Raw genomic sequence first — 115,343 nt, 5'->3', positions numbered from 1 at the left:
CTTCTTTATCTCCTGTTTGAGATAGTCCCGGGTCGTGTCCAGAATGCGCTGCGACAGTTCTTCGTCAAAAGCACTACGGGCAAGTACCAGGCCGCCTACCAAGGTAGACAGTACCGGCAGGCTCTTGGATTCAGTACCCGTCTGCGCCAGAGACTGATCGAACAGTTCCAGCAAGTGAAGAATGATTTTATCCGTCGTCGCGCTGGGCTGGTCGCGCTGACCCAGTTCCAGGCACATGGTCGGTAGTGGACAACCGCCGTCTGGCGAATCGCGACTGTCTATAGAGAGGTAGAGATCAATGAATTCACTGAGCGAGTCCTGTCTGGCGAAAACGTCGCTGGTGATTCCTTTTACATTGTCGAGGGCGTGACTCAATGCCTGTTCAACAAGATCATCCTTGGATTTGAAATGCGCGTAGAAACCGCCATGGGTCAAGCCCAGTGCCTTCATCAAAGGTTGTAGGCCCGTAGCACCAATGCCATCGCGACGAAAGCGCATGGACGCTTCCTTGACGATACGTTGATGGGTTTGGGCCTTATGATCGAGCGCGTAACGCATGCGCTGAGTCTCCAGAGATGGGCCAATGTGTAACCGCATTTATACATGGATAGATGAATCGATGCAGCAGGCTTTCAATCGTGATGAGAACTTGTGCCGGAATCAAGTGAAAGAACGCCTGTCTGCTTATCCAGCTAATGAGTGAAGCTGGCTGAAAAACGCAAACTGTTCCCGCGCAGAATGCAGGCCCTCGTTGCTTGAATGAGCGCGCTGCCCTGTAAAACCACGACGTCGTCGACAAGAGGTCGATCATTCTCCAGCCCTTTGTGCAGAAGGCGTGCACGGGATTGCCTGCCTACAGTCCGGAAATTGTTGTCCTACAAGCCTTTGACTTCTGGCGTCAATCCCGGAGAATCTCGCCCGCTGTTTTCGAGGGGAGCGCTGAACTGCCGGCTTTTTCGACGCGCTGCCCTTTTTGATAAACCGGCCACGGAGAGTCGACCGGATGAATGATCAGGCTAACGGCGTCGTAGAACGCCTGGATGTAGCTCCCGAGAGCATCGCCTCTTGGAACCGTAATGACACCACCTGGATGCTCGGATTGTTCGGTACTGCCATTGGCGCAGGTACGCTGTTCCTGCCCATCAATGCAGGCATCGGTGGTTTCTGGCCACTGATGGCGCTGGCGCTGCTGGCGTTTCCCATGACGTTCTATGCCCACCGCGGGCTGACCCGTTTCGTACTGTCCGGGCGTGAAGGGGCCGATATCACTGAAGTGGTCGAGCAGCATTTCGGCAAAAGCGCCGGCGCGCTGATCACCTTGCTGTATTTTTTTGCGATCTTTCCGATCCTGCTGATCTACAGCGTGGCCCTCACCAATACCGTGGGCAGTTTTCTTGAGCATCAGTTGCACATAGCGCCGCCGCCACGCGCAGCGCTGGCGTTCGTGCTGATCATGGGCCTGCTGGCCGTGGTGCGTTGTGGCGAGCGGATCATCGTCAAGGCCATGAGCCTGATGGTTTACCCGTTCATCGTCGCACTGCTGTTTCTGGCGGTATTCCTGATTCCGCACTGGACCGGTGGCATCCTGAGTACCGCGACCACCTTTCCCGAGCCTTCAGCGTTCCTGCCTACCCTGTGGCTGGCCATTCCGGTAATGGTATTTTCGTTCAACCACACGCCGATCATCTCGGCGTTTGCCGTTGATCAGAAACGCCAGTACGGCGAAAACGCCGAGGTCCGCAGTTCGCAGATACTGGCCCGCGCTCACGGCTTGATGGTCGTGATGGTGCTGTTCTTCGTGTTCAGTTGCGTATTGACGCTGTCGCCAGCCCAATTGGCCGAGGCCAAGGCACAGAACATTTCTATCCTCTCCTACCTGGCCAACCACTTCAACAACCCGACCATCGCCTTCGTGGCGCCGCTGATTGCGTTTGTGGCTATTTCCAAATCGTTTCTCGGCCACTACATCGGTGCAAGCGAGGGCCTGAAAGGGCTGGTTCTGAAAACCGGGCGGCGTCCTGCACCGAAGGCGCTGGATCGTCTGACAGCAGCCTTCATGCTGGTGGTGTGCTGGCTGGTAGCAACGCTGAACCCGAGCATTCTGGGCATGATCGAGACCCTGGGCGGGCCGGTGATTTCGGCGCTGCTGTTCCTGATGCCGATGTATGCCGTCTACAAAGTACCCGCCATGCGTAAATATGCAGGTGCATGGTCGAACTACTTTGTGGTGGCCGCCGGTGTGGTGGCGATCTCTGCACTGATCTTTTCGCTGACACGCTGAACCCGGCAGACATGACCCTGGAAGCTGCGCTGATATAACAGCGCAGCCTTTGGCCGGGCTCTGCAATCAGGGTCAATCCACAGGTTCGGGATACAACGGCCTGGACAAATGCATGATGCTGGCATAGTCGTAGACGTACTGGCGTCCCGCATGGCTGGTCGAACGCAGTTGGTCGATCAGCTGTCGCTCTTTCTTGTTCAGGTATCTCAACGCCGGATCTTGACTGGACTTCAGGCGATCACGTTCATGGGCGTCAGGGAAAGCGATGACGTTCGTCATGAAAAATCTCCTTGGGTTTTAGTCCTTGTTTGCTTTGATGTTGCCCCGGTTGCGGTGGTGATGGCGACGCTTCACCTTACCCACAAAAACTTGGTGCGATCAACCCTGCAGATGCCGGGTGTGTCACATCGTTTGTATGATCTCGTAGGATTGTCCGCTGCCGTTGATGACAATCTGTACGGCATCGTCTTCGAATTTGCCCAGCAGGCTCTGCCCCAGCGGGGCCCTGGCAGTGATGACTGTGACCAGTTGCTCACCTGCGCTGACCTTCAGACCAGCAGCATCAGGGCCGAGAAACAGGTATTGCGTCTGACCGCTCAGGGCTTCGACAGCGATCAGATCACCGGTCTGAATGCCGCGTGATTCATCGAATGGCTTGAGCGACCATTTCCGATACGCCGCCAGCGACTGGCGAATCTCCTCGACACGCCGTGCCTGGCCTGCTGCCAGATACGATGCTTCCAGTCCCAGCGTGTCGTATTTGTTCTCGGCAATGTTCTCTTCGTGGGTTGCCGTTTCGTAGGCGGTCTGTGCCGCCCGTTGCGCGATGTCCAGATCAATTTCCAGCTTGTCGATGATCGATTGCAGCACGTCCTGCTTGTTCATGGTTTATCCGCAGTACTGATTGATGCTGGCGCGACTTTTTTCGCTCGGCGCAGTGCGGTCCTGCTGAATCCAGAAATCACACTTGGAACGGTTGAAGGTACGCTGCTGTTGTTCCTGAGCCTGTTCACGGGCCTGACGGGCCTCGCTTTCACGCAGGCTTTGCTCGTATTTGCGGAACATTTCAGTCTGCGGGGCGGACGGCGCGGCATTTTTTTGTGCAGGCGGGGCGGTGAGCTGGGCGGCGGCGTTTTCCAACGCCTGGGTTTGCGCCGGGGGCAGGCTCTTGTAATACAGCAGAGCGGTCAGGAACACCGCCATTGCGCCCAGCCAGATACCCAGCGCAATGCAGACAATCAATTTCAACGACACATACAGGTCGCGACGGCGGGTAGTGGATGACATGGCTGAACTCCTTGCAGGGCAACAGATGCGATTGTGCCATGCCTGATGGCCGGGCATGAAAACTGTGCTGTCCAGTGGCATCAGGCTGGTGGCAACGGGGCGTTCTGAACGACAATCAACGTTTTTTGCCATCCAGCCTCAGGGAGCCACGATGAAAGTCTCGTGGGACATTTTTTGCAGCGTAGTCGACAACTACGGTGATGCCGGCGTGACCTGGCGTCTGGCACGCCAGCTGGTTGCCGAGCAGGGTCTGCATGTGCGTTTATGGATCGACGACCTGTCGGCTTTCGTTCGCTTGTGTCCCGACGCTGATCTTAAGGCTCAGCAGCAATGGCAAGAGGGCGTGAGGGTGTGCCAGTGGCCCGCTGAATGGATAAACAGCGATATTCCTGACGTGGTCATCGAGGCCTTTGCCTGCCGCCTGCCGACGCCCTATACCGAGTCGATGCTGCAGCGTTCGCCAAGGCCGCTGTGGTTGAACCTTGAGTACCTCAGCGCCGAAGACTGGGTCTCGGGTTGCCACGGTTTGCCTTCGCCACAGTTGAACGGTTTGAAGAAGTTCTTTTTCTTTCCCGGATTTTCCGACGCCACGGGCGGCCTGCTGCGCGAAAGAAACCTGATCGAACAGCGCCAGCGATTTCAGCAAGACAAGGCCGCGAGGCAAGGTTTCTTGCAGGGGTTGGGTGTCGAGCCGTTGCCTGATGCCCGCTTGATCTCGGTATTTGCCTATGAAAATCCCGGGCTGGGCAGCTGGCTTGACGCGCTGGCCAGCGACACTCGGCCCAATCACATGCTGGTGCCGGAGGGACGCATCCTCACCGATCTGCAGCGCTGGCTGGGTGTCGGCGATGAGTTACACGCAGGTTTCATGCAGGTAAGGGGAGGGCTGACCGTGCAGGTGTTACCGTTCATCCGCCAGGAACGCTACGACCAACTGCTGTGGAGCTGCGATTTCAACGTCGTGCGCGGCGAAGACTCATTCGTCCGTGCGCAATGGGCGGGGCGGCCGATGCTCTGGCACATCTATCAGCAGGAAGACGACGCGCACCTGCCCAAGCTTGATGCGTTTTTAGCGCTCTACCTGGCGGGTCTTGAGCCTGAGGCGGCGCATGCTGTGAATCAGTTCTGGCAGAAGTGGAATATCGGCAGCGACCTGAGCGAAAGCTGGCTGGCACTCACCGAACACTGGGCTGAACTCGAAAAGCACGCCGGGCACTGGTGCCAGCAACAAGCCGCACAGACTGATCTTGCCACGGCGCTGGTGCAGTTTTATGGAAATTCGCTATGATACGCGGCCTTGATACAAGGCTCTGTACGAAAAAGGCCTGCGCAGGTTGTTTCTCGTACAGAGCCTTTGGTTAATTTCATCCAAATTCGGATATATGCAATGAAAACTGGTAAAGAGCTGAAACCCGGTACTGTGATCCGTCTCGAAAACGATCCTTGGCTGGTTCAGAAAGCTGAATTCACCAAATCCGGTCGTAACAGCGCGATCATGAAAACCAAGCTGAAAAACCTGCTGACCGGTTACAAGACCGAGATCGTTTACAGCGCCGACGACAAGCTGGACGACGTGATCCTTGATCGCAAGGAAGCCACCCTGTCTTTCATCAGCGGTGACACCTACACGTTCATGGACACCACTGACTACACCATGTACGAGCTGAACGCCGAAGACATCGAAAGCGTTCTGCCTTTCGTCGAAGAAGGCATGACCGACGTTTGTGAAGCCGTATTCTTCGAAGACCGTCTGGTTTCCGTAGAACTGCCGACTACTATCGTGCGTCAGGTCGACTACACCGAAGGCTCTGCTCGTGGCGACACGTCGGGCAAGGTCATGAAGCCTGCCAAACTGAAAAACGGTACCGAGCTGAGCGTTGCTGACTTCATCGAAATCGGCGACATGATCGAGATCGATACCCGTGAAGGCGGTTCCTACAAAGGCCGTGCGAAGTAAGCATGGTTTTGTAACCCCGTTACGCAAAAAACCCGCATCGCTGCGGGTTTTTTTACGGCTGAAGTTTGAGCCTCTGCCGTTATTTCGGGCGCTATTTCAGGTGTTCTTTCAACTCCTGAGACGCCTGCAGGATGGCAGAGCGGACAGCCGGGACCTGGCTGACCACGTTGAGCAGACCGTAGTCATGGATCATGCCGTTGTAACGTACCGCCGTGACCGGCACGCCCGCCTGATCCAGCTTGCGCGCATAGGCTTCGCCTTCATCACGCAGCACGTCGGCACTGGCGGTCTGAATCAGCGCCGGTGGCAGACCTTTCAGTTGTTCGGTGGTGGCGCGCAGCGGCGAGGCGTAGATCTCGTTACGTTGTGCGGCATCGGTGGTGTAGTTGTCCCAGAACCACTTCATCATGTTACGGGTCAGGAAGTGGCCTTCGGCGTATTGGTTGTATGAACCGTTATCAAAGTTGGCGTCAGTCACCGGCCACAGCAGCACCTGATACCTGAGCGCCGGAGTGCCTTTGTCTTTGGCCATCAGTGCAACGACCGCTGCCATGTTGCCACCCACGCTGTTACCCGCCACAGCCAGGCGCTTGCCGTCGACGTTGATTTCCTTGCCGTGCTCAGCTACCCATCTGGTCGCTGCGTAGGCCTGGTTGATTGCCGTCGGGTAATGTGCTTCGGGTGAAGGCGTGTAATTGACGAACACCGCTACCGCGCCCGAGCCCACGACCAGGTCGCGGACCAGTCGCTCGTGGGTCTGGAAATCACCCAGTACCCAGCCGCCGCCGTGGAAGAACATGAAAACCGGCAAGGTCCCTTTTACGCCAGCAGGGCGCACGATATTCAGGCTGATCGGCTGGCCATCGACATTGATGGTCTTTTCGCTGACATCGGCTTTGGGCAGCGTCAGTTTGACCCCCGCCTGTGCTCCGACCAGCACGGCCCTGGCATCTTTGGGCGACAACTGCTCGATGGGTTTGCCAGTGCCCGAATTCAAGGCATCGAGAAAGGCCTGAGTGTTGTGCTCGATGGCAGGATCGCCTGCGGCAAACGCGCTGCCGATCGACAGTGCGAGAAGCGTACCGGTCATGACTTTGCTGAAGTTCTTCATGTTCGTTCCCTTGCTCATGTTCGTATCTGTGGCCGGTGAGTTAGACGGTTACATGCAGGCGCACATCGACGTTGCCGCGCGTGGCGTTTGAGTAAGGGCAAACCACGTGAGCGGCATCGACCAGTTGCTGAGCGTCGGCTTGTTCAAGGCCGGGCAGGCTGACGTGCAGGTCGATGTCCAGACCGAAACCACCGGGAATCTGGCCGATCCCTACGTGGGCGGTAATCGAGGCGTCTGCCGGAATGCTGCGTTTGCTCTGACCAGCGACGAATTTCAGGGCACCGATGAAGCAGGCCGAATAACCGGCAGCGAACAGTTGCTCAGGGTTGGTGGCTGCGCCGCCAGCACCGCCGAGTTCTTTCGGAGTGGCCAGTTTGACGTCGAGAATCTTGTCGCTGGAAACGGCACGACCATCACGGCCGCCGGTGGCGGTTGCAACTGCGGTGTAAAGAGTGTCCATGATTTTTCCTCGTTTGATAGGGATTGTTGCGCAAAATACTTGCGCGCTAACTAATTGCAAGGCAAAGGTAGTTCACGGATAGTTAGCGCGCAAGCTAAATTTTGCGAAAAGTCGAAAGAGGTCGTTTTCGGGAGGAAGAAAGCTACCAGGGCGGGTAGCTGGAAATCTTGCCAGCCCCGTGGTGCACGGGGCTCTGGCGCAACGAACGGCAGGTCAGTCCGGGCCGGCGTGAGCCTTTTTCTTAAAGGCTCTGGTGCAGATGGTCACGCAAGTCCAACAACTGTGTCTGCAGGTCACGAAGCCTTTCCATGTTCAGGCCGCTCGCCGACAGAATACAGCCGGGTATGCTCAGTGCCTGGTGTTGCAGTGCACGACCTTGTTCAGTCAGGTGCAGCAATACCACGCGTTCGTCCTCTTTGCTGCGGGTGCGGCTGATAAAGCCCTCGCCCTCAAGACGCTTGAGCAAAGGTGTCAGAGAACCCGGATCGGTGAGCAGGCGAGTGCTGACATCACCGACGGTAAGCCCGTCTTTTTCCCACAGCACCATCATTGCCAGGTACTGCGGATAGGTCAGTCCCAGCGCCTGCAGCAGCGGCTTGTAAACCTTGGTCATCATCAATGAGGTGGAGTACAGGGCGAAACACAATTGGTTATCCAGTAGCAGCGAATCGCAATCGGCAGGTGCAGCGTGGGCAGGGTTTTCTTCGGCACTCATATCAGGTCCTCAAACTCAGTCGAATGAGTTTAACTTAGTGTTGCATTCTTTAATGTGCCAGATAATTCCGAGCGTGCAGGCTCAAAGCGCTGACAGCTTGCGCCGCGCGCAAAAAAACAGGTAACACCGGGTGTTGGTTGCGCGCAGGACTGCGTAGCATTTGGCCATCGACTGGGCGGGGACGTAGTGTGATTGAAATTGTGATGTTTGTGTTACTGGGTGCAGCGATGGGCACCCTGGGGGGGCTGTTCGGAATCGGTGGTGGTCTTGTGGCAATTCCTGCGCTGGGGGTGCTGTTCGGTCTGGATCAGCAACTGGCGCAAGGGACTGCGTTGTTGATGGTGCTGCCTAACGTGTTACTCGCCTTGTGGCGCTATAACCAGCGCAACCGGATTTTGCTGCGTAATGCGTTGATGTTGATCATTCCCAGTTTTATTTTTGCCTGGCTGACGTCGCTGCTGGCGGTGCGCGTGGATCCGCAAAGCATGCGCCTGGGCTTTGTCGGCTTTCTGGTGGTTCTGACCGTGTTCAACGTGGCGCAGATGTATTGGCGCGGCCATCAGGCCGGTAGCGGGTTGCGCCATGAAAAATGGCTATGGCTGCTGGGCGTCGGGTCGGGTATGACCGGAGGTCTGTTTGGCGTTGGCGGGGGAGTGGTGGCCACGCCGATCCTGACCAGCGTGTTTGGTACGACACAGGTTGTGGCGCAAGGGTTGGCGCTGTCCCTCGCAGCCCCGAGCACCGGGATCACGCTGGTTACCTACGCGCTGCACGATCACGTCAACTGGTCGATGGGCATTCCATTGGCCATTGGTGGTCTGGCGAGCATCAGTTGGGGTGTCAAGCTGGCGCACTCGCTGCCGGAGCGAACGCTGCGCCTGATGTTCTGCGTGTTTCTGGTGCTCTGCGCAGTCATTCTCGCGCTCAAGGTTTGAAGCCGTCGATGATGTAGTCGGCCATGCATTCGGTGATGGGCGAGGGGTTTTTCGGATTGCGCAGCAGTACGATGCTTGCCGTTGGCAGCTCGGGCAATTGTTCGGCCGCGCCGATGATGCGCAAATCTGCAGTGATCAGGCTTTGAAACTGTGCAGTGACTGCCAGGCCCGCGCTGACCACTGCTGTGATTGCTGCCATGCTGGAGCTGCTGTAGGCGATGCGGTAATCACGCTCCACGCTGTCCAGGGCGTTGCACGCCCAGTCGCGACAGAAGCAGTGTGTATTGAACATCGCCAGCGGAATGGGGTTTTGCTCATGCGGAGCAAAACCGCTGGCTTCCATCCAGACCAGGCGCTCGTGACGCAACAGCGTACCGATCTCGGTGCCGGGCTTGCGCGTGACGATGGTCAGGTCCAGGTCATTGCGTTGCAGCAGCAGGTCGGAGGGTTCGCAATGCACCTCTACCTGAACCAGCGGGTAGGCCTGTGCGAACTGCGAAAGTATGCCGGGCAGAAAGCGCATCACGTAGTCGTCGGGCGAGCCGATTTTTACCACGCCAATCATGTGTGGCTCGCGCAGCGTATTGAACACCTCACTGTGCAGCTTGAGGATGCGCCGCGCATAGCCAAGTAACACCTGGCCCTCTGCCGTCAGGTTCAGGGTCCGGCCTTCACGCTGGAACAGTTGACGCTGTACGACATCCTCTTCGAGGCGTTTCATCTGCATGCTGACCGCCGATTGCGTGCGGTTGACCACCTCGCCTGCGCGAGTGAAACCGCCGTGATCGGCAATAGCCACAAAGGTGCGCAGCAGCTCGGTGTCTATGCCTGGGTAACGGGTGCCCGAATAGCTGGCCAATACATCAACCTCCCAGATGCACTGCATAAGAAACATTCGTTGGATTGATCTTATGTCAGGCGCGAGACTTTAGTCATCTCACACGGAGGGCAAGATGATGAATGGTCAAAAAGAGTCTGTATTGATCGCAAGACCTGCCGGGCATGCTCAGCCTGGCAAGGCGTTGGTGTGGTTGAAGCATCACTTGCAGCGCTGGCTGGAGCTGTACCGTCAACGCCGCTATCTGGCGCGGATGAGTGATGACACGCTGAAGGACCTGGGGCTGAGTCGGGCCGACATTCAGCAGGAAGCCGAGCGTCCGTTTTGGGATGACCCGCTCAAGCGCTGAGCGGGCCGCTTGCTCTGCTTAGCGCCGGACCTGCTTCAGGGTTTCGGCAATCAGGAACGCCAGCTCCAGTGACTGATCGGCGTTCATGCGCGGGTCGCAGTGGGTGTGGTAGCGATCCGAAAGACCATCTTCGGTGATGGGGCGGGCGCCGCCGATGCATTCGGTGACGTTTTGCCCGGTCATTTCGATATGGATGCCTCCGGCATAAGTGCCTTCAGCCTGATGCACTTGAAAGAACTGCTTCACTTCGCCGAGGATCTGCGCAAAGTCGCGGGTTTTGTAGCCGCTGCTGGCCTTGATGGTGTTGCCGTGCATCGGGTCGGAGCTCCACAGCACTTTGCGGCCTTCGCGCTCGACCGCACGAATCAGCTGTGGCAGGTGATCGCCGACCTTGTTTGCACCCATCCGCGCGATCAGGTTGAGACGGCCCGGATCGTTGTCAGGGTTGAGGATGTCGATCAGACGAATCAGGTCGTCGGTGTTCATGCTCGGGCCGACCTTGACGCCGATCGGGTTGTTCACCCCGCGCAGGAATTCGACATGCGCGCCGTCCAGTTGCCGGGTACGGTCGCCGATCCACAGCATGTGTGCCGAGCAATCGTAGTAATCATTGGTCAGGCTGTCGCGCCGCACGAAGGCTTCTTCGTAATTGAGCAGCAATGCCTCGTGGGCGGTGAAAAAACTGGTTTCACGCAGTTGCGGCGAGCTGTCCATGCCGCAGGCGCGCATGAACGCAAGCGTTTCATCGATGCGTCCGGCCAGCTGGCTGTATTTTTCGGCCAGCGCCGAGTTAGCGATGAAGTCCAGATTCCACTTGTGCACTTGATGCAGGTCGGCAAACCCGCCCTGGGCGAAAGCGCGCAACAGGTTCAGGGTGGCGGTGGACTGGTTATAGGCTTGCAGCAGGCGTTCGGGGTCTGGCACACGGCTTTTCTCATCGAAGCCGATACCGTTGACGATGTCACCGCGATACGCCGGGAGCGTTACGCCGTCGATGATTTCGTCGTTGGCCGAGCGAGGTTTGGCAAATTGTCCGGCCATGCGTCCGACTTTCACCACCGGGCAACCGGCGGCGAAGGTCATGACGATGGCCATCTGCAACAGCACCTTGAACGTGTCGCGAATCTTGGCTGCGGAAAACTCCATGAAGCTTTCCGCGCAGTCGCCGCCCTGTAGCAGGAACGCGCGACCCTGGGTCACTTCGGCAAACTGGCGGCGCAACTCTCGGGCTTCGCCGGCAAACACCAGCGGCGGATAGCTGGCCAGGGTCTGTTCGACCTTCAGCAGGTGCGCGGCGTCAGGGTAGTGAGGTTGCTGCTGAATCGGCAGTGCCCGCCAGCTGTCGGGGCTCCAGGGTTGGCTCATTATTGGCTCTAGGGTTGTGCAATCGGGCCAGCATGTTAGCAGTTCGCCGTTGCTCTGCCAGCGTAGGGCAGACCACCGGGATGGCATAGCGCCCGGCAATGTGTGACAAAGCCGCGCGCTTGCCGGACAATTCGCGTTTTGCGCTCGGCGCAGCGATGACCAGGAACGGTAATGACGGAAGAGCGTGAGCGCGTAGAACGAATTCTGGCCGAGGTCCACGACGACTTCGGCATGATCCGCGTGCTGGAAGTGGAGGATTACCGCTTTCTGGAGTTTGGCGAGGCCATCGAGCAGAGCTGCACGTTTACGGCTGACCCGAGCTGGCTGGAATACGACTATACCCGCGCGATGCTGATCGGCGCACTGTGTCACGATGCGCCGGACAGCGCGCTGTTTCTGGGGCTGGGTGCGGGTACGCTGACCCAGGCCTGCATGAAGTTCCTGCCGCTTGAAGACGTTGAAGTCATCGAGCTTCGCCCTGATGTGCCGCGCCTGGCCATGGAGTTCATGGGGCTCGATGACGATCCGCGTCTGTATATCCGCATCGGCGATGCGCTGGAGTTGCTGGACAGCGCAGAGCCTGCCGACCTGATCTTTGTCGACCTTTACACCGATGTCGGGCCGGGCGTCGGGCATTTGGCCTGGAATTTTTTGCAGGGCTGCCAGCAACGCCTCAATCCCGGTGGCTGGCTGATCATCAACCAGTGGGCCACCGACGACGGCAAACCGCTGGGTGCAGCCTTGCTGCGGGGTTTGTACCACCGTCATTACTGGGAGCTGCCGGTAAAGGAGGGCAACGTCATTCTGATCGTGCCTGCCGACCTCGATCAGACGCTGGATATCGAGGCACTGAGTTCGCGTGCCGAGGCACTTGCGCCGCATCTGGGGTACTCGCTGGAGTCGTTGATCAGAGCGGTCCGTTCCGCGACCTGAAAGGGCGAAGCATGTGCTGACTGTTCTGAAATCAGGGGTGAGACAATTCGCCACACCCCGCAGGTCGGGATGCCGGCCATCCGCAAGAGCAGATTAAACGTTTAAGCGGCAACGCCCGCAATCTCGGGCCCGCGCCCTTGTCGGCCAGCCCTCTGCCCGGACCAAGGGCCTTGGGTTGCTCAAGGATGGCGCAATGTTTCGCAAAAAAAGACTCACTAAGGTGCGTATTTCCGGTATAGTGCGCGCCGGCCTTAACAGGGCCCTCGTCAAGGTATTGCAGTACCCCGAAGCCAGCTTCGGTTGCTTGTTCGCACAACGGACTAGCCTGGACGATCCATTCATCAAACGTTTTCGCAAATCCCCGCCGACAAAGCAGCCAGGGTGACCTCAAGGTCGTACACGGCACGCGCAGCTTTGAAGCATGGGTCTTTGCGGATGCACTAGAGGCAGACCCATGACCCAGGAAATCGGCGGCTTCGCCGCTCTCGAACTTCATCCAAATATCGTTGCAGCAGTCGTCGCCACTGGCTACGAAGAGCCTTCGGCCATTCAGCAGCAATCGATCCCGATTATTCTCGCCGGTCACGACATGATTGGTCAGGCGCAAACCGGTACGGGTAAAACCGCCGCGTTCGCACTGCCTATCCTGCATCGCATCGACCCGAGCAAGCGCGAGCCGCAAGCACTGATCCTGGCCCCGACCCGCGAACTGGCACTTCAGGTTGCCACCGCGTTCGAGACCTACGCAAAACAAATGCCGGGCGTGACCGTTGTAGCGGTCTACGGCGGCGCGCCAATGGGCCCGCAGCTCAAGGCTATCCGCAACGGCGCACAAATTGTTGTCGCCACCCCTGGCCGTCTCTGCGACCACCTGCGTCGTGACGAGAAAGTCCTGGCAACCGTGAACCATCTGGTTCTCGATGAAGCAGACGAAATGCTCAAGCTGGGCTTCATGGACGACCTCGAAGTCATCTTCAAGGCCATGCCTGAAACCCGCCAGACCGTACTGTTCTCGGCAACGCTGCCACAGTCGATCCGTGCCATCGCCGAGCGCCATCTGCGTGATCCGAAGCACGTCAAGATCCAGACCAAGACCCAGACCGTTACCGCGATCGAGCAGGCTCATCTGCTGGTTCACGCTGACCAGAAGACCTCGGCTGTATTGAGCCTGCTGGAAGTCGAAGACTTCGACGCCCTGATCATGTTCGTCCGCACCAAGCAGGCGACCCTGGACCTGGCAAGCGCCCTTGAAGCCAAAGGCTACAAGGCTGCTGCACTGAACGGTGACATCGCTCAGAACCAGCGCGAGCGCGTTATCGATTCCCTCAAGGATGGCCGTCTGGACATCGTTGTAGCGACCGACGTTGCTGCCCGTGGTCTTGACGTTCCGCGTATCACCCACGTATTCAACGTGGACATGCCTTACGATCCAGAGTCCTACGTTCACCGTATCGGCCGTACCGGTCGTGCCGGTCGCGAAGGTCGTGCACTGCTGCTGGTAACTCCTCGCGAGCGCCGCATGCTGCAGGTGATCGAGCGTGTTACCGGTCAGAAGGTTGCGGAAGTCCGCCTGCCGGATGCCCAGGCCGTTCTGGATGCACGCATCAAGAAGCTGACCAACAGCCTGTCGCCACTGGTCGCTGATGCCGAATCGACTCACGGTGATCTGCTCGATCGTCTGACTGCCGACATCGGCTGCAGCCCGCGTGCCCTTGCTGCTGCACTGCTGCGCAAGGCTACCAACGGTCAGGCACTGACCCTGGCAGCCATCGAGCGCGAGCGTCCACTGGTTCCGAACAACGCCCCGCGCGGTGATCGTCCAGAGCGCAGCAGCGACCGTGGTGATCGTCCTGAGCGTGAGCGTCGTGCGCCGGTTCCATTGGCCGAAGGCCGTGCTCGTTGCCGTACCGCGCTGGGTGCGCGTGATGGTATCGCTGCCAAGAACCTGCTGGGTGCCATCCTCAACGAAGGCGGCCTGGCCCGCGAAGCTATCGGCCGCATCCAGGTGCGTGACAGCTTCAGCCTGGTCGAGCTGCCGGAAGATGGTCTTGAGCGTCTGCTGACCAAGCTCAAGGACACCCGTGTTGCTGGCAAGCAGCTCAAGCTGCGTCGCTATCGCGAAGACTGATCGGCTTCTGAGCTGATAGGTCAATAAAAAATCCCCGACTGGTTCGGGGATTTTTTTGCGCTGAATTCAGGCGACTCGGCGTTTTCGGATTCAGCCGAACCGATAGATATCCATTCCGAGCGCCCCCATAGTGAAGCCTTGATGGGCAACACTGAATGCTCCGCCTGCGCCCCGTGCGAAATACAGCGGCAGCAAATGCTCGTCACTCGGGTGCGCTCGCATCGCATGGGGGGCGAGACTGCGGTAGTGGTGCAGGGCGGCTTCATCTTCTTTTTGCAGCTTGTCGATCATCCAGTCACGAAACGTCACAGCCCATGGCTCTGCGCTTCCGGGGCCGGCGTTCCAGTCCAGATCGCGCAGGTTATGCGTGATGCTGCCAGAGCCGATAATCAATACACCCTGTTCGCGCAGGCTGGCCAGCGCGCGGCCTACCCGTGTCTGGAGCTCGGGCCCCTGAAGGCTAGGCAGTGAGATCTGCACCACCGGAATATCGGCGTTCGGGTACATCAACGACAAGGGCACCCAGACGCCGTGGTCGAACGGTCGTCTGCTGTCGATGCGTGCGGGCAGATCGCTGGCGGCCAGCAGCTCGACTATTGTGCGGCTCAGTTCAGGCAGACCTTTCGCCGGGTATTGCACCGCAAACAATTCAGCTGCAAAACCGCCGAAATCATGCCAGGTCTCGGGTTGTGGGTTGCCGTTGACGATCAGTTCGTGGCTTTCCCAGTGTGCAGACACCACTACGATGGCGCGAGGCCTGGGCAAGCTGGCGGCCAATCGCGTCAGGGCGGGGCCACTCTCGCCGGGCTCCAGCGCGAGCATGGGGGAGCCATGGGAAATAAACAGGCTTGGGAACATTTAACGCTCCAGAATATGAGAATGCCCCATAGTCGTTCATTCTCATGATCTAAATCTAATATAAGTTATGGCGCTTTTTGATCGAATTTTCAGGAGGTTTCATGCAGGCGGATTTTTGGCTGCAGCGCTGGCAGGCAGGACAGATTGGCTTTCATCAGGCGCAGGTCAATCAGGACCTGCGACAGCATTGGCCTCATTTGAGACTTGAGCCTGGGGCTCGGGTTCTGGTGCCGTTGTGCGGCAAAAGCCTGGATATGAACTGGTTGATAGAGCAAGGTTGCTACGTAGTCGGCGCAGAGCTTTCCGAGGCAGCGGTAGCAGGCTATTTCAATGAGCGCGGTGTGCAACCGCAAATCACGCGCAAGGGCGACTTCAGCGTCTATGCAGCGCCGGGCATCGAAATCTGGTGCGGCGATTTTTTCGCCCTGACGGCGCACGATATTGGCCACTGCACAGCCTTTTATGACCGTGCCGCCTTGATTGCCTTGCCCTCGGGCATGCGCGAGCACTATGTGCAGCAGCTTGAAGCGTTGATGCCTCAGGCATGCAGTGGCCTGCTGGTCACCCTTGAATACGACCAAAACCTGCTCGAAGGCCCGCCATTCTCCGTGCCGCACACGTGGCTGCAGGCGTTTGTATCCGGAAGCTGGGAAATCACGAAGGTCAGCGAGCAAGATGCGCTACACAGCAGTCCCAAGGCGTTGAGGGCCGGATTGGAGCGCATGGATGAGCACGTTTATAGGTTGGAGCGTCAATCGCGCTGAGTTGGGCCTGAATTCTTCTCCGATCGCAGAACCGTGTGACGCAGAGCGTCACGAACTGCATTCCCATGCGGAGCGTGTGCAACGAGAGGTGTCCGGTAGAACACCTCTCATTGCTGTGCGCGGGGCGAAAGCTATCGCGTTGGTAGGATCAACCGCGGCGGCGCAGGGCCTCGATGCGTTGCTCCAGCGGCGGGTGGCTCATGAACAACCCTGCCAGGCCTTTCTTCAGACCGGCGTTGATACCGAACGCCGTCAGGCTGTCAGGCATGTTCACCGGTACGCCCTGTTCTGAACGCAGGCGTTGCAGCGCACCGATCATCGCGTCCGTACCGGCCAGTCGGGCACCTGCGTCGTCAGCGCGGAATTCGCGTTTGCGCGAGAACCACATGACGATGGCGCTGGCCAGAAAGCCCAATACCAGCTCGGCGAAAATCGTCGTGATGTAGTAGGCAATACCCTGACCGTTCTCGGTCTTGAAGATCACCTTGTCGACGAAGTTGCCGATGATGCGGGCAAAGAACATCACAAACGTGTTCACCACACCCTGCACCAGCGCCAGTGTGACCATGTCGCCGTTGGCAACGTGGCCGATTTCGTGCGCCAGTACGGCTTTCACCTCATCCGGCGAGAACCGCTCGAGCAGGCCCTGGCTTACCGCAACCAGTGCATCGTTCTTGTTCCAGCCCGTGGCGAATGCGTTGGCTTCATACGCCGGGAAAATACCGACTTCCGGCATCTTGATGCCCGCATCGCGGGACAGTTGTTCAACGGTCTGCAGCAACCATTGCTCATGGCGGGTGCGAGGCTGACTGATGATCTGAGTGCCGGTACTCATTTTCGCCATCCACTTGGAGATGAACAGCGAGAACAACGAGCCCGCGAAACCGAACACAGCGCAGAAAACCAGCAGCTGATTGAGGTTCAGATCAACCCCGTTGGCCGCCATGAACCCATTGAAGCCAAAAAGGCTCAGGGTGATGCTGGCAATCAGCACGACCGCAAGGTTAGTGGCCAAAAACAGCAAAATGCGCATCATGGTCGAAACGTTCTCCTCAGGTAAATATGTAACTCGATGCCGGGTATATAAGGTGATGCCCGCTGCTATTCAACAGAGGGACTATTTCAAACTGTGTCCTCTTCACGCAATCGATGGTAATCCCGCAAAGCTGAACGGTGCCTGAGCCAGAGTGGTCGATGCCTGAAGGGTTGAGGGCGGGGCGCTCATGCTGTTTTGGCAGGGCACAAATAAACTGCCCCGAACAGGTCGGGGCAGGGATGCGGCGCGAGAGGGGGCGGTGTCTGTTTACTGACGATAACCCTTCAGGAAGTTACCGATGCGGCCAATGGCCTGCTCCAGCTCATCAACGCGCGGCAAGGTCACGACGCGGAAGTGATCAGGGTAGGGCCAGTTGAACGCCGTGCCTTGAACCACCAGCAGTTTTTCCGAGAGCAGCAGATCGAGGACGAACTTCTCGTCGTTGAAGATCGGGCAGACCTTCGGGTCGATACGCGGGAACGCATACAGCGCGCCCATCGGCTTGACGCAGCTGACGCCGGGAATATCGTTGAGCAGCTCCCAGGTGCGGTTTCGTTGCTCCAGCAGACGGCCTGGCGGCAGGATCAGGTCATTGATGCTCTGATAGCCGCCCAGTGCGGTCTGGATGGCGTGCTGGCTCGGCACGTTGGCACACAGGCGCATGTTGGCCAGGATGTCGATGCCCTCGATGTAGCTCTGCGCGTTGTGTTTCGGCCCGGAAATGGCAATCCAGCCGGAGCGAAAGCCTGCGACCCGATACGACTTGGACAAACCGTTGAAGGTCAGGCACAGCAGGTCCGGCGCCAGCGAGGCAGTGCAAATGTGCACGGCGTCGTCGTAGAGGATCTTGTCGTAGATTTCGTCGGAGAACACCACCAGATTATGCTGGCGAGCCAGCTCCAGCATGCCCAGCAATACCTCGCGGGAATACACCGCGCCGGTCGGGTTGTTCGGGTTGATGATCACCATGGCCTTGGTGTTCGGGGTGATTTTGGCCTTGATGTCTTCAAGGTCCGGCCACCAGTTGGCCTGCTCGTCGCACAGATAATGCACCGGGCTGCCACCGGACAGCGCTACTGCCGCAGTCCACAATGGGTAGTCGGGTGCCGGAACCAGCACTTCGTCGCCGTTGTTGAGCAACGCCTGCATCGACATCACGATCAGCTCGGACACGCCGTTGCCCAGATAGATGTCTTCGATGCCGACGCCTTCCACCTGCTTCTGCTGGTAATACTGCATCACAGCCTTGCGGGCGCTGAACAGGCCCTTGGAGTCGCTGTAGCCCTGGGCAGTCGGCAGGTTGCGGATCACGTCCTGAAGGATTTCGTCCGGCGCCTCGAAACCAAACGGTGCCGGGTTGCCGATGTTCAGCTTGAGGATGCGATGGCCTTCCTCCTCCAGGCGTTTGGCGTGCTTGAGCACCGGCCCGCGAATGTCGTAGCAGACGTTTGCGAGCTTGTTCGATTTGTTGAACTGCATGGTGATGATCCCGAAAATGGACGAGCTGTTGCCGGCTTGCAATGAAGGTCGCAGCACGTTCGCCATGAAAATGGGTTTGTATGCGACAAACGCGGGTGCCAGACTGACGTCTGACCTGGCGCAATCATACGTGCCACCTGATCTGTGGAAAAGGTACAGATCGGGGTTTTTCGAATTCGGAGGTGTACCTGTGGACAAGTTGCATAAAACGCTTGAGGAGTGGAAAGAGATGCTCGACCCGGCGCAGTATCAGGTTTGCCGCCTGAAAGGCACCGAGCGGCCGTTTTCCGGTAAGTACAACGAGACAAAGACAGAAGGCGTCTACCACTGCATCTGCTGCAATGAGCCGCTGTTCGATTCCACCACCAAGTTCGATTCGGGCTGCGGCTGGCCCAGCTTCTACGCACCGCTGGAAGGCAGCGCGGTGGTCGAAGTGCGCGATGTCAGCCACGGCATGATTCGTACCGAAGTGGTCTGTGCCAAATGCGACGCCCACCTGGGTCATGTGTTTCCCGATGGTCCGCCACCGACCGGGCTGCGTTACTGCATCAACTCGGTATGCCTGGACCTGGTCCCGCGCCAGTAGCCGTGAGATTGTTGTGCCGTTGCGTGCAGCGGCTCCGGGCTTATCGACCCGTATCAATACCGAAAATTGGCGTGCGCCGCGCTTCGTTGCAGGCTAACGTCAGTGCTCACATTCCGATCCAGCCACCGCCTGGTCTTGAGGCCTCCTTTGATGAGTGAAAACCTGCTGAGTATCCCGGTCACTACGATCAAGGGAGAACAGAAAACCCTGGCCGATTACGCTGGCAAGGCGGTGCTGGTAGTCAATACAGCCAGCAAATGCGGCTTCACCCCACAATATAAAGGCCTGGAAAAACTCTGGCTGGACTACAAGGATAAAGGGCTGGTGGTACTGGGGTTCCCTTGCAATCAGTTCGGCAAGCAGGAGCCGGGTGACGAAGGCGCTATTTCAGGGTTTTGCGAACTGAACTACGGGGTCAGCTTCCCGCTGTTCAAGAAGATCGACGTAAACGGCGCTCAGGCCCATCCCTTGTTCGTTCAACTCAAACAGCAGGCACCGGGGTTGCTGGGGACCGAGCGAATCAAGTGGAATTTCACCAAGTTCCTGATTGGCAGGGATGGCGCGCTGGTCAAGCGTTTCGCGCCGTTGACCAAACCCGAGGAACTGACCGGTGAAATCGAAGCGCTGCTGCGCTAAGCCGTTTCAGCGGATGTCAGCGATGGGAATCCACTGGTCCAGAATGCCCGCCAGTTCGGCGCGCCGGAACGGCTTGGCGAGGTAGTCGTTCATGCCTGCCGCCTTGCAGCGCTCTCGCTCATCGGGCATGGCGTTGGCGGTAAGCGCCACGATCGGCAGGTTTGGCCAGCGGCCGCTGCTGCGGATCTGGCGGCTGGCTTCATAGCCGTCCATGACCGGCATGTTGCAGTCCATCAACACTAGGTCAAAGTGGCCTTGCTCCAGTTGTTCCAGGGCCTCGCCGCCGTGACTGCTGATGATCACTTCGCACCCCAGCTTGCCGAGGATGCCCTTGGCCACTAGTTGATTGACCGGGTTGTCTTCCACCAACAGTACTCTGGCCATGCGCTGAGCCGTTTGCTCTGGCGCTTTTGTGTCCCTGACGCCTGTCTCTTCCTGACCGAGTACACGCCGCAGCGTGTGGTAAAGCGCGTTGCGCGCCAGTGGTCGAGCCTGCTGTTGCAGCGGGGCAAGGGCTGTAACCTGTTCGCCGGGCATGAAATTGCCATAGGCGGTGACCAGCAGGATCGGCACGGGTGTAGTGGGGCGAATCGCAAACAGGCATTCGGGGCAGTCGGTAATGACCAGGTCCGGGCTGCTGTCGAGGTCCACGTCTTCCGGGCGATCATCAATGCTGCGTCGCTTGAGATCGACCCCCCAGGTTGGCAGCAGGTTGCCAAGCAGCTCCACCAGGCCGCTGCCGGCCGAGCTGACCACAGTGACCCGGCCCCTGAGCGCGGTCTGAGTGACTGCGGACACATGCACCGGCAGCGGCAGCTCGGCGCAGAACTGACTGCCGAAGCCGGACTGCGACTGGATACTCAGCGTGCCATTCATGGCTTCACAGAGATTGTTGGTCAACGCCAGACCCAGCCCGGTGCCGCCATACTGCCGAGTGATGGCGGTTTCTGCCTGAGTGAACGGCTGGAAGATTTTCGCCTGGGCGTCCTGCGCAATCCCGATGCCGGTGTCGCGGACTTCGATGCGCACCCGGTTTTCTCCGCTGACATCCTTATGGTGAGTCAGACGTACATCCACGCGCCCGAAACGGGTGAATTTGAGTGCGTTGGACAGCAGGTTGCTGACGATCTGCCGCACACGGGTCGGGTCGCCGGTAACCATGGCCGGAAAGTCCGGCGCAATCAGGCAGGTCAGCTCTACGCTGGGCGCCGCGTTTTGTGACAGCAGGTTGGCGGTGTCTTCGATCAACACCCCCAGGTCGAAGGGAATGCGCTCGATCTCCAGATGACCGGCATCGAACTTGGACATGTCGAGAATATCGTTGAGCAGTTCGACCAGCACCTTGCCGGAGTCGTGGGCGATCATCAGTTGCTGGCGCTGCTCGGCGCTGAGCGGGCTGTCCAGTGACAGCGCGAGCATGCCCAGCAAGCCGTTGAGCGGCGTGCGGATTTCGTGGCTCATGTGCGCCAGAAACGCCGAGCGCGCATTGGCCATGTCCAGCGCCGTACTGCGTGCTATCTGCAGTTCCTCGTTGGATTCGCGCAGGCGTATGTTGCTGGCCTTGAGCTCATTGGTGCGTGCCGAAACAATGTTTTCCAGCTCGTTGAGATGTTCGGTCAGCCGATCTTCGGCCGCGCGCCGTCTGGAGAACTCGCTGCTCATGGTTTCGAACTGACGATTGAAGGTCGCGACCAATACGCCGATTTCATCCTGCTCATGGTGAGGCGGGCAGGTTATTTTTCCTTGGTCGGGGTTGCGCGGATCGCGACTGCTCAGTTCGCGGATCACCCTTACCAGCGGTTTGGTCAGGGTGGCATAGAACAGAATGGTCAGAATGCCGGCCAGCGCCAGGCTGCGCACGAAGCCGTTGAGCAAAGTGATCTCGGCGCGCTGCAGAAAGTGGCTGCCGAACGCGAAGGTGTCCACGGTCAGGTACAGTGTGCCGATGGTTTCATCCGGCAAATGGTTGAGGTGCAGTTTTTCCTGAAACTGGCGGCTTTCACCGAACAGCCAGTCGCTGAACACCCGATAGCGCCCTGTCGCCATGGGGCGTTCGACGCTTGCGAGCACGGCGTCATTGTTATCGGTCAGCCTGGCGCTGACTACGGCAGGGGAGCGCAGCAGCCCGAGTGTCAGCTCCTGAGCCAGCTCCGAGTCGATGTTGTAGGCAATGCGCGATGCCGGGTTCTGGATGATTTCCAGCAGTGATTTGATTTCGCGATTGATGGACGCGTCTTCGCTGGCATAATCGATTGCAATCTGGAACAGGCTCAGCAAGGTCCCCAGCGCGAAGCCGATCAGTACAGCCAGGCGCGCCTGCTTGAACGAAAGCCTGTTTTTGAGCGATATATCCATGAGTACTTACTGCCACTTCTGGTTGGCCAAGCATAGCTGATAGGCACTGCTGACCAATCAGTTAAATATAAGGAGATCCCGTGGATTCTCGGTTGGATGCTTTTCTGCAGCGCGCCGATGCCGTGCTGGCCCGGCTGGAACCGCTGTTGCCAGCCGTGCGCGAGCCGGTCGACTGGTCACAGACGCTTGCCGCGCGCTGGGTGCAAGAGGGCCGTAGCGGCTACCTGATGCCGTTGCAGGTGAGCCTGGATACGCGCCTGACCGATCTGATCGGCGTCGACCTGCAGCGCGATCAGTTAGGGCGCAATACACGTCAGTTTATCGATGGCCTGCCTGCCAACCATGCCTTGCTCTGGGGCTCGCGCGGCACCGGCAAGTCGTCCCTGATCCGCGCTCTGCTGGCCGAGCACGCCTCGGCCGGTCTGCGCCTGATCGAGATCGAGCGTGATCATCTGGGCGACTTGCCGCGTGTGGTCGAACAACTGCACAAACTGCCGCAGCGCTTTGTACTGTTCTGCGATGACCTGTCGTTCGAGTCGGGCGAGGGTGATTATCGCGTACTGAAAAGCGTGCTTGACGGCTCGCTGGAGCAGGCACCGGATAACGTATTGCTGTATGCCACCTCCAATCGCCGCCATCTGGTGCCCGAAAAGGAAAGCGACAACGTTGACTGGAAGCACGTCGACGGCGAGTTGCACCCCAGCGAGGCCGTGGAAGACAAGATCGCGTTGTCTGACCGCTTCGGCCTGTGGCTGTCGTTCTATCCATTCACTCAGGAGCATTACCTGAACGTGGTCGAGCACTGGATCACGCAACTGGCAGACAAAGCCGGCTTGCAATGGCAGCGCGACGAAAGCCTGGAAAAGGCTGCGATTCGCTGGGCGACCGCGCGTGGCAATCGCAATGGCCGCTGCGCATATCAATTTGCACGTTACTGGGTAGGACTTGAATTGTTGGAGCAACACACATGATCGATTTGCAAAACACCGGTGCCGGCCTCAATGGCTACGGTCTGCTGGCCGCCCAGCTTGAGGCATTGCTGGCAGACGAGCGCGACTTCATCGCCAATGCGGCGCAGTTCTCGGCATTCCTCTATACGCAGATCGACGATCTGAACTGGGCGGGTTTTTACCTCAATCGCAACGAAGAGTTGGTGCTGGGTCCGTTTCAGGGGCAGATTGCGTGCGTACGCATTCCCTTTGGTCGCGGCGTTTGCGGGGCGGCGGCGCAGAGTCGGCAAACCCAGCGTGTTCAGGACGTTCACGAGTTTCCAGGGCACATCGCCTGCGACAGCGCATCGAACAGCGAGCTGGTGGTGCCGTTGATCAAGGACGGGCGTCTGATCGGCGTGCTGGACCTGGACAGTCCGAGTGTGGGGCGTTTCAACGAGGTGGATCAGGCGGGGATCGAACGTCTGGCGGCTATCTTTCTGGCATCGACCGACTGTTGAGCCGCTCGACCTGCCGCTGTCCGGAGCATAGGTCCGGCAGCGGCGGGGCAGTCATCAATCGTAGATGACTTTCTTCTTCCATTCGGATTCGGTTTCGTCTGCCTTCAGGCCTTCGGTCAGCGCGTTGTCGTCGTCTTCGGATGGCGCGGTATTGGTCAGTACCATCGAGTTGGCGCGGGCCAGTTGTTTTTCCATCGCCAGCAACTGCTGTTGGTACGTCACCGGGTCCGGCTGGTTGCGCAAATACTGCACGCCGCGTTCGAACGCCAGACGAGCCTGGCCCGGCTGGTCCTGACTGAGGGCCATCTGACCGAGGTTATTGAAGAACTCGATGTGCAGCGTGACCAGAATCGTGCGGATTTCGCGGATCCAGTGTTTGGCTTCGCTGGTTTGCAGAAAGCCGTCATGCGCAGCGCGGGTCACCTGACCATGCAGGGCTTCCAGAAGGAAACGCACGTCCTTGGCCTTGGCTTCGGTCTGGATCGGCGTGACCGGGTTGGGGATGTCGATGCGTTCGCCCTTGCCGATCTGCTCTTCCAGCTCGCCGATGCGGTGCTTGAGTTGAGCGTTACCCTTGTCCAGGCTGAGCATGCGCTGCACGACGTTCAGTTCCAGACGCGTAAGCAGCAGCTTCAAGGCTGGCGACATCAACTGGCCGGGGAATACTTCGGTGATTTCGCTGCAGCGACGCAAGCGATCACTGAGTTCGACCTTGGTGCGGGCCTTCTCCAGTTTGCCGTTTTCAGCGACGTGATTCAGGTAGCCGATCGCGATGAGCAGAGCGATACCTGCTACTACCATCAGCGTGATCATGAGTGGAGTCACTGTGCAAACCTCATTTGTTCAATTAGTTTTAGTGCGAGTGTAGTGGCTAAGCACTACTGCGCATAGATGTCCCTCCTGGAGTTTGTCGGCATCTCTTCTATATAGATTAGGCAGCTGAATGATTGGCGACAGTCGGTCAGCGTCCGAACGGCATCGAAGTTATTGATTTCAATAAATTTTCACATGGGGGTTGACGACCCCTCAATCCATCCATAGAATGCGCGCCACTTACAGCGTAAAGCACACAGCGTAGCGCAAATAAGTAGTGAATGTTGTACGTGTGTCCCCTTCGTCTAGTGGCCTAGGACACCGCCCTTTCACGGCGGTAACAGGGGTTCGAGTCCCCTAGGGGACGCCATTGCGGGAATAGCTCAGTTGGTAGAGCACGACCTTGCCAAGGTCGGGGTCGCGAGTTCGAGTCTCGTTTCCCGCTCCAATTTTAAGCAGCTTTGCCTCCGGGCAGGGTTGAGTGAAACCAGAACACATCTTCGGATGATGTCTGGAACTGAAACACACACCATTGTGTTTCAGGCAGTGTCCCCTTCGTCTAGTGGCCTAGGACACCGCCCTTTCACGGCGGTAACAGGGGTTCGAGTCCCCTAGGGGACGCCATATTGCGGGAATAGCTCAGTTGGTAGAGCACGACCTTGCCAAGGTCGGGGTCGCGAGTTCGAGTCTCGTTTCCCGCTCCAAATTCACAAAAACGCCGCTCATCAGAGCGGCGTTTTTGTTTGTGCGTTTTAAGCATCTTTATAAAAGATCATCTTTCCCCGCGTGTCACGCTCAGCCCTGTCTGGATGCCAATAACTCGTCGAGCTCCGGCATCAGGGTCACGCTCTCCTGCTCATTGGGATCAGTACGCGCGACCAGAACCGTTGCTTCGCGCTCGTTGCTGCGGTTATAGGGCACATGCGGCATTCCCGCCGGGATATAAAAGAAGTCGCCTTGTTCCACGATGGCATGCTTTTCCAGCGACTCGCCATACCAGCAGCCGGTGGCTTCACTCAGGGCATAGATGGCGGTTTCATGCTCCTGATGTTTGTGAGCCTTGCCCCTGCCGCCGGGGGCAATTGTCAGCAGTTGCATATGGATATGTCGGGCACCTGCACTTTGTGCGGAGATGCCGACCTGATAATCCATACCCTGCTTGCCTTGAGAGGGCTTGGCGGGTTTCAAAAGGACACAATCAAGTTGATCACTGGCCACGGTTTTTTCCTCGCCTGATGCTCAATAGCGTTGATCCACCCGGCCCGCTGCCCGGCAAGGGCAGGGGGGGAGTGAATACTATGCCTTGTCGGGCGGAGCGTGGCTCAGGCGCAGGCGCCTATCAAGTGAAAGAAACGCCATGTCGGTCCCGGTAATGGGGCCTATGCATCAGGGCATCTGCGGCAGTTCATTGGGCCGCATGTCAAACACCAACACTTCTGCGTCAACGCCTTCGCTCAGGCTAATGACCTGTTCGTTGCGCAAACGCACCCCATCACCTTCGTCAAGCGGCTGCCCATTGAGCACCACACTGCCACGGGCGACATGCACGTAGGCATATCGGTTGGCAGCCAGTTCCAGGGTGGCAGTTTCATTGCCATTGAACAGACCGGCATACACACGAGCGTCCTGACGAACCTTGAGCGCACCGTTCTCGCCTTGCGGGGAAATGATCAACTGCAAATGACCGCGTTTCTGTTCAGCGCTGAAATGCTCCTGTTGATAGTTCGGGGTTGCGCCTGCAACATTCGGCACGATCCATATCTGCAGAAAATGCACGCCCTCGGTGTGCGAATGGTTGAACTCGCTGTGCGCCACGCCGCTGCCGGCACTCATCAATTGCACGTCGCCAGGACGAATCACCGACCCGGTGCCCAGCGTATCCTTGTGCTCCAGCGCACCTTCCAGCACGTAGGAAAAGATCTCCATGTCGCGGTGTGGGTGCTGGCCGAAACCTTTGCCCGCAATCACGCGGTCGTCGTTGATCACCAGCAGATCGGAAAAGCCCTGCTCCTGAGGGTTGCGATAACCGGCAAAGGAAAAGGTATGAAAGGATTTCAACCAGCCATGGTTGGCAGCGCCGCGGTCGGAAGCTTTACGAAGAGTCAGCATGATTCTTTCTCCATCCGTTTATCGACGCTGCATATTCAGCAATCGATCAAGTGAGACAAAGGTTACGGCTTATCGACTGTCGCAATAAGTAGCTGGAACATGAATGACTGTCTCGCTGTGGTTGACAGTAGCGAGTGGCACGTTACGCTCTGTCGAACAGCATTCAGCGTTCACTCAGGCCACGACACATGAACCCTTTTGAAGACATGCGGATTTTCTGCCAGGTCATGGAGTCCGGAAGCTTCACGGCGGCGTCCGACAAGCTGGGCCTGTCCAAGCAATTTGTCAGTCGGCGCCTGATGCAACTGGAGGAACGGCTGGGCGTACGTTTGCTCAACCGCTCGACGCGACGTCTGGATGTCACGCCGCTGGGGCAGAGTTATTACGAGTCTGCCCTGCGCCTGCTGGCCGAGGTCGAACAGGTCGAGCAGGGGGATTACCGGGCAGAACAGCGAGCCACGCGGCACCCTGCGCCTGAGTGCGCCGCTGTCGTTTGCCGTTGCGCATCTGGGCTGTCTGCTGCCGCTGTTTTTGCAGCGCTACCGCGACGTGGCGGTGGAGGTGGACCTGAGCGACCGTGCGGTGGACTTGATCAGCGAAGGCTATGACCTGGTGCTGCGTATCGGGGTGCTGGAAGACTCCAGCCTGATTGCCCGGCGCATTGCCTCGATTGATCGGGTCTACTGCGCCAGCCCTGCCTACCTGGCCGAGCGCGGTACGCCGCAAAAACCCGAAGATCTGCACGCTCATGATTGCCTGCCCTATGGCCACAGCCGTCAGGCGCAATGGCGTTTTCAGGTGCAGGGCAAGCCTTTGATATTGAACATCAGCGGGCGGATGCGCGCCAATAATGGCGAGCTGCTGAGAGACACGGCGGTGGCCGGGCTGGGCATCACCTACCTGCCGACGTTCATTGTTGGCGCGGCGCTGCGTGACGGCAGCCTGGTGCGGGTACTAGATGACTTGCGGCCCGAGCCCTTGACGCTGTCAGCGGTTTATCCCCAGCACCGTCAGGCCTCACGTCCAGTGCAGGCATTCATCGAATTCCTGCGCGAGCGTCTGGAATCAGGTGTCGAGCTCAATGAACCGCCTGGGTGAGCGCTTCGTCGGACAGGTTTAGATAATTTTTTTGCATCTTAGGCTAGAACAAAAATGAATTTAGCTAATTTTTGTTCGGGTGTTAGGGTCGTTGCCGATCAATTCGATCTGCCCGATGCTTCTGGAGACCCTGCCTGTGCCGACAACTATCATCTGCTGGAGCCAACGCCTGCTGACGGGCCTGGCGCTGGGCCTTGTGGCCACGCTGAACACCCAGGCTGCCGACCTGATTGTCGGTGATCAGAGTTACAGCGCCCGGACCGTGATGGAAGCGGCCGGTGTACTCAAGGATCTGCCCTACGAGCTTGAATGGAAGCAGTTCACCGCAGGCTCCCCGGTCGCCGAAGCGTTGAACGTCGGTAGCCTGGACATCGGTTTGCTGGGCGATTCGCCTGCGCTGTTCATGGGCGCGCTGGGTGCGCCGATCAAGGTCATCGGCGTATCGCGGCAGAACCTCGACGGCGTTGCGATTGTGGTGCGCAAGGATTCGCCGATCAAAACCGTCGCGGATCTGGCCGGCAAGAAAGTCGCCATCTGGAAAGGCTCGTTCAGCCAGCAACTGATGCTCACCGCGCTGGACAAGGCGGGTGTCTCCCGCGATGCCGTGGACTATCGCTACCTTAGTGCACTGGATTCCTCTCACGCGCTGGATGGCGGCTCGGTGGACGCGATTGCGACCTGGGAGCCCTATGTCACTCAACAGGAGCGTCAGGGCGCACGAATCATTGCAACTGCCGACGGCTTGATCCCTGCGCAAAGCTTTATTGTCGCCAACGATCAGGCCATCAAGGACAAGCGCGCGCAGATCAGCGATTTCCTGCAGCGCCTGCAAGCCGCGCGCGCCTGGTCGGTCAGCGACCCGCAGCACAATGAAATCTACGCCAACGCCTGGGCTGCGCTGACCAAAGCCGATGCACAAGTAGCGCGCCGCTGGTTTTCCCGCGCTCAGGTCGTGGTGGTGCCGATCACCCCGCAAGTGGTGGCAGGCGCACAGCAGACTATCGATTTTTTCAACAACGCCGGGCTGACCAAACGCTATCCTGCTGCCAGCGTGTTTGACGAGTCGTTCAATGCGGCGCTGGATAGCCAGACGCAGGTTGCCCGCTGAACGACTGCCTTGTCCTGGAGCCTTCACCATGAGTTTTACGTCATTGCATTGGGGTGTTTATCGCCCGCAGGTCGAGGGAGGCAAGTTGAAAGCCCTGCTGCCTGCGGAGTGGGACAAGGACCCTTCACCGATTGGCGATTCGGTTGCCGATGCCATTACCTCGCCTACACGCGTCATGCGCCCGGCGATACGTCGCAGTTTTCTTCAGCAGGCCGGCGGGCGACCCGATTTACGTGGGCAGGAGCCGTTCGTCGAGGTCTCCTGGGAGGTGGCGCTGGATCTGGTCGCCAGCGAGTTGCAGCGCGTCAGACGCGAGCACGGCAATCAGGCAATTTTTGGCGGCAGCTACGGCTGGGGCAGCGCAGGGCGTTTTCATCACGCACAAAGCCAGCTGCATCGCTTCCTCAACTGCATCGGCGGTTATGTCTTCAGTACCGACAGCTACAGCCTGGGGGCCGGGCGGGTACTGATGCCGCATATTGTCGGCAATATGGACTGGCTGCTGGCGGAGCATACGTCCTGGAAGAACCTAGCCGAGCACTGCGAGCTGTTCGTCGCCTTTGGTGGTTTGCCCGCCAAGAATGCGCAGACCAGCCCCGGTGGTGCCAGTGACCATCTGTTGGCCGACGCGTTGCAACGCATGTCCGACGCCGGAGTGGAGTTCGTCAACGTCAGCCCGCTGCATGATGACCTGGCTGGTCCGGCGCATAACCAGTGGCTGGCGGTACGCCCCGGCAGCGATACGGCGTTGATGATGGCGCTTGCCTGGGTATTGATCAGCGAAGGGCTGCACAACGAAGATTTCGTTCAGCGCTACACCGTGGGCTATGAGCGTTTTCGCGATTACCTGCTGGGTCACGTCGACGGCCAGCCTAAGGACCCGCAGTGGGCCGCAGCACTGACCGATATCCCTGCGCAGCAGATTGTCGACCTGGCGCGGCGCATGGCCAGTAAACGCACCATGATCAACGTCGCTTATTCATTGCAACGTTCTATACATGGCGAGCAACCGTTCTGGATGACCGTCACCCTTGCGGCGTTGTTGGGGCAGATCGGTTTGCCCGGTGGCGGCTTCGGCCTGGGTTATGGCTGCATGAACAACACCGGCAGCGGCCGCAAGGCGTTTTCCGGGCCGCGTTTTTCCCAGGGCAGCAACCCGGTCAAGGACTTCATCCCGGTCGCGCGGGTGACAGATATGTTGCTCAACCCCGGTACACCCTTCGATTACAACGGGCAGCAGCAGACTTACCCGGATATTCGCCTGGTGTACTGGGCGGGTGGCAATATCTTTCACCACCATCAAGACCTCAATCGGCTGCTGGAAGCGTGGCAGCGGCCGCAAACCATCATCGTTCACGAGCAGTTCTGGACCGCTCAGGCACGCTATGCCGATATCGTGCTGCCAGCCACCACGGCGCTGGAACGCAATGACATCGGCAGCTCGGCGTCTGATCGTTTCATGATTGCGATGCAGCAGGCCATCGAGCCGGTGGGCGAGTCTCGTGATGACTATTCGATTCTGGCCGGGCTGGCCGAGCGGCTGGGTGTGGCACAGGCGTTTACCGAAGGTCGTGATGCCCAGGCCTGGCTGCATTTTATTTACGATGAGTCTCGGCAGCGCGCTGAAACCTTTGGTATTACCCTGCCGGATTTCGAGCAGTTCTGGCGTGACGGATTACTGGAAATAGACTATCCCCAGACCGATAACGTACTGCTCAAGTCCTTTCGCGATGACCCTGACGCGCATCCACTGCCGACGCCGTCCGGGCGTATCGAAATTTTCTCCGAGCGCATCGCAGGCTTCGCTTATGCGGACTGTCCTGGCCATCCGGTATGGCTGGATAAACCTGCGCCTACCCACGCGCTGCACCTGCTGTCCAATCAACCCAAAACCCGCCTGCACAGTCAGTACGACCACGGCAGCTACAGCCGTTCCTCGAAAATTCAGGCACGCGAGCCGCTGACCCTGAACCCGCTGGATGCGCAAATGCGCGGGCTGGTCGATGGCGATGTGGTCAAGGTCTTCAACGAGCGGGGCGCGTTTCTGGCCGGCGTAATCGTATCGGACAATATTCGGCCCGGCGTGGTGCAGATTGCCACCGGTGCCTGGTTCGATCCATTGGTGCATGGCGAGCCGGGCAGCCTGGAAAAGCACGGCAACCCTAATGTGATCACCCAGGACATCGGTGCTTCCAGCCTGTCGCAAGGGTGTGCGGCGCAGACCGCGTCGGTGGACATCGTCAAATGGAATCAGGCGCTGCCCCCAGTGACGGCGTTCGAGCCGCCGTCACTGCTCTGAGCGCGTTTTACTGCTCTTTATTACGTGCCGCAAAAACCGCCTTGCCCACACCCGCCAATACCGCGTCGTTCTGCGGCGTATGTACCCGGCCGCACAGCACGTTGCGGTAGTGGCGCTGCAGCGGGTTGCTGCGTGAAAGTCCCGGATTCCCCGAGGCCTCGATGGCCAGTTCCACCGCACGGATAGCGTTGCCGGTCACCAGGTATTTGATCTGTGCAGCATGCTGTGCGGGCGTGTGGCCCTGGGCCGCGGACTGCAGCAGGCTCTGGTTGGCGAACAGCAAGGTGTCGATCTGCCCGACGGTTTCCTGAAAGCGCGGCAGGGTCGACAGCGTAGCCCCGAGGTTGGACGGCTTGCGCTGTTCCAGCCAGTGCACCAGCCAGTCGCGGGCGGAGTGGGCGATGCCGTCGTAGACCGACGACAGCAGCACCGACATCCACAGCATGCCCGACCCATCAAGTTCGGATTGCGGGGCGCTCCACGGGCTGACGCTGACGGCATGATCAAGCGGCACCAGCACGTCGTCGAAGCGGACTTCGTGGCTGCTGGTGGCGCGCATGCCCAAGTGGTCCCAGTCCTCGATGATCCTGATGCCCGGCGTGTCCTTGTGGACCAGCCAGCTGCCCACCAGCGGGTCATCGTCGTCGCTGCGCGCCCATACGGCGAACCAGGTCAGGCCATGACTGCCGGTGGAGTAGATCTTGCTTCCGCTGATGCGCCAGCCGTCGGCGCTGCGGCGCGCGACGGTGCCCGGCAGGCCGCCACGCGCAGGGGTGCCCAGGTCCGGCTCGACGCGCAGGGCATTGATCAGCGCGCCTTCGCGTACCGCCTCTTCGGCAACTTGTACACGTAGATGGCTCGGCCAGTTACGGTTCTCCTGCAGCCTCGAATGCTGCAGGTATTGCATGACCAGAATCAGCGCCGTCGACGGTTCGCCCTTTGCCACTGCGCTGACCACTTGCTGCGCGCGCGGTAGATCGGCACCGCCGCCGCCCAGTTCAGCCGGTACGGTCAGGCCGAGCAGGCCGTGGGTGTGCAGCAACTGAAAGTTGGCGTGAGGGAATTGGGCGCTGATGTCGTACTGCTCGGCAGTTTCAGCCAGTGTGGCGGTCAGCTTAGCCAGTCGTTCGCTGAAGTCTTCAGCCGACTCGGCTGCCGGATAATGCGGGCGCGGGGTAGGGCGCAGGGTCGAGAGTGTCATGCGGGGTCCTTTTCGCAGCGGTCATGCAGCGGTCATTGCGTGGCGGCCTGAGCGATCTGCGCGCGCGAGGCGTTGAAGCTCTTGTCGAAGCCGGTTGAAACGTCGATTTTTTTAGTCAGGATGCCTTCAGCCAGATAGGTGTCCGCAGTGTTCTGCAGTCCCTGAACAATCTGATCATCAATCGGCGTGCGCTGCATTTTCGTCGCCTTGGCCACCGCCAGATGCACCGCCAGCGGCAGGCCGGTGACCTTCGCCTGAGCGGCCGCGTATTCCTCGGGGTGGGCGTTGGACCAGTTGAAGGCGCGCTCCACCCGGGCGACGAAATCATCCAGTTGGGCACGTTTGCCTTCAATGGCCTTGCTGGTGGCGGCGAGGTAGAGGTGATTGCTCAGCAACTCGCTGCCACTGACCAGCACACGAGCGTCGCTTTGCGCGATGGAAATCGTTGTGTAAGGGTCCCAGGTCGCCCAGGCATCGGCATCTCCGCTGTCCAGCAACAGACGCGATTCGCTGGGCAGCAGGTTGATGAAGGTGACGTCACTGGTTTTCAGCCCGGCTTCATGCAGGGCGCGGATCGCCAGATAGTGGCCGATGGAGCCGCGCCCGGTGACGATGCGCTTGCCCTTGAGGTCGGCAACGGTCTTGATCGGCGAGTCCTTCGAAACCAGCACCGCCGTGGTGAAGCGGCCCTGCGCATGGGTAATACTGACCACTTTCAAGGGCGCACCCGCGCCCAGCGCGAACACATAGGGCGCATCACCCAGCGCGCCGATATCCACCGCGCCAGCGTTCAGTGCCTCTCCCAGAGGGGCCGCCGAGGGGAACTCGGAAAACTGGATCTCGTAAGGCACGTCCTTGAGTTCGCCGGAGACCTGCAACAGTATTTTCAGCAGCGACTTCTGATTGGCGACCAACAGCGGAGCCTGCTCGGCAGCCACCACCTGCTGGCCTGCCAGCACACTGAGCAACGCGCCCAGCAGCAGGCTTTTGAGCGGTAGAGGTGATTTGAAAAAAGGCAGCATTGAGGTGTTTCTCCATTGAGTTGATCGGTTGGCCAGACACTTATCGTTCCTCACGCTCAAATCACGTAAAACCCGTGCGTTCCGTCCCGTCCCAATTGCTCCACCAGGCCAAACTCCCAGTCCAGGTAGGCCTGCATGGCTTCGCGCGGCGCATCGGTGCCTTCGTAGGGTCGGCGATAGCGGTCGATGCGTGGCGAGGCCAATCGGCTTTCACCATGCTCCAATGGCTGGCCAGCCTTGATCCAGCTGGCGGTGCCGCCTTCAAGCAAAAACACCGGCTTGTCGGTCAGCGCTTCGACGTCGGCCACGGCAAAGCGCGCCAGCCGGCTGCTGCCACAGGTCAATACGTAGCGGTCGGCGGCAGGTATCTTTTCCAGCGCCTGCTTGAGGTCGGCGCGCAAGGTCCACCAGGCACCGGGAATGTGCTGTTTGACGTAATTGGCGCTGGCGGTGAAATCCAGCACTGCCACTTCCACCTGTGTCTGCCATTGAGCAAGCGTCTCGACGCTGATCGCCTCGACTTGCGGTGGCGCAGGGAACGGCGCATCCCAGTCACCCGGTTCGCTGAAGTCTGCTGCATGCAGGTCATCGAGCACCGAAACGTCCCAGCCCAGTTGCGCCAGCCAGGAAGCCGACATATTGGCGCGCACGCCGTCATCGTCCACCAGTACGATTCGTGCGCCGCGTACGCTGGCGAAGTGATCGGTTTCCTGCACCAGCTGCCCGCCCGGTGTGGAGCGCGCACCGGGCAGATGGCCTTTGGCAAACTCTTCCGGTGTGCGCACATCGAACAGGTAAGTGGTACGCGAAGCCTCGGCTTGCCAGCGTTGCAGGTCCGCGCGGCTGGCGCGTTTGACCTTGGCGCGATCAGCCACCTTGCGCGCATCGGCACTGGCGGTTTCGCGGGTTTGCTCACTGACCGCTGCAAAACGCCGGTTCTGACCATGGTCCAGTGTCTGGCCGGCCAGCAGCCAGCCAATCGTGCCATTGCGCAGCGCATTGATCTGATTGGGCAGGCCCGCATTGACCAGTGACTGAGTGCCGATGATGCTGCGCGTGCGACCGGCGCAATTGACGATGATTCGCGTGTTCGGGTCCGGTGCCAGCTCCCGAGCCCGCAGCACCAGTTCCGCGCCCGGTACGCTGATGCCACCGGGGATGCTCATGGTCTGGTATTCGTCATAGCGCCGGGCATCCAGCACTACCACGTCGGCGTCGCTGTCGAGCAGGGCCTTGACCTCTTCAGCCGCCAGAGACGGGGTCGCGCGATGGTGTTCCACCAGTTCGCCAAACGCCTTGCTCGGCACATTCACATCGATGAACAACTCGCCGCCAGCCTCACGCCAGCCTTGCAGTCCGCCCTCGAGCAGTCTCACATCGCTGTAGCCCAGCGCCTGTAAACGTTGCAGTGCAACCTGCGCCAGGCCCTCGCCATCGTCGTACAGGGTTATGGCTGTGTGGCGTCGCGGGATGCGCGGGAACACCTCCAGCTCCAGCTTCGACAACGGGATGTTCACCGCAAACAGAGGATGGGCCTGGGCAAAGGGTGCCTCTTCGCGGACGTCTACCAAGGCCAGTTCCTGGCGGTCCAGCAAGGCCTGACGAACGTCGGCGAATGATCGGGTGGCAGATGTGGTCATCGGGCGGGGCTCCCTGTTGGCTGATCCTGAGTGGCGTGGGTGACGGCTGCGGCATTCGAATAGCCGGAAATGAACAGTTTTTCGGTGCCGTCCAGGTCGTAGACCGCACGTTTTACGGTGCCGATATCGGCACCGTAAACGTGGATGCTGATCGACACTTGATCGTTGAAGGCATTGCTGACCTGATGCACATCGTTGCTTTTCGGTGACAGCGCTTCGACCTGGCCGGGTTGCAGGCGAATTGCCGGGCCGCTGGTTTCCAGGCGTCCTTGCGCGTTGCGGGCATAGCCCTGTGAATGCTCGGCACCGCGCAGCATGCCGATCAGGCCCCAGACGCGATGGTCATGAATCGGCGTGCGTTGCCCCGGCCCCCAGACAAAACTGACCACTGAAAAGCGCTGCTGCGGGTCGGCATGCAGCAGAAATTGCTGATAGCGGTCGGGGTCGGGTACGGCAAATTCTTCTGCCAGCCAGTCATCGTGGCTGACCAGTTGCGCCAGCAGCTTGCCGCCGCGACGCAACAGATCGCCTTCGTGCGGCTCGCTGCCAATCAGCTCGCCCAGCGCATCGATAAAGGCCCCGAGTCGTTCCGGGTGTCGGTTCTGAGTCATGTCCATTTCCAGATCAAGGTCAGGGAATGGTTTTATATAAGCATAATATGGATATTTAATATGCTATTTTTTAATGATTAGGTTATAACGAAAACGTCTTTTACTTCCGTGCTGCAATGCGTGAAATCTAGCGTCGGTCTGTTGGACGGGCTATGAATGGACGTCTGCCGGGACTATTCTTTTTGCCTGTGTTTCTTCTCTTCTTTATGTGCGGTCCGAATGAAAATTGATGATATCGATGCGTTCGTTGCAGTCATCCGCTGTCAGTCGATCAGCCATGCCGCTGAATCGCTGGATCTGACCCAGCCGGCGATTACTCGCCGGGTGCAGAATTTCGAGCAGGCCCTTGGGGTCGAGCTGTTTGACCGTAATACCAAGCCGCTCAAGCCAACGCCGATGGGCATCCAGGTGTACCAGAAGTGCCTGGCCATCCTGCGCGAGATGGATGCGTTGCGCGAGCTGGTGGCCAGCGACACGCCGCCCAGTGGCCTGCTGCGTCTGGGCGTGCCGCAAACCATCGGTGACGTGGTGCTGCTCGATGCGCTCAAGCAGCTACGCGGAGAATTCCCGGATCTGCGCGCCCAGGTCAGCACCGGCTGGGGCAGCCACCTGATCGGCAAGATCGAAAACGGTGAGCTGGATGCCGCGGCAGCGCTGTTCCCGGCAGGCAAGATATTCCCGGACAACATCGTCGGTCAGTCCATCGGCAAGATGGAACTGGTGGTGGTCTGCGCCAAGGGGCTGGTGCCGAAAAAGCCCGGAAAGCTGGCGGATTGCTACGAGCAGGGCTGGGTACTCAACCCCGACGGCTGCGGTTTTCGCGCAGGCTTGCAGCGTACGCTGACCGACCAAGGGCTGAGCATGAAGGTCAATCTGGAAACCTTTGGCACCGAGCTGCAACTGGGGCTGGTAGCCGATGGCATGGGGTTGGGTCTGGTGCCAAGGCCGTTGCTGGAGCGCAGCGCTCATCGCGAGCAACTGGTGGTGCTGCCGCTCAAGGACTTCAAACCGGTGATGGACCTGTGGCTGTTCTACCCACGTTTTCTGGGCAATCTGCAAGCACCGGTCGAGGCTTTTGGCGCGCTGGTGGCTCGCTCCCTCAAGCCGGTTTCAGCAGCCGCCTGAAAACGCCATTGCGGGCGGGAAGTCTTCAGTCAGAAGCCTGGCCCGCCCGCATGGCGTTGAATCAGGCGACTTGTTCGCGAGCCTGCTGTTCACGCTGAGCCACCAGTGCGCGGGTCAGCGGGATCAGCTTTTTGCCATAATCGATAGCATCTTCCAGCGGGTCGAAGCCGCGAATCAGAAAGGTGGTAATCCCCAGGTCGTAATAGTCCAGCAGCGCTTCGGCGACCTGTTCCGGGGTGCCGACCAGCGACGTGGAATTGCCCTGCGCGCCGAGCAGGCCAGCGATGCCCGTCCACAAGCGTTTGTCCAGACGTGAGCCTTGCGCCGCTGCGGCCAGCAGGCGACGCGACCCTTCGTTGGGTGGTTCGCGACGGACAAAGCCGCTGCGGTCTGCCAATGCCTTGGCTTTTTCCAGAATGCTGTCGGCGCGTGCCCAGGCTTGTTCTTCGGTGTCGGCCAGAATCGGGCGCAGCGACAGGCTGAAACGAATGGTCCGGCCATGTTTGGCGGCTTCGGCGCGCACCTGTTTCACCACATCGCGCACCTGCTCGTACGTCTCGCCCCACAGGGCATAGACGTCGGCGTGTTTGCCGGCCACCGCAATCGCTGCTGCCGAGGAACCGCCAAAGTACAGCGGGATGTGTGGCTGCTGCGGGGACTTGACTAGCGAGTGCGCGCCCTCGAACTGGTAGTAGGTGCCCTGATGATCGAACGGCTTGTCGCTGGTCCATTCCTGACGCACCACACTGAGGTATTCATCGCTGCGTGCGTAGCGCTCGTCCTTGCCGATGTGGCTGCCGTCGGCACGCAGTTCCTTGTCGTCGCCGCCGGTAATTATATGCACCGCAGTGCGCCCGCCATTGAACACGTCCAGCGTCGCAAATTGCCGGGCTGCCACGGTGGGGGAGATGAAACCGGGACGATGTGCGACAAGAAACTTCAATGTGCTGGTCACGCTGGCGGCATGCGCGGCCACCAGTGTGCTGTCCGGGCTGTTGGAGTGGTACGCAATCAGCGCACGATCAAAACCTGCGTCTTCATGAGCCTTGGCCACTGTCTTCACGTAGTCGGGCTGGATGGTCGCGCCGCTGCGCGGGTGGATTTCAGAACCGGGTTGCGTGGCGATATAGCCAATGAATTCGATGCTCATGAAAACTCCTGCCAATGGTTGAGGTCCGTTCGACCTTGTCGAGAAGCACCATAAAGGCAAGCAGACGGGGCTGTGAAATTCGATTTTGGTCTAAGTTAATTATAAAAAATATGCATTATAAGTTTTGTTGGTAATCAAATATTTTAACTATTAGCTTAGAGCCAAATAGAATTTCACTCGGCTTTCTTATGCTCATAGCATGGTGTTCATACTGCATCGGGTGCGTTATGCCCGATTTGCCCAGAAAGGATGCGCCCATGTCTGACACAACGCTCAACCCCGCCGACCCCGGTTTTCTGCGGGTCAACAAGCCTGAACAGCGTCGCGCTTCTGAACAGCATCGCCAGCGTCGGCAAGTGCCGGGCTCTGTTTTGCGTCTGCTCAGCCCGCTGGCACTGTTGCTGCTCTGGGAGCTGGCCTCACAAACCGGTCTGTTGCCCAGCCGAGTGATCGCTGCACCGTCGCAGATCGGCGGCACGCTCTGGTCGATGATTGTTTCAGGCGAACTGGCCGTGCACCTGTGGGTATCGCTGCAGCGCGCATTGCTGGGCTTGAGCATCGGCGTCAGTATTGGTGTGGTCGCTGCATTGATAACCGGGCTTTCCCGGCGCGGCGAAATCGCCCTCGACTCGCCGATGCAAATGCTGCGCACCATTCCGTCGCTGGCACTGGTGCCGCTGTTCATCCTCTGGTTCGGCATTGGTGAATTCACCAAAGTGGCGCTGATCGTGATGGGCACCACCTTTCCGGTGTACCTGAACCTGTTTTCCGGCATCCGCAACATCGACCCGAAACTGATCGAGGCCGCCAACACGTTGGGGCTGAGCCGTCGCGAGCTGATCTGGCACGTGATCCTGCCCGGTTCGCTGCCTTCTTTTTTTGTCGGGCTGCGCTATTCGCTGGGTATCTCCTGGCTGGCGCTGGTGTTTGTCGAACAAATCAACACCACCGCAGGAATCGGCTTTCTGGCCAGCGATGCCCGCGACTTCATGCGCACTGATGTAATCGTTATCTGCCTGTTGATCTACAGCGTCCTGGGCCTGGTGATCGACGGCATCATTCGCACGCTGGAGCGCTATGCGCTGGCCTGGCGACCGACCTTCGTGAGGAATTGAGCATGGCGACCCTTGAGTTGCGTAACACTTCATCAGTCACGCCCCCGGTTCAGTTGCGTAACGTGGTTCGCCAGTTTGGCCCACAACGGGTGATTGACGGGCTGGACCTGGACATTGCCGCGGGCGAGTTTGTCGCTTTGCTGGGTGCCAGTGGCTCCGGCAAGACCACCTTGCTGCGCACCCTGGCCGGGCTGGACGATATCGACAGCGGCGAGCTGCGTGTGCCGGTGGCGCGTGCTGCGGTGTTTCAGGAACCGCGGCTGATGCCGTGGAAAAGCGCCTGGAAAAACGTGGTTCTCGGCCTGCGCATCAACGATGCCAAGGCACGGGCCGAAGCAGCATTGACCGAAGTCGGCCTGGCCCATCGGCTGAATGCCTTTCCGGCTACGTTGTCCGGTGGCGAGGCGCAACGTGTGGCGTTGGCGCGCGGCCTGGTCCGTGAGCCGAAACTGCTGTTGCTCGACGAGCCTTTTGCCGCCCTTGATGCCTTGACCCGCATTCGCATGCACCAGTTGATCATCGATCTGTGGCGCAAGCACACCCCGGCGGTGCTGCTGGTAACGCACGATGTCGATGAGGCGATCCTGCTCGCTGACCGGGTCATCGTGCTGGCCGACGGTAAAATTGCCGATGACATCCGCGTCGACCTGCCACGCCAATGCGACAGCGGGCAGGCCGGGTTTCAGGCAATTCGTAGCCGTTTGCTGGGTTTGCTGGGCGTGAAGACGCAGGCTGCCGATACTGCAACGCAGGAGCCAGCCCGCGACGGGACGCTCAGCGCACTGCGTCGTTTCGCCAATGCTCGTTGATCCTGTGCAGGGTGCGTATCATGGGCGTCTGAATTTCTGGAGGGGACGTCCATGTCTGCCGAAAAGCCCGAAGTCATCATCACCTATTGCATTCAATGTCAGTGGTTATTGCGCGCCGCCTGGCTCGCCCAGGAGCTGTTGAGCACGTTCAGTGACGACCTGGGCAAGGTCTCGTTGCAGCCGGGCACCGGTGGCGTGTTTCGCATTACCTGCGATGGCGTGCAGCTCTGGGAGCGCAAGGCCGACGGCGGCTTTCCCGAGGCCAAGGTGCTCAAGCAGCGGCTCCGCGACCAGATCGACCCGGCCCGCGACCTGGGCCACAACGACCGTCATACTCCCGCCAGTCCTCAGTAATACAGGGCGATTGTCACGACATCGCCACGCGCGTGTCACATTCGGTTAACCGGCATGCTCCACTCTCTTGGAAACCCTGCCGGAGGTCATGCCATGACCAGTGCTCAGCTCGCCACACCCAGCCGCAAACAACGCGTGCGCACCTTGTGGATTTCCGACGTTCATCTGGGCACGCGCGATTGCCAGGCTGAGCACTTGTCCGCGTTTCTCAAGCGCTATCAGGCTGACAAGGTGTATCTGGTTGGCGATATCATCGACGGCTGGAAGCTGCGCGGCGGCATGTATTGGCCGCAGGCGCATACCAACGTGATCCGTCGGCTGCTGACCATGAGCAAGCGCGGCACCGAAGTTATTTATGTCACAGGCAACCACGACGAATTCCTGCGTCGTTACTCCAAGTTGGTGCTGGGCAACATCCAGCTGGTGGACGAAGCCGAGCACGTGACGGCCGATGGTCGTCGTCTTTTGGTCATCCACGGCGACCAGTTCGACGTGATTACCCGTTATCACCGCTGGCTGGCCTTTCTCGGCGATTCGGCCTACGAATTCACCCTGACCCTCAACCGCTGGCTGAACCATTGGCGCGCCAAGTACGGCTATGGCTACTGGTCGCTGTCGGCGTACCTGAAGCACAAGGTCAAGAGTGCGGTGAATTTCATCAGCGATTTCGAGGAAGCCATCGCCCACGAATGCGTGAAGCGCGGACTGGATGGCGTGGTCTGCGGGCACATCCACCATGCGGAAATCCGCCAGGTGGGCGGCGTGGAATACCTCAATTGCGGCGACTGGGTTGAATCCTGTACCGCCCTGATCGAACACCTGGACGGCACAATCGAACTGTTTCGCCTTGCCGACGCGCACTTGAAAGCCAGTCAGCCGGTGGTTCAGGAGCCGGTCAGCGAAACGGTGGCCTGATTCAACCAGCCTAAAACGGCACCTTGCCCAACAGCATGTCGCGGTACATGACGAAATCGCCGAGCAGGCTGTAGAACGGATGCCTGAACGTGGCCGGCCGGTTTTTCTCGAAGAAGAAATGCCCGGCCCAGGCGAAGCCGTAACCCGCGACCGGTAACAACCACAACAACCCCCAGCGACCGCTGCCCACACCGAACGCCAGCAGGAAGATCACCAAAGAGGTGCCCACAAAGTGCAGGCGCCGACTGGTACTGCTGCTGTGCTCGGCGAGGTAGAAAGGATAGAACTCGGCAAAGCTTGAGAAACGCTTGATGGTATCCACGGCGCGCACCCTCGTGTTGGTTCTTCTTGTTATACACAAATTTAGCCGACTGTCGTGCCGATGTGGAGCGTGGGCACGATGGACGTGACTAGCTTGCTGATGTTTACGACTATCGTGCCAATGCTCCGCGTTGGCATAAGGCATTACCACGCTGAGCGTGGGAACGAGAATCTGAGCCGAACCTCAATCCACCTGACATCACAGAACCGCTGTGCAGCGCGGAGCAGTTCTCGACCCGTCAGCAAAAACGCAACAAAACATGGCACAGTTGCCCTGAAAAATGGCACATTGGCGCGCCTTGGTACGCGTGACACATCTTGTAATCATCCGTCCGGGGAACCTGAAAACCTTTTTACGGATGAATACCCATGGCGACCAGCGCTCAGCCTGTGACGGCAAAGGCCTCGACCCCCCCTCAAGCCAGCCCGCTGGTGATGCGCATTATTGGTGCCGTTGCCCTTGCTCACCTGATCAATGACCTGATTCAGGCCATTCTTCCGTCGATTTACCCGATGCTCAAGGCCAGCTACGACTTGAGCTTCACCCAGATCGGCCTCATTACCCTGACGTTTCAGATCACCGCATCGCTGCTGCAGCCGTGGGTCGGTTATTACACTGACCGCCATCCTAACCCGCTGGTACTGCCTGTAGGGTCGATCTGTACGCTGGTCGGCATTGTGATGATGTCGATGGTGGGCAGTTTTCCATTGATTCTGCTGGCTGCCGCATTGATCGGCATCGGTTCTTCGACATTCCACCCGGAAGCTTCGCGTATCGCGCGACTGGCTTCCGGTGGTCGTTATGGGCTAGCGCAGTCGACCTTTCAGGTGGGCGGCAACACCGGCTCCGCGTTCGGGCCATTGCTGGCGGCGGCGATCATCATCCCGTTCGGCCAGGGCAACGTGGCGTGGATCGGCCTGTTCGCATTGTTCTCGCTGGGTTTGCTGTATGCGATAAGCCGCTGGTATCGCGCGCACCTCAACCTGTTCAAGCTCAAGGCAGGCCAGGCGGCCACTCATGGCCTGTCCAGGAAACGCGTGATTGCCTCACTGGCAGTGCTGGCATTTCTGGTGTTTTCCAAGTTCTTCTACATGACCAGTCTGACCAGCTATTTCACCTTCTACCTGATCGAGAAGTTTGACCTTTCAGTCGCCAGTTCGCAGCTGCACTTGTTCCTGTTTCTGGGCGCAGTGGCGGCCGGGACCTTTTTCGGCGGTCCGATCGGCGACCGCATTGGCCGCAAGGCGGTGATCTGGTTTTCGATCCTTGGCGCTGCACCGTTCACCCTGGCCCTGCCTTATGCAGACCTGTTCTGGACCAGCGTGCTCAGCGTGATCATTGGCTTTGTACTGGCGTCGGCTTTTTCCGCCATCGTCGTCTACGCCCAGGAGCTTGTACCTGGCAACGTGGGCATGATTGCCGGGCTTTTCTTTGGCCTGATGTTCGGCTTCGGCGGCATTGGCGCAGCCTTGCTCGGCTATCTGGCTGACAGTCACGGCATTCTGTTCGTCTACACGCTGTGCTCATACCTGCCGCTGCTCGGCATCCTCGCTATTCTTCTACCCCGGACCAAATAATGCTGATAGCAACGCTGATCTTCCTGTTCACCATTACGCTGGTCATCTGGCAACCCAAAGGCCTGAGCGTAGGCTGGAGTGCGGTACTCGGGGCGGTTCTGGCGTTGCTGACAGGTGTTGTGCACCTCAGCGACATCGCCGTGGTGTGGGGCATCATCTGGAATGCCACGGCGACGTTCATTTCGCTGATCATTATCACGCTGTTACTGGATGAGGCGGGTTTCTTTGCCTGGGCCGCGCTGCATGTGGCGCGCTGGGGCAAGGGTAAGGGACGTCGTCTGTTCGCCCTGTTCGTGCTGTTCGGTGCGCTGGTGTCAGCCTTGTTCGCCAACGACGGTGCCGTGCTGATTCTCACGCCTATCGTCATTGCCATGATGCTGGCGTTGCGCTTCTCCGCTGCGTCGACCCTGGCGTTCGTCATGGCGGCCGGCTTCATTGCCGATACGGCCAGCCTGCCGCTGGTGGTATCGAATCTGGTGAACATCGTTTCGGCGGATTACTTCAAGATCGGTTTCAACCGTTACGCAGCCGTCATGGTGCCAGTGAACCTGGCCAGCGTCGCCGCCACTCTGGCCGTGCTGATGTGGTATTTCCGTCGGGATATTCCCAGCGAGTTCGAGCCCGAACATCTGGACAAGCCCGAAACGGCTATCCATGACCGCGCTACGTTTCTGGCCGGTTGGGCCGTGCTGCTGATTTTGCTGGTGGGCTGTTTCGCTCTTGAGCCGCTGGGTATCCCGATCAGTGCGATTTCGTCGGTCTGCGCGTTGCTGCTGCTCGCCATTGCCGCCAAAGGGCACACGATCAAGACGCGCAAGGTGATGAAAGAAGCACCGTGGCACATCGTGGTGTTTTCGCTGGGCATGTACCTGGTGGTTTATGGTCTGCGCAACGCCGGACTCACCGGTTATCTGGCCAGTCTGCTGGACTGGTTTGCCGGCTATGGCATCTGGGGCGCAGCGATGGGCACCGGCGTCATGACCGCGTTTCTGTCTTCGATCATGAACAACATGCCCACCGTGCTCATCGGGCTGCTGTCCATCGATGCAAGCCATGCCAGCGGGGCCATTCAGGAAGCGATGATCTACGCCAACGTGATCGGCAGCGACCTGGGGCCAAAAATCACCCCGATTGGCAGTCTGGCGACGCTGCTCTGGCTGCATGTGCTGGAGCGCAAGGGCATCACCATCAGTTGGGGTTATTACTTCAAGGTCGGCATCGTACTGACCGTGCCGGTGTTGCTGATTACACTGGCTGCGCTGGCACTGCGATTGAGTTGAGCGGGTGGCTGGTGTCGGCCAGATTCGGCCACATGTCCGACACCAGAAACAAGCGCTCGGCTTCTTCCCAGTTGCCCTCGGTATTCTCTTTCAGGCGCACCAGTAATTGCGCCGGGGCCAGCGGGTCCAGTTCGGCCAGCCAGTCGCGTAGCTGCTGATCGCTCCACGCATCGTGGTAAAGCGCTGGTGCCAGCCAGGCATGACGCGGCAGGGGTTGCCAGCGTCCGGGGCTGCTTTGCGCCACAAACGGTTTCCAGTCACGTTGATGCAACCAGCGGCCCTTGAGATGCTGCGGGTGAACACCTGCGGGCGATTCGCATGAGCCTGGCCACGGATACAGCAGATAACCGCCCAGCCACAACTGCGCGCTGAAGGCCTCGACACCCAGCGCTGCCAGGGCCGCTCGGCTTTCCGGACGTGCAGACATCGGCAACTGATGCTGGCTCAGGTGGGCAAGCTTGCGGTCCAGCCGATCCTGGCAGCCAGGCCCCAGCCAGCTGGCCGGGTCGCGGCCGTCTCCGTCCTGCGGCCCTAGGTAGAGCTTGATTGCCAGTTCGACGTGATGCACGCCTTCACGATCACGCAGCAGCATGTCCAGTTCGCCCAGCGTCTGGCTGCCGAGCCGGATCGGCAGGTTGGCGGCAATGATCTCCACCCCCGGCGCGTGCTGCACCGCGAACTGCCAGAGCCGTTCGTAATAGCGGCCCAGCCGGCGTGTGGTTGCCAGCGCCAGCCAGTCCTCCAGCGGGCGACTGTCACGGTCGAGTTGCCAGAGAAAGTCTGCCAGTCGCTGCGGGTCCTGTACCCAGTCACTGCCGGCCAGCGGATGACGCTGTGGCCACGGCGCGACTTCCAGCATGGGCGGCGCGAGGATCACCCAGGCAAGGTCGCGCACTTCGGAGTGCCGTAGTTGGCGGGGGAGGTCGATCAGGCTGGGGAATAAAGTCATTTGCCGAGGATAGCGTGAGTTGAGGTGCAGGTGAGCTGATTGTGAAGACGAAAAGATGCGGTGCTATCCAACGGGCCTGGCCAGCCCGAGAAAATCAGGGTCTTCACTACCGGGGCAGGGCGAGAATCGCTTGACGTCGGTTGCCCCCTTGACGTTCAGGTCGATGCGGCCGTTGGCATCTATGAAGATTGTAGTCTCTGGCCATTGCGGATCTATGTTTACGCAACCGCTGATTCCTGCGTTGTCCCACCATTGGAAATACATGAAGAAATCTTTTTTTTGAAATATATGGCCGCTGTCCCCAGTTGCTCCGCCAGGCCTTATGCCACCTCTGCTTATGCGGTGATCGGTAATCCATGTGTAGCTAAGCTCTCCGTCTGCCTTGTCTGAGTAATAGACGCTTACGTAGGGCGTAGCGAAATCCCATAGTGCGAGGATGAGAAAGGTCGCCGTTAACTTCGGCCAGCGGGCTATGGCGTGTATCAGGATTTTTCGTTTCATGCAGTGCCCTCGTTTTCAGTCGCGCTGAAGCATGAGTGCACTCTCACTCCTTTACCCCACCTGCTCTTGGGTATCTGTGGTTCATCTCGTTAGCGATGTAGCGGGTCAGTTCTTCCATCTGGTCCGGGTGATTACAGACTGGCGCTATGGCCGTGTTGGAAGTTGCAGATGAGAACAGTGCTTCAGCCGCTTTGGCTTTCTCCTGCAACCCAGGGTCGTTCACAAGCTGATTCAGCTTCGGTTCGTCCAGTGTGCCGTCCTTGCGAAGGATGCCGAGCCTGGAGAAATCGATGGCTGGGCCAGCGGCATCGCCGAAGTCGGAGCCGCCACCCACATCGGGGCTGCCGGAAATGATCGTTCCGCCGTGGCTGGTCGGGCTGCCCAGGTGGGCCATCGGGCGACCGTTGATGAGGATCGACGGAAAGCCGGTGACGATCACCGCGCCGCAGCCGCACATATCGCCTACTCTGGCGGCGGACATGCCGTTGATCAGGGTGTCGGAGGAGGCTGTGATAATCGGGGTGCAACCGTGGCCCGGCAACGGGCAGAGGTGCATGTCGCCCTGGCGGCCTGAGGGAATCATGTGTCGTCCTTAGGTGTATTGAAAACGGACGAAGCTAATGAATATCTTCTGTGGGGTATGTAAGGCAAATCCGGGTTTATTGCGGGAATCTGCTCATTTATTCAAAGCCAATCTGCTGATTGAAGCGCTTCGTGATGAGGCGTTTCGCTTGATCTTTACGTGCCGGTTTGCTGCTACCGGGCCGTTTCGCCCATAATCGCTGTTTTAAGTCGTCTCGAAACCGCAGCAGGAGCCTCATGGAGCAATTTCGCAATATCGGCATCATCGGTCGCCTGGGCAGTGTTCAGGTGCTCGATACCGTTCGCCGACTCAAGAGATTCCTGCTGGACCGCCACCTGCACGTCATTCTTGAAGAGACGATTGCCGAAGTCCTGCCCGGTCATGGCCTGCAAACCTCGTCGCGCAAGATGCTCGGTGAAGTCTGTGACATGGTCATCGTGGTCGGTGGCGATGGCAGCCTGTTAGGGGCAGCACGGGCACTGGCCAGGCACAACGTTCCGGTGCTGGGTATCAACCGCGGCAGCCTGGGTTTTCTGACCGACATTCGTCCTGACGAGCTGGAGGTCAAATGTGCCGAAGTGCTCGACGGGCATTACCTGGTTGAAAACCGCTTCCTGCTACAGGCCGAAGTGCGCCGCCACGGTGAGGCCATCGGTCAGGGCGATGCGCTCAACGACGTTGTGCTTCACCCCGGCAAATCCACGCGCATGATCGAGTTCGAGATCTATATAGACGGTCAGTTTGTGTGCAGTCAGAAGGCCGATGGCCTTATCGTCGCCACGCCGACCGGATCGACAGCCTATGCGCTGTCGGCGGGCGGGCCGATCATGCATCCCAAGCTCGACGCTATCGTTATCGTGCCGATGTACCCGCACACCTTGTCCGGGCGGCCCATCGTGGTCGACGGCAACAGCGAGCTGAAAATCGTGGTGTCCAAGGACATGACCATTTATCCGCAAGTATCCTGCGATGGCCAGAATCACTTTACCTGCGCACCGGGTGACACCATCACGGTCAGCAAGAAACCGCAGAAGCTGCGTCTGATTCACCCGCTGGATCACAATTATTACGAAGTCTGCCGCACCAAGCTTGGCTGGGGCAGCAAGCTCGGCGGCGGGGGCGATTAATGCTCGATCCGGCGCGTGGCTACGATCTGATCGGTGACGTGCACGGGTGCGCCCATACCCTGGAGCACTTGCTGGAGCTTCTCGGCTACCGTCTGCAGGCTGGCGTCTGGCGTCACTCTGAGCGCGTTGCAATTTTCCTTGGCGACATCATCGACCGTGGCCCGCGCATTCGCGAGTCGCTGCATATCGTCCGCGATATGGTTCAGGCCGGTCATGCCCTGTGCATCATGGGCAACCATGAGTTCAACGCGCTGGGCTGGATGACGCCAGCCTTGCCGGAAAGCGGTCATGAGTTCGTACGTGAGCACACCCCGCGTCATGCCCGGCTGATCGGCGAAACCCTGGCGCAGTTCGAGCGCTACCCGGATGAATGGAGCGAGTTCGTCAACTGGTTCTATGAGCTGCCGCTGTACATGGACGCCGGTCGTTTCAGGGTGGTGCATGCCTGCTGGGATGCGACTCTGATCGATCCGTTGCGCGGCCTGCATGGCACCGGTTGTATCGACAAGCATTTTGTCCAGGCCTCGGCAGTGCCCGGCAGTTTCGCCAGCAATGTGTTCAACCGTCTGCTGCGCGGCACCGACATGCGTTTGCCGCATGGTCTGACCCTGACCGGCGGTGACGGGCTGACCCGCGAGTTCTTTCGTACCAAGTTCTGGGAAGATGACCCGCAGACCTATGGCGACGTAGTATTTCAGCCCGACGCGCTGCCTGAAGGCGTAGCCAAGACCCCGCTGTCCACGTCGGAAAAAAACGCATTGCTGCGTTACGGTATCAATGAGCCGCTGCTGTTTGTCGGTCATTACTGGCGCAGCGGCGTCCCTGCGCCCATCCGTCCGAACCTGGCCTGTCTGGATTACAGCGCCGTGCTCTATGGCAAGCTGGTCGCCTATCGGCTGGACCAGGAAACACAGATCGACCCGGACAAGTTTGTCTGGGTCGACGTGCAGCGTCCCGAGGTTTCAGAATGAGTGCTGTTGCAGTCCTGCGGTTGCCGTTGACCACCAACCTGAGCGGCTTTGTCAGCCTGTTGCAGCGCTTGCGGATTCCCCACAGGGTCAGCGAAGAGGCTGGCGAGCAGGTACTTTGGGTGCCGGATGCGCCGCAACTGGCCGATGAGGTGCGCGACTTGTACACGCGCTTTCCTGAAGGGGACGAGCATTTTCAACTGGCGCAAGACGCCCCAAACGTGACGTACAAGTCGCCGGGCCTGATCGAGCAGCTACGCAACAGCCCGGTAACGGCCCTGGTATTGCTGGTCACCCTGCTGGTGGCGGGCATGACGCTGCTGGGCGACAACCTCGAAGTCATCCGCTGGCTGACCTTTCAGGATTTCCGGATCAGTGGCGAGTACGCGACGTTTCTGCCGTTGTCCGACAGCCTGGCCGCCGGGCAATGGTGGCGGATCGTCTCACCGATGCTGATTCACTTCGGCATCCTGCACCTGGCCATGAACGGCATGTGGTTCTGGGAACTGGGCCGACGTATCGAAAATCGTCAGGGCAGCCTGTCTTTATTGCTGCTCACGCTGCTGTTTTCAGCTGTTTCAAATTACGTGCAATACCTGTTCAGCGGCCCGAGCCTGTTTGGCGGGTTGTCCGGCGTGCTCTATGGCTTGCTCGGTCACTGCTGGATCTTTCAGTTACTGGCGCCCAACCCGGTCTACCGTCTACCACGTGGGGTATTGATCATGATGCTCATCTGGCTGGCGCTATGCCTGTCCGGCCTGGTGAGCATGCTCGGTTTCGGCGAGATCGCCAACGGCGCGCACGTCGGCGGTCTGATCATCGGTTGTGCTACCGGCCTGGTTGGCGGTGCGATTGCGCGCCGCAAGTCGTAAAATTACCCGCTATTTTCTGGAGTGCGCCATGTCGTCTTTTATAGAAATGATCGAAAACATCACCCCGGATATCTACGAGAGCCTGAAGCTGGCTGTGGAAATCGGCAAATGGTCCGACGGCCGCAAGCTTACTCAGGAACAGCGTGAGCTGTCGTTGCAGGCGCTGATCGCCTGGGAAGTGCAGAACCTGCCGGAAGACCAGCGCACGGGCTACATGGGGCCGCAGGAATGCGCCTCCAAATCAGCGCCAGTGCCCAATATTCTGTTCAAATCGGATGCTATTCATTGATCGAAATTGGTCGCGGAGCAGTCAACAAAATGTCGGCGCGTCAGGATGATGCGTCATGTGTGCAATACGCTTTTCGCCTGGGCGAGACCGAGATCGCGGTCAATCCGCTGATTGGCAAGACGTTGCGTCTGGAGTTTCTCGGCGCCATTCATTGCAGTCATTGCGGGCGCAAGACCAAGTCCAGCTACAGCCAGGGCTACTGCTACCCGTGCATGCTCAAGCTGGCGCAATGCGACATGTGCATCATGAGCCCGGAAAAATGCCATCACGATCAGGGCACCTGTCGCGATCCGGCATGGGGCGAGCAGTTCTGCATGACCGATCACATCGTTTACCTGGCCAACTCGTCAGGCGTGAAGGTCGGCATTACCCGCTCTACGCAGTTGCCGACCCGCTGGCTGGACCAGGGCGCGAGCCAGGCGTTGCCGATTCTGCGCGTAGCCACCCGTCAGCAGTCAGGCTTTGTCGAAGACTTGCTGCGCAGTCAGGTGGCCGACCGTACCAACTGGCGTGCGCTGCTCAAAGGTGATGCCCAGCCGGTCGATCTCAAGGCCATTCGCCAGGAATTGTTCGACAGTTGCGGCGCGGGCTTGCTGGGATTGCAAGAACGATTCGGTCTGCAAGCCATCCAATTGCTACATGAAGCCGAACCTGTCGAGTTTCGTTACCCGGTCGAGGCGTATCCGACCAAGATTGTCAGCTTCAACCTGGACAAGAACCCGATTGCCGAGGGCACGCTGCTGGGGATCAAGGGCCAATACCTGATTTTCGATACCGGCGTGATCAATATTCGCAAGTACACGGCCTATCAGCTGGCCGTGCATCAGTAGAAGGATTCCAGCATGCGCACCGAACAACCGAAAATGATTTACCTGAAGGACTACCAGGCTCCCGAGTACCTCATCGATGAGACGAACCTGACCTTCGAACTGTTCGACGACCACTCGCTGGTCCACGCCCAACTGGTCATGCGCCGCAACCCCGAGCGCGGCGCAGGCCTGCCGCCGCTGGTGCTGGACGGTCAGCATCTGGAACTGGTCTCGGTCAAGCTGAGTGACGTAGAGCTGAGCGCTACGGATTATCAACTGACGGAAGATCACCTGACGCTGCATCCGCAAGCCGAAAGCTTCACGGTCGACAGTACCGTGCGCATCCATCCGGAATCCAATACCGCGCTGGAAGGCCTGTACAAGTCCAGCGGCATGTTCTGCACCCAGTGCGAGGCCGAAGGCTTCCGCAAGATCACCTATTACCTCGACCGCCCCGACGTGATGAGCAAGTTCACCACCACGCTCAGCGCCGACAAGCAGAATTTCCCTATTCTGCTCTCCAACGGCAATCCGATTGCCAGCGGCGAAGAGGAGGGCGGACGGCACTGGGCGACGTGGGAAGACCCGTTCATGAAGCCGGCTTACCTGTTCGCGCTGGTAGCCGGTGATCTGTGGTGCATCGAAGACACCTTTACCACCATGAGCCAGCGGGAAGTGACCCTGCGCATCTATGTCGAGCCAGAAAACGTCGACAAGTGCCAGCACGCCATGACCAGCCTGAAGAAATCCATGCGCTGGGATGAAGAAACCTACGGTCGTGAGTATGACCTGGACATCTTCATGATTGTCGCGGTCAACGACTTCAATATGGGCGCGATGGAGAACAAGGGCCTCAACATCTTCAACTCCAGTGCCGTACTGGCGCGTGCCGAGACTGCGACCGATGCCGCGCATCAGCGGGTCGAAGCGATCGTTGCCCACGAATACTTCCACAACTGGTCGGGCAACCGTGTGACCTGCCGTGACTGGTTCCAGCTGTCGCTCAAGGAAGGCTTCACGGTGTACCGCGACGCCGGTTTCTCGGCGGACATGAACTCGGCCACGGTCAAGCGTATTCAGGACGTTGCTTACCTGCGAACTCACCAGTTTGCCGAAGACGCAGGCCCGATGGCCCACGCAGTGCGCCCGGACAGCTTCATCGAAATCTCCAACTTCTACACCCTGACCGTTTACGAAAAGGGTTCGGAAGTGGTTGGCATGCTCCACACACTGCTGGGCGCCGAAGGCTTCCGCAAGGGCAGTGATCTGTATTTTGAACGCCATGACGGCCAGGCCGTGACCTGCGACGATTTCATCAAGGCCATGGAAGACGCCAACGGCGTCGACCTGACCCAATTCAAGCGCTGGTACAGCCAGGCGGGTACGCCGCGTCTGGCGGTCAGCGAGTCGTATGACGCTGCTGCGAAAACCTACAGCCTGACTTTCCGCCAGAGCTGCCCAAGCACGCCAGGCCAGCCTGGCGATCAGAAACAGCCGTTTGTGATTCCGGTCGAACTGGGGCTGCTGGGCAGCAAGGGCGGCGAAATTGCTCTGCGTCTGGCGGACGAAACCGCAGCTTCCAGCACCACGCGAGTGCTCTCGGTCACCGAGTCCGAGCAGACTTTCACCTTCGTTGACGTTGCCGAAAAGCCACTGCCGTCACTGCTGCGCGGTTTCTCTGCGCCGGTCAAGCTGAGCTTTCCGTATGATCGCGACCAACTGATGTTCCTGATGCAGCACGACAGCGACGGTTTCAACCGTTGGGATGCCGGTCAGCAACTGTCGGTCCAGGTATTGCAGGAACTGATCGGTCAGCACCAGCAAGGTCAGGCACTGGTCATGGACCAGCGTTTGATCACTGCGCTGGGCACCGTGCTGGCGGATGAGCGTCTGGATCAGGCGATGGTCGCAGAAATGCTCTCGTTGCCGGGTGAGGCTTATCTCGCCGAGATCAGCGAGGTGGCGGATGTCGATGCCATTCACGCCGCTCGCGAATTTGCCCGTCAGCAACTGGCCGACGGCCTGTTTGACAGTCTGCTGACGCGCTACAAGGCCAACCGCGAGGTATCCAGAGCCACGCCATACGTCGCCGAGTCCACGCATTTCGCCCGTCGCGCGCTGCAGAACATTGCGCTGTCGTACCTGATGCTTAGCGGCAAACCTGAAGTACTGGCGGCGACCATCGACCAGTTCGATACCAGTGACAACATGACCGAGCGCCTGACTGCGCTGGCGGTGCTGGTCAATTCGCCGTTTACGGCCGAGCGCGACAAAGCGCTCGCCGTGTTCGCCGAGAACTTCAAGAGCAACGCGCTGGTCATGGATCAATGGTTCAGCGTCCAGGCGGCCAGCACCCAGCCGGGCGGCCTGCAACGCGTGCAGGAGCTGATGAAGCATCCTGCATTCAGCATCAAGAACCCGAACAAGGTGCGTGCCCTGATCGGTGCATTCGCCGGGCAGAACCTGGTCAACTTCCACGCGGCTGATGGCTCCGGCTACCGCTTCCTGGCGGATCTGGTGATCGAACTGAACGCCCTGAACCCGCAGATCGCTTCTCGCCAATTGGCTCCGCTGACACGCTGGCGCAAATACGACAGCGCCCGTCAGGCGCTGATGAAAGCCGAGCTGGAGCGCATCCTCGCCTCCGGCAAACTGTCGGCGGACGTGTATGAAGTGGTGAGCAAAAGCCTGGCGGAATAAGGGTTGCCCAGTGCCTGACAGGCACTTGTGAGAAAGGCGCTGTCCGCTGATGCGGACAGCGCTTTTTTTTGGAGTGTGCGTCGCCGTGCGGTGATTTGACTATCGTGCCAATGCTCCGCGTGGGAGCGAGAATTTTTGGTGTCCATAAAAATCTCACATGTGATGCGTATCTATCTTCAAAAACATCTGATACGTTGCTTACCTGATTCACGGCCAGCAGCAAGGGGGAAGCGCCAATGCCTCGTAAAACCCAGGGCGACAACGCAGCGGTCCCGGCCAAAGTTTCCAAGAGCTCCACTGATTACATGCGTGAAATGCGTCTGCGACTCAAAGAGGCGGGGCTGGTCAAGCGGGAATTCTGGATCCGGCCCGAGAACGTCGATGCCCTGCGTGGCATTGAAAAAGCCTTAAGACAGCCCTTTTTGGGCGACAGAATAAAACTGGAGGATTTCATGACCGAGAATACCCACTGGACCATCAGCTCTTTGCAGAAGGCGCTTTGCGAACTGGAGCTGGTGACGAATGGAAAGATCGAGCTCGATGTAACCGAGGGTGATGCCTCGGGCATCAGGCTGACCATGGCCGAGTATGGCGATCTGCCGATTTACATCGCGGTGGAAGGCGAGCAGATTCTGGCTGACGCGACCTTGATCGAAGTGAACAAGATCAAGAACGTGCAGGCGTTCAACGACGTCGTTCTGCGCAGCCGCGATCTGTTTCCGCTGTCATCGGTCGGTATCGAAAAGCTCGGTGACGGTCAGGAAGTCTACTGCCTGTTTGGCGCTTTAAGCGCAGCATCGTCGCTCACCGTAATCGTGCAGGAAATCCTTACCCTCGCGGACAACGTGATCCGTGCGGCCGACGCTTTTGAAGATCATTTCATCTACTGAACAGCGCTGTCAGGCGGAGAATATTCATGACTACGAGTATCTGGAAAAAACTGGTGACCGCCGTTCGTGGTGGCGCTTCCGAAGTGGGCGAGTCGATTGCCGATGCCAATGCCATCCGCATTCTGGATCAGGAAATTCGTGACGCCGAGAACGCGCTGGTCAAGGCCCGCGACGGGCTGATCACCATCAAGGCCAAGCACAAACTCTCGGCACAGCGTCTTGAAGAGCACGCCACCAGCATCGCCAACTGGGAAGGCCGCGCCATGCAGGCTCTGAACAAGGGTGAAGAAGCGCTGGCTGTCGAGTGCGCGAACAAGATCGCCGAGATCGAGGCCCTGCGTGATCAGGAGCAGGAACTGGCCGATCAGTTCAACAAGCAGGTCAGCCTGCTGCAAGAGCAGGTGGTCAAGGCCGAATCGCGAATCAAGAGCCTCAAGCAACAGGTCGAGATGGCCAAGGCCCGTGAAACCGTGCAAAAAGCTCGCGTTGCAACGGCCACTGCAACCGGTGGTGCCAGCGGCGCAGTCGAAACCGCAGTAGGCTCGCTGGCGCGTCTCAAGCAACGTCAGGATGAACAGGACGCCAAGCTCGAAGCGGCCGAAGAACTGGCCAGCCAGTCCAGCGGCAGTGACCTGGAGCGTCGTCTGCAGGATGCCGGTATTGGTGCCAAAAGTGGCGGTGCGCAAGATGTACTGGCGCGTCTGAAAGCCAAAAACCAGACGCCGGCTCAGTAAGTGACGCAACAGGGCAGGCGAGGATGTTGAATGGAGTTTTCCAAACGACTCAAGGTCATCCTCGCCCTGTCGGCAGTTATGATTGCGGTGCAAGTGCTGAACTCGATCACCGGCAACGGCCTGATTCATTTCGGTATCATTCCGCGCAGCGCGACCGGGTTGCGCGGCATTGTGTTTGCGCCTTTTCTGCACGGTTCGATTCAGCACTTGCTCAGCAACCTGCTGCCGTTCATTGTGCTGAGCTGGCTGGTCGCCACTGAGGGTGTCAGGCGTTATGCGTGGGTCGCCGGGCTGGTCTGTCTGCTGGGCGGGCTGCTGGTCTGGAGCTTCGGTCGCAGCAATATCCATGTCGGTGCGAGCGGGCTGATTTTTGGTTTGTGGGCTTACCTGCTCGCGCGGGCATGGTATCAGCGCAGTATCGCCAGCGTGCTGGTCGCGCTGTTGGTACTGGCCGGTTACAGCGGACTGGTTTTCGGCTTTGTCCCGGTAGCTGGCGTATCGTTTGAATCACATATTGCCGGCGCACTGGCGGGTATTTGTGTAGCGTGGCTGATGCATTCCAGAGCGTTGCTGGCGCAGCAGTGAGCCAGTCTCGTGAACAGGGTGTGTTTATTCCGGTTAAAGACATGTCCATACCGGCTCCAGTCGACTTCAAGGGAATTGCACTATGAGTTGGTTCAAACGTGCCATGGGGCTGGAAGCACCCAAGGCATCAGGTCGTGACGGCGTGCAACCCGTCAGCACGGTCAGTCCGTTAGGGTTGGCGTCCGGTCGCATGTTGTGCCTGGACAGCTCGTTGAAGCTGTTGCTCGACGGGCATTCGCAAGTGGTTGTCCCAGACGATGAAAAGGTCTGGGCCGTGGGGCGCGTAGATCTGGGCCAGTCGATGGCGTTGCATCGCTTCTACCTGGATAACGAGGACTACTTCCTGCAGGTGGTCAGCAACGGCCCCAATCCGGAAGACGTGCAGGACATCATTCTGTTCGGTTACTACAGCGCCGAGCCGATCACCAGCAAGGATGAGTTGCTGCGCCTGACCGGTCCGTCGTCGAAGATCGGCCTGCCTACCTACGAACACGATGGCGAGGTATTCGAACGGCAATGGGGCACGTCGCCCGGCCAGACCGAGCTGACGCCGCTGGATGAGGATATTGTCAGCCCTGATGCTGCGTATCGCGTCAAACACCTGAGCATGCTGTATGCCCGCGAAACGGGGCTGATCAACCGCCGTGAGTTTCTGCTGTTTTCCGTCGAGGAAGACGAAGAGGGCAGCATTACCCTCACCACGGCCGTTGGCATAACGCTGCAATCCACTGATATCAACGTTCTTTGACAAGGAAATCTTCATGATCGACGCGCTGCGTATGTCGCTCAATGCCCCTGCCGTGATCGGCTTCATCATGTACATTCTGGTGGCGGCCATTCTGTTCGCCCTTTTCCAGTTCATCTACAGCAGGATCACGCCGCACAAGGAGTTTGCGCTGATTCGCGAGAACAACAGTGCTGCCGCATTGGCGTTGGGTGGTTCGCTGATCGGTTTCGCACTGCCAGCCAGCAACATCATCAGCTACAGCATCAGCATTCTGGATGTGATCGTCTGGGTAGTGATCGCAGCTGTTGTGCAACTGCTGGCGTTCGGTGTTACCAGCCTGGTGCTCAAGGGCCTGTCGACACGTATTGCCAAGGGCGAAATGGCTGCCGCCATTTACTCGGCCAGCGTCGCAATCAGCGTCGGTCTTCTCAACGCAGCCTGCATGACCCCTTCGGTCTGACGGCAGCCTTGGACAAGGAGACTCACGATGAGACGCAGTTCAGTAAAGCTGGTACTTGCCAGCACGCTTCCGCTGGCCCTCGCCGGGTGTGGCCCGTCGGAAGACAAGGATACTTTCAACGCGCAGGCCAACTTCAGTTCGGTGCAGGAATGCGTTGATGCCAAGGTACCGGTAAATGTCTGTTCGGATGCCTACATGCAGGCGCTGTCCGACCATCGCCGCATAGCGCCGACCTATGATGACAAGGCGTCTTGCGACGCGGACTTTGTACCGGATTATTGCCAGGTCACTTCGGATGGCAAGTACATGCCGAAACTCGGCGGCTTTGAGCTGGGTTTTTCCGGGCGTGTTCCCAAAGAGGCGCTGGACCGGGCCAATCAGGAAGTCGCCCAGTCCGCTCCCGCAGGCATGAGCGGCACCACCGGGCTGATGGCTGGTCTGCTGATCGGCAATCTGCTCAGCAATGGCTTCGGCAACAATCGCTATTACTCGCAACCTATCTACCAGACGCGCGATGACCGCGGCGGTTACTACAGCTCGTCCTTGCCAAGTCAGATTGATCGCGGCAAGACCTTCGGCCGTTCGACCCAGGCGCAATCCAGTTCCGATCGCAGCTATGGCAAGAGCACGCTGGGGCGCAACCTGGGCAGTTCGGGCTCCGGCTCGTCCTCGGTGTCGTCGACCATCTCGCGCGGCGGCTTCGGCAGCCAGGCCTCGGCACGCAGTGGCTGGGGCGGCAAGAGCAGCATTGGCAGCAGCAGTTTCGGAGGCTGACGGTCCGGGCCATGAAAAAGATCAGTATCGAGGAACGCCCGGACTGGCGCGCCACGGCGGAACGTGAAGGGTTCAACTTTCACACCATCGACGGCGAGCGCTATTGGGATGAGCGCGGGTATTATCTGTTCACCGAGCAGCAGATTACCCGCGACCTTGAAGTGCCTACCCAGGAGCTTCACCAGATGTGTCTGGACGCAGTCGCGCGGGTGGTGGACAGCGAAGAGTTGTTGCACCGGCTGGCGATTCCGGAAGCGTTCTTTGATGTGATCCGCACGTCATGGAAGCAGGGGCATCCGCACCTTTACGGGCGCTTCGACTTTGCCTACGACGGTAAGGGTCCGGCAAAGATGTACGAAATCAATGCCGATACGCCCACCAGTCTGATGGAAGCCGGTGCGTTTCAGTTGCTCTGGCTGGATGAGCAGATGGCGCGCGGCGTTCTGCCTGCGCATGCCAGCCAGTTCAATTCGATTGCCGAGGATCTTGTTCGGGCGTTTGCCGAGTTTCCGGGGGCGAGCCCGTTCTACTTTTCGGCGATGTCCGGCTCTGTCGAGGACCGTGGTACTACCGATTTTCTGCGGCGCATGGCTGCGCACGTGGGCATTGATGCTCGGCATATCGATATCGAGGACATAGGGCTCAGTGCCGAGGGCCGCTTTGTCGACCTGGACGGACGCTGGATCGAGCGGCTGTTCAAGCTTCACGCCTGGGAGCATATCTTTCACGAGGAGTTTGGCCAGCACGTTCCAGCCAGTGGCACTCAGTTCGTTGAACCTGCCTGGAAGTCGATTCTCAGCAACAAGGGAATTCTGCCGTTGTTGTGGCAGTTCAATGAAGGCCATCCGAACCTGCTGCCTTCGCGTGTCGATCAAGACCCGAGCAGACCGGTTCCCAAAGGCTGGGTGCGCAAACCTTACTTTTCCCGCGAAGGTGCCAACATCGAAATGCGCACGCCTGGCGATCAGGTGATTTCAGTTGATGGGCCTTACACTGATGCGCCTTATATTTTGCAGGCGTACTCGCCGCTGCCGCGATTTGGTGAAAGCTACACGCTGATTGGCTCGTGGGTCATCGGCGACCTTGCCTCCGGAATCGGCATTCGTGAAGACGACAGTCTGATCACCAAAGACACCAGCCGGTTCCTGCCCCACGTCGTTATCGACTGAACGCTGCTTACCCTCAATAAGTGTTACTTGTCCAATACACGTAACACTCTCGCTGTTACCGAACGTTTATAGAGCCCGCAATGACCGGCATCAACCGGTGACTAGTCTGATGTTATGTCTGACAATCAAACAGACTGTGCTCGTGTTTTTAATGCTGCCCATACAGAAGGTCCATTAATTAACTGATCTGTACCGGCTCTGTAGAGTGATCTGTATGTTTACGCTTATTGGCATTTGCGTTGCATTACCGTGAGCGACTCTGAGTGCCCGTTTCATCGGCACATAGTGTGCGGTATCGCACGTGCAAGAAGTCTCCTACAGGCACTTGCCTGACCGACACAGTGTTCGTGAGATCAATAATAACAGTGGCTGTTTTATCCGTTTAAAAGTTTGATGGTCGGACAGTCAATCTATACGCCTCTCACAACACTCCGTTTACATCGTAAACACTATCGGCCTGAACGTCAGACACTGGTTACGGACAGGCCACGCAAGGAGAGCCAACATGCTCATGAAACAACTGCCGGGGTTCGCGCTGGCGATGCTGCTCGCGCTCAACACCAGTCTGGCAGCTGGCGCTACGCTGCTCGGAAGCCGCCTGACACCGCTGGGAGGCGAGGTGTCGGGTAACGCAGCAGGGACCATCCCGCCCTGGCGTGGCGGAATCACTCGGCCTCCGCCTGGATACAAGGGCTCAGGTACGCGGCATGTCGACCCGTATGCCGCAGACAAGCCCTTGTTCACTATTACGCACGCCAATATGCAGCACTATCGCAGCTACCTGACACCTGGGCAGGTGGCGATGTTCGACACCTGGCCCGACAGTTATCAGATGCCGATATACACCACCCGACGTTCCGGATCGGCACCGCAATGGGTGTACGATAATACACGGCATAATGCACAAAACGCCCGGTTGATCGGTGGCGGTAACGGTTTTATCGATGCCTATGGCGGCATTCCATTTCCTGTTCCGGAAAAGGGTATTCAGGCTGTGTGGAATCATATTGCCCGCTATCGCGGTCATTACGTGGTGCGAGGGACTTCGGAGGTCGCCATACAGCGTGACGGCAGTTTTAAATTAAACACCTCGCGTCAGAAAGTGCTGTTCCGCTTTTATGACCCCGCGGGCAGTTTTGCCAGTCTGGACAATGTGCTGTTTTATTACCTGTCGTTTATCCAGTGCCCGACCCGCATGGCCGGTTCCGCCGTGCTGGTCCATGAAACACTTGATCAGGTGCAGGAGCCTCGGCAAGCATGGGCTTACAGTGCTGCGCAACGTCGGGTAAGACGGGCGCCGAGTCTGGCTTACGATATGCCGATCCCGGCCTCCGAGGGATTGCGTACCGCAGATGATACCGACATGTTCAATGGTTCGCCGGACCGTTACGAGTGGACGTTGCTGGGCAAACGCGAAATTTATATTCCTTACAACAACTACCGGATATCCAGCCCTGATATTACCTACCGACAGTTATTGCAGGTCGGCCACCTCAACCCGGCTTATACACGCCATGAGTTGCATCGTGTATGGGTGGTGGAGGGCAGGCTCAAACCTACCGCGCGGCACGTCTACTCCCGGCGCACGCTGTACCTGGATGAAGACAGCTGGCAGGCCGCAGTTGTCGATCAATATGACGGCAGAGGGCAATTGTGGCGGGTCTCCATGGCCTACCTGAAAAACTATTACGAGCTACCGACCACCTGGTCTGCACTGGACGTTTTCCATGACTTGCAGGCGCGGCGTTATCACGTACAGAACCTGGACAATCAGGAGCCCGGCACCAGTGATTTCTCCCAGCCTGTGCCCAGCGTAAATGCTTTCAAACCCGCCGCATTGCGTCGTCGGGGTATTCACTGACGAGCGTCTGGCGAAACTGGGCAATCAACCATCGTGATGATCCATCAATCACATTCGTGCGCTTAACAAAAGATAACGACATGTTGATTGTCAGGCATTTGCAAAACTGCCTAGGATGAACGGTCTTCCACACAGGTAAAGCCGGACGGCTGTGGACGTCCGGGTCAATACGAGCCGGTTGATACACGCAGTCGATAACAGCTACCTGATAATAATAAGAGCGGAGAAGTCCATGCGTGATCCTGTCCATCGACGCATCCGGTTATGCGCGGGTCTTTCCCTGGCGATTTTTACTTCATGTTCCTTTGCGGTATCTGCAATGGCCGACTCTGCATCGACTTCAGCCGCTGCTGCGGGCAAGGCTGTTTACGCTGTCGAATCGGCCAGAGCCTCACGCGGTTTGTTGCTGGATGTCGCCCATGCTGGCGCGCGTCTGGTCGTGGTGGGTGATCATGGGCATATCCTGTTCTCCGATGATCAAGGCAAGACCTGGAGCCAGGCTCGCGTGCCGACCCGCCAGCTGTTGACGGCTGTGTTTTTCGTGGATGAACAGCATGGCTGGGCCGTGGGGCATGACGCCCAGATACTGGCCAGTAACGATGGTGGCAAGAGCTGGAGCAAGCAGTTCGAGGACTTGAAGCGCGAGGCACCGCTGCTGGACGTCTGGTTCAAGGACCTCGACACCGGTTTTGCCGTGGGCGCTTACGGTGCGCTGTTGAGCACCGTTGATGGCGGTCAGCATTGGGAGGATGTCAGCGAGCGGCTGGACAACGAAGATCAGTATCACCTGAACAGCATTGCTCAGGTGAAAGACGCAGGCCTGTTCATTGTCGGTGAGGCGGGCAGCATGTTTCGCTCAAGTGACCAGGGGCAGACCTGGGAGAAACTCGAAGGCCCCTATCAAGGTTCGCTATTTGGCGTGATTGGCACGGCCCAGCCTTCTACGCTGCTGGCTTATGGTTTGCGCGGCAATCTGTTTCGTTCCAGCGATTTTGGTGAAAGCTGGCAGCCCATTGAACTGAAGGACGCACGCGGCCCGGTCGAGTTCGGTCTGGCCAGCGCCACATTGCTGGGCGACGGTTCGCTGGTGCTGGTCGGTAACGGCGGTAGCGTCATGCGCAGCACTGATGATGGCGAAACGTTCGAGGTCTTCAATAGGCCCGATCGCATCTCGCTGGCCGGGGTCACCGGCAACCTTCAAGGCAATCTGATTCTGGTAGGACAAGGCGGCGTGCGCGTCACCTCGCCGACGGGCGCCGATACGACCCAACAATAAGACCTTTCAGGGCGGGGACATTCCGGCATGAGCACTGTTCAACACACGCAACACTCGGATGAAAAGGCAACCTTCCTTGAACGCCTGATTTTCAATCATCGCCCCGCGGTGATTATCCTCTGTCTGCTGGCGAGTATTTTTCTGTTCTGGCAGGCCACGCAGGTTCGGCCTTCCACCAGTTTCGAAAAAATGATCCCGCTGTCTCATCCGTTCATTCAGAACATGATGAAGCACCGCAACGATCTGGCGAACCTGGGCAACACCGTGCGTATCTCCGTCGAAGCGGTGGATGGCGATATTTTCTCCAAAGAGTACATGGAGACCCTGCGCCAGATCAGTGACGAAGTGTTTTACATTCCCGGCGTGAACCGCTCCGGTCTCAAATCGCTCTGGAGCCCCAGCGTGCGCTGGACCGAAGTGACGGAAGAGGGGTTTGCGGGGGGCGAAGTCATACCGCAGAGTTACAACGGCTCTGACGCCAGTCTGGATCAGTTGCGCAACAACGTGCTCAAGTCCGGGCAGGTCGGGCGACTGGTCGCCAACGATTTCAGGTCGAGCATCATTGATGTTCCGCTGCAGGAGTCTTACCCGGACCCGGCAGACCAGGGCACGTTGCTGGCGCTGGACTACCAGCAATTCTCTCATCAGCTTGAAGAGAAGATCCGCGACAAATACCAGGCACAAAACCCCCATATCAAGATTCACATCGTCGGTTTCGCCAAGAAAGTCGGCGACTTGATCGACGGTCTGTTCATGGTGGTGATGTTCTTTGGCATCGCGTTCCTGATCACTCTGGTATTGCTGATCTGGTTCACCCGTTGTATCCGCAGTACCGTGGCGGTTCTGAGTACCACGCTCATTGCGGTGATCTGGCAACTGGGGCTGATGCACGTCGTCGGCTTCGGTATTGACCCGTATTCGATGCTGGTGCCGTTTCTGATTTTTGCTATCGGCATCTCTCACGGCGTGCAGAAAATCAACGGTATCGCCCTGCAATCCAGCGAGGCCGAAAACGCGCTGACTGCTGCGCGTCGCACGTTTCGCCAGCTGTTTCTGCCGGGCATGATCGCCATTCTGGCTGATGCCGTCGGGTTCATTACTTTGCTGATCATCGACATCGGCGTGATCCGCGAACTGGCCATCGGCGCTTCCATCGGCGTTGCGGTGATCGTTTTCACCAACCTGATTCTGTTGCCCGTGGCCATTTCCTACGTGGGTATCAGCAAAAGGGCGGTGAGCCGTAGCAAGCAGGATGCGGTCTGCGAGCATCCTTTCTGGCGACTGCTGTCGAACTTTGCCAGTGCCAAAGTCGCGCCGGTGTCGATTGTGTTGGCGTTGCTGGCCTTCGGTGGCGGGCTCTGGTACAGCCAGAACCTGAAGATCGGTGATCTGGACCAGGGCGCACCTGAGCTGCGCCCCGACTCGCGCTATAACAAGGACAACGCGTTCATCATCAATCACTACTCGACCAGTTCCGATGTGCTGGTAGTCATGGTCAAGACAGCCCCCGAAGGCTGCTCGGCGTATTCGACTATGTCAGCGATCAACGAGCTGGCCTGGAAGATGGAAAACACCCAAGGCGTGCAGTCAGCCATTTCGCTGGTGACCGTTTCCAAACAGGTCATCAAGGGCATGAACGAGGGCAACCTGAAGTGGGAGAGCCTGTCGCGCAACAAGGACGTGCTGAACAACTCCATCGCCCGCGCTGATGGCCTGTACAACACCGACTGTTCCCTGGCCCCGCTACTGGTATTCCTCAACGACCATAAAGCCGAAACCCTTGACCGTGCCGTACATGCCGTGCAGGACTTCGCCAAGGAGAACGACACGCCGGACCTGCAGTTCCTGCTGGCCGCAGGCAATGCCGGGATCGAGGCCGCGACCAACGAGGTCATCAAGCAGTCCGAGCTGGTCATTCTGGTGCTGGTCTACCTCTGCGTGGCAGCCATGTGCATGATCACTTTCCGCTCATGGGCCGCGACCCTGTGCATCGTGCTGCCGCTGGTGCTGACCTCGGTGCTGGGCAACGCGCTGATGGCGTTCATGGGCATCGGCGTCAAGGTCGCGACCTTGCCGGTTGTGGCGCTGGGAGTGGGGATTGGTGTCGATTACGGCATTTACATCTACAGCCGCCTGGAAAGCTTCCTGCGCGCCGGTCTGCCGCTGCAGCAAGCCTATTACGAAACCCTGAAGTCCACCGGCAAGGCCGTGCTGTTCACCGGTCTGTGCCTGGCTATCGGCGTGTGCACCTGGATCTTCTCGGCGATCAAGTTTCAGGCCGACATGGGCCTGATGCTGACCTTCATGCTGCTGTGGAACATGTTCGGCGCACTGTGGCTGCTGCCCGCGCTGGCACGGTTTCTGATCAAGCCGGAGAAGATTGCGGGGAAGGTGGGCAATTCGCTATTTTCACATTAAGACACACATGAGGTTATCCAGCTTCTTCTTGGTGAAGTGTCTTCGCTCTGTGCCGTACGTTTCGCAACGCGCGGCTGCTTTTATTGATCGGCGTGTGTCAGGTCAAGGTTGCCTTGCCCTGTAAAAGGGGGACAGCGGGATGAGAAAACGGGCGAAGAATAGAGTTTTTAGGGTGATAGAGTTAAAGTTTTTATGAGACACCTATCAGAAATATCAAGGTATTGTTCTGTGGGGTGGAGCTGTTAGTGTGCGGCTTAATAAGATGTCGTAAGAAATACTATAATCGCGCAAAGTGAGTATCAGTGTGCAGGCAAAGTGCCGGTATTCAAAGTCTGGGAGTTACTTAAGTTGCGTGAAGGGTGGGGCGTAGTTATCATGATTTGCATGGGCTTCTCACTTGAGAAGTAGCCATTTCAAATAGTTCATGGAGTAGACTGATGGCACTTTCATTGCGCAGCGATATGTTTGGCCATGAAAAAAGCACCGGCAGACAAAAGCTGGAATGGGAGTTCGAACAGAGTGCAAGTGAGCGGGGTGTTCATCACTATGCCTATTTTTTTTATCATCACACGCCAGCCTTACAGCAACATGGCTTTGTTCTGGTCAGCGGTCCGGAGGCAGGGGAAAAGAACAGTCATTGCGCAGGGCGGCAGGACGTAGCGGATACGGTTCGGGGCGTTGCTTGCTTTGAGCCACTATTTACCGGGTTACTGAACAGGCCTGTATCATCAAATGACCGTGGCGAAATGATCGACGCCGGTACCACCTCTGACGGGATGACGGCGTTCTACCTCGGCGAAGAGAAAGCATTCAGTTTACTTCGGTTTGCAAATAAAGAAGCCGGAACAGGGAATACGCAAGGCGAGTACAATCTTGCGACGGAGGTGAAGTCGCTGGTTCGTGAGTTTCATCATAAGTTGACGGGCCTGGTCATGGGCTTGAATGAATCGGACGAAAACTTCACTATCACGGACCGTGAAAAGGAAGTGTACATCTGGACGGCAATAGGCAAGACCTGTAATGAAATTGCCGTCATTCTAAATATATCCAAAAGAACCGTGGATTTTCACATTTCCAATGTGATCTCGAAGTTGGGTGTCCGAACCAAACTTCAGGCTTGCATACAATTGACCAAGATGGGCATTTTGTAAGGGACGGTGCTAGCCTTGACGACCGCCCTGAGTGGCAGGTCGCAAAGGCCATTAAAGCGTTGAGTGAGCCTCGGCTCTTTGTGCGCGATTCCGATACAGCGCGGGCTCGATCGGAATACTTATTGACAACCTGCAGTGGAACGCGACGGCTACCGGTTATCGCCTGTTGTTGCCTGCGTACCTTCGCGCGTCGACTGCTCGTACCGCGCCTGATGCGCAGTGTTGTGCTGAGAATGACGTTTGTTTTGCAGGCGATAAATGTTCAGTATCTGGCGTATGACCGATTGCCTGTCGCGACGACCCGAGATGATGCCACCCTTGACCTGATTGACTGCAGCATAGCTCGGGTCCTGCAGAAGAATGCAGTGCGCCTTGTACAGATTCCAGTAGGGGATGCCTGCAAACAGGTGATGAGTGAGATGCAGGTTGTCTCCATGCATGCCGATAAACAGCCTCTCCCACCAGGAGGGGAAACGGTTGCGGGTGATACGCAGGGCCTCCCGTTCCTTGCCGAACAATCCAAAATGTTCAGAAACCTCTGACAGCCAGCCGATGACCTGAAAAGCCGTGAGGTAAGGAACGAGCCAGAACATCAGGTAACCGTACAGGCCTGTGGTGGCGTAGAACAACGAGAATAAAACAGCGTGTACTGCGATGAGGGTCAGCGCTTTGCGAGGGGACTTGAACAGTGCGCCCAACCGATGAATGACAAGGTAACGCAGGTAGCTGAATATATTCAGGAGCAGCACGGTTTTAAGCAGATGGTTAAACATGAAGTCAAACCGATCTACGGTCGCCTGCAGTCCAGAATCGATATAGTAACGGTAGTCCGGGTCTTTGTCGGCGTCACCGAGATGATGGTGATGCAGGTGCACGTGCGAATGTCGATAAGCTTCGTAATCCTGAAAGATGGGTAAGCCGGTTAGATAGTGGCCAATGGCATAACTGAGGGAACGGCTTTGAGTCAGGGTTAAATGGGCTGCTTCATGCACAAGGGAGGCGAGTGCGCGTTGCCTTGAACCGATAATTAGCACGCTGAGGGGATAAGCATACGATGACCATTGGGTGAGTGCGACAGCGGAAGCAATGACAATAATATCCCCTGACCAACCCAGTAGCCATCGCCAGTTATTCTTTTTGTAAAGACGCATGAGTTCAAATTTTAGTGCATCGTTACAGTGAAATCTTTGGACGGTTTGCATCGTTTACCTCGACAGGTTGTGCTCTGCAATGCGTTGTTATTAGGGCGTTATATAGACTAGGAAGGTTGGGGGGGCTGCGTAAGCTGTTATTTTTCACAGGTAGACGGTTACAGGGCGTATGTGTTTTTTTTGAAAGAAGTCAATCGTCGTTAACAAAATCTCTTGCATCGGTTTTTTTACGAGGTTGATGTCACCTGATTAATATGTTACCTGAGGCCGTCATGAACAGTTTTGAGAAAAATAATACCGCACCGTCACGCTCTCAAGATCTCGCTAAGCGGGCCGGCGTACAGCATATAACCGGTACGGAAGGGCCACTCTCCATGTCTCAGGAACAGGCCTGGTTTCTTGAGACGTTAGTACCAGAAAGTATCGCTTATAATTTTCAGGCCATGCTGAATATTCGCGGCAACCTTGATATCAACGCGCTTGAACTGGCGCTGAGTATGGTGGTTGAGCGTCATCAGTCACTCTCCACTGTTTTCGATGAGGTTGACGGGGAGCCACGGCAAACTATTCAGGACGCCTGGCCCGTGAACATCCCCATCGTTGACCTGTCTGCCAGCAGTGAAGCGGTACGGCAGACCTACATGAATTCTATTATAAAAGCTGAAATTGCCCAGAAAATCGAAGTGGCGAAACTTCCGCTGATTCGATGGGTGCTGTTCAAATTCAGTGACCAATTCCACTCATTGCTGCACATCGAACACCACCTCATTCATGACGGCTGGTCATTTCGGCTGTTTCTCAAAGAGCTCAATCATTTTTACAACGAACAAAAGGGCCGTGTTAATCAAGAGCCCCTTGAGCCGGTGATCCAGTTTATCGATTACTGCCAATGGGAGCGCGACTGGCTGGATTCGGCTCAAGGTCGTCAAGGCCGAGACTTCTGGTACGGTCGTCTTGAAACCTGGCCTGCCTACACGCATTCGCCGTTTCCTGCACCGAAGGGTGGGCAAGCGGCGTTGGATTTTGTCGGCAGTTCCGTGTCGGTACCGTTGCCCGGTGGGTTGATCAGCGCACTTCAGGCGTATGGCTCGAAGAATAAATCCACGCTGTTCGAGACTATGTTTTCACTGTTTGCCTGTGTAGTAGCGGCGCGTTCGGGTCAGACGCAACAACTGATCGGTACCGCCGTCGCCAACCGCGACCTGCCGGGTATCGAAAACACCATCGGTATGCTGGTGAACATGTTGCCGCTGCGCATCGACATTGACGCGAACACGCCTTGGGCACCTCTACTGGCAGCCGTGAAAGAAGAAATCCGCACGGCCTGTTTGCAGTCGCATGTGCCGTTTTCCACCATGGTTGCCGATCTGAGCCCGGAGCGTTTAACTCAGCAGTTACCTTACATTCAGGTTGCTTTCAGTTTTCATAACTCCATGTCCCGCACCCTGGACTTTGCGGACATTGATGTCGAGGTGGTGGAGGGCTTGGCAAACGGTTCTGCGAAATTCGACCTCAATGTCATTTGCGTTTTCGATGACGAGGTTAACCCGGCCGCTGGCGGTCGTTTCATGCTTGAGTACTCCACCGCTGTCGCCAAAGAGGCAGATGTCGTAGCGCTTATGGATGATTTCCTCCATCTGGCAAGCGCCTGGCTCGAGCAACCGGCAGAAAGCCTCGCCAATGTACGCAAGTCTGCTGTCCTTGCCGCAGGCGGTACTTCTGTCAGTCCTGGCGTAGAGTTCTGGAAACAATCTCTCGACCTCGAAGCCTCGGGGCTTCTGGCTGACCATGCGCTTAATCGCGTTGTCAGCGGGCCACTTGTGCGTCATGAAATCCCATTGTCGGATGAAAGCCTTGCACGCCTGTTTCAAGTGTGTGAACAGCGCCGCATTGAGCCTGAAGTAGCGCTTTTTTCTCTCTATGCCGTTGTCATGGCACGTTATGGCGGGCATCAAACCGTCGTGGCTGGTCTGGGTACCGCTGCCGATGGACAGCGTCTGGCCACACCGTTGCCACTCAAGCTGACGCTCACTGCGCACGATACATTTGCCGATGTCTTCCTGCGCACACAACAGCACTGCGAGCAGGCTCGTCAGTGGCACGCATCTTCCGCACAGAGCCTGGAAAAAGCGCTCGATGACAGTGTTGCGGCATCGGGAAGAGCGCCACAGTCATTAATACAGTCGGTATTCTGCAACGGCCTGTCCGCGCGTGCAGAGCAGGGAAGTGCTTCGGGCAGTCTGCATCCGCCCATCGAATTCGTCCTGGACCGTTCCGGCACAAAGGCTTCGTTGTCACTCGGCTATGCCGCTGACCTGTTCACTCAGGAAACAGCGACATCAATGGCCCGGCATTATGTCCAGCTGCTGGAAAAGGCCGGTGAGTCACTTGACGAGACGTTGGCACAAAGCCTGTCGGCCCAGCACCAGGCTGCCATTCAGGCACAGTGTGAGGGGCTTGCTTCGACCTACCCTGAAACGTCCCTGCACGCCATCGTCGAGGCATTTGCGGCCACACAGCCCGAAGCCATCGCTGTGCGCTGCGGCGAGGCAGTGCTGACGTACGCTCAGCTCAATGAGTCCGCCGACAAAATTGCCGACATATTGCTTCGCAAGGATGTGCAGCCCGGTGATGTCGTCGGTATCTGCATGATGCGCTCCGAGTGGCAGGTTGCAGCGCTCTTGGGCGTACTCAAAGCCGGTGCGTGCTACCTCTCGATCGACTGTGCGTCGCCTGCCGAGCGTCGTGACTGGCTGCTGGAAGAGGCGGACGTCAAGTGGGCACTGATCGATGAGAGTGCTCCGCCTCTACGTGATGCAACCTCAACGCTGTTGATCGGGCAATTGTTGACTGAGCAGGATGACCTGCGCGTGTCGCCGCTGGTCAAGCCTGTCGTCAGCGCCGATGCTCACTGCTATTACATGTTCACATCGGGTTCCACAGGCACTCCGAAAGCCACTGCCAGTACCCACCGCGCGGTCGTGAGTCTGGTCAAGGGGACGGACTATATCGATATCAATGGTGACGACCGCTTCCTGTTTTTCGCGCCCCTCGCCTTCGATGCATCGACCTTTGAAATTTGGGGTGCCTTGCTGAACGGCGCGCAGTTGGTGGTTCAGCCTGGAGAAGCCGGCGGGCTGGATGACCTGGCACACACACTGGAAAGCCAGCAGGTCAGCGTGCTCTGGCTGACGTCCGCATTGTTCCAGGAAATGGTCGATCAGTATCCTCATGCGATGGCTGGCGTCAGACATGTAGTGACCGGCGGTGACGTTGTTTCACCGCAAAGCATGCGCAGTTTTCTGGCACAGTCCACCGGGACGCTCACCATCGGGTACGGCCCTACTGAAGGTACGGTGTTTACCACTGCCTACAGCATGGACAAAGTCGAACAAGTGACTGACAAGCCTCTGATCGGATGGCCAATTGCACAGGCCGATGCCTACATCGTGGATGTTTTCGGGCAGCTTGCCGAGCCAGGTGTTCCAGGAGAGTTATTTATCGGTGGCACAGGTATCACCGGCGCCTACCTCAAGCGTCCGGAACTGAGCCAGGAGCGTTTTGTGACACTGGAGAGGTTCCCCGGCAAAACTCTCTTCCGCACCGGTGACCTGGCGCGCTGGACCCAGAGCCGCGGTATCGAGTTTCTGGGGCGCAGTGACAGCCAGATCAAGATCCGTGGCTTGCGCATAGAGCCTGGTGAGGTTGAGCAGGCGATACGTCAATTGCCTGGTGTCACGGCGTGCTCGCTGATTCTGCGCACACTGAATCTTGATAAGCAACTCGTTGCCTTTGTCAGTCTGGACGGGACCATTGCACTGGATGAACAACAGATTCGTGTAGCGCTAAGGGATCGCCTCCCCGACTACATGGTGCCTTCCGAAGTGCATGTGATCGAGCAACTGCCGGTCAATGCGAGCGGCAAAGTCGACAAGCGTGCATTGCTTGAACTGGCGACTCAAAACGGCCGTGCAAGAGTCACCAGCGAGCGACCGTCGACGGCTCTGGAAAAATCCATTGCCGAGGTCTGGGCGCAAATCCTCAATGTGCCGGAAGTGGGTAGAAACGAAGACTTCTTCTCCATCGGCGGCCATTCGCTGGCCGGCATGCGGATCATGTCGCGGCTGAGCAAGCAATTCGGCAGTCGTCTGTCGCTGAATCTGCTCTTTGAGTATCCCAGCGTCGAGACGCTTGCAGGTGCTATCGAGCGCTCGACCGAGCCGTTGACCGCCTGACCGCTTACCGGCGCGTGGTGGGTAGCAAAAATACCCCCGCGCGCTTTCTCGCCTCTCAGCCCCCCAATTTAACCCGTCCTCGCAGCGACATCGTTCGCTGTCGAGGTGGAGATGGTCATGTCCCAAAAAAAAACGGTCACTTCAACCACCGGATCCGCTGTCAGGAGTCCGACCCCGGCAGCCCGGGGGTTTCTGAATTTATCGCCTGCGCAAAAAAGCCTCTGGTTCATGCACCAGATGGAAGATGCGAGCGCCACATACAATGTGCCTTTCGCGCTGCGCATTGACGGGGCGCTGGATTGCGCAGCCCTTGAGCGGGCGGTGGACAGTGTCTATCAGCGCCAGACTGCACTGCGCTATCGTTTTCCCTGTATCGATGGGCAACCGGTCATTCGCCTTGTCAACGAGCAACTGTTGACTCGCAAAGTTGACCTGCGAGCCGAGCCGGACAGCGAAGCCGCGCTGAAAGCGTTCGAGCAAAGCGAAGCCCGTTATGTTTTCGATCTTGAGCATGAAGCGCTTCTGCGCGCGACGTTGCTGCACTGTGCGACCGACGAGCATGTTCTGTTGATCAATGTTCATCACATCATTTTCGACGGTTGGTCGATGCAGATTTTCCTCTCCGAAGTGGCCTCAGCCTATTCGGCGCTGGTGCAGGGCAGCGAGGTGAACGTCGAGCCGTTGAACTTCGACTTTGGCGACTATTTAAGTCTGAGCCCATCGAGCGCTGAACGAGATCCCGATATTGCTCACTGGCAGCAGCGATTGGCCGGTGCGCCTCCGGTATTGCCACTACCGCTGGATGACAAGCGTCCTGCCGTTCAGCGTTACGCGGGGCAGCGTTGTCATTTTCAAGTGCCTGCAGCCGTCTCGGACGCGCTGAAAAAACTGGCCAAGGAATGTCGCGTCACGCCCTATATGGTAGGGCTTGCGGCTTTTTCCGTGCTGCTGTATCGCTATACGCAAGAGGCGGATCTGGTCATCGGATCGCCGATGTCGAATCGGCAATCCGCTGACCTGGAAGGCGTGATCGGTTTCTTCGTCAATACGCTGCCAAACCGGATCGATGCATCGGGTTCTCCTTCTTTCGTCGAGTTGCTCAAAAGAGTTCGCGCCTCGGTGCTCGATACATTCGAGCATGCCCATGTGCCTTTCGATCAGATTGTCGAGGCCATTCAGCCCCCGCGCTCTTTGAGCCATGCGCCGGTGTTTCAGGTGCTGTTCGATATGGCCAACGAGGATTTTTCGGTCGAGCTGGAAAACCTGCGCACTCGCGTTTATACGCTCGACTCCTGCACCGCCAAATATGACCTGAGTCTGACCCTGGCACTGACTGCGCGCGGCATGAGCGGCGCGGTCGAGTATGACACCGCATTGCTGGATGAGACCGCAGTGCAGGGGATGATCGATAGCCTGCTGATCATTATGGAGCAGGTGTCGCGCAACCCGGACGGGGCTATTGACGATTTTTCGCTGTTGTCTGACGAAGCCGTGGAGCAGGCGCTGCGCCTGGCTAATCATCAGCCGGCAGCGCCGCAAGCGCCTTTTGCACCTTTCCATCAGTGGTTCAAATGCAGTGCCGCGCAGTGGGGCGAGATGGATGCGCTGATTTATGCGGACCGTCGATACAGCTATGCGCAACTTGATGCAGAGGCCCGGGTACTGGCGGGTCATCTGCATGCTGCCGGTGTTCGTCATGGTGACCGGATCGCGGTAGTGCAACGCTATGGCCCAGAGGTCATCGTCGCGTTACTGGCGGTGCATCAGGTGGGCGGTATTTATGTGCCGCTGGCAATCGACGATGCGCGTCATGCGGATCTGCTCAAGGACATCGAGCCCAGACTGGTCCTGACGCTGCGCGCCTTTCAGAAGCAACTGCAGGACTATCCGTGCCTGCTGCAGGATGATTTGCCGCAGACCACCGGCACGCTGCTCGAGAGCGAATTCGAGGGGCGCAACACGCAACCGGAAGACATCGCCTACATCATTTTTACCTCCGGCTCTACCGGTCGTCCCAAGGGCGTCAGTGTCTCTCACGGCAGTTGGGTAAGCCTGCTCCAGGCCTTGGAGCAGACTTACGGTCAGACCGAGCCGGGTGTTACTGGCATTTTGCAAATGGCCAATTTCACGTTTGACGTATTCATGAGCGATGTCGTCCGCGCGCTGGCGGTTGGCGCGCGGTTAATCATGTGTCCTCGGCAGAGTCTGGCTGACCCTGAACAACTCTATGAGCTGATCACAGCTGAACGGGTGACGTTGCTCGAGTTCGTGCCTGCGGTCCTGCGGCAGATGATTCGTTACCTGGAAGAGACCGCACGGCGTCTGGATACCCTGCATACACTCACCTGCGGTGCGGACGTGTGGTTTGTCCACGAGTATCGGAAAATGCAGACGTTGTGTGGACCGCATACCAGGGTTGTCAGTGTTTACGGAGTCACCGAGGCAACCTGCGAAAGCGCCACGTTCGAGCCCGATGCAGGGTGGTATGACTCTGAGCGCAGCTTGCCTATCGGCGGTCCCTTGCCTAACACCTCCCTGTACCTGGTTGACGCAACGCTGAATCTGGTACCGCGTACTGTCCCCGGCGAATTGTTGATTGGCGGCGGCGCGGTGGCGTCCGGTTACATGAATCGCCCTGAATTGAACGAGAAGAGCTTCCTGACAGGTTCGTTCTCGGCCAGCGGACGGTTTTTACCTGGCGTCGGCGAACAGCGGTTCTATCGCACCGGTGATTTGTGTCGGCACATGCGCGACGGCACCATCGAGTTTTTGGGCCGCAGTGACAACCAGGTCAAAATTCGTGGCTTCCGCATCGAGCTGGGTGAAGTCGAGAGCGTACTCGCCGACCATCCTGATGTGAGTGAATGCGCGGTGGTCACCCGTCAGTCACCAGGTGCCGAGGCCGAACTGATCGGTTATGTGCAAACCCGCGCTACAGCGCAGCAACTCAATGCCTACCTTGGCGAGCGTCTGCCAGGCCATATGGTGCCGCGCCTGTTGGTAGTCTTGCCAGCACTGCCTTTGACCGCAAATGGCAAGATCGATCGCAAGAGCCTGCCTGAGCCCGATTGGGCGCAGGACTCACGCGCTTACGCCGCACCGCGCAACAGTCTGGAAGAACAGCTTGTCGAAGACTGGCAGCAACTGCTCAATGTGCCGCGTATCGGCATTGACGACAATTTTTTCGAGAGTGGCGGGCATTCTCTGCTGGTCACTCAAGTCATTGCGCACATCAAAAAGCGCTTTGGTGTGGCCCTCAGTATTGCAAACCTGTTCGAAGGGCCCACCGTCGCTCAGGTCGCCGAAAAGATCATGCTGAATATGATCCAGATCGCCCAAGGTGCCAGTGTCGCTTCCAGGCCTGCCGCGATCGGACGCAGTAGCGGTATCGAGCGCCAACGTCTCTCGTTTGCGCAACGCCGTCTGTGGTTGACCCAGCACAGTGAGCCGGGCACCGCTTACAACATGCCGGAAATATGCCGTCTGACCGGGCAACTGGATATTCCTGCGCTGGAAGGTGCATTGAATCTGCTACTTGAGCGTCATGAAGTCTTGCGCACGCATTTCACTTGCGAGCTTGAAACGTTTGTGGACGCTCAGGGCCTTACGCAGAAAGAGCCGCTGGTTGTGACAAGTCACGCTGACAGCGCGCGCGTACCGTTCAGGCAGCAAAAAATCGCTCGCGAAGCGCTCTCGGTCACACTGGAGCGGGAGGTGCACACGCCGTTCGTGCTGGACAAGGAACTGCCGATACGCGCGGTGCTTCTGCAGACCGCTTCGGATGAATATGTGCTGTGCCTGACCTTGCATCACATTGCCTACGATGGTTGGTCGAGTGCCTTGCTGCGTCAGGAGCTGGCAGCATTTTATCGGCATTTGACGCAAGGTGAGTGCCTCAGGCTGAGCGCACTGGAGGCTCAGTATCAGGACTATGCTGCCTGGCAACGAAATCAACTCGAAAGCGGGGCGTTCGAGGCTCAGCTAGACGCCTGGAAGGCTTCGCTTAAGGACTTGCCGCCGCCTCTGGTACTGCCTGTGCGTTCCAGCCCGCGAGCAGGAAATCCACTGGCCGGCGACTACGTTGCGCTGACTCTTCCTGGCGATTGCTCGGCAAGGCTCGATCAGCTTTGCCTGCGTCTTCAATGCACGCCGGCCATGGTCATGCACGCCGCGTTCGCGCTGCTATTGCATCGCTACACCGGGCAGGACGACATTTTGATCGGCATGCCATTCTCGGGAAGGGACCATGATGAAAGTGCGAACCTGATCGGGTTCTTCGTTAACCTGCTTCCGTTACGGCTGCGTTTGCGAGGCCCTCTGCGTGTGGCGCAGGTTATCGAGCAGAGTCGCCAGGCCCTGCTTGCCGCCGAGGCAAATCATTCGGTGCCGATCGATTACCTGGCGCAAGTGCTCAACCCGCAGCGGCTGCCCGGCAAGCATCCTTTTTTCCAAGTGGGTCTTGTGGTGCAGAGCACGACGGCCGTACCGCTTACCTTGCCGTACGTGCAATCGGAAGAAATCTCCCTGGCCTCCACTGAGGTGAAGCTGGACCTGATGCTGGAGTTGCGTGCTGTCAAAGGCGAAGGGGTGAGTGGGGTATTCAAATATCGCACGTCACTGTTCGAGCGCTCCGTCATCTCGGGCATGGCAGAGCACTTCCAGTGCCTGCTGGAAAATATGCTGGCCAATGCCGAGCAGACCGTTGCTCAGGTGAAGATGCTGCCTGCAACCGAACATCAGAGGCTGATCAGCCAGTTCAACGACACGTCACGCGACTTCGGCGACGGCGATGTCGTCAGCCGTTTTGAACAGCGTGTACGTCAGACTCCGCAGGCTATGGCCCTTCAGTTGCAACAACGCTGCTGGACATACGCCGAACTGGACCGGTTAGCCAACGGCATCGCGCACGCGCTGATAAAGAAGGGTGTGCAAGCGGGTGAGCACATCGGCCTGTTCACTGGACGGCATCCCTATCTGGTGGCAGGCATGCTTGGCATCCTCAAGGCGCGCTGTGCCTTTGTCCCCTTGAATCCGCAGGATTCGATGGAAGGTGCGCTGGGCTACATGATCAAAGACGCAGCATTGTGCCGCGTGGTGGGTCATCGAGGCTTGGCACACGAGCTTGCGGCTCTGGGGCTGGAGACGTTGCTGGTCGACGATTTCGAAGGTGCCGAGGGCGAATGGTCTGCTCCGGCCTGCCAGCGTGAGCCTCAGGATCTGGCCTATATTCTTTACACCTCTGGCTCGACCGGGCAGCCCAAGGGGGTGATGGTTTCGCAGCGCAATATCGATAACACCGCGAATGCATTTGCGCGAACACTGGAACTGAATGCCCAGTCGCGACAACTGCAGTATTTTTCGCCTGTCTTCGACGGGGTCTGTGGCGAGGTGTTTCCGGTACTGATCAGCGGCGCTACGCTGGTATTTGCCGCCTCTGAACAGCTGCTTCCGGGGCCGGATCTGGTGACGCTTCTGCGCGAGCAACGTATTACTCATCTGCAGATCACGCCGACGGCCCTGCGCTTGCTCCCCCATGCCGAGCTTGCCGAGCTGAAAGTCATTATCAGCGCCGGTGAAGCCTGTCCGGCGAACGTCGCCCAGACCTGGGCAACCGGCAGACGTTTCCTCAATGGTTACGGTCCGACCGAAACGACGGTGTATGCATCTGCCCGTGACTACTGGGATGAACGAGGTGCCTTGGTATTGCGGCCTCTGGACAACGTCAGAATGTATGTTCTGGACCCGTACCTGAACCCTCTGCCCTGCGGTGTACCCGGCGAGCTTTACATCGGCGGGAGCGGGGTAGCACAGGGTTATCTGAATCTGGATGAGCGCACCGCGCAAGCGTTTCTTCCCGACCCATATGGTCTTTCCCCCGAGGCGCGGCTGTACCGCACTGGCGACTTTGTGGTTCGTCAATTCGATGGAAGCCTGAGCTATGTCGGGCGTATCGATAATCAGGTGAAGGTTCGCGGTTTCCGCATTGAACTGGGCGATGTCGAAGCGCGCTTGAACGCGATAGTCGGGCTTGAGCAGGCGGTCGTGGTCGTTAAACGGGATGACCACGAGCACAAGATCCTGGTGGGGTATTACGTCGGCAAGCCGAGCATTGCACAGGTGCGTGCAGAGCTGGCGAAAGTGCTGCCGACACATATGGTGCCGGAGCGTCTGATCTGCTTGCCCGAACTACCGCTTAGCCGTACTGGCAAGGTCGATCGCAAGGCACTCGAAAACCTCGTTGACCAGCGCGCGCAGGAAAACACCGCGGTCGGGACGCCGCCGACCCTTCCTGCAGCCGTCAGGCCTGCTGGAAAACGCCTGCACAACAAGGTCAGAAAGATCTGGCAGGAAGTACTCGATTGTCAGGAAATCGATTCGGACGACAATTTTTTCGATCTCGGTGGCCACTCGTTGCGCATTGTCGAGACGCAAAAACGTTTGAGCGAGCTTTTGCAGGCGCCCGTGGCCATGACAGACCTTTTCGAATACCCGACGCTGCGTGGTCTGGTCGCTCACCTGGAACGCTTGCATGGGCCGCTGCCGGAGGTTCGCCAAGCCAGCGAGGCATCACCTGCCATTGATCCCGGAAATCGTACGCTGGCGGTCGTCGGCATGGCCGGGCGCTTTCCGGGCGCCGCTGACCTGAGCGAGTTCTGGCAGAACCTCACCGAGGGGGTGGAGTCGACCCTTTATTTCAGTGACGAGGTCATGCTCGCGCATGGCGTAAGCCCTGATCTGCTGGAGCGTGCCGATTTCGTCAAGTGTGGCAATCGTCTCGAGGATGTCGACAAGTTCGATGCCGAGTTCTTCGGCTTCTCACCTCGTGAAGCCCAGTTGATGGATCCTCAGCAGCGCATCTTTCTTCAATGCGCATGGACCGCTATGGAAGCCGCCGGTTATGGCGGTTCTCTGAACGATTTGCGCGTAGGCGTATTTGCAAGCGCGAGCACCAGCCATTACTTGCTTGATCACGTTTACCCGAAGCGCCAGGAGCTGCAACTGGAGAACATCCAGTGGCTATTGGGTAACGGCCGCGATTTCATGGCGTCGCGTGTGGCTTACAAACTCAATCTCGCCGGACCTGCGATTACCGTCGAGACGGCTTGCTCCTCCTCACTGGTAGCGGTCCAGATGGCTTGCGAAAGCTTGCTGCGGGGCGAGTCGGATATGGTGATCGTCGGCGGTGCTTCCGTCGAAGCTCAATACTACGGTTACCAGGCGGCACCGGGCAGCATCATTTCCGCCGATGGCCATTGCAGGCCGTTCGATGCGCAGGCCAGCGGCACCACAGGTGGCAGTGGTTGTGCAGTGCTGGTCCTCAAACTGGCTGACAGGGCAATCGAAGATCGCGACCATATTCATGCCTTGATCAAGGGCGGGGCGGTCAATAACGATGGCTCCAGCAAAGTCAGTTATACCGCGCCCAGTGTTCACGGGCAGGCCCAGGTGGTGAGCGCCGCGCTCGATGCAGCGAATATCAGTGCAGACTCCATTGGTTATATCGAGGCGCATGGCACCGGCACTCGCCTGGGTGACCCGGTAGAAGTCCGTGCGTTGACGCAGGCCTATACCAGCGCTTTGCCAAATTTCACGCCGGGCTTTTGTGCCCTCGGTTCGTTGAAGAGCAACATCGGTCATCTTGATGCGGCCTCAGGCGTCGCCGGGCTGGTCAAGGCCATACTTGCCGTGCAGCACGACGTCCTGCCTGCAAGCCTTAACTTCACGCGAGCCAATCCCGAAATTGATTTCAACGACAGCCCTTTTTATATCAACACGACGTCCCGACCCTGGCCGGCTACGGCCTCGCCACGTCGGGCAGGCGTCAGCTCCTTCGGCATCGGCGGGACCAATGCTCATGTCATTGTCGAGGAGCCTCCGCAGCCGTCAGTGCGCCCGCATGACGATAGCGATTGCTGGTACATACTGCCGTTCTCCGCACGTACCGCTACAGCGCTGGACCATCAGCGTCGGCAACTGATTACCTGTCTGCAGAACCCGGTGGCCGATATACGCGATATCGCCTTCACGCTGGGAGAGGGCCGCACACGATTTGCCTTCAGGGACAGCGTTGTCAGCCAGAGCATTGCCGGAGCCTTGCACGCGCTGCAGACACCTTCGTCCACAGCGCTCATGGAGCGCAGACAGGACCGTCCGATCGTGTTCATGTTCTCCGGGCAGGGCAGCCAGTATGAGGGAATGTTCAAGGGCCTCTACGGCAGTGAGGCGGTATTTCGACAGACAGTTGACCGCTGCACGGTCATATTGAAGCGTTATGGCGTCGACATTCTGGCCAGTCTATACCCGCCAGCGGATGGCGATACAGCCAACAGTCTGAGCCGTACGGAAATCGCGCAACCGGCACTTTTTGTGGTCGAGTACGCGTGCGCCCTGTTGTTTCAAAGCCGCGGTATCCACCCGCAGGCGCTGATAGGCCATAGCCTTGGTGAACTGGTGGCAGCCTGTTTTGCGGGTGTCTACAGTCTGGAAGACAGCTTGAAGCTGGTTGTCGAGCGGGGCCGCCTGATGCAACGTCAAGCTCCGGGTGCGATGCTTGCCGTTGGCCTCTCTGAAGCAGATTGCGCGCGCTTTCTGGGGCACGGCGTGGAGCTGGCGGCCGTCAATGGGCCGCTGCAATGTGTTCTTGCCGGTGATTTTGAAGCCATTGCGCGGGTCGAGCGACAACTGGCCGAGGAAGGGCTCGTGGGGCGTGTACTGGATACCTCGCACGCTTTTCATTCCCGCATGATGGCTCCTGCTGCGCACGCGTTGAAGGCAGTTGTCAGCGGGTTCTCTGTGCAGCCCCCGACTATCGCGCTCGTGTCCAATCACAACGGCGGTTGGTTCTCGATCGATTCGAGCAGCCAAAGTGATTATTGGGCGTCTCATCTGCTGGATACCGTGCGCTTTTCTGACGGTATCGCGCTGCTTGCCGACGAACTGGAAGACCCGATTTTTCTCGAAGTCGGCCCGGGCCGTGCTCTTCAGAGTGCACTGAAATCCTATGCTGAGCCCTTGTGTGTGCTTGGCTGTACTCGGCATGCGCGAGACAGCCGATCAGACGAGGCTGCGTTGGCAGAAGGCATCGCGTCATTGTGGAGGCAGGGAGCAAGTTTCGGTTGGGCGCAGGCCGCAGGGTGTACAGACGGCGCACGCGTGCCGCTGCCGACCTATCCGTTCGCGCGGGACAGCCACTGGATCGAGGCTGCCGGGACAACTTCTTCTGCGCCGCACGAGGTACCGTTGTTCCTGCACTGGCAGCGTATGCAGGGTAATCGCAGGCAGTTCCGATTGAGCCTGTCGCCACAACTCTGGCTGGTGGACGAACATCGCGTTTTCGAAGGAAAGCCAGTGCTTTCCGGCACCGGATGCGTCGAGCTGGTACGCAATGCCTACGCGCGTATGGAAGGCATCGAGTTGATCGAACTGAGTGACGTTTACTTCCCGACCCCTCTGGTTCTGGAAGATGAGCAGGCCTCGCAAAGCGTGCTGATTACATTCAAGGATCACACCGAGAGCACTGAGTTTTTTCTCGAGTCGGTATCGGACGAGGGTAACGCTCCGCAGCAGCACAGAATGCTGCACGCGCAAGGTTTCATAAAACGCCACAACCGGGAGCGCCTCTTACTAAAAGGGCTGATGCAGCTTCAGTCCGACCATGCTGACTGTCTTGCCGATGAAGTCGAACATGCGGCATTGAACACGCGTCTCGGCTTGTTCGGGCCTCGCTGGAAGTGCTTTCGTTCGATCTGGCTCGGCCAGGATGAGGGGCTGGCGCTTCTGGAACTGGATCAGGTGTTTGCCGCTGACCTTGAGCGCTTTGCGCTGCATCCGGCGTTGCTCGACATGGCGACTGGTTTTCTCTCGATCATGGAAAACAGCACCCGCAGATTACCGTTCCATTACCAGCGCCTGACTATTCATGCACCACTGCGCTCCCGGCTTTACAGCCATGCAAGGCGGGTCCGCAGTAATGTTTATGATATGCAACTGTTCGAAGTCGATAACGACGGCGGAATCGGTGCTCTGCTGGCCGAGGTGATCGGCTTTACTTTGCGCGATGAGCGAGTGGCACCGGACGCGCAGCGCACCGAGCCCTTGGACTGGTGTCAGGTACCAGCATGGCGGCCGGCATTGCCTCCCAGGGGCGACTCGCCGTTACAAGGGCCCTGGCTGGTTGTCACGCGTGGCGTTGCAGCCGATAACAGCATTCTCGCTGCGCTACCGCCGGACAGTGTCTGCATAGGCGATGCAGGTGATTCTGGCGCTACGATCGCAACAATTGCTCGCGGCGACGCACAGGCATATGGACAGCTGTTTAATACACTGGCGACGCAAGATGCCTTGCCGAGCCAGATCATTTACATGGCCGGTAAGACGCAGCTTGCGGACGGCGAGCACGCCGCCATTACGCTGTTTACCGATCTTATGGTGTTGGTGCAGGCATACATTCCTCATGCGATAAACACCACTGTTCTGTCAGTGGTGACCGAAGGTGCCTGCCAGGTGGATGACGATGAGCCGGTCAACAGCTGTGTAGCAACCTTGTCTGGTGTGGTTCGTACACTTACTTGGGAGCTGCCGCAGATACGCTGCCGTCATTTTGATCTGCCGCTGGCCAACGCGGCCGAGAATGAGATGCTACTGCTTCAGGTACTCCAGCACATCGATCCCGATCAGGCTTCTCCGCTTGCACCGACTCTGGCCTTGCGCAAACAGACGTTGCATGAACCTTGCCTGCGAGCGCTGCAAGTCTCGCAACCTTCACTGCACTTCAAGGAGGGCGGGACCTACGTGGTTACCGGTGGTCTGGGCGGCATGGGGCTGGCGCTGGCCAGTCATCTGGCTGCGAAGGTAAAAGCTGTCACCTTAGTCCTGATGTCCCGTTCGGCGACGGTCACGGATGAGGTCGGGCAAGCGCTGCAGGCGATGGAACAGCAAGGCGCGCGGATTCAACACATGGCGGTCGATTGTGCTGATCGTGAGGCTTTCACTGCAGCGCTTCAGCAGGTCAGGCTTCAGCATGGGGGTATCAGTGGGGCCATACATGCCGCAGGTGTGCAAGCCAGCGGTCTCATCCAACTGAGCCAGGCAAATGCATGGGCACAGGTGATGGGCAGCAAGGTGGTTGGCACTGATGTGCTGATAGACGTTTTGCGCCAGGAGCCTGTCGATTTCATATTTCTCTGTTCGTCGCTGGCGTCGGTGCTCGGGGGGCTTGGTCAGGCGGATTACGCCGCTGCCAACGCCTATCTGGACGCCAGGGCGCAGGCCTGTCGTCAGGAGGGCATGCCTGTGGTTTCGCTCAACTGGGATGCATGGGCGCAGGCAGGTATGCGTGTTGCCTATGACAAGGCGCATCCCGAGCAGGCGCCGATTGACGATGTTCGCGGGCTGACCAACGCAGAAGGTTGCCAGTTATTCGAGCTGGCTCTGGCGCAAAACACTGCTCAGATCATCGTGCACAAGGCGCAGGATCTGCAGCAACTGATCGATCAACTGCAGCGCGGCGGTGCGACATCGGCGGGCCGGGCAACACCGCTGTTCGACTCCGGTGCCGAGCGTGTTGCGCCACGCAATGCTGTGGAGCAGGAAGTCGCACAGTTGTGGCAAGAGCTGCTGGGCGGCGATATGCCGGGTGTGCTGGATAACTTCTTCGATCTGGGCGGGCACTCACTGTTGGGGTCCCAGCTGATTTCGCGGATTCGTTCGCGCTTTCAGCAGTGCCTGACGTTGGCCGAGTTCCTTGATGAACCGACCATCGAGCGAATCGCCCGTTCATTGGACAGTGTCGCCGAAGATACGCCAATCGACGCCGATGAAGCCGCCGTACGTTACTGTCTGGTGCCGGTGCAGCGAAACGGCGAGGGGAGACCATTCTTTTGTCTGCCGGGCATGGGCGGCAACGTCAATCAGGTGCTTGGGTTGGCCAAGGCCATGGGCGCGCAACGGCCTTTCTATGGTCTGCAATGCCTGGGGCTCGATGGCAAGGCTGAGCCTCACCTCAGCGTCGAGGAGATGGCCGAACACTATATTCGCTGCATGAAGTCGGTTCAGGCGCATGGGCCTTATCTGCTGGGTGGCCATTCACTTGGCGGAAAAGTGGCGTACGAAATCGCCAGACTGCTTGAAGCACGTGGCGACCAGGTGGGTTTGCTGGCGCTGTTCGACTCGGCAGCCCCTCCGTATACGCAAATGCAGGTGCCTACCGATGCTCAGGTGTTGGGTTCGCTGCTGAGTATCTTCGGGCATTACTTCGACAAGCCAATCAAGCTCAGCCGCGAGGAGTTGCAGGCGCTCGAGCACCTGGGTGACGAGGAAAAGATCCGCTATCTGAAGGACACGCTGGAAAGTCACGGGTTGCTGGATGCGCGTGGCGATGAGGGAAGCATTCGGGGGCTGTTCAACGTGTACAAGGCTGCTGCCGCCTTCGGCATGCGCTATGACCCGCCCAAGGTTGCGCTTGATGCCTCACTGGTACTGTTCAGGGCGGTCGACTCGATGCCCTCCGGTATCAACCTGCCCGAGATCCGTGACACGGATGCCTGGGGCTGGGAGTTGTTCAGTGCGGCAAAGGTAAGAACGGTCGATGTCTCTGGGGATCACTTTACTTGCCTGTCCGTCCACGCCCAGCAAATTGCTGATGTGTTGATCGGGCAACTTGCCGAGTGTGATCGATAACCCGTCGTTGCGGAACATGGCGAGCAGGCTCAACGCCTGCTCGCCTGCATTAATCAGTCTGAGGTCTACATATGTCTGGAGGTTACTCAAAAGGTGACACTCGCCCACCCATGCGCTTCATTCTTCTGATATTGGGGCTCGATGTGCTTGGTATCGGTCTGGCGATTCCTGTCATGCCGACGCTGATCGCGACTATCTGGCCATCGTCTACCGAGCATGTCTCGTTGGCGCTGGGCGTGGCGCTGACACTTTATTCGGCGATGCAGTTTCTGTGCGCGCCGCTGTTGGGAGCGCTGAGCGACTGTCATGGGCGCCGGCCGGTATTGCTTCTGGCGCTGGCCGGCATGTGCCTGGGCAATCTGATGGCTGGCTTCGCCGGCAGCCTGACGGTCTTGCTGATAGGCCGTGCCATCGCAGGAATCACTGCCGCTAATATCGCCACTGCGATGGCCTATATTGCGGACATCAGTGAGGGGGAGCAGCGCACGCATTTCTACGGTGCAGCGGGCAGTGTCATCGCCATAGCGCTTGTTTTCGGCCCGGTCATAGGCGGGGGGCTTGCGTCTTACGGGCCGCACTTGCCCTTTCTGGTCGCTGGCGGTCTGGCGGCAATCAACCTGCTGTATGGCTATATGAGGTTGCCGGAAAGCCTTGCGGCCGAGCATCGGCGCGCCTTCGAATGGCGGCGAACCAACCCGTTTGGCAGCCTGCGAGGACTATGGAGTACGCAAGGCCTGCGCCCGTATCTGCTGGCTGCGACGTGCTCCTGGTTCGCCTACGGGATATTTCAAAGCTGCTTTGTGCTGGCCAATCAGATGCGTTATGGCTGGAGCATGCTTGAAGTGTCGTACGCATTGGCGGCGCTCGCCCTGGGCATGGCGTTCGCGCAGCGCGTACTGGTACGCAAGCTGACGCCAATCATGTCCAACCAGCGGATAATCGTTACCGGTTATGCCTGTTGCTTACTGGGTTATGCTTTCTATACGGCCGCTGCAAGCGTTTGGCTGACGTTGGTGGGAATGTGTTTCCATGCTGTCGGGCTGATTGCCGAGCCGGCGTTGCGTGGTGAGCTGTCGCGTCATGCCAAGGCAGGGCATCAGGGCGAGCTGCAGGGGGGGCTGACATCCCTGCTGAGTCTGGTGGGCGGTGTAGCGCCAGTGATTGGCGCTCTGATATTTTCGGGTAACGTCGGCTCGGGCGAGCATTTTCTGTGGCTGGGCGCCCCGTTTTTGGTCAGCCTGTTGATGTACGTGCTGGCGATAGGCTGCATCCAGAGCGGGAGAACATCAGCCGCCTGAAACGGTTGACCCTCAAGCTGGAAACCCGTCAACCGCCGCCCAGGACTACACTCAGCGCATTGCGCGCATCGTCCAGTTGCACCAGCGAAGCATGGCGTGCGCCCAGTGCGTCGCGGTTCTGGATGGCGGTGAGGATTGCCTTGTGACGAGGCATGGCCAGTTCGTGCAGGTTAGGGCGTTTGTTGGAGTATTTGAGCGCTTCGCGCAACGCCAGTGACAGCATGTTGCACAAGTGCGCCAGCAGGTCGTTGTGGGTGGCGTCGGCGATGCGGCTGTGGAAGTCGAGGTCGGGTTGCAGCAGGTCTTCCGGAGTGGGTGCAGCTTCCATGCGCAGGTAGGCTTCGTGGATCGACTCGATCTCTGCGTCGGTGGCATGTTGCGCGGCCAGTGCGGCAACCGCCGGTTCGATGACAGCGCGCACACTGGTCAGCAGGTTGAAGAATTCATTCTGCGGCGAACTTTGCATCACCCAGTGCAGCACATCCGGGTCCAGCAGGTGCCATTCGCGTCGGGCCTTGACCACCGTGCCGACACGCGGCCGCGAGTAGACCAGCCCCTTGGCGACCAGAACCCGTGTGGCTTCACGCAGTACCGGGCGGCTGACGGCATACTCTTCGCAGAGCAGTGCTTCGGCAGGCAGCTTTTCGTCAGGCTTGAAACGGCCGGATACGATTTGCATGCCCAGTTCCTGGACAATGCGCGCGTGCATGCTTTTTCGGTCGGAAGGCTTTCGATAATCCATGAGAGCGCAATTGGGTCCTGGCGGTGATTGCTGGGCATCATACCATCGCACAACAGTGACGGCGGTCCCCAGAACAAGGGACCGCCGCTTCTTTTAGTGCGAGTGGCGAGGCACTTCTGAACCTCTGCAACCGACCAGAAAGTCGAAGTCGCAGCCTTGATCCGCCTGCATCACCCGGTCCACGTACAGTTGACGATAGCCACCGAGCAGCAGTTGCGGCGGGGCCTGCCACTCGGCAAGACGTGCATCCAGTTCGGCTTGTGGGATGTCCAGATGCAAGCGCCCGCTGGCGCAGTCCAGTTCGATCCAGTCGCCTTCCTTGACCACGGCCAACGGCCCGCCGGCTGCGGCTTCCGGTGCCACATGCAAAACCACTGTGCCATAGGCCGTGCCGCTCATACGTGCATCGGAAATGCGCACCATGTCGGTCACACCCTGCGCGAGCAGTTTGGCCGGAAGGCCCATGTTGCCGACCTCGGCCATGCCCGGATAACCTTTGGGGCCGCAGTTCTTGAGCACCATGACCGAGGTGGCGTCGATGTCCAGATCCGGATCGTTGATCCGCGCCTTGTACATTTCGAAGTTCTCGAACACCACCGCCCGGCCACGATGCTGCATCAGTGCCGGTGTAGCGGCAGACGGTTTGAGCACTGCGCCGAGGGGGGCGAGGTTGCCGCGCAATACGCAGATACCACCATCAGCGCGAATCGGATTGTCCAGAGCACGGATTACCTGGTCCTCGCCATAGATCGGTGAATTGCAGGTGTTTTCGCCAATGCTTTTACCGTTGACGGTCAGGGCGTCCGGGTTGGGCAGCAAATTGGCTTCGTTCATGCGCCGCAGCACGGCAGGCAGGCCACCGGCGTAGTAGAACTCTTCCATCAGGAAGCGCCCCGAGGGTTGCAGGTCGACGATGGTCGGCATGCCACGGCCCATGCGCGACCAGTCATCCAGGTCCAGGTCGACGCCGATGCGCCCGGCAATGGCCTTGAGGTGGATAACGGCGTTGGTCGAACCGCCGATGGCCGCGTTGACCCGGATGGCGTTTTCGAATGCGGCCTTGGTGAGAATCTTCGACAGGCGCAGGTCTTCACGAACCATGTCCACCGCACGCATGCCGGACATGTGCGCCAGCACGTAACGCCGCGAATCCACCGCAGGAATAGCCGCGTTGTGCGGCAGCGAAGTGCCCAGCGCTTCGGCCATGCAGGCCATGGTCGAGGCCGTGCCCATTGTGTTGCAGGTGCCTGCCGAGCGAGACATGCCGGCTTCGGCGGAGAGAAACTCATCCAGGCTGATGGTGCCGGCCTTGTAGGACTCGTGCATCTGCCAGACGATGGTTCCGGCGCCGATGTCCTTGCCTTCATGCTTGCCGTTGAGCATCGGTCCGCCGGTCACGACGATGGCAGGGATGTCGCAACTGGCGGCACCCATCAACAGGGCAGGTGTGGTTTTGTCACAGCCAGTCAGCAGCACGACGCCATCAATGGGGTTGCCGCGAATCGCTTCCTCAACGTCCATGCTCGCAAGGTTGCGGGTGAACATCGCGGTAGGACGCAGGTTGGATTCGCCGTTGGAAAACACCGGAAACTCCACCGGCCAGCCGCCTGCTTCGATCACGCCACGTTTGACATGCTCGGCGATCTGCCGGAAATGCGCGTTGCAGGGGGTCAACTCCGACCAGGTATTGCAGATGCCGATGATCGGCTTGCCCTGAAACTGGTGGTCGGCAATGCCCTGATTCTTCATCCAGCTGCGGTACATGAAGCCATTCTTGTCGGCGGTGCCAAACCACTGGGCAGAACGGAGGGTCGGTTTTTTATCGGAGTCAGACATGATCGGCTCTCTTATTGTAAGACTTAATGGCGATACTTCTGGCTAAGGTAAGCCTAAAAAACGCGTATTGGAAGAGTTGTCAGTTTAAATAGTATTACTATATAGTCGGTCGTAGACGAGGGATCATCCTGGCGCATGTGCTGCGTTATTCAGCCCCCAGGCACAGAGGCGATCCCCGCAGGTTCCATAACAAAAACAATGGGAGACCGCCTACATGAGCCAGGAACTGCGGCTTATACGCCGCATTACGTTCAAACTGATTCCTTTCCTTATCCTGCTGTACCTGATCGCTTATGTAGACCGCTCTGCCGTGGGCTTTGCCAAGCTGCACATGGGCGCGGACATCGGTATCGGCGACGCCGCCTACGGGCTGGGTGCCGGACTGTTCTTCATCGGTTACTTCCTGCTGGAGATCCCCAGTAACCTGATGCTCGAGCGTTTCGGCGCACGTCGCTGGTTCGCGCGGATCATGATCACCTGGGGCGCAATCACCATCGGCATGGCCTTCGTCCAGGGGCCGCACAGCTTCTATGTGATGCGTTTTCTGCTGGGTGCTGCCGAGGCGGGCTTCTTTCCCGGTGTGCTGTACTACATCACCCAATGGTTTCCGGTGCGCCATCGCGGCAAGATCCTTGGCCTTTTCATCCTCTCGCAACCCATCGCCATGATGATCACCGGGCCCGTTTCCGGTGGTTTGCTGGGCATGGACGGCATACTCGGTCTGCATGGCTGGCAGTGGCTGTTTATCGTCATCGGTACGCCAGCGATTCTGCTGACCTGGCCGGTGCTGCGCTGGTTGCCGGATGGTCCGCAGCAGGTCAAATGGATGGACCAGGCCGAGAAGGACTGGCTGACCGGTGAGCTGAAAAAGGACTTGGAAGAGTACGGACAGACCCGCCACGGCAACCCACTGCATGCCTTGAAAGACAAACGCGTGCTGTTGCTGGCGCTGTTCTACCTGCCGGTGACCTTGAGCATCTACGGTCTGGGCCTGTGGCTGCCGACGCTGATCAAACAGTTCGGTGGCAGTGACCTGACCACCGGCTTCGTGTCATCGGTGCCTTACATTTTCGGCATCATTGGCCTGCTGATCGTGCCGCGCAGTTCCGACCGCCTCAACGACCGTTACGGGCATCTGGCCGTGCTCTATGTGCTGGGTGCCATCGGCCTGTTCTGCAGCGCCTGGCTGACCCTGCCGGTGGCGCAGCTGGCTGCATTGTGCGTCGTGGCGTTCGCGCTGTTTTCCTGCACGGCGGTGTTCTGGACCCTACCGGGGCGATTCTTCGCAGGTGCCAGTGCCGCAGCCGGTATCGCGCTGATCAATTCGGTCGGCAACCTGGGCGGCTACATCGGGCCGTTCGTGATCGGTGCGTTGAAAGAAATCACCGGCAGCCTGGCATCGGGCCTCTATTTTCTGTCGGGCGTCATGGTCTTCGGGCTGCTGCTGACCGGCATCGTCTATCACGTGCTGGAGCGCAAGCATGTGCTGCCAGTGTCCGACTTCGCGGCGAGTGCCAAGGCGAGATAGGTTTTCAGCGGCCCATTATCTGGAAGGAGAATTTCATGCGGTTAGTACAGTTTGAATTGAGCGACGGTCAGCGCCGGGTCGGTCTGGTCGATGGTGATCAGGTGCGTGAGGTCCAGGGTGTCGAGAGTGTTCGCGAGCTGGCGCTGGCGGCAATCGAGGCGGGTTCGGCTCTGGCGCACCAGGTCGAGCAGCGTGGCGTTGGCGAGACGCACGACTATTCGCAGTTGCTTGAGGAACTGCGGATTCTGCCGCCGCTCGACCATCCTGACCCGGCGCACCTGCTGGTCAGCGGCACCGGGCTGACCCATCTGGGCAGTGCGTCGGCACGCGACAAGATGCATCAGCAGTCCGGCGACGAAGCCTCGATGACCGACACCATGCGTATCTTCAAATGGGGCGTTGAAGGCGGCAAGCCGGTGGCGGGGCAGGCCGGTGTTCAGCCAGAGTGGTTCTACAAGGGTGACGGCAGCATTGTCGTGCGCCCCGGCCATTCGTTTTCCCTGCCGCCTTTCGCCGAAGATGGCGGGGAAGAGCCCGAACTGAGTGGCCTGTATGTGATCGGTCATGACCGCAAGCCGTACCGGTTGGGCTTCGCCATCGGCAACGAATATTCCGACCACATCATGGAGCGTCGCAACTACCTGTATCTGGCGCATTCGAAATTGCGCGCCTGTTCGTTCGGTCCGGAGTTGCGCGTGGGCGACTTGCCGCAAAGCCTGTCGGGCACCAGCCGGGTCTGGCGCGATGGCAAGGTGCTGTGGGAAAAAGAGTTCCTCAGTGGCGAAGCGAACATGTGCCACAGTCTGGAAAACCTGGAGTATCACCACTTCAAATACGCCCAGTTCCTCAGGCCTGGTGATGTACATGTGCATTTCTTCGGCACCGCGACCCTGTCGTTCGCCGATGGCGTGCGCACCCAGCCGGGCGATCGTTTCGAGATCAGTCAGGCCGAGTTCGGCAAGCCGCTGGTTAACGGTTTGGCACCGAGCGAGCCGGTGTTTCAGCCGGGCGGCATCGGCAAGCTGTAAGCGCAGTCCCTGTTTGACTGCTCACCGTGCCAGCGCTCGGCGCTGGTACGGCTCTACTTGCGCTCCGACTGTATCTGCGCCTGCCTTTTGCCCTATCATTCGCGCTTTTGCTGGCCGGATGAATTTCATGACTACCACACCCACCACACTGCTCGCCGCACTCGAAGCCACCACCATGCTGGAAATCGACGGTCTGCACGCCTGGGACTTCTCTCTGGGCGAGGAATTGAACGTCGAATGCATGGACGGCCGCGAGCGCAAGGTATGGCGCTTCAGCAAAGCCCAAGTCGACGCCGCGACCTTTGATGAATCCCTGCAAAGCTGGGTGATCAATGACGGCAATGCCGATCACCGGATCATCTGCCTGGATGCCTTTACCCCCTCCGATGAAGATGATTCCGCGCAGGATTGAGTAAATGCGGGCTGGCGCTGTCATAGACCCCGACAGTGCCGTAACAGGCATCAATAATTTCGACAAAAAGGGATGCCCTCCATGCCCCATAAATTTCTGCCGTGGCTGGCGATTGCCAGTGCCATGAGCGCATTTACCCTGCAGGCCCAAGCCATGCCCGATACTGAATTGCTGATAGGTTCCTACACGCAAGGCAAGAGTGAAGGGATCTATCGTTTTGCCTTCGACAGCAAAACCGGGATGATCGACGCCAAGCCGCTGCAAGTGGTCAAAACCGAAAACCCGTCGTGGCTGACCGTCTCCAGAGACCAGCGTTATCTGTTCGCGGTCAATGAAAACGGCCCAGGGCAAAAAGATGTGGTCGGTAAGGTCAGCAGCTTTGCAATCGACCCGAAAACCCGTCAGATCACGCCGATCAATCAGGTTCAAAGCCGCGGTGAAGAACCGACGCACTCCAGCCTGAGCTATGACGGCCGCTACCTGTTCGTTGCCAACTACGCAGTAAACCCTGAACCGGGCGGCGCGCTGACCGTGGTGCCTGTGGGTAAGGACGGTCAGTTGAGCGAAGCCGTTCAGGTGCTGCCGCTGGGTCCTGGAAGCAAGGTCAACAGTGAGCGGCAGATGTCGTCCCATGTGCATCTGGCCGTGCCGACCCCGGATGACAAGTACGTAGTGACTGCCGACCTGGGCGCTGACAAGCTGTTTGTTTATCAGTACGACGCGAGCCAGGCCAAGCCGTTGCAGCCAGCCAAGGAGCCGACCGTGCAGTTGCCGGGCGGCTCCGGACCACGTCATACGCTGTTCAGTGCTGATGGCAAGCATGCCTGGCTGGTACTGGAGATGACGGCGCAGGTCGCGGTGTTTGACTACCATGACGGCGTCTTCAAGCAGACCCAACTGGTTGATATGAAGAACAAGGGTGTGCAGGAGAAAAATGGTGGCGGCGCCTTGCACACCTCACCGGATGGCAAGTTTCTGTACGTGACCAATCGCGGTGACGCGAATCAGGTCGTGGTGTTCCGCATCGATCAGGCCAGCGGCAAGCTGGAAGAAATTCAGCGTCGTTCTCTGGAAGGCAAGGAACCTCGCGAGTTCGCCTTTGACCCGACCGGCAAGTTCATGCTGTTCGCCAATCAGAAGAGCAACCAGATCGTGACCGTGCGCCGCGATCCGCAGAGCGGGAAGATCGGTGAGACGGTGCAGAAATTTGATGCAGATTCACCTTCTTACCTGCGTTTTCTGACTGACAAGTAAGCTGCTACGGCTCCAGCCCGCAAGCTACAAGGGCTGGAGCCGTTATCATTCTTGATGATATGGGTTAGTGCTACAAAAGATTTCTGCTGAACCACCCTCGGGCGTAAGTTTGAGTCACGGCCAAGACGGCCAACACTTCAAGCAAACGTACTAACTGGATAACGAGGGGTGACCGACATGAATTTCAATCTTTTCTCCATCATTGCTGCATCGGCTGTTTCCGCAAGCGTCGCGCTTCCAGCCAGTGCCAGTGTCGATGTAGCTGACAAAAAAGCCCACGCTGCTCAGACCTACACTCAGACCTACACCTCGAAATATCTGCAACAGAGCGCTAATTTCTACGCAGCGCTGGATCACAAATCCGCTCAATGATTCATTAGCCGTCACGCTTTCGCGAGCATGTTCGCCAACACAGGTCCCTGCGACTTACTGCCCACTGCGCGGCAGACCATGCACGGAATGTCAGGCGAGCCTGTTCGCGAAAGCATTGACGGCGATGGCGTACAAGAGCGGACGCAGAGCGTCCAGAACGGCATGCGACGCGGAGCGCCGCACGATAATTGAAAGCGTCCAGAACACGATAGTTGAGATTATCGTTCCGCACGCTCCAGCGTGGGAATGCCGTTCGTGACGCTCCGCGTCACAGGTCTCTCAGTTACCCACCTCGATTGTGCTCAACCCATTCCCCTGACGACGCACTTTGATCTGTACCGGAATCCGCTCGTGCATTTCCTGTACGTGGGAGATCACGCCGACCTTGCGGCCCTGCGCCTGCAAGCCGTCCAGTGCGTCCATTGCCAGTTGTAGCGATTCCGGGTCGAGGCTGCCGAAACCTTCGTCGATGAACAGCGACTCGATACGCAGCGTGCTGGAGGCCATCGAGGCCAGGCCCAGCGCCAACGCCAGCGAGACCAGAAAGGTTTCCCCGCCTGATAGCGAATGCACCGAGCGCAGTTCATCGCCCATTTCCGTGTCCATGACCAGCAGACCGAGCATGCTGCCGCCGCGTTTCAGACGGTAACGGCGCACCAGTTGCCTGAGCTGCGCATTGGCGTGATGGACCAGCAGGTCAAGGTTGTAGGCCTGGGCGATCTTGCGGAATTTGTCGCCTTCGGCCGAGCCGATCAGCGATGCCAGGCGTGCCCAGCGCAGGTATTCGTTGTTGGCGTCGGTGATGCGCGCCTGCAACTCGCTGTTGGCGTTGCGGCGGCGTTGATCTTCGCTGAGTTCGGCGCGCAGGTCGGCGCACTGCTGCTCGCTGAGCGCTGACTGCTCCTGGGCCTGTTGCAGCGCTGCCGCCAGTTGCGTGCTGTCGTTAAGGTCGCTGTGTTGCGCCTGATGCTGTTGCAGGCGCTGATCGCGTTCCTGCAGCAATACTTTTGCCTGCTCCAACGCCTTGTCGGTAGCGTTCAGTTGCAGACGCAGTTGCTCGACATGCGCGTCATCGTAAGTCAGCAGTGTGTCGAGCGCGGTATCGTCCAGCTCGGGATGCTGGCCGCGCCACTCGCTGATCTGCACATCAAGTTCAGCCAGTTCCTGCTGTAAGGATTGCTGTTGTTGCCGGGCGGACTTGAGTTCGGCAGCCAGCTGGATCAACTGGCTTTGAATCTGCTGCAGAGCCTCGGCGGCCGAGCTTTCGGTTTGCCTGGCCTGCTCGATGGCGTTTTCCAGCGCCTGTTGCCAGTGCTCGGCAGTCGCATGCTCGCCCAGCAAGCCGGTCAGTGCTTGTTGGCTGGCCTGTTGTTGCTCGCCGAGCCGGGCGACTTCCTGCGCCAGTTCGGTCTGGCGGTGCAGGCGAGTCTGCTGCTCGATCTGCTGCTTTTCGATCTTCTGCTGGCGCTCGCTCTGCTCCTGCTGCTCTTCGTGTTGCTGCTCAAGTTGATCCAGACGCTGAGTCACCTGCTGCTCAAGCTGCATCACTGTCGCCGATGCATCACTGCGCAGCCCTTCAAGCACGTGTGGCGAGACCAGCGGCGTAAATGCGCTCAGTTCTTCTTCCAGCCGCTGCCTGTCGACGTCCAGCTGCTTGAGCTGCTCGGCAACATGGCTCGCCGCGGTCTGACTGGCTTCTGTGGCTGCCTGAAGTTGCTGCTGCAAGCGGGCGGCGTCTTTCTGCAGGGTCAGCAACGCTTCCTGGCGTTGCTCGTCACGGGTGATGACTTCGCTCAGGTTATTCAATTGCTGGCTCAGCCAGCTGTCACGCTTGCCTGGGTCGTGGTCGAGCAATTGAGCCGCTAGGGGATGAGATTCCAGATCCGGTGCCAGGGCTTGATGACGCAGGGTGAGCTGCTCGTGTTGGCGAAGCAGCTCTTTCTGGCGGGCGATCACGCCGCCAACCTGCTCGCGCAATTGGTTGCGCTGTTCGGTCAGTTGGTCCACCGCCTTCTGCGCGCTGGCCTGCTCGTTGTCGTCATGTTGCGTGAGGCTTTCCAGCAAAGCTTCCGGCTGATGCCAAGGGTGTTCGATGCTGCCACAGACCGGGCAGGGCTGGTCGTCCTGCAACTGGACGCGCAATTCTTCAACGCTGGCGCTGCGGGCCAGGCGTTGACGTTCCAGCAGTTGCCGGGTAACGGTCAGGGTCTGTTCGGCGACGGTCAGTTCATCACGAACGCGAATGCCTTCGCTGTTGAGCTGTTCGCGTTGCTGCTGAGCGCTTTGCTGTTGCTGCGCCAGATCGGCCAGTTGCCGGTCTACGTCCTGCTGGCTGGCCCACAGACGGGCCAGGTCTTCGAATGCGCGTTGCTGCTTGCGATTGTCCTGCAGCAGGCTGCCGAGAATCTGTACCTGTTCAGTCACCGCATCCACTTCGCAATCGGCTTCGCGGTACAGCAATTCCAGCGCGCTGCGTTGCTCGGTCAACTGTTGGTCAGCCGTGCTGGCACTTTGCTGCAGTGCAGGCAGTTCACTCTGCCCGTGCTTGAGGCGGTTGGCGATCAGCGTGAGGGATTTCAGGCGGTCGCGCCAGGCGCTCCAGGCCTGAGCCAGCGGGGCCAGTTCGCTGCTGTGCTCCAGTTGCTCGGCAATACGTTCAAGGCGCTGCGAAACCTGTTGCTGCTGGTCGAGCAGAATGTGCAGGCTGGCCTGACCCTCAGTACAAAGCTGTCCGGTTTGCTGATGCAGGTCAGACACCTTGGCCAGTTCCTGGGCCAGGTGGTTCAGCGTGTTCTGTGTGTCAAAAGCCTGCTGCAACAGCGGTTTGGCGGTGTTGTGGGTTTGCTGGGCCGCCAGCAGACTGGCGTGCGCCTGGGTGCGGCGGGTCTCCAGTTGTTGCTGCTGATCTTGCAGCGAAGCCTGCTGTTGCTGATGCTGGAGAATTTGTTCCGCCAACGGGTTGAGCTGGGCGTTCAGCGTGACCCGACGCGTGAAACGGTGGCGTTGCGGGCCCAAGCGTTCCAGTTGGCCGAGGGTCTGACGTGCTTCGCTCTGGTCGTCCCAGGCCTGTTGAGTACGGGTGATCGCTTCCTGAGCGGCAAGATGTTCGTCGCGCAGGCGGTGCAGCTCGATCAGCCACTGCTGTTTGATTTCCAGTTGCCGTTGCTGTGTCTGGTGCGCCTTGAGCTGCTGCTGCGCATCGTTGAGGCGTTGCTCCAGTTCGGCCAGCAGCTCCGGAGCCAGCGGGACGATGTTGCTGGCTTGAGCAGTGAGGGTTTTAAGCGCTTCCTCGGCCTCTTTGCTCTTGCTGTAGGCGCGCCGCCCGAGCTGGCTGTAGATGGCGGTATTGGTCAGCTTTTCCAGCAGTTCGCTGCGTTCCTTGTCGTCGGCCTTGAGGAAGGCGCTGAACTCGCTCTGGGCAAGCATCACGGCACGGGTGAACTGCTCGAAGTTGAGCCCCAGACGCTGCTCGATCAGTTGCTCGAATTCACGCTTGCTCTGGTTGCTGAGCACCTGTTCGCTGTCCAGGTCGGTCAGGGTCTGGCGGCTGGCCTGCAGCTTTTTGGTCGCGTTGTCGCGTGCGCGGTTGGTTTCCCAGCGCGCGCGATAACGACGCTGATCGATGCCGATAAAGTCTACTTCTGCGTAACCGCTGCCCGTGCCACGCCGCAGCAGGGTGCGCGGGTCGCTGGTGGTGATGTCGCCGTCGATGTCCGGGACCTTGGACTGGCCGATATTACTCAGCCGCGGAATCGCTCCGAACAGCGCCAGGCACAAGGCGTCGAGCAGGGTGCTTTTACCTGCGCCGGTCGGGCCGGTAATGGCGAACAGACCGGCGCTGGCCAGCGGCTCGGCAGTGAAATCGATTTCAAACGGCCCGGCCAGCGAGGCAAGGTTTTTCAGGCGAATGGCAAGGATTTTCATGGCTGTTCGCTCTCCTGCTGGACTTCACGCAGCAGCGTGGCGAAATCGGTCAGGGTCTGTTCGTCGACCTCGCTGCCGAAGTTGTCCTGCCAGGCACGGCTGAACAATTCCTGAGGCGTTAGCTGGTCCAGCTCGATCAGGGCGGCTTCACCCTCATTGCCGTCGGCACTGCCTTTACCGGCGTATTCAGCACCGATGCGCACCAACCGTACGGCTTTGCCCTGCAGCGCGGTTTCTATCTGGTTGCGCAGGTCCGGTTGCGGTTCATCAAGACGCACGCGCACTTCCAGCCACGGCTGGCGGTCCGGGTCGGCAAGCAGGTCGATGTCCGGCAGCGCCTTGAGCTGTACCAGCAAATCGGCCAAGGGCGCAGGCCCCAGGCGTTGCAGGTTGACGGCGCGAGGGATGAGCAACGGCTCGACACTGGTCAGCGTCTCACCGTCGCAATTGATCTCGAGAATCTGGTGCTGATAGCTGATTTCCGAAAAGGACAGTGGAATCGGCGAGCCGCTGTAGCGAATGCGCTCTTCGCCGTTGACCCGCTGCGGTTTGTGCAGGTGGCCCAACGCGACATAGGTGATGCTTGGTCCGAACAGGCTGGCCGGTAACGCTTCGGCGTTGCCGATGATCAGGCTGCGCTCGGAGTCTTCCGAGACCGAACCGCCTGCCATGTGCGCGTGGCTGATGGCGATCAATGCCTGACCGGGCTGGCGCTTGAGGTTGGCTGCTTCGATCAGCAACTCATGAACCCGACCGATACCGCGCAGGTAGTCGTCACCCAGCGTCGGGCCGGTGACTTCGGCAGGGCGCAGGAAAGGCAGCGCAAGGCACCAGGCTTTGACGTTGCCTTCGGCGTCCGGCAACGGCAGCAGCAGGCGTTCGGCATCCAGCACACCGTCGTCCAGCCACATCACCCTGCCCAGTGCGTGAGTACGCAAGCGGCGCATCAAGGGTGCGGGGAGTTCGATACGCGAGCCGGAGTCATGGTTGCCTGCGATCATCACGATGGTCAGCAGCGGCTGCCGTTCATGGGCGTTGACGATGAAGTCGTACAGGCGTTCCTGCGCTTTGACCGGCGGGTTGACGGTGTCGAAGATGTCGCCCGCGATCAACAGTACATCAGGTTTTCGTTCGGCCAGACGGGCCAGCAGCCAGGTCAGAAAGCAGGCGTGTTCGAAATCCCGCTCCTGACCGTGCAGGTTCTGACCCAGGTGCCAGTCAGAGGTGTGAAACAGACGCATTGGTTTACCTTGTCATGTAGAGGTATTGCCTGAGCTGCATCCTCACTTGGGATACAGCGGTGGCAACCCGGCATCGCCTGCCGGGTCCTTGATATGTTCGGCGGCGGGCAGCTTGCGCACGGCGCGCCAGAGGTCTTCACCCAGCCACAGCTTGCCGGTTTCGCTATAAAGCGCGCCGTTCAGACCGTCCAGTGCATCGGACAGCGGCACGAAACGCGCGGCCATTTCGGCCAGGGTTTCCGGCTGCTGGCGTGCCCACGCGTCGAGTGCCTGACGGGTGCCTTGAGGGTCGTTGGCCAGGCAGGCGCGTTTGAGGTCATCCAAGACGGTACGCGGGCTGGGCCCGGTCTGCACGGCCCGGGCGATTGCCGGCTGCCCGCGGGCCCGCCACCACAGGGCGAAACCGTAAAAGGTGGTGCAAGCCAGCAACAGCGTGCTCAGTTGCCACGGCCAGACCGGCGGGCCGATCACCGTCACGCCGCCCATCTCGTTGTTCACCGGCGTGTCCACTGCCAGGCCGGGGTTGTTGCTGATCTTCAGTGTGCGGGCGGCCAGACTGGTGTGTTCCAGATGATCTTCACGGGTATTCCACCAGGTCACTTCAACCGCAGGCAGGTCGATTGCCCCGGCCCGGCCGGGCACCAGCGCCTCGCGTTCTTCGCGGGTGCCGATCAGGCCACGTTCACTGGGCAGGTTGCGCAGCTGCGGCTGATCCGGGTAACGCCGCAGGCCGGGCACTTCGGTGGGTGGCAAGGGTGGCAGTTGCGCACCGGCCAGGCCTTCGGCCTTGAGTATGAGGGTGCGGGTCAGTGAGTCGCCGACCTGAGTGGTGCCTGGCTCGGGGCTCCAGCTCTCATCAAGGCTGATACTGCGCGCCGGCAACCAGGCGACATCGGCCGGGTAGTCGGCGGGCTTGGGTTTGACGGTCAACGGCACTTCAGCGGACTTGACCCGCACCGATCGGCCTGGTTGCGGGCCGAACGGGTTGGCCTCCTGGCCTTGCGAGCCTTCGGCAGGTGTCTGCACCAGCGTGGCGCTGAACACTTGCGCCGGTATCTTCAGCACGCCGCTTTGCTGCGGATAGATCGCGTAGCGTGTTTCGATCACGCCATGACGCACACCATTGATCAGCTTTTCGTAGGTGCGCGAATCACCCAGTTTTTCGACCCGTGCGTCCGGTACTTGCAAAGGGCTCAGGCTGCTGTCATCGAACAGCGACACCGAGTGGTAGACGCGCAGGGTCAGCACGGCCTGGGCCTGAACATACACGCTGTCCTGATCGAGGCTCGCTTCGATGAAGATCGACGCCAGATGGCTGCCTGGGTCCTGGGGCTCGCTTTGCAGCACCTGCAGCGTCAGTGGCTGACTTTTCAGCTCACCCAGTTGCAACGACGGGATCAACACGCTGCCGGTCTCGCGAGGCAGCAGGGTAACGATCCAGCGAGTGGTGGCCTGGCTGCTGCCGTCCAGGGTTTTCAGGCTGTTGAGCTGACGCGTATCGCGCACCTCGAAGCTGCTCTCCAGAGCGCTCATGTCTGGCTTGCCAAACTGGGTGACATCGTCGGTTTCCAGCGTCAACTCGACAGTTTCCCCGGCGTTCAGGCGCGTGCGGTCGACGCTGGCGGTCAGTTGCGCAGCCTGCAGTGACAAGCTGATCAGGCTCAGCAGCAGGCCGATCAATAAGGTGTACACGCGACTCATCGGGTCTTTTCCTGATGTTGCTGTTCGTAGCGAAATTTGCGCCGCAGCAGTTCGCCCGGATCATCCGGAATCTGCCTCAGCCACTGTTCCAGTTCCTGGCGCCGCTCGCCAGTGATAGGGGTGTCTGCGGCCTGCAGCGGTGGGCGGGTGGTTTGCTCATCGTCCATTGATTCGCCTGAGGTGGCCTGACCGCTGACGTCTGGCGGCAGGCTCTCGCTGGCACCGGGCTGATCCGAGCGGGACGGGTTCTGATCGGCTGGCGATGCACTGCTGTTGGGGTCCTGTGACGCTTGCTGGCCTTCTTCGCCCTGATCGGCCTTGTTCTGCTCATCCTCGGCAGGCTTCTGGACATCGGCCTTGTCCAGCAGGCTTTGTACCAGCGCCCGGTTGGCTTGTGCGGCGGGAAACTCGGGCTGGCGGTCCAGGGCCTGTTCGTAGGCATCCAGTGCTGCCGCCAGTTCGCCGCTGCGCGCCAGGGCATTGCCGCGATTGTAATGGTCGGCGGCGCTGTTGCCTTCGGCAAACTGCTGGGCGGCGCTGACGTAGTCTTCGGCCTGGTAAAAGGCCACGCCTTTCCAGCGCGGGTCTTCGAAGCGTTGTGCGGCCTCGGCTGGCCGATGTTGCTCCAGTAGCCGCTGGCCCTGTTGATCGGGACGCAGCCACAGGTCCTGAAACTCGAACGCCTGGCTGTTCTGCGGAAACATGAACAGCAGCGGCAGACAGAACAGCCAGCCGCGCCGACCAGCCAGGGCTGCGATCAACAATAGCGGGAGCAGGAACCAGTGCCCCTGATCGGCCCAGGTATCGAGTTGCACGACTTGCCCGTCGCTGCTCATGTGCTGGGGGCTGGCCAGCAGGCCAAGGCTGCGCAAATCTTCTTCATCGCCTCGTGCCTGACGATAGCTGCCGCCGACCTGATCGGCGAATTCGTTGAGGCTGTTGCTGTCCAGGCGCGACACCAGAATGGCGCCCTGATCGTCCTTGAGCAGGCTGCCGTTTTCCTGCATGACCGGCGCGCCGTCAGCCGTGCCGATGCCAAGGATCAGCAACGGCGGCGATTGCCCGCGCAACGCCGCACGGATGCCCTGACGTTCCTGTTCGCTCAGTGACGAGGTAATCAGCAGAATTCGCCCTTGGCCCAGTGCGCCCTGTTTCAGCAGGTGCAGGGCTTTCTGGACCGCCAGATCGGCACGCTGGCCGGTCATGGGCATGATCGACGGCCTGATGGCTTCCAGCAGGTTATGGCTGGTGACCAGATCGTCGGACAGTGGCACCAGCGTGTGTGCGCTGCCCGCATAGACGACGATGGCGGTCTGCGCATCGCTGCGTTTTTGCAACAGGTCCAGCAGTTTGCGTTTCGCCTGTTCCAGACGGGTGGGCGCAGTGTCGGTGGCGAGCATCTGCGGGGTGAGTTCAAGTATCACCACCAGCGGATCAACCGGTTTCTGGCTGATCTGTTCGACGCGCTGCCAGCTGGGTCCCAGCAACGCGAAAAGCGCCAGCAGCCATGCCAGCCCGAGTGCGACCCACGGCAGTTTACTGTTGCTGCCGCGCCCACCGTTGAGCAGTACGGCATGAAAGTGGGTCGGCAGAAGCATTTGCCAGCGCCCGGCGCGTTTCTGCCGATGCCAGAGCCGCCAGATCAACAGCGCCAGCAACGGCAGGATCAGCAGCCATTCGGGGCGAAACCAGTGCGGCCACAGAGAGGCGATCATCGCGACCTCCAGAGGCTTTTGACGCGCTCACGCCAGTTGACGGAGCGCACGACAGTCAGCAGGCGTTGCAGTGCATTGTTTGGCCACAGTTCACGCAGCACCAGTAGCACACTCAACAGCAGGGCTGTTGCCAACGGCCATTGATAAAGCGTCTGCGCCGGGCGTGCCTGGGTGGGCTGCTGGGCAACCGGTTCCAGGCTGTCCAGGGTGGCGCGAATCTTTTCCAGTTGGTCGCCGTCACGAGCACGGAAATACTGGCCGCCACTGAGGCTGGCGATTTCCTTGAGCGTCGGTTCGTCCAGATCAAGGCTCGGATTGAGGCCGAGGACGCTTTGCAGCGCGTCCTTGTCGGGGTCCGAGCCAATACCGATAGGGTAGATTTTTACGCCTTCTTCGGCAGCCAGCCGCGCGGCAGTGATCGGATCGATCTGGCCGGCGTTATTGGCACCGTCAGTGACCAGCACCAGCACGCGGCTGGTGGCCGGACGCAGGCGCAGGCGTTTCAGGCCCAGACCGATAGCATCGCCAAGCGCAGTATTCTTGCCTGCAATACCGATTTTTGCCTCGTCAAGCCAGACCCTTACAGTGCGCCGGTCATAGGTGAGCGGTGCCTGGACAAAAGCCTGAGTGCCAAACAGGATCAAACCGACCCGGTCGCCCTTGCGGCCCTCGAGAAAGTCACCGAGCAGCTGTTGCACCAGCACCAGTCGGCTGACTTCATCGCTTTTCCACTGCATGTCCGGGTAGTCCATGGAACCGGACACGTCGACCGCCACCAGCAGGTCGCGCCCGCTGGCAGCCACTGGCAGTGGCTCGCCCAGCCATTGCGGTCGCGCGGTGGCAATCAACAGCAACAGCCAGATCAACAGAAAGGGCGCGCGCTGCCTCCAGACCGGCAGATTGGCCTTGGCGCGGCGTCCACTCAGCCCTTCGAGTTCACTGAGAAAACTGACCTTGAGCGCCGGCTCGCCGCTATCGGCCATGGGCAGCAGGGCGCGCATCAGCCACGGCAGCGGCAGCAGGGCGAAAACCCAAGGCCAGACGAACTCAAACATGTTTGCGGATCCAGGTATCAACCGCCTGAGTCAGCCCGGTGATGGCCTTGTCGTCCAGCTTGCACTCGGGTTTGTAGGCACCTTCGACCAGAATCATCCAGCGCGTCAGGCCTGCCGCCGGGCAGCGGTTGTCGAGGAACGCCAGCCATTTTCGGCCGTTCAGCGTGTGGCTCTGGCTGTGCGGATAATGGTTGCGGCACAGGCGTTTGAGCAAGCCGTTGATCTGCTGCAGCCAGGCACCTGCCGGAGCGCCATCGTAGGGCTTGGGCAAACTGGCGAGTTCCGCCAGGGCGGCGAGGCGAACCGGGTCCAGCGGTTGTTCGCTGCGAACCTTGCGCGCCTTGACCGGCAGCAGTACACGCAAACGCCACAGGCCCCAGCCCGCTGCCGGGATCAGCAACAGCAGCAGCCACCACCCCGGGGCAAGCGGCCAAAAGCCGACGGCCTCGGGAGCAATCAGCGGCTCGAGCTGATCAAGCGGATTCATTTGCGCTTCACCGGACGCTTTGCGTTGAGGTATTCGCGCAATTGTTCAACGAGTTCCGCCTGGGTGCTCAAGGGCATGAGCAAGACCCGCAGTTTCTGCGCCAGCAATTCCCAGCGCGCAGAGCGGTCTTCGCCCTGTTGCCGGTAGGCGCGGCGCAGTTCGGGGTTGAGGGTATCGAGTTCCAGCTGCGCGCCGCGTTCGGCAAAGCGCAGTAGGCCCGCAGCGGGCAGCGCACGGTCCAGTGGGTCGGACAATGGCAGCAACAGCAGGTCGCTGTGGCGTGACAGCAGGCTCAACTGTTGTTCGGCAGCATCGGAAAGGGCGCGTTCGTCGCACAACACGATGACCAGGCTGCCAGGGCGCAGCACTTCCCGGGCGCGACGCAGCGCAGTGCCGAAGGCATCGCGGTCTGCCGGGATCTCGGTGTGCAGTGACTGATTGACCCGCACCAGTCGGTTGAGCAACTGCAACAGGCTTTGTTTGCTGCGTCGGGGCTTGATCTCGTAGTGCTCGTTATCGCCGAACACCAGCCCGCCGACCCGGTCGTTGTGCTCCAGCGCGGCCCAGCCGATCAGCGCGGCAGCCTGGGCCGCGAGTACCGACTTGAACATCAGGCCGGAGCCGAAGAACAATCGACGGCTTTGCTCCACCAGAATGAAAATCGGCCGCTCGCGTTCTTCGTGGAACAGCTTGGTGTGCGGCTCCTGAGTGCGTGCGGTCACGCGCCAGTCGATGCTGCGCACGTCGTCGCCAGCCTGATAGACCCGCACCTGATCGAAATCCACGCCGCGCCCGCGCAGTTTGGAATGGTGCAGGCCGATCAACGGGCTGCGTTGGCTGGGCGTAGAGAACAGCTGAACTTCCCGCACCCGATGACGCATTTCGATCAGCTCGCTGAGGCTGACGCGGATGCCCGGCTGGGGGATCAGGTAGGGTTGCATGGGCTCAGGCGACGGCCACGACGTCGAGGATGCGCTGAATCACGCGATCCTGATCGATACCGGCAGCTTCGGCTTCGAACGACAGGATGATCCGGTGGCGCAATACATCGAACAGCACTGCCTGAATGTCTTCGGGGCTGACGAAGTCACGTCCGGCCAGCCAGGCATGTGCGCGGGCGCAGCGGTCCAGCGAAATGGAACCACGCGGGCTGGCACCGTAGGCAATCCACTCGGCCAGCTCCGGGTCGAACTTGGCCGGGGTCCGGGTGGCCATGACCAGTTGCACCAGGTACTCCTCGACCGCATCGGCCATGTACAAGCCGAGAATTTCCTTGCGTGCGGCAAAGATCGCCTGCTGGCTGACACGGCGTTCCGGCTTGGTTTCGCCATTCAGGGCTTCGCCACGCGCCTGTTGCAGGATCTTGCGTTCGACGGCGGCATCCGGGAAACCGATCTTGACGTGCATCAGAAAGCGATCGAGCTGGGCTTCGGGCAACGGGTAGGTGCCTTCCTGCTCGATGGGGTTCTGGGTCGCCATGACCAGAAACAGCGGCGACAGGTCGTAGGTGCTGCGCCCGACACTGACCTGCCGTTCGGCCATGGCTTCGAGCAGCGCCGACTGAACCTTGGCCGGCGCACGGTTGATTTCGTCGGCCAGCACCAGGTTGTGGAAGATCGGCCCTTGCTGGAACACGAAGCTGCCGGTTTCCGGGCGATAGATTTCCGTACCGGTGATGTCGGCAGGCAGCAGGTCAGGGGTGAACTGAATGCGGTGGAACTGTGCTTCGATGCCTTCTGCCAGTTCCTTGATGGCCTTGGTCTTGGCCAGGCCGGGTGCGCCTTCGACCAGCATGTGGCCGTCGGCAAGCAGGGCGATGAGCAGGCGTTCGATCAGCTTTTCCTGGCCAAGGATCTGCGTTGAAAGAAAGGTTCGCAGCGCAATCAGCGCTTCACGATGTTCCATCGGTGACGGTTCCTGGCAGGGTGATCAGCTGTGTCTGGTGACTGCTGAGCTGGGGGCGATACTTTAATCCATCCAGGCAGGTATCGACTAACGACTACCGCGTTTTTTATTGCATTTAGAGACGCATACGTCATTTGGCTGGGAATTGCCCTACATGTTCTGTGTATGAGCATGTAGGAAGATGGGCTCAGGCCGTCGAGTGCGAAAGGGTTAGAGCCGATAGAATTCAGCCGCGTTATCCCACAACGCCTGACGAGCGCCGTCTTCACCCAGTGCGTCGATCAGCAATTCGATATCGTCAGGCTGGAAAGGGCGGGGTGCCCGCGTGGAGGGCAGATCGGTGCCGAACATCAACGCACTCGGATTGGCGGCATGGATATCCCTGAGTGCGTCGCGCACCGGGAAGTCAACGCGTCCGAAACCACAGGCCTTGACCCGCACGCCGCGCTCGGCAAGACGCAGCACCACGGGCAATCCTTCGGCGCTCAATCCCAGGTGATCGATGCTGATCGCTGGCAATTTCAGCAGGCGGGTTTCGATTTCTGCCAGTTCTCGGGAGTCGATGTACAGCTCCGAATGCCAGCCAGCGCGTTCATGGACCCGCACGGCCAGCGCTTCCAGCTGGTCGAGCTGCTCCGAGCCGCCGCGCTTGAGATTGAAGCGCAGGGCGCGCACGCCTGCGGCATTGAGGGTATCCAGTTCTGTATCGGTGACGCTGGCGGGCAGTTGAGTGACACCGACGAAGCCCGGCCCCAGCAAGCGCAGCGCCTCAAGCAGGTAACCCTGATCAAAGCCCTGAAAGGAGCCGGACACCACCGCGCCACCCTGAACACCCAGAGGCTGGACTGTTGCAAGGTAGTCACCGACGCCGAATGGGTCCGGCAGGTAGCCGTTATTGGCGATCAGCGGGAAGTGCGGGTCGATGATGTGACAGTGGGCATCGAAAATGCGGTTCATGACGGGCTCCTGTACGGCGAAGTACTCACTCTAGCGGTTTTGCCCGTTAACTGATCGTGCTGGTGTACTCGCCCACGTTTTCAAGAATGATCTGTAACGTTTGGTGAACATCCTGCAGCTCGGCTGCGTCGGTGCTGTGGAGAATTTCATACTGGTGATGGCCATCGAGCTGCTTAGCGTCCTCCGGGGTGATTTCCACCAATAGACGCTCGGCACTGAAGCTGACTTTCAGGCTGGACACATTCAGTGACTTTTCATCGCTGACAGTGATTTCCACTTCATTCTCGTCCGGGAAGCGGGTCAGGGAAAACAGCACGCCGTTCTCTGCGTGGCAGCAAAGCAGCGCCATGTCGTCGTATTCGTCGTCGCACGGGTTGGCGATGAGGCTGGCGGTCTTGATTTGCATGGTGGGGCTCCGGGTCTAAGCAGTTGAGGCGTGAGGTGGATTTTGCCAGTCCCGAGTCAATTTTGTCGGGGGATGTTGGCACCATCGTGCGTATTTTAACGCGACCTGATGACCGAATATGTCGCAGCCTCGTAAGCAGTACGCCGTCAGCTCTCGTTAAGCTGCATGGCAGACGAGTGGTGTACGGTGTCGGATGCGCGCAGTTTTTTTTATTCCCGCATTCAAATGTGACTACCCTGACACAGCGCGCGTTAGTACTTTAGCTTTACACTCGATCAGGTTATGCCCACGCAATTGAATGTAAAGGCACACCGGTCGCAACACCTTCTTCAAGCCTCCCCAATAAAAGCCAAAGCGGAGTACCACAGATGGCGTTCTTCACCGCAGCCAGCAAGGCCGACTTCCAGCATCAACTGCAAGCGGCACTGGCTCAGCACATCAGCGAACAGGCACTGCCACAAGTGGCGCTGTTTGCCGAGCAATTCTTCGGCATCATTTCCCTCGACGAACTCACCCAGCGGCGTCTGTCCGACCTGGCAGGCTGCACCTTGTCCGCATGGCGCCTGCTGGAGCGTTTCGAACATGCTCACCCGCAGGTCCGGGTCTACAACCCTGATTACGAGCGCCACGGCTGGCAGTCGACTCATACTGCCGTTGAAGTGCTGCATCACGACCTGCCGTTTCTGGTCGACTCCGTGCGTACCGAGCTGAACCGTCGCGGTTACAGCATCCACACCCTGCAGACCACCGTACTGAGCGTGCGTCGCGGCGCTGCTGGCGAACTGTTGGAGCTGCTGCCCAAGGGCACCACCGGTGAGGACGTGCTGCAGGAATCGCTGATGTACCTGGAGATCGACCGCTGCGCCAACGTCAGCGAGTTGAACGTGCTGGCTCGCGAGCTGGAGCAGGTGCTGGGCGAGGTGCGTGCTGCCGTCGAAGACTTCGGGCCGATGAAAGCGCGTCTGCACGAGCTGCTGGCCAGCATCGATGCCAACGAGTCCAACACCGACGTCGAAGAGAAGGCCGAGATCAAGGTCTTCCTGCAATGGCTGGTAGATAACCACTTCACTTTTCTGGGCTACGAAGAATTTGAAGTGCGCAACGACGCCGAAGGCGGCCAGTTGGTCTACGACGAGTCGTCCTTCCTGGGGCTGACCCGACTGCTGCGCCCGGGCCTGACCCGCGAAGAGCTGCACATCGAAGACTACGCAGTGAAATACCTGCAAGAGCCGGTGCTGCTGTCGTTTGCCAAAGCTGCGCATCCAAGCCGCGTACACCGTCCTGCCTACCCGGATTACGTGTCGATCCGGCAGATAGACGCCTCGGGCAAGGTCATCAAGGAATGTCGCTTCATGGGCCTGTACACTTCGTCGGTGTACGGCGAGAGCGTACGGCAGATCCCGTATATCCGTCGCAAGGTCGCAGAAGTCGAGCGCCGTTCCGGTTTCGACGCCAAGGCGCACCTGGGCAAGGAACTGGCGCAGGTCGTCGAAGTGCTGCCCCGTGACGACCTGTTCCAGACGCCGGTGGACGAGTTGTTCACCACGGTTATGTCCATCGTGCAGATTCAGGAGCGCAACAAGATTCGCGTGTTCCTGCGCAAGGACCCGTACGGCCGTTTCTGCTACTGCCTGGCTTATGTGCCGCGCGACGTGTACTCCACCGAAGTGCGTCAGAAGATCCAGCAGGTATTGATGGATCGCCTGAAAGCCAGCGATTGCGAGTTCTGGACGTTCTTCTCTGAATCCGTGCTGGCGCGCGTGCAGTTGATCCTGCGGGTCGATCCAAAGGTCAATCTGGACATCGACGTTGCCCAGCTGGAAAACGAAGTCATTCAGGCCTGCCGCTCGTGGAAAGACGACTACGCCAGTCTGGTGGTCGAGAGCTTTGGCGAGGCCCACGGCACCAACGTGCTGGCCGATTTCCCGAAAGGTTTCCCGGCCGGCTACCGCGAGCGCTTTGCTGCGCATTCGGCGGTGGTCGACATGCAGCACGTGCTGAGCCTGAGCGAAACCAATCCGCTGGTGATGAGCTTCTATCAGCCACTGGCCGGTGGCCGCCAGCAATTGCATTGCAAGCTGTATCACGCCGACACGCCGCTGGCACTGTCCGATGTGCTGCCGATTCTTGAAAACCTCGGGCTGCGTGTACTGGGCGAGTTCCCGTACCGTCTGCACCACGCCAATGGTCGCGAATTCTGGATTCATGACTTCGCCTTTACCTATGGCGAAGGTCTGAACCTCGATATCCAGCAGCTCAATGACACCTTGCAGGATGCGTTCGTGCATATCGTGCGCGGCGACGCTGAAAACGATGCGTTCAACCGTCTGGTGCTGACTGCCGGTCTGCCGTGGCGCGACGTGGCGCTGCTGCGTGCTTATGCGCGCTACCTGAAGCAGATTCGTCTGGGTTTCGATCTGGGCTATATCGCCAGCACCCTGAACAACCACACCGGCATTGCCCGCGAGCTGACGCGTCTGTTCAAGACCCGTTTCTACCTGGCGCGCAAGCTGGGTTCCGATGATCTTGATGACAAGCAGTTGCGCCTGGAACAGGCGATTCTGACTGCCCTGGACGACGTTCAGGTGCTCAACGAAGACCGCATCCTGCGTCGTTATCTGGACCTGATCAAGGCCACCCTGCGGACCAACTTCTATCAGGCTGATGCCAACGGGCATAGCAAGGGCTACTTCAGCTTCAAGTTCAACCCGCGCCTGATCCCCGAGTTGCCAAAACCGGTACCCAAGTTTGAAATCTTCGTCTACTCGCCGCGCGTCGAAGGCGTGCACCTGCGCTTCGGCAACGTGGCGCGTGGCGGCCTGCGCTGGTCGGATCGCGAAGAAGACTTCCGTACCGAAGTGCTGGGCTTGGTAAAAGCTCAGCAGGTGAAGAACTCGGTCATCGTGCCGGTTGGCGCGAAGGGCGGTTTTGTGCCGCGTCGTCTGCCGACCACCGGCAACCGTGATGAAGTGCAGGCTGAAGCGATTGCCTGCTACCGCATCTTCATCTCGGGGCTGCTGGACATCACCGACAACCTCAAGGAAGGCGTGCTGGTGCCGCCGGTCAATGTGGTGCGTCATGACGACGATGACCCATATCTGGTGGTTGCCGCCGACAAGGGCACCGCGACCTTCTCCGACATCGCCAACGGCATCGCCATCGACTACGGCTTCTGGCTGGGTGATGCGTTCGCGTCCGGTGGTTCGGCCGGTTATGACCACAAGAAGATGGGCATCACCGCCAAGGGCGCCTGGGTAGGTGTGCAGCGTCACTTCCGTGAGCGCGACATCAATGTCCAGCAGGACAGCATCAGTGTGATCGGCATCGGCGACATGGCCGGTGACGTATTCGGCAACGGCTTGCTGATGTCCGACAAGCTGCAACTGGTTGCCGCATTCAACCACCTGCACATTTTCATCGATCCGAATCCGGACCCGGCCAGCAGCTTTGTCGAGCGCCAGCGCCTGTTCAATCTGCCGCGCTCGTCCTGGACCGACTACGACACCAGCATCATGTCCGCTGGCGGCGGGATCTTCCCGCGCAGCCTCAAGAGCATCGCCATTACCGAGCAGATGAAGGCGCGCTTCGACATCAAGGCTGACAAGCTGACTCCGACCGAATTGCTTCACGCGCTGCTCAAGGCCCCGGTCGATCTGTTGTGGAACGGTGGTATCGGCACCTACGTGAAGTCCAGCGAGGAGTCGCACGCTGATGTCGGCGACAAGGCCAACGATGCGCTGCGCGTCGATGGCAACGAGCTGCGCTGCAAGGTGGTGGGCGAGGGCGGCAACCTGGGCATGACTCAGCTGGGCCGTGTCGAGTTCGGCCTCAATGGCGGCGCGACCAACACCGACTTCATCGACAACGCTGGTGGTGTGGACTGCTCCGACCACGAAGTGAACATCAAGATCCTGCTCAACGAGGTGGTGCAGGCCGGTGACATGACCGAGAAGCAGCGCAATCAGTTGCTCGAAAGCATGACCGACGAAGTGGGCCACTTGGTGCTGGGCAACAACTACAAGCAGACTCAGGCACTGTCGCTGGCAGCACGCCGCGCTTATGAGCGGATTGCCGAATACAAACGTCTGATGAATGACCTGGAGGCCCGCGGCAAGCTCGACCGGGCCATCGAGTTCCTGCCTGCCGAAGAACAGATTGCCGAGCGGGTGGCGGCCAAGCAGGGCTTGAGTCGTGCCGAGCTGTCGGTATTGATCTCCTACAGCAAGATCGACCTCAAGGAAGCATTGCTGGAATCCCGTGTGCCGGATGACGATTATCTGGCGCGCGATATGGAAACTGCGTTCCCGCCATCGCTGGGTGCCAGATTTTCAACGGCCATGCGCAGTCATCGTCTGAAACGCGAAATTGTCAGCACGCAGATCGCCAACGATCTGGTCAACCACATGGGCATCACCTTCGTGCAGCGGCTCAAGGAGTCGACCGGCATGAGTGCTGCGGCTGTGGCCGGTGCTTACGTGATTGTGCGCGACATCTTCCACCTGCCGCACTGGTTCCGTCAGATCGAAGCGCTGGACTACAAGGTTTCCGCCGAGATCCAGCTGGCGCTGATGGATGAACTGATGCGTCTGGGGCGCCGTGCGACGCGCTGGTTCCTGCGCAGTCGCCGCAACGAGCTGGATGCCGGTCGTGACGTGGCGCACTTCGGTCCGCACCTCGCTGCACTGGGTCTCAAGCTTGACGAGTTGCTGGAAGACGGGCCCACCCGCGAGATCTGGCAGACGCGTTATCAGGCTTATGTCGAAGCCGGTGTGCCGGAACTGCTGGCGCGTATGGTGGCGGGTACGACGCACCTGTACACGCTGCTGCCGATTATCGAAGCTTCCGACGTGACCGGGCAGAACGCTGCCGACGTGGCCAAGGCGTACTTTGCCGTGGGCAGCGCGCTGGACATCACCTGGTACTTGCAACAGATCAGCAGCCTGCCGGTGGAAAACAACTGGCAGGCGCTGGCGCGTGAAGCGTTCCGTGACGATGTCGACTGGCAACAGCGGGCAATCACCGTGTCTGTTCTGCAGATGGCCGACGGTCCTTCGGAAATCGACGCGCGTCTGGCCCTGTGGCTGGAACAGCATGCTCTGATGGTCGAGCGCTGGCGTGCCATGCTGGTCGAGCTTCGTGCGGCAAGCGGTACGGATTACGCCATGTACGCCGTTGCCAACCGTGAGCTGCTGGACCTGGCCATGAGTGGGCAGGCCCTGACGGTCTGACCGCTGTCGTAGCAAGGCCGTAAGCAAAAAAACCGCATCGAAAGATGCGGTTTTTTTGTGCGTGGTTACAGGCTTCAGGCTGTCGATCAAGCCGCTGACAGATGCTCGTACAGAATCGTCGCGCCGACGATGATCAATACGATGCCGCCGACGATTTCAGCGCGCTTGCCGACCATGGTGCCGAGCACCCGGCCCAGCATCACCCCGATGGTGACCATTACCGTGGTTGCCATACCAATCGCCAGGGCGGCAATCACGATATTGACGTCGACAAATGCCAAACCTACGCCGACCGCCAGTGCATCGATGCTGGTGGCGAATGCGGTGACGGCGAGAATCCAGAACGAGTGCTGGCCGGGTTTTTCCTGCTCTTCATCGTCATCGTGTTTGATGCCGTTGTAGATCATGTGCAGGCCCAGTACCAGCAACAAGGTGAAGGCAATCCAGTGGTCCCAGCTTTCAGCGAAGCGGGCGGCGACCTGGCCGATGCCCCAACCGATCACCGGGGTGATGGTCTCGATAGCGCCGAATATCAAACCGGTACGTAACGCTTCGATAAAGCGCGGTTTATGCAGGCTTGCTCCTTTACCAAGGGCCGCAGCAAAGGCGTCCGTGGACATGGCAAGCGCGAGAAAGAGGAGGGAAATCGGGTTCACGGTTATATCCAGTCGGGCTATGAGTCAACGACGCAACCACACGCCCGACTTTAGGCATGGTTGCATCGTTGGTCTCGCCAACCAGAAGGTGTCCGCACCACGGCATGCAGCCGAGAATGTTGATGCGAACGCTCAGTGACCGGAGTCAAGAGCAGGCTACTCCCCAACAAGGGCCGCTACTATAGCCATCCGAATGTGAAAAATATATGTACGAGGGTGATTCAAGCCAAAAAAAACCCCATCACGAGGATGGGGTTCTTTTAACGCCTGCTTTCGTGCTTACACTTGAACGGCCGGGATGTTGGCGTTCGCAGCGGCTTCACGGAACTCGGCGATCTGATCGAAGCTCAGGTAGCGGTACACGTCCGCTGCCATGGTGTCGATCTGGTTGGCGTAGCCCATGTACTCTTCGACGGTCGGCAGGCGACCCAGAATCGAAGCAACGGACGCCAGCTCGGCGGAGGCCAGATAGACGTTCGCGCCGTCACCCAGACGGTTCGGGAAGTTACGGGTCGACGTCGACACTACGGTCGAGTTCGGTTCTACGCGTGCCTGGTTACCCATGCACAGCGAGCAGCCCGGCATTTCCATACGCGCGCCAGCTTTACCGTAGATGCCGTAGTAGCCTTCTTCGGTAAGTTGGTGAGCGTCCATCTTGGTCGGCGGCGACAGCCACAGACGCGTCGGCAGTTGGCCCTTGACCTGATCCAGCAACTTGCCCGCAGCGCGGAAGTGGCCGATGTTGGTCATGCAGGAGCCGATGAACACTTCGTCGATCTTCTCGCCCTGTACCGAAGACAGCAGGCGGGCATCGTCCGGGTCGTTCGGCGCGCAGAGCACAGGCTCTTTGACGTCGGCCAGATCGATTTCGATGATTTCGGCGTACTCGGCGTCCTTGTCGGCTTCCAGCAGCTCCGGGTTGGCAACCCAGGCTTCCATCGCCTGAGCACGACGCTCCAGGGTGCGCGGATCACCGTAACCCTGTTCGATCATCCAGCGCAGCAGGGTGATGTTCGAATTCAGGTATTCGATGATTGGCTCTTTGGCCAGCTTGATGGTGCAACCGGCAGCCGAACGCTCGGCAGAGGCGTCGGACAGCTCGAAAGCCTGCTCGATGCTCAGGTTGTCGAGGCCTTCGATTTCCAGGATGCGGCCGGAGAATGCGTTCTTCTTGCCTTTCTTCTCTACGGTCAGCAGGCCAGCCTGAATCGCGTAGTAAGGAATGGCGTGAACCAGGTCGCGCAGGGTGATGCCGGGTTGCATCTTGCCCTTGAAGCGAACCAGGATCGACTCAGGCATGTCCAGCGGCATGACGCCGGTGGCAGCGGCAAACGCCACCAGACCGGAACCGGCCGGGAAGGAGATACCGATCGGGAAGCGGGTGTGCGAGTCGCCACCGGTGCCGACGGTGTCCGGCAGCAGCATGCGGTTCAGCCAGCTGTGGATGATGCCGTCGCCCGGACGCAGGGAAACGCCGCCGCGGGTCATGATGAAGTCAGGCAGCGTGTGGTGCGTCTTGACGTCGATAGGCTTTGGATAGGCTGCAGTGTGGCAGAACGACTGCATGACCAGGTCGGTCGAGAAGCCCAGGCAAGCCAGGTCTTTCAGCTCGTCGCGGGTCATCGGGCCAGTGGTGTCCTGGGAACCGACGGTGGTCATCTTCGGCTCGCAGTAGGTGCCAGGACGAACGCCTGCAACGCCGCACGCCTTGCCGACCATCTTCTGCGCCAGGGTGTAACCCTTGGTGCTTTCGGCTGGCTGGTCAGGGGTCTTGAACAGGTCGAACTCAGGCAGGCCCAGTTCGGCGCGCGCCTTGCTGGTCAGGCCGCGACCGATGATCAGCGGAATACGGCCGCCTGCGCGAACTTCGTCGAGCAGCACCGGAGTCTTCATTTCGAAAGTGGTGATGACTTCGTCGCTGTCGTGCTTGCACACCTTGCCGGCGTACGGGTAAACGTCGATCACGTCACCCATGTTGATGTTCGATACATCGAATTCGATTGGCAGGGCGCCAGCATCTTCCATGGTGTTGTAGAAGATCGGGGCAATCTTGCTGCCGAAGCAGAAACCACCGGCACGCTTGTTCGGTACGTAAGGAACGTCGTCGCCGAAGAACCACAGCACCGAGTTGGTTGCCGATTTACGCGAGGAGCCAGTACCGACCACGTCGCCGACGTAGGCAATAGGGAAACCCTGACCGCGCATTTCTTCGATCTGTTTCATCGGGCCGATAGAGCCCTGAACGTCTGGAACGATGCCGTCACGGGCCATTTTCAGCATGGCAAGGGCGTGCAGCGGGATATCCGGACGGGACCAGGCATCAGGTGCCGGGGACAGGTCGTCGGTGTTGGTTTCGCCGGTGACCTTGAAGACGCGCAGGCTGATCTTGTCGGCCAGCGTCGGACGCTTCTTGAACCACTCGCCGTCAGCCCAGGACTGCAGGACAGCCTTGGCGTGAGCGTTGCCGTTTTTGGCTTTTTCGGCCACGTCGTGGAAGGCATCGAACATCAGCAGGGTGTGCTTGAGCTGTTCGGCAGCGACCGGCGCGAGGGTGGCGTCGTCGAGCAGTTCAACCAGGGTGACGATGTTGTAGCCGCCCTGCATGGTGCCCAACAGTTCGGTTGCACGTTTTTTGTCGATCAGGGGAGAAGTGGCTTCGCCCTTGGCCAGGGCAGACAGGAAACCGGCCTTGACGTAAGCGGCTTCGTCAACGCCTGGCGGAACGCGGTTGGTGATCAGATCGACAAGGAAAGCTTCTTCGCCAGCCGGGGGATTCTTCAGCAGCTCGACCAGGCCTGCAGTTTGTTCGGCGTTAAGCGGCTGGGGCACGATGCCCTGGGCGGCACGCTCTTCGATGTGTTTACGGTAGGCTTCAAGCACAGTATTAACCCTCATCAGTGGTCCCAAATGGGTGTCCGGGACGCTCATCCAGAAATCGTCCGTACCCACGCAAGGCTTATTGAGCCTTGTTGGCAGGGTGTCGGCGATTCCTAACAGAAGCTGTTTTCAAAGTTTTACGCCTGCAGAACGGGGGGAGTGACGGTCGACACGGCCATTCTTGATGAGGGAATGGCCTGTCGACGCCGCAATGCGGGGTTAACCTGACTGTGCTCGTGACGCTTTGAAAACAGCTTCCAACGGACATTGGCGCCTTAAAAGGCTCGCTGATTCTACGCCAAAACTTCGCTAAAGGTAAGTTAGCCCCTACATCTTCGGGGGTGAACTTGCTTAGACAAAGGGCTAACATGAGCCCCTGTTTCGCCTTCCTCAGTCCTGCCTGACATGCCCGATTACATTATCAAAACCCCCTGCGTCGGCCTTTGCTCCACTGTTTACGGGGACCTGGTGTGCCGTGGCTGCAAGCGGTTCCACCACGAGGTCATCCACTGGAACGGCTATAACGAGGATGAAAAAAGAGCGGTATGGTTGCGTCTGGAACAATTGCTGGTCCAGGTGATGACTGCCAAGCTTGAAGTCTTCGATGCCGACAAGCTGCGCGCGCAGCTCACCCAGCGCAAGATCCGTTTCGTGCCGCACCAGTCCGAGTATTGCTGGGCCTACCAGTTGATCGCGCGCGGCGCACGGGTCATCAGTCAGGTCGAGGCGTACGGCTTCGTGCTGCTGCCGGAGTTTCGTGACTGGACGCTGCCGGAACTGCGCGATGCGATAGATCGTGAGTTTTTCCTGCTGTCCGAGGCGCACTATCAGCGTTATATCGCGCCGGGCTTTCTGCGCGACGCATTCGGCGCCTGACAAACCGGCATGCTTTTGTGTCGCGAGGCCTCGTTGCTCCTCGTATAATGCGCGGCCGTGCCTCTCTGTCATTCTGTGAGCTTATGTACCCGATCCCCGAAATCGAAGCCTTCCTGCTTTGCCGCACCCCCGACAGCTGGGTTCAGGCCGCGTTGCGCAATCTGGACATCTTGCTGATCGACCATGCGAACAATGAGAAGAAGGCGGCCGGGGCTGCGTTTCAGTTCATGTTTCAGTACAACGACAAGTTCGACCTGTTGAGCAAGATGTCGCGTCTGGCCCGGGAAGAGCTGCGCCATTTCGAGCAAGTGATCAGCATCATCAGAAAGCGCCAGATCCCCATGGCCAACATCAGCTCGGCGCGTTATGCCGGAGCGCTGCGCAAACTTGTGCGCAATCACAATCCTTACCGACTGACCGACGCCCTTATCGTCGGGGCTATCGTCGAAGCCCGTTCCTGCGAGCGGTTCGCCGCGCTGGTGCCTCATCTGGATGAAGAGCTGGCCAAATTCTACGGCGGCCTGCTGAAATCCGAAGCGCGGCATTTTCAGGATTATCTCAAGCTGGCTTACAGCTACGGCGACAAGGCAGACGTCGATGCCAAGATCGAGGAAATCCGTCTGGCCGAGCGTGAGCTGATCGAAAGCCCTGATGAAGAGTTCCGCTTTCACAGTGGTGTGCCCGTCGCCGCCTGATTCCCCTCGCGCATCTTCAAAAAACGACCGCCTTGCCAGTGGTCGTTTTTTTATGAGTATTTAGTAAGCAAGCTAATAAATGCTTTGACAACGGCTGCCTAGGCAGTAATATTTTGTAATCACTGCCTAGGCAGCTATCTGGGTGATTTCTTGAAACATTTCAGCCCCGAAA

Annotated in this window: 89 protein-coding genes, 4 tRNA genes and 2 pseudogenes (2 of these 95 cut by a window edge); 55 read left to right on the top strand and 40 right to left on the bottom strand. The window is 59.0% G+C overall.

Annotation, left to right across the window (positions count from 1 at the left end; all coding sequences use genetic code 11):
* On the bottom strand, nt 1–558 hold the 5' portion of the coding sequence (locus KP808_RS18080; protein WP_058401277.1) for a TetR/AcrR family transcriptional regulator. 12 nt of this gene lie to the left of the window's left edge; 558 of the gene's 570 nt are visible here — the first part of the coding sequence; it begins with the start codon at nt 556–558; its stop codon lies beyond the left edge, outside the window.
* A 445-nt stretch (nt 559–1,003) separates the two neighbouring features.
* On the opposite strand from KP808_RS18080, the gene KP808_RS18075 reads away from it, so the two are divergent.
* Complete coding sequence (locus tag KP808_RS18075) at nt 1,004–2,281, top strand: aromatic amino acid transport family protein (RefSeq protein WP_230016608.1); 1,278 nt, start codon at nt 1,004–1,006, stop codon at nt 2,279–2,281.
* Nucleotides 2,282–2,353: 72 nt separating this feature from the next.
* On the opposite strand, the gene KP808_RS18070 is transcribed toward KP808_RS18075, so the two are convergent.
* The 3 genes from KP808_RS18070 to KP808_RS18060 all read right to left on the bottom strand — a co-directional run bounded on the left by KP808_RS18070 (nt 2,354) and on the right by KP808_RS18060 (nt 3,568).
* Nucleotides 2,354–2,560: a hypothetical protein gene (locus KP808_RS18070; RefSeq protein WP_002554553.1), complete on the bottom strand. Its 207-nt coding sequence runs from the start codon at nt 2,558–2,560 to the stop codon at nt 2,354–2,356.
* Nucleotides 2,561–2,683: 123 nt separating this feature from the next.
* Nucleotides 2,684–3,166 carry a GreA/GreB family elongation factor gene (locus KP808_RS18065; RefSeq protein ID WP_057413385.1) on the bottom strand — a complete coding sequence of 161 codons (483 nt, stop codon included), beginning with the start codon at nt 3,164–3,166 and terminating at the stop codon, nt 2,684–2,686.
* A gap of 3 nt (nt 3,167–3,169) precedes the next feature.
* Complete coding sequence (locus tag KP808_RS18060) at nt 3,170–3,568, bottom strand: hypothetical protein (RefSeq protein WP_230016607.1); 399 nt, start codon at nt 3,566–3,568, stop codon at nt 3,170–3,172.
* 151 nt (nt 3,569–3,719) lie between these two features.
* Between KP808_RS18060 and earP the strand changes: the two genes are divergently transcribed.
* Nucleotides 3,720–4,856: an elongation factor P maturation arginine rhamnosyltransferase EarP gene (gene earP, locus KP808_RS18055; RefSeq protein ID WP_230016606.1), complete on the top strand. Its 1,137-nt coding sequence runs from the start codon at nt 3,720–3,722 to the stop codon at nt 4,854–4,856.
* Nucleotides 4,857–4,955: 99 nt separating this feature from the next.
* Nucleotides 4,956–5,525, top strand: a complete 570-nt coding sequence (locus KP808_RS18050; protein ID WP_002554550.1) for an elongation factor P — start codon at nt 4,956–4,958, stop codon at nt 5,523–5,525.
* Nucleotides 5,526–5,616: 91 nt separating this feature from the next.
* Here KP808_RS18050 and KP808_RS18045 read toward each other — a convergent pair whose 3' ends face one another.
* From KP808_RS18045 to KP808_RS18035, 3 genes are all read right to left on the bottom strand, one after another.
* Nucleotides 5,617–6,636, bottom strand: a complete 1,020-nt coding sequence (locus tag KP808_RS18045) for an alpha/beta hydrolase (protein ID WP_058401282.1) — start codon at nt 6,634–6,636, stop codon at nt 5,617–5,619.
* Nucleotides 6,637–6,676: 40 nt separating this feature from the next.
* Complete coding sequence (locus tag KP808_RS18040) at nt 6,677–7,096, bottom strand: organic hydroperoxide resistance protein (RefSeq protein WP_003373293.1); 420 nt, start codon at nt 7,094–7,096, stop codon at nt 6,677–6,679.
* Between the two features lie 241 nt (nt 7,097–7,337).
* The gene (locus KP808_RS18035; RefSeq protein ID WP_002554546.1) at nt 7,338–7,811 is read right to left on the bottom strand and encodes a MarR family winged helix-turn-helix transcriptional regulator; all 474 of its coding nucleotides are present in this window, start codon (nt 7,809–7,811) and stop codon (nt 7,338–7,340) included.
* A 188-nt stretch (nt 7,812–7,999) separates the two neighbouring features.
* Between KP808_RS18035 and KP808_RS18030 the strand changes: the two genes are divergently transcribed.
* Nucleotides 8,000–8,746 (top strand): sulfite exporter TauE/SafE family protein, encoded by a 747-nt coding sequence (locus KP808_RS18030; RefSeq protein ID WP_058401283.1) that lies wholly within the window; start codon nt 8,000–8,002, stop codon nt 8,744–8,746.
* Here KP808_RS18030 and KP808_RS18025 read toward each other — a convergent pair.
* A complete protein-coding gene (locus KP808_RS18025; protein ID WP_058401284.1) occupies nt 8,736–9,632 on the bottom strand; it encodes a LysR substrate-binding domain-containing protein in 897 nt (298 codons plus the stop codon). The genes KP808_RS18030 and KP808_RS18025 overlap by 11 nt on opposite strands.
* A gap of 67 nt (nt 9,633–9,699) precedes the next feature.
* Between KP808_RS18025 and KP808_RS18020 the strand changes: the two genes are divergently transcribed.
* Nucleotides 9,700–9,933: a DUF1127 domain-containing protein gene (locus KP808_RS18020; RefSeq protein ID WP_058401285.1), complete on the top strand. Its 234-nt coding sequence runs from the start codon at nt 9,700–9,702 to the stop codon at nt 9,931–9,933.
* An 18-nt stretch (nt 9,934–9,951) separates the two neighbouring features.
* Here KP808_RS18020 and KP808_RS18015 read toward each other — a convergent pair whose 3' ends face one another.
* On the bottom strand, nt 9,952–11,298 hold the full coding sequence (locus KP808_RS18015) for a class II 3-deoxy-7-phosphoheptulonate synthase (RefSeq protein ID WP_002554540.1): 1,347 nt from the start codon (nt 11,296–11,298) through the stop codon (nt 9,952–9,954).
* Between the two features lie 171 nt (nt 11,299–11,469).
* Here KP808_RS18015 and KP808_RS18010 point away from each other — a divergent pair, with 171 nt between their 5' ends.
* Together KP808_RS18010 and KP808_RS18005 are read left to right on the top strand one after the other, a co-directional pair.
* The gene (locus tag KP808_RS18010; protein WP_002554539.1) at nt 11,470–12,231 is read left to right on the top strand and encodes a spermidine synthase; all 762 of its coding nucleotides are present in this window, start codon (nt 11,470–11,472) and stop codon (nt 12,229–12,231) included.
* 421 nt (nt 12,232–12,652) lie between these two features.
* Complete coding sequence (locus KP808_RS18005) at nt 12,653–14,359, top strand: DEAD/DEAH box helicase (RefSeq protein ID WP_177342374.1); 1,707 nt, start codon at nt 12,653–12,655, stop codon at nt 14,357–14,359.
* A gap of 90 nt (nt 14,360–14,449) precedes the next feature.
* Here the strand turns inward: KP808_RS18005 and KP808_RS18000 are convergent, their stop codons facing one another.
* Entirely contained in the window at nt 14,450–15,217 is a 768-nt protein-coding gene (locus KP808_RS18000; RefSeq protein WP_230016605.1) for a DODA-type extradiol aromatic ring-opening family dioxygenase, read from the bottom strand.
* A 101-nt stretch (nt 15,218–15,318) separates the two neighbouring features.
* Between KP808_RS18000 and KP808_RS17995 the strand changes: the two genes are divergently transcribed.
* Nucleotides 15,319–15,981, top strand: coding sequence for a thiopurine S-methyltransferase (locus KP808_RS17995; RefSeq protein ID WP_122281651.1), 663 nt, complete (start codon nt 15,319–15,321; stop codon nt 15,979–15,981).
* Between the two features lie 148 nt (nt 15,982–16,129).
* Here KP808_RS17995 and htpX read toward each other — a convergent pair whose 3' ends face one another.
* A complete protein-coding gene (htpX, locus tag KP808_RS17990) occupies nt 16,130–17,017 on the bottom strand; it encodes a protease HtpX (protein ID WP_003418061.1) in 888 nt (295 codons plus the stop codon).
* 267 nt (nt 17,018–17,284) lie between these two features.
* Complete coding sequence (locus KP808_RS17985; protein ID WP_004657364.1) at nt 17,285–18,496, bottom strand: pyridoxal phosphate-dependent aminotransferase; 1,212 nt, start codon at nt 18,494–18,496, stop codon at nt 17,285–17,287.
* A gap of 190 nt (nt 18,497–18,686) precedes the next feature.
* Here KP808_RS17985 and msrB point away from each other — a divergent pair, with 190 nt between their 5' ends.
* On the top strand, nt 18,687–19,082 hold the full coding sequence (gene msrB, locus KP808_RS17980) for a peptide-methionine (R)-S-oxide reductase MsrB (RefSeq protein WP_122258094.1): 396 nt from the start codon (nt 18,687–18,689) through the stop codon (nt 19,080–19,082).
* 150 nt (nt 19,083–19,232) lie between these two features.
* Complete coding sequence (locus KP808_RS17975) at nt 19,233–19,718, top strand: glutathione peroxidase (RefSeq protein ID WP_122258067.1); 486 nt, start codon at nt 19,233–19,235, stop codon at nt 19,716–19,718.
* Between the two features lie 6 nt (nt 19,719–19,724).
* Here KP808_RS17975 and KP808_RS17970 read toward each other — a convergent pair whose 3' ends face one another.
* Nucleotides 19,725–22,073: a hybrid sensor histidine kinase/response regulator gene (locus tag KP808_RS17970; protein WP_230016604.1), complete on the bottom strand. Its 2,349-nt coding sequence runs from the start codon at nt 22,071–22,073 to the stop codon at nt 19,725–19,727.
* 80 nt (nt 22,074–22,153) lie between these two features.
* Here KP808_RS17970 and KP808_RS17965 point away from each other — a divergent pair, with 80 nt between their 5' ends.
* Together KP808_RS17965 and KP808_RS17960 are read left to right on the top strand one after the other, a co-directional pair.
* Nucleotides 22,154–23,044 (top strand): ATP-binding protein, encoded by an 891-nt coding sequence (locus KP808_RS17965; protein WP_002554531.1) that lies wholly within the window; start codon nt 22,154–22,156, stop codon nt 23,042–23,044.
* Nucleotides 23,041–23,523: a GAF domain-containing protein gene (locus KP808_RS17960; RefSeq protein ID WP_004657375.1), complete on the top strand. Its 483-nt coding sequence runs from the start codon at nt 23,041–23,043 to the stop codon at nt 23,521–23,523. The genes KP808_RS17965 and KP808_RS17960 overlap by 4 nt, the downstream gene beginning before the upstream one ends.
* Before the next feature lie 54 nt (nt 23,524–23,577).
* Here the strand turns inward: KP808_RS17960 and KP808_RS17955 are convergent, their stop codons facing one another.
* A complete protein-coding gene (locus tag KP808_RS17955) occupies nt 23,578–24,336 on the bottom strand; it encodes a hypothetical protein (RefSeq protein ID WP_058401291.1) in 759 nt (252 codons plus the stop codon).
* Between the two features lie 294 nt (nt 24,337–24,630).
* Between KP808_RS17955 and KP808_RS17950 the strand changes: the two genes are divergently transcribed.
* From KP808_RS17950 to KP808_RS17935, 4 genes are all read left to right on the top strand, one after another.
* A tRNA-Glu gene (locus tag KP808_RS17950) sits at nt 24,631–24,706 on the top strand.
* Between the two features lie 2 nt (nt 24,707–24,708).
* Nucleotides 24,709–24,784, top strand: a tRNA-Gly gene (locus KP808_RS17945).
* Nucleotides 24,785–24,884: 100 nt separating this feature from the next.
* A tRNA-Glu gene (locus KP808_RS17940) sits at nt 24,885–24,960 on the top strand.
* 4 nt (nt 24,961–24,964) lie between these two features.
* Nucleotides 24,965–25,040: transfer RNA gene (locus KP808_RS17935), tRNA-Gly, on the top strand.
* A gap of 91 nt (nt 25,041–25,131) precedes the next feature.
* On the opposite strand, the gene KP808_RS17930 is transcribed toward KP808_RS17935, so the two are convergent.
* Together KP808_RS17930 and KP808_RS17925 are read right to left on the bottom strand one after the other, a co-directional pair.
* The gene (locus tag KP808_RS17930; RefSeq protein WP_223282932.1) at nt 25,132–25,488 is read right to left on the bottom strand and encodes a cupin domain-containing protein; all 357 of its coding nucleotides are present in this window, start codon (nt 25,486–25,488) and stop codon (nt 25,132–25,134) included.
* 234 nt (nt 25,489–25,722) lie between these two features.
* Nucleotides 25,723–26,445, bottom strand: coding sequence for a pirin family protein (locus KP808_RS17925; protein ID WP_058409682.1), 723 nt, complete (start codon nt 26,443–26,445; stop codon nt 25,723–25,725).
* Nucleotides 26,446–26,633: 188 nt separating this feature from the next.
* Here KP808_RS17925 and KP808_RS17920 point away from each other — a divergent pair.
* The 3 genes and pseudogenes from KP808_RS17920 to KP808_RS17910 all read left to right on the top strand — a co-directional run bounded on the left by KP808_RS17920 (nt 26,634) and on the right by KP808_RS17910 (nt 30,950).
* Nucleotides 26,634–27,543, top strand: a pseudogene (locus KP808_RS17920) (LysR family transcriptional regulator).
* Between the two features lie 115 nt (nt 27,544–27,658).
* Complete coding sequence (locus KP808_RS17915) at nt 27,659–28,651, top strand: ABC transporter substrate-binding protein (RefSeq protein ID WP_230018912.1); 993 nt, start codon at nt 27,659–27,661, stop codon at nt 28,649–28,651.
* 28 nt (nt 28,652–28,679) lie between these two features.
* The gene (locus tag KP808_RS17910; protein ID WP_230016603.1) at nt 28,680–30,950 is read left to right on the top strand and encodes a molybdopterin guanine dinucleotide-containing S/N-oxide reductase; all 2,271 of its coding nucleotides are present in this window, start codon (nt 28,680–28,682) and stop codon (nt 30,948–30,950) included.
* A 7-nt stretch (nt 30,951–30,957) separates the two neighbouring features.
* Here KP808_RS17910 and KP808_RS17905 read toward each other — a convergent pair whose 3' ends face one another.
* Genes KP808_RS17905 through KP808_RS17890 form a run of 4 tightly spaced genes read right to left on the bottom strand, consistent with a single transcriptional unit; the run spans nt 30,958 to nt 35,424 of the window.
* Nucleotides 30,958–32,151, bottom strand: a complete 1,194-nt coding sequence (locus KP808_RS17905; protein ID WP_230016602.1) for an acyl-CoA dehydrogenase family protein — start codon at nt 32,149–32,151, stop codon at nt 30,958–30,960.
* A gap of 32 nt (nt 32,152–32,183) precedes the next feature.
* Nucleotides 32,184–33,173, bottom strand: coding sequence for an ABC transporter substrate-binding protein (locus KP808_RS17900; protein ID WP_004667817.1), 990 nt, complete (start codon nt 33,171–33,173; stop codon nt 32,184–32,186).
* A 56-nt stretch (nt 33,174–33,229) separates the two neighbouring features.
* On the bottom strand, nt 33,230–34,813 hold the full coding sequence (locus tag KP808_RS17895) for a rhodanese-related sulfurtransferase (protein ID WP_230016601.1): 1,584 nt from the start codon (nt 34,811–34,813) through the stop codon (nt 33,230–33,232).
* On the bottom strand, nt 34,810–35,424 hold the full coding sequence (locus KP808_RS17890) for a cysteine dioxygenase family protein (protein ID WP_230016600.1): 615 nt from the start codon (nt 35,422–35,424) through the stop codon (nt 34,810–34,812). The genes KP808_RS17895 and KP808_RS17890 overlap by 4 nt, the downstream gene beginning before the upstream one ends.
* A gap of 219 nt (nt 35,425–35,643) precedes the next feature.
* Between KP808_RS17890 and KP808_RS17885 the strand changes: the two genes are divergently transcribed.
* Nucleotides 35,644–36,549, top strand: a complete 906-nt coding sequence (locus KP808_RS17885) for a LysR family transcriptional regulator (RefSeq protein WP_004657392.1) — start codon at nt 35,644–35,646, stop codon at nt 36,547–36,549.
* 61 nt (nt 36,550–36,610) lie between these two features.
* Here the strand turns inward: KP808_RS17885 and KP808_RS17880 are convergent, their stop codons facing one another.
* On the bottom strand, nt 36,611–37,699 hold the full coding sequence (locus KP808_RS17880; protein WP_058409677.1) for an LLM class flavin-dependent oxidoreductase: 1,089 nt from the start codon (nt 37,697–37,699) through the stop codon (nt 36,611–36,613).
* A 257-nt stretch (nt 37,700–37,956) separates the two neighbouring features.
* Between KP808_RS17880 and KP808_RS17875 the strand changes: the two genes are divergently transcribed.
* The 4 genes from KP808_RS17875 (at nt 37,957) to KP808_RS17860 (ending at nt 40,892) form a co-directional block, all read left to right on the top strand.
* Nucleotides 37,957–38,814, top strand: coding sequence for an ABC transporter permease (locus KP808_RS17875; RefSeq protein ID WP_058399904.1), 858 nt, complete (start codon nt 37,957–37,959; stop codon nt 38,812–38,814).
* Between the two features lie 2 nt (nt 38,815–38,816).
* Nucleotides 38,817–39,623, top strand: a complete 807-nt coding sequence (locus tag KP808_RS17870; protein ID WP_230016599.1) for an ABC transporter ATP-binding protein — start codon at nt 38,817–38,819, stop codon at nt 39,621–39,623.
* A 51-nt stretch (nt 39,624–39,674) separates the two neighbouring features.
* Entirely contained in the window at nt 39,675–39,977 is a 303-nt protein-coding gene (locus KP808_RS17865; RefSeq protein WP_002554513.1) for a SelT/SelW/SelH family protein, read from the top strand.
* Between the two features lie 93 nt (nt 39,978–40,070).
* On the top strand, nt 40,071–40,892 hold the full coding sequence (locus KP808_RS17860; protein WP_002554512.1) for a UDP-2,3-diacylglucosamine diphosphatase: 822 nt from the start codon (nt 40,071–40,073) through the stop codon (nt 40,890–40,892).
* Between the two features lie 10 nt (nt 40,893–40,902).
* On the opposite strand, the gene KP808_RS17855 is transcribed toward KP808_RS17860, so the two are convergent.
* Nucleotides 40,903–41,214 carry a DUF962 domain-containing protein gene (locus KP808_RS17855; protein WP_058399995.1) on the bottom strand — a complete coding sequence of 104 codons (312 nt, stop codon included), beginning with the start codon at nt 41,212–41,214 and terminating at the stop codon, nt 40,903–40,905.
* Between the two features lie 368 nt (nt 41,215–41,582).
* On the opposite strand from KP808_RS17855, the gene KP808_RS17850 reads away from it, so the two are divergent.
* Together KP808_RS17850 and KP808_RS17845 are read left to right on the top strand one after the other, a co-directional pair.
* Nucleotides 41,583–42,791, top strand: coding sequence for an MFS transporter (locus tag KP808_RS17850; protein ID WP_002554510.1), 1,209 nt, complete (start codon nt 41,583–41,585; stop codon nt 42,789–42,791).
* Entirely contained in the window at nt 42,791–44,071 is a 1,281-nt protein-coding gene (locus tag KP808_RS17845; protein WP_004665931.1) for an arsenic transporter, read from the top strand. The genes KP808_RS17850 and KP808_RS17845 overlap by 1 nt, the downstream gene beginning before the upstream one ends.
* Here KP808_RS17845 and KP808_RS17840 read toward each other — a convergent pair.
* From KP808_RS17840 to KP808_RS17830, 3 genes and pseudogenes are all read right to left on the bottom strand, one after another.
* A complete protein-coding gene (locus KP808_RS17840; protein ID WP_031599677.1) occupies nt 44,037–45,020 on the bottom strand; it encodes a DUF1853 family protein in 984 nt (327 codons plus the stop codon). The two genes, KP808_RS17845 and KP808_RS17840, sit on opposite strands and share 35 nt — an antisense overlap.
* 63 nt (nt 45,021–45,083) lie before the next feature.
* Nucleotides 45,084–45,521, bottom strand: coding sequence for a hypothetical protein (locus KP808_RS17835; protein ID WP_219169776.1), 438 nt, complete (start codon nt 45,519–45,521; stop codon nt 45,084–45,086).
* A gap of 79 nt (nt 45,522–45,600) precedes the next feature.
* Nucleotides 45,601–46,104 (bottom strand): annotated as a pseudogene (locus KP808_RS17830) (PAAR domain-containing protein); the annotation flags it as partial.
* Nucleotides 46,105–46,340: 236 nt separating this feature from the next.
* Here KP808_RS17830 and KP808_RS17825 point away from each other — a divergent pair.
* The 17 genes from KP808_RS17825 (at nt 46,341) to KP808_RS17745 (ending at nt 64,914) form a co-directional block, all read left to right on the top strand.
* A complete protein-coding gene (locus tag KP808_RS17825) occupies nt 46,341–47,231 on the top strand; it encodes an NAD(+) kinase (RefSeq protein WP_002554505.1) in 891 nt (296 codons plus the stop codon).
* Entirely contained in the window at nt 47,231–48,202 is a 972-nt protein-coding gene (locus KP808_RS17820; RefSeq protein ID WP_230016598.1) for a metallophosphoesterase, read from the top strand. The genes KP808_RS17825 and KP808_RS17820 overlap by 1 nt, the downstream gene beginning before the upstream one ends.
* Entirely contained in the window at nt 48,199–49,071 is an 873-nt protein-coding gene (locus tag KP808_RS17815; protein ID WP_230016597.1) for a rhomboid family intramembrane serine protease, read from the top strand. The genes KP808_RS17820 and KP808_RS17815 overlap by 4 nt, the downstream gene beginning before the upstream one ends.
* 28 nt (nt 49,072–49,099) lie before the next feature.
* Nucleotides 49,100–49,360, top strand: a complete 261-nt coding sequence (locus tag KP808_RS17810) for a YeaC family protein (RefSeq protein WP_002554502.1) — start codon at nt 49,100–49,102, stop codon at nt 49,358–49,360.
* Nucleotides 49,357–50,190: a DUF2797 domain-containing protein gene (locus KP808_RS17805; RefSeq protein ID WP_219169767.1), complete on the top strand. Its 834-nt coding sequence runs from the start codon at nt 49,357–49,359 to the stop codon at nt 50,188–50,190. The genes KP808_RS17810 and KP808_RS17805 overlap by 4 nt, the downstream gene beginning before the upstream one ends.
* Nucleotides 50,191–50,202: 12 nt before the next feature.
* Nucleotides 50,203–52,869, top strand: coding sequence for an aminopeptidase N (pepN, locus tag KP808_RS17800; protein WP_230016596.1), 2,667 nt, complete (start codon nt 50,203–50,205; stop codon nt 52,867–52,869).
* 236 nt (nt 52,870–53,105) lie between these two features.
* A complete protein-coding gene (locus KP808_RS17795) occupies nt 53,106–53,759 on the top strand; it encodes a YjfI family protein (RefSeq protein ID WP_058399911.1) in 654 nt (217 codons plus the stop codon).
* A 26-nt stretch (nt 53,760–53,785) separates the two neighbouring features.
* Nucleotides 53,786–54,493 (top strand): PspA/IM30 family protein, encoded by a 708-nt coding sequence (locus KP808_RS17790; protein ID WP_058399912.1) that lies wholly within the window; start codon nt 53,786–53,788, stop codon nt 54,491–54,493.
* A 30-nt stretch (nt 54,494–54,523) separates the two neighbouring features.
* Nucleotides 54,524–55,078 (top strand): rhomboid family intramembrane serine protease, encoded by a 555-nt coding sequence (locus KP808_RS17785; RefSeq protein ID WP_058399913.1) that lies wholly within the window; start codon nt 54,524–54,526, stop codon nt 55,076–55,078.
* An 82-nt stretch (nt 55,079–55,160) separates the two neighbouring features.
* Complete coding sequence (locus tag KP808_RS17780) at nt 55,161–55,826, top strand: DUF2491 family protein (RefSeq protein ID WP_058399914.1); 666 nt, start codon at nt 55,161–55,163, stop codon at nt 55,824–55,826.
* Nucleotides 55,827–55,839: 13 nt separating this feature from the next.
* The gene (locus tag KP808_RS17775) at nt 55,840–56,265 is read left to right on the top strand and encodes a DUF350 domain-containing protein (protein ID WP_004657435.1); all 426 of its coding nucleotides are present in this window, start codon (nt 55,840–55,842) and stop codon (nt 56,263–56,265) included.
* Between the two features lie 27 nt (nt 56,266–56,292).
* Entirely contained in the window at nt 56,293–57,039 is a 747-nt protein-coding gene (locus KP808_RS17770) for a DUF1190 domain-containing protein (RefSeq protein WP_058399915.1), read from the top strand.
* A gap of 11 nt (nt 57,040–57,050) precedes the next feature.
* A complete protein-coding gene (locus tag KP808_RS17765) occupies nt 57,051–58,208 on the top strand; it encodes a glutathionylspermidine synthase family protein (RefSeq protein WP_058399916.1) in 1,158 nt (385 codons plus the stop codon).
* Between the two features lie 505 nt (nt 58,209–58,713).
* Nucleotides 58,714–60,069, top strand: a complete 1,356-nt coding sequence (locus KP808_RS17760; RefSeq protein ID WP_230016595.1) for a DUF1329 domain-containing protein — start codon at nt 58,714–58,716, stop codon at nt 60,067–60,069.
* Nucleotides 60,070–60,301: 232 nt separating this feature from the next.
* The gene (locus KP808_RS17755; protein ID WP_230016594.1) at nt 60,302–61,345 is read left to right on the top strand and encodes a WD40/YVTN/BNR-like repeat-containing protein; all 1,044 of its coding nucleotides are present in this window, start codon (nt 60,302–60,304) and stop codon (nt 61,343–61,345) included.
* A gap of 27 nt (nt 61,346–61,372) precedes the next feature.
* Entirely contained in the window at nt 61,373–63,763 is a 2,391-nt protein-coding gene (locus KP808_RS17750; protein WP_230016593.1) for an efflux RND transporter permease subunit, read from the top strand.
* A 437-nt stretch (nt 63,764–64,200) separates the two neighbouring features.
* Nucleotides 64,201–64,914 (top strand): LuxR C-terminal-related transcriptional regulator, encoded by a 714-nt coding sequence (locus KP808_RS17745; RefSeq protein ID WP_230016592.1) that lies wholly within the window; start codon nt 64,201–64,203, stop codon nt 64,912–64,914.
* Nucleotides 64,915–65,063: 149 nt separating this feature from the next.
* Here the strand turns inward: KP808_RS17745 and KP808_RS17740 are convergent, their stop codons facing one another.
* A complete protein-coding gene (locus tag KP808_RS17740) occupies nt 65,064–66,116 on the bottom strand; it encodes a fatty acid desaturase family protein (protein ID WP_230016591.1) in 1,053 nt (350 codons plus the stop codon).
* Nucleotides 66,117–66,439: 323 nt separating this feature from the next.
* Between KP808_RS17740 and KP808_RS17735 the strand changes: the two genes are divergently transcribed.
* The 3 genes from KP808_RS17735 (at nt 66,440) to KP808_RS17725 (ending at nt 84,276) form a co-directional block, all read left to right on the top strand.
* Complete coding sequence (locus KP808_RS17735) at nt 66,440–70,300, top strand: non-ribosomal peptide synthetase (protein WP_230016590.1); 3,861 nt, start codon at nt 66,440–66,442, stop codon at nt 70,298–70,300.
* A 117-nt stretch (nt 70,301–70,417) separates the two neighbouring features.
* Entirely contained in the window at nt 70,418–82,978 is a 12,561-nt protein-coding gene (locus KP808_RS17730; RefSeq protein WP_230016589.1) for a hybrid non-ribosomal peptide synthetase/type I polyketide synthase, read from the top strand.
* Nucleotides 82,979–83,088: 110 nt separating this feature from the next.
* Nucleotides 83,089–84,276 carry an MFS transporter gene (locus tag KP808_RS17725; protein ID WP_230016588.1) on the top strand — a complete coding sequence of 396 codons (1,188 nt, stop codon included), beginning with the start codon at nt 83,089–83,091 and terminating at the stop codon, nt 84,274–84,276.
* Between the two features lie 28 nt (nt 84,277–84,304).
* On the opposite strand, the gene KP808_RS17720 is transcribed toward KP808_RS17725, so the two are convergent.
* Nucleotides 84,305–85,018, bottom strand: a complete 714-nt coding sequence (locus tag KP808_RS17720) for a FadR/GntR family transcriptional regulator (protein ID WP_002554489.1) — start codon at nt 85,016–85,018, stop codon at nt 84,305–84,307.
* Between the two features lie 93 nt (nt 85,019–85,111).
* Nucleotides 85,112–86,854: an IlvD/Edd family dehydratase gene (locus tag KP808_RS17715; protein ID WP_122281839.1), complete on the bottom strand. Its 1,743-nt coding sequence runs from the start codon at nt 86,852–86,854 to the stop codon at nt 85,112–85,114.
* Nucleotides 86,855–87,068: 214 nt separating this feature from the next.
* On the opposite strand from KP808_RS17715, the gene KP808_RS17710 reads away from it, so the two are divergent.
* From KP808_RS17710 to KP808_RS17690, 5 genes are all read left to right on the top strand, one after another.
* On the top strand, nt 87,069–88,382 hold the full coding sequence (locus tag KP808_RS17710) for an MFS transporter (RefSeq protein WP_057402602.1): 1,314 nt from the start codon (nt 87,069–87,071) through the stop codon (nt 88,380–88,382).
* Nucleotides 88,383–88,417: 35 nt separating this feature from the next.
* Complete coding sequence (gene araD1, locus KP808_RS17705) at nt 88,418–89,410, top strand: AraD1 family protein (protein ID WP_230016587.1); 993 nt, start codon at nt 88,418–88,420, stop codon at nt 89,408–89,410.
* A gap of 127 nt (nt 89,411–89,537) precedes the next feature.
* Nucleotides 89,538–89,822 carry a DUF5629 family protein gene (locus KP808_RS17700; protein WP_230016586.1) on the top strand — a complete coding sequence of 95 codons (285 nt, stop codon included), beginning with the start codon at nt 89,538–89,540 and terminating at the stop codon, nt 89,820–89,822.
* 81 nt (nt 89,823–89,903) lie between these two features.
* A complete protein-coding gene (locus KP808_RS17695; RefSeq protein WP_230016585.1) occupies nt 89,904–91,076 on the top strand; it encodes a lactonase family protein in 1,173 nt (390 codons plus the stop codon).
* A 177-nt stretch (nt 91,077–91,253) separates the two neighbouring features.
* Nucleotides 91,254–91,448 carry a hypothetical protein gene (locus KP808_RS17690; protein ID WP_219169752.1) on the top strand — a complete coding sequence of 65 codons (195 nt, stop codon included), beginning with the start codon at nt 91,254–91,256 and terminating at the stop codon, nt 91,446–91,448.
* Between the two features lie 279 nt (nt 91,449–91,727).
* On the opposite strand, the gene KP808_RS17685 is transcribed toward KP808_RS17690, so the two are convergent.
* The 10 genes from KP808_RS17685 to KP808_RS17640 all read right to left on the bottom strand — a co-directional run bounded on the left by KP808_RS17685 (nt 91,728) and on the right by KP808_RS17640 (nt 104,839).
* Nucleotides 91,728–95,372, bottom strand: a complete 3,645-nt coding sequence (locus tag KP808_RS17685) for an AAA family ATPase (protein WP_230016584.1) — start codon at nt 95,370–95,372, stop codon at nt 91,728–91,730.
* Nucleotides 95,369–96,613, bottom strand: coding sequence for an exonuclease SbcCD subunit D C-terminal domain-containing protein (locus KP808_RS17680; RefSeq protein WP_005781813.1), 1,245 nt, complete (start codon nt 96,611–96,613; stop codon nt 95,369–95,371). The genes KP808_RS17685 and KP808_RS17680 overlap by 4 nt, the downstream gene beginning before the upstream one ends.
* 42 nt (nt 96,614–96,655) lie before the next feature.
* On the bottom strand, nt 96,656–98,314 hold the full coding sequence (locus KP808_RS17675; RefSeq protein ID WP_058409659.1) for a BatD family protein: 1,659 nt from the start codon (nt 98,312–98,314) through the stop codon (nt 96,656–96,658).
* The gene (locus KP808_RS17670) at nt 98,311–100,029 is read right to left on the bottom strand and encodes a VWA domain-containing protein (RefSeq protein WP_219169746.1); all 1,719 of its coding nucleotides are present in this window, start codon (nt 100,027–100,029) and stop codon (nt 98,311–98,313) included. Before KP808_RS17670 ends, KP808_RS17675 begins: the two co-directional genes overlap by 4 nt.
* Nucleotides 100,026–101,084 (bottom strand): vWA domain-containing protein, encoded by a 1,059-nt coding sequence (locus KP808_RS17665; RefSeq protein WP_002554479.1) that lies wholly within the window; start codon nt 101,082–101,084, stop codon nt 100,026–100,028. Before KP808_RS17665 ends, KP808_RS17670 begins: the two co-directional genes overlap by 4 nt.
* Complete coding sequence (locus KP808_RS17660) at nt 101,077–101,571, bottom strand: DUF4381 domain-containing protein (RefSeq protein ID WP_004660770.1); 495 nt, start codon at nt 101,569–101,571, stop codon at nt 101,077–101,079. The genes KP808_RS17665 and KP808_RS17660 overlap by 8 nt, the downstream gene beginning before the upstream one ends.
* The gene (locus tag KP808_RS17655) at nt 101,568–102,512 is read right to left on the bottom strand and encodes a DUF58 domain-containing protein (protein WP_002554477.1); all 945 of its coding nucleotides are present in this window, start codon (nt 102,510–102,512) and stop codon (nt 101,568–101,570) included. The genes KP808_RS17660 and KP808_RS17655 overlap by 4 nt, the downstream gene beginning before the upstream one ends.
* A 4-nt stretch (nt 102,513–102,516) precedes the next feature.
* Complete coding sequence (locus KP808_RS17650) at nt 102,517–103,476, bottom strand: AAA family ATPase (RefSeq protein WP_002554476.1); 960 nt, start codon at nt 103,474–103,476, stop codon at nt 102,517–102,519.
* Nucleotides 103,477–103,686: 210 nt separating this feature from the next.
* Nucleotides 103,687–104,433 (bottom strand): amidohydrolase family protein, encoded by a 747-nt coding sequence (locus tag KP808_RS17645; RefSeq protein ID WP_057402597.1) that lies wholly within the window; start codon nt 104,431–104,433, stop codon nt 103,687–103,689.
* Nucleotides 104,434–104,479: 46 nt separating this feature from the next.
* Nucleotides 104,480–104,839, bottom strand: a complete 360-nt coding sequence (locus tag KP808_RS17640; protein WP_057402596.1) for a hypothetical protein — start codon at nt 104,837–104,839, stop codon at nt 104,480–104,482.
* Between the two features lie 368 nt (nt 104,840–105,207).
* On the opposite strand from KP808_RS17640, the gene KP808_RS17635 reads away from it, so the two are divergent.
* Entirely contained in the window at nt 105,208–110,067 is a 4,860-nt protein-coding gene (locus KP808_RS17635) for an NAD-glutamate dehydrogenase (RefSeq protein ID WP_230016583.1), read from the top strand.
* A gap of 86 nt (nt 110,068–110,153) precedes the next feature.
* On the opposite strand, the gene mntP is transcribed toward KP808_RS17635, so the two are convergent.
* Together mntP and acnB are read right to left on the bottom strand one after the other, a co-directional pair.
* Nucleotides 110,154–110,723 (bottom strand): manganese efflux pump MntP, encoded by a 570-nt coding sequence (gene mntP / locus KP808_RS17630; RefSeq protein ID WP_058409655.1) that lies wholly within the window; start codon nt 110,721–110,723, stop codon nt 110,154–110,156.
* 279 nt (nt 110,724–111,002) lie between these two features.
* Nucleotides 111,003–113,603 carry a bifunctional aconitate hydratase 2/2-methylisocitrate dehydratase gene (acnB, locus tag KP808_RS17625; RefSeq protein ID WP_005731348.1) on the bottom strand — a complete coding sequence of 867 codons (2,601 nt, stop codon included), beginning with the start codon at nt 113,601–113,603 and terminating at the stop codon, nt 111,003–111,005.
* 402 nt (nt 113,604–114,005) lie between these two features.
* On the opposite strand from acnB, the gene KP808_RS17620 reads away from it, so the two are divergent.
* From KP808_RS17620 to KP808_RS17610, 3 genes are all read left to right on the top strand, one after another.
* Nucleotides 114,006–114,476, top strand: coding sequence for a DUF1289 domain-containing protein (locus KP808_RS17620; protein WP_002554470.1), 471 nt, complete (start codon nt 114,006–114,008; stop codon nt 114,474–114,476).
* An 83-nt stretch (nt 114,477–114,559) separates the two neighbouring features.
* Entirely contained in the window at nt 114,560–115,171 is a 612-nt protein-coding gene (miaE, locus tag KP808_RS17615; RefSeq protein ID WP_003368536.1) for a tRNA-(ms[2]io[6]A)-hydroxylase, read from the top strand.
* A gap of 150 nt (nt 115,172–115,321) precedes the next feature.
* On the top strand, nt 115,322–115,343 hold the start of the coding sequence (locus KP808_RS17610) for a MarR family winged helix-turn-helix transcriptional regulator (protein ID WP_058399935.1). It continues 467 nt past the right edge of the window; only the first 22 of its 489 coding nucleotides appear in the window; the start codon lies at nt 115,322–115,324; its stop codon lies off the right edge, out of view.

It is taken from the genome of Pseudomonas savastanoi (genome assembly GCF_020917325.1).
GTDB lineage: Bacteria > Pseudomonadota > Gammaproteobacteria > Pseudomonadales > Pseudomonadaceae > Aquipseudomonas > Aquipseudomonas amygdali.
Note: the sequence above shows the minus strand (reverse complement) of the source record. Positions and strands in the feature narration are given on the sequence as shown.

Excerpts from the sequence above, each read along its gene's own strand:
- KP808_RS17905 (WP_230016602.1), bottom strand. The coding sequence starts at position 32,151 with ATGACACTCTCGACCCTGCGCCCTACCCCGCGCCCGCATTATCCGGCA.
- araD1 (WP_230016587.1), top strand. The coding sequence starts at position 88,418 with ATGCGGTTAGTACAGTTTGAATTGAGCGACGGTCAGCGCCGGGTCGGT.
- KP808_RS17740 (WP_230016591.1), bottom strand. The coding sequence starts at position 66,116 with ATGCAAACCGTCCAAAGATTTCACTGTAACGATGCACTAAAATTTGAA.
- KP808_RS17975 (WP_122258067.1), top strand. The coding sequence starts at position 19,233 with ATGAGTGAAAACCTGCTGAGTATCCCGGTCACTACGATCAAGGGAGAA.
- KP808_RS17730 (WP_230016589.1), top strand. The coding sequence starts at position 70,418 with ATGTCCCAAAAAAAAACGGTCACTTCAACCACCGGATCCGCTGTCAGG.
- KP808_RS18060 (WP_230016607.1), bottom strand. The coding sequence starts at position 3,568 with ATGTCATCCACTACCCGCCGTCGCGACCTGTATGTGTCGTTGAAATTG.
- KP808_RS18025 (WP_058401284.1), bottom strand. The coding sequence starts at position 9,632 with ATGCAGTGCATCTGGGAGGTTGATGTATTGGCCAGCTATTCGGGCACC.
- KP808_RS18045 (WP_058401282.1), bottom strand. The coding sequence starts at position 6,636 with ATGAAGAACTTCAGCAAAGTCATGACCGGTACGCTTCTCGCACTGTCG.
- KP808_RS17765 (WP_058399916.1), top strand. The coding sequence starts at position 57,051 with ATGAAAAAGATCAGTATCGAGGAACGCCCGGACTGGCGCGCCACGGCG.
- KP808_RS17815 (WP_230016597.1), top strand. The coding sequence starts at position 48,199 with ATGAGTGCTGTTGCAGTCCTGCGGTTGCCGTTGACCACCAACCTGAGC.
- KP808_RS17835 (WP_219169776.1), bottom strand. The coding sequence starts at position 45,521 with ATGAAACGAAAAATCCTGATACACGCCATAGCCCGCTGGCCGAAGTTA.
- KP808_RS17810 (WP_002554502.1), top strand. The coding sequence starts at position 49,100 with ATGTCGTCTTTTATAGAAATGATCGAAAACATCACCCCGGATATCTAC.
- KP808_RS17640 (WP_057402596.1), bottom strand. The coding sequence starts at position 104,839 with ATGCAAATCAAGACCGCCAGCCTCATCGCCAACCCGTGCGACGACGAA.
- KP808_RS17915 (WP_230018912.1), top strand. The coding sequence starts at position 27,659 with ATGCTTCTGGAGACCCTGCCTGTGCCGACAACTATCATCTGCTGGAGC.
- KP808_RS17875 (WP_058399904.1), top strand. The coding sequence starts at position 37,957 with ATGTCTGACACAACGCTCAACCCCGCCGACCCCGGTTTTCTGCGGGTC.
- KP808_RS18020 (WP_058401285.1), top strand. The coding sequence starts at position 9,700 with ATGATGAATGGTCAAAAAGAGTCTGTATTGATCGCAAGACCTGCCGGG.
- KP808_RS17860 (WP_002554512.1), top strand. The coding sequence starts at position 40,071 with ATGACCAGTGCTCAGCTCGCCACACCCAGCCGCAAACAACGCGTGCGC.
- KP808_RS17880 (WP_058409677.1), bottom strand. The coding sequence starts at position 37,699 with ATGAGCATCGAATTCATTGGCTATATCGCCACGCAACCCGGTTCTGAA.
- KP808_RS17710 (WP_057402602.1), top strand. The coding sequence starts at position 87,069 with ATGAGCCAGGAACTGCGGCTTATACGCCGCATTACGTTCAAACTGATT.
- KP808_RS17715 (WP_122281839.1), bottom strand. The coding sequence starts at position 86,854 with ATGTCTGACTCCGATAAAAAACCGACCCTCCGTTCTGCCCAGTGGTTT.
- KP808_RS17960 (WP_004657375.1), top strand. The coding sequence starts at position 23,041 with ATGATCGATTTGCAAAACACCGGTGCCGGCCTCAATGGCTACGGTCTG.
- KP808_RS17785 (WP_058399913.1), top strand. The coding sequence starts at position 54,524 with ATGGAGTTTTCCAAACGACTCAAGGTCATCCTCGCCCTGTCGGCAGTT.
- KP808_RS17680 (WP_005781813.1), bottom strand. The coding sequence starts at position 96,613 with ATGCGTCTGTTTCACACCTCTGACTGGCACCTGGGTCAGAACCTGCAC.
- KP808_RS17620 (WP_002554470.1), top strand. The coding sequence starts at position 114,006 with ATGCCCGATTACATTATCAAAACCCCCTGCGTCGGCCTTTGCTCCACT.
- KP808_RS17995 (WP_122281651.1), top strand. The coding sequence starts at position 15,319 with ATGCAGGCGGATTTTTGGCTGCAGCGCTGGCAGGCAGGACAGATTGGC.
- KP808_RS17930 (WP_223282932.1), bottom strand. The coding sequence starts at position 25,488 with ATGGATTATCAGGTCGGCATCTCCGCACAAAGTGCAGGTGCCCGACAT.
- KP808_RS17845 (WP_004665931.1), top strand. The coding sequence starts at position 42,791 with ATGCTGATAGCAACGCTGATCTTCCTGTTCACCATTACGCTGGTCATC.
- KP808_RS17795 (WP_058399911.1), top strand. The coding sequence starts at position 53,106 with ATGCCTCGTAAAACCCAGGGCGACAACGCAGCGGTCCCGGCCAAAGTT.
- KP808_RS17925 (WP_058409682.1), bottom strand. The coding sequence starts at position 26,445 with ATGCTGACTCTTCGTAAAGCTTCCGACCGCGGCGCTGCCAACCATGGC.
- KP808_RS18000 (WP_230016605.1), bottom strand. The coding sequence starts at position 15,217 with ATGTTCCCAAGCCTGTTTATTTCCCATGGCTCCCCCATGCTCGCGCTG.
- KP808_RS17770 (WP_058399915.1), top strand. The coding sequence starts at position 56,293 with ATGAGACGCAGTTCAGTAAAGCTGGTACTTGCCAGCACGCTTCCGCTG.
- KP808_RS18035 (WP_002554546.1), bottom strand. The coding sequence starts at position 7,811 with ATGAGTGCCGAAGAAAACCCTGCCCACGCTGCACCTGCCGATTGCGAT.
- KP808_RS17895 (WP_230016601.1), bottom strand. The coding sequence starts at position 34,813 with ATGACCACATCTGCCACCCGATCATTCGCCGACGTTCGTCAGGCCTTG.
- KP808_RS18010 (WP_002554539.1), top strand. The coding sequence starts at position 11,470 with ATGACGGAAGAGCGTGAGCGCGTAGAACGAATTCTGGCCGAGGTCCAC.
- KP808_RS17685 (WP_230016584.1), bottom strand. The coding sequence starts at position 95,372 with ATGAAAATCCTTGCCATTCGCCTGAAAAACCTTGCCTCGCTGGCCGGG.
- KP808_RS17760 (WP_230016595.1), top strand. The coding sequence starts at position 58,714 with ATGCTCATGAAACAACTGCCGGGGTTCGCGCTGGCGATGCTGCTCGCG.
- KP808_RS17690 (WP_219169752.1), top strand. The coding sequence starts at position 91,254 with ATGAATTTCAATCTTTTCTCCATCATTGCTGCATCGGCTGTTTCCGCA.
- KP808_RS17885 (WP_004657392.1), top strand. The coding sequence starts at position 35,644 with ATGAAAATTGATGATATCGATGCGTTCGTTGCAGTCATCCGCTGTCAG.
- KP808_RS18005 (WP_177342374.1), top strand. The coding sequence starts at position 12,653 with ATGGGTCTTTGCGGATGCACTAGAGGCAGACCCATGACCCAGGAAATC.
- KP808_RS17655 (WP_002554477.1), bottom strand. The coding sequence starts at position 102,512 with ATGCAACCCTACCTGATCCCCCAGCCGGGCATCCGCGTCAGCCTCAGC.
- KP808_RS17675 (WP_058409659.1), bottom strand. The coding sequence starts at position 98,314 with ATGAGTCGCGTGTACACCTTATTGATCGGCCTGCTGCTGAGCCTGATC.
- KP808_RS17725 (WP_230016588.1), top strand. The coding sequence starts at position 83,089 with ATGCGCTTCATTCTTCTGATATTGGGGCTCGATGTGCTTGGTATCGGT.
- KP808_RS18050 (WP_002554550.1), top strand. The coding sequence starts at position 4,956 with ATGAAAACTGGTAAAGAGCTGAAACCCGGTACTGTGATCCGTCTCGAA.
- KP808_RS17850 (WP_002554510.1), top strand. The coding sequence starts at position 41,583 with ATGGCGACCAGCGCTCAGCCTGTGACGGCAAAGGCCTCGACCCCCCCT.
- KP808_RS17645 (WP_057402597.1), bottom strand. The coding sequence starts at position 104,433 with ATGAACCGCATTTTCGATGCCCACTGTCACATCATCGACCCGCACTTC.
- KP808_RS17820 (WP_230016598.1), top strand. The coding sequence starts at position 47,231 with ATGCTCGATCCGGCGCGTGGCTACGATCTGATCGGTGACGTGCACGGG.
- KP808_RS17910 (WP_230016603.1), top strand. The coding sequence starts at position 28,680 with ATGAGTTTTACGTCATTGCATTGGGGTGTTTATCGCCCGCAGGTCGAG.
- miaE (WP_003368536.1), top strand. The coding sequence starts at position 114,560 with ATGTACCCGATCCCCGAAATCGAAGCCTTCCTGCTTTGCCGCACCCCC.
- KP808_RS18070 (WP_002554553.1), bottom strand. The coding sequence starts at position 2,560 with ATGACGAACGTCATCGCTTTCCCTGACGCCCATGAACGTGATCGCCTG.
- KP808_RS17750 (WP_230016593.1), top strand. The coding sequence starts at position 61,373 with ATGAGCACTGTTCAACACACGCAACACTCGGATGAAAAGGCAACCTTC.
- KP808_RS17780 (WP_058399914.1), top strand. The coding sequence starts at position 55,161 with ATGAGTTGGTTCAAACGTGCCATGGGGCTGGAAGCACCCAAGGCATCA.
- KP808_RS18040 (WP_003373293.1), bottom strand. The coding sequence starts at position 7,096 with ATGGACACTCTTTACACCGCAGTTGCAACCGCCACCGGCGGCCGTGAT.
- KP808_RS17660 (WP_004660770.1), bottom strand. The coding sequence starts at position 101,571 with ATGAATCCGCTTGATCAGCTCGAGCCGCTGATTGCTCCCGAGGCCGTC.
- htpX (WP_003418061.1), bottom strand. The coding sequence starts at position 17,017 with ATGATGCGCATTTTGCTGTTTTTGGCCACTAACCTTGCGGTCGTGCTG.
- KP808_RS17650 (WP_002554476.1), bottom strand. The coding sequence starts at position 103,476 with ATGGAACATCGTGAAGCGCTGATTGCGCTGCGAACCTTTCTTTCAACG.
- KP808_RS17670 (WP_219169746.1), bottom strand. The coding sequence starts at position 100,029 with ATGATCGCCTCTCTGTGGCCGCACTGGTTTCGCCCCGAATGGCTGCTG.
- KP808_RS17745 (WP_230016592.1), top strand. The coding sequence starts at position 64,201 with ATGGCACTTTCATTGCGCAGCGATATGTTTGGCCATGAAAAAAGCACC.
- pepN (WP_230016596.1), top strand. The coding sequence starts at position 50,203 with ATGCGCACCGAACAACCGAAAATGATTTACCTGAAGGACTACCAGGCT.
- KP808_RS17755 (WP_230016594.1), top strand. The coding sequence starts at position 60,302 with ATGCGTGATCCTGTCCATCGACGCATCCGGTTATGCGCGGGTCTTTCC.
- KP808_RS17890 (WP_230016600.1), bottom strand. The coding sequence starts at position 35,424 with ATGACTCAGAACCGACACCCGGAACGACTCGGGGCCTTTATCGATGCG.
- KP808_RS17635 (WP_230016583.1), top strand. The coding sequence starts at position 105,208 with ATGGCGTTCTTCACCGCAGCCAGCAAGGCCGACTTCCAGCATCAACTG.
- KP808_RS18065 (WP_057413385.1), bottom strand. The coding sequence starts at position 3,166 with ATGAACAAGCAGGACGTGCTGCAATCGATCATCGACAAGCTGGAAATT.
- KP808_RS17955 (WP_058401291.1), bottom strand. The coding sequence starts at position 24,336 with ATGATCACGCTGATGGTAGTAGCAGGTATCGCTCTGCTCATCGCGATC.
- KP808_RS17840 (WP_031599677.1), bottom strand. The coding sequence starts at position 45,020 with ATGACTTTATTCCCCAGCCTGATCGACCTCCCCCGCCAACTACGGCAC.
- KP808_RS17865 (WP_002554513.1), top strand. The coding sequence starts at position 39,675 with ATGTCTGCCGAAAAGCCCGAAGTCATCATCACCTATTGCATTCAATGT.
- KP808_RS17700 (WP_230016586.1), top strand. The coding sequence starts at position 89,538 with ATGACTACCACACCCACCACACTGCTCGCCGCACTCGAAGCCACCACC.
- KP808_RS17790 (WP_058399912.1), top strand. The coding sequence starts at position 53,786 with ATGACTACGAGTATCTGGAAAAAACTGGTGACCGCCGTTCGTGGTGGC.
- KP808_RS17985 (WP_004657364.1), bottom strand. The coding sequence starts at position 18,496 with ATGCAGTTCAACAAATCGAACAAGCTCGCAAACGTCTGCTACGACATT.
- KP808_RS17735 (WP_230016590.1), top strand. The coding sequence starts at position 66,440 with ATGTCTCAGGAACAGGCCTGGTTTCTTGAGACGTTAGTACCAGAAAGT.
- earP (WP_230016606.1), top strand. The coding sequence starts at position 3,720 with ATGAAAGTCTCGTGGGACATTTTTTGCAGCGTAGTCGACAACTACGGT.
- KP808_RS17665 (WP_002554479.1), bottom strand. The coding sequence starts at position 101,084 with ATGTTTGAGTTCGTCTGGCCTTGGGTTTTCGCCCTGCTGCCGCTGCCG.
- KP808_RS17775 (WP_004657435.1), top strand. The coding sequence starts at position 55,840 with ATGATCGACGCGCTGCGTATGTCGCTCAATGCCCCTGCCGTGATCGGC.
- KP808_RS18075 (WP_230016608.1), top strand. The coding sequence starts at position 1,004 with ATGAATGATCAGGCTAACGGCGTCGTAGAACGCCTGGATGTAGCTCCC.
- KP808_RS17695 (WP_230016585.1), top strand. The coding sequence starts at position 89,904 with ATGCCCCATAAATTTCTGCCGTGGCTGGCGATTGCCAGTGCCATGAGC.
- KP808_RS18015 (WP_002554540.1), bottom strand. The coding sequence starts at position 11,298 with ATGAGCCAACCCTGGAGCCCCGACAGCTGGCGGGCACTGCCGATTCAG.
- KP808_RS17970 (WP_230016604.1), bottom strand. The coding sequence starts at position 22,073 with ATGGATATATCGCTCAAAAACAGGCTTTCGTTCAAGCAGGCGCGCCTG.
- KP808_RS17720 (WP_002554489.1), bottom strand. The coding sequence starts at position 85,018 with ATGGATTATCGAAAGCCTTCCGACCGAAAAAGCATGCACGCGCGCATT.
- KP808_RS17825 (WP_002554505.1), top strand. The coding sequence starts at position 46,341 with ATGGAGCAATTTCGCAATATCGGCATCATCGGTCGCCTGGGCAGTGTT.
- KP808_RS17900 (WP_004667817.1), bottom strand. The coding sequence starts at position 33,173 with ATGCTGCCTTTTTTCAAATCACCTCTACCGCTCAAAAGCCTGCTGCTG.
- KP808_RS17870 (WP_230016599.1), top strand. The coding sequence starts at position 38,817 with ATGGCGACCCTTGAGTTGCGTAACACTTCATCAGTCACGCCCCCGGTT.